The following is a 113,222-nucleotide window of genomic DNA, read 5'->3' on the forward strand; positions in this document are numbered from 1 at the left end:
TCGGGGAAGAAGACACCGCGCTGCCCACCGCGAACTCCATCTGGCCGTTTATTACCCAGGACCTCTACGCGGACATCATGGCGCATCGCTCCACGCTGGTCTTTGTGAACTCGCGGCGCAGTGCTGAGCGCCTGACCAGCCGGCTTAACGAGCTATACGCGCAGGAATATGACCCGGATTCGCTCTCGCCGGAAACTCGGCGCGATCCCGCCCAGCTGATGGCGCATTCGCACGTTGCGGGCAAGGCGCCGGCGGTCATCGCACGGGCGCACCACGGCTCGGTGTCCAAGGACGAGCGCGCCATGACGGAAACGATGCTAAAGGAAGTCACGCTGAAGGCCGTGGTGGCCACGAGCTCGCTGGAGCTGGGCATTGACATGGGCGCGGTGGATTTGGTGGTGCAGGTAGAATCGCCGCCCTCGGTGGCCTCAGGCCTGCAGCGCGTGGGCCGCGCCGGGCACCATGTGGGCGCGGTATCGCACGGCGCGTTTTATCCCAAGCACCGCGCGGACCTGGTGCAATCGACGCTAACGGTTGCGCGCATGCGCGGCGGGATGATCGAGAAGATGCATACCCCGCGCAATCCGCTGGACGTGCTCGCGCAGCAGACCGTGGCGGCGGTGGCCGCAGCGGGCGAGGAAGGCTTAAGCGCGGATGACTGGTATGACATCGTCAAGCGCAGCCATCCTTACCGCGAACTGGCCCGCGAGGTTTATGATTCCGTCATCGATCTGGTCAGCGGCGTGTACCCATCCACGGATTTTGCGGAGCTAAAACCCCGCGTGGTCTATGACCGCGTATCCGGCGTGATGACCCCGCGGCCGGGGGCGCAGCGCGTGGCCGTGACCAGTGGTGGCACCATCCCGGATAGGGGAATGTTTGGCGTCTTCCTCTATAGCGGTGGGGAATCCGGGAAGGCCCCGCGCCGGGTGGGCGAGCTCGATGAGGAGATGGTTTATGAATCCCGCGTGGGCGATGTCTTTACCCTGGGCGCGACCAGCTGGCGCATCGAGGAGATTACCCGCGACCAAGTCCTAGTCACGCCCGCGCCGGGGCATACGGGCCGGCTACCATTTTGGAATGGCGATGGCGCCGGGCGCCCCTATGAGCTGGGCCAGGCCTTGGGCGAGTACCGCCGCGAGGTAAATACGGACCCGAGCATTATCGCGGATGCTGATGAGAATGCCCGCAGCAATATCTTGTCCTACCTGCGCGAACAGCAGGAGGCCACCGGGGTTATTCCGGATGAAAAGACGCTCGTGCTCGAGCGCTTCAAGGATGAGCTGGGGGACTGGCGCGTGGTGCTGCACACGCCCTTTGGCCGGCCGGTCAACTCCGCCTGGGCCTTGGCGGTAGGCGCGCGGGTGGGCGAGCGCACCGGCATGGACCCGCAGGCGGTGGCCGGCGATGATGGCATCGTGCTGCGCCTGCCCGAGGGCGAGGCCGATCCCGATGGCACCATTTTTGCCTTCGACGCCGACGATATTGCCGATGTCGTGGCCGAGCAGGTGGGCAATTCCGCCCTTTTTGCCTCCCGCTTCCGCGAGTGCGCGGCCCGCGCGCTGCTTTTGCCCCGCCGCAATCCCGGCAAGCGCGCCCCGCTATGGCAGCAGCGCCAGCGCGCCGAACAGCTTTTGGATGTTGCCCGCAAGTACCCGTCCTTTCCCATTATTTTGGAAACGGTGCGCGAGTGCGTGCAGGACGTTTACGATGTCCCGGCGCTGCAGGAGGTCATGCGCGATTTGGGGCACCGCCGCGTGCGCATCGCGGAGGTCACCACGGATCAGCCTTCGCCCTTTGCCTCCTCGATGCTTTTTAATTACACCGGCGCCTTCATGTACGAGGGCGATTCCCCGCTGGCGGAAAAGCGGGCGGCGGCCCTCGCCCTTGACCCAGCGCTCTTGGCCAAGCTGCTGGGCACGGTGGAGCTGCGCGAGCTCTTGGATCCCGCGATCATCGATGAGGTCCATACCCAGCTGCAGCGCACCGCACCCTCGCGCCGGGCGCGCACCACCGAGGAGTTCGCGGATCTCTTGCGGGTGCTCGGGCCCATCCCGGTAGAAGAGCTGGGCGCGCATACGGATGTGCCCCTTGCCGCCCTGGAGAGCTTGGGCACGCGGATTATGCGGGTGCGCATCGGCGGGCGCGAGCACCTTGCCCAGTCCCAGGATGCGGCGCTGCTTCGCGATGCCCTCGGTGTCCCCATTCCTCCCGGCATCCCCGCCCAGGTCGCCACGCTTGCCGATGCCCTCCCACAGCTCGTAAGCCGCTGGGCGCGCACCCGCGGCCCGTTCGTGCTCGCGGACTTAACCGCTGCCTTCGGCATTTCCGTCTCCGCTGCATATACCACCCTGGCCGGGTTGGATTCGATCGTGGAGGGCCACTACCGGCAGGGCGTAGAGGAGCAGGAGTACTGCGCCGCCGAGGTGCTAAAGACCATTCGCTCGCGCTCGCTTGCTGCCGCGCGCGCGGATACCGAGCCGGTCTCCGGTGCCACCTTCGCCCGCTTCCTCCCGGAATGGCACGGCATCGCGCCCGCAGGGAAGCGGCCCGCGCTGCGCGGTGCCGATGGAGTATTTTCTGCTATCGAGCAGCTCGCCGGGGTGCGCCTGCCGGCCTCTGCCTGGGAATCCATCATTTTGCCCGCCCGCGTGGGGGATTATTCGCCCCGCATGCTAGATGAGCTAACCGCCAATGGTGAGGTGATGATCGTCGGCGCCGGAAAGGCCGGAGCTGCCGATCCGTGGGTGATGCTGCTGCCTGCCGATTACGCCGCCCAGCTCGCCCCCGAAACCGATCCGGAGGGCGTGAGCATGTTGCAGCGGGCCATTATAAGCGTGCTCGAGCGCGGCGGCGGCTTCCTCTTTTCCGATATCGCCGCCGAGGTCCCCGGTACCGCCGAGGAAACCCGCGAGGCCCTCTGGGGGCTGGTAGAAATGGGCCTGGCCAGCCCGGATTCCTTCGCGCCCATCCGCACGCGCTTATCGTCAGGCGGGCGCGGTGCCTCCCGCGCCGGCCGCGGTTCTACCGCCCACCGCTCCAAGCGGCGCCCCACGCGCTCGCGGCTGCGCATGGGACGCACCTCGTTCGCCCAGACCCAGAACGCCTCTGGAGGTACCGGCCAGACCCCGCCCGATATGCTCGGCCGCTGGTCGCTGGCGGTGCCCGCAGCCCAAGATGCCACCTCGCGGTCCGTGGCGCACGGCGAGGCCTGGCTGGATCGCTACGGCGTGGTCACCCGCGGCTCCGTGGTGGCCGAGGACGTCCTCGGCGGCTTCGCGCTGGCCTATAAGGTCTTATCCGGCTTTGAGGAATCCGGCAAGGCCATGCGCGGCTATGTCATCGAAGATCTCGGCGCCGCGCAATTTTCCACCCCCGCCATTATCGATCGCCTCCGCGGCCTGGCAGATTCCCCCGATGTCACCGGCTGGCCGTCCGGCACCACTGATCCAGAAACCTTCGTACTCGCCGCCGTGGATCCCGCCAACCCCTACGGCGCGGCGCTGCCGTGGCCGCAGCGCGATGATGCCGATGGCAAAGCTACCGGCGGGCCGGCCCGCTCCGCCGGGGCACTGGTCGTGCTGTGTGATGGCCTCCCCATAGCCCACCTCACCCGCGGCGGCAAGACCCTGACCACGTTTATCGATGCGCTGCCCGATGGACTCGAGACCACCGACGTCTACGCCCGCCTCCTGTCCGCGCTCGTAGAACTCATCGCCGCCGGGCACATGTCGCCGCTGGTGATCGAGAAGTGCAATGGCAACCCCATCCATCACACCCCGGCGGCTAGCATCCTGCGCTCGCTGGGGGCCGGAATCACGCCGAAGGGCGTGCGCATTGCCGGGCAGGCTGCGCCGCCGCGCGTTCCGCGCCGCGGGGGGCGGAACGGCTCACCGGACAACTCAAGGGGTGGCTCGAGCGGTGACCTGCGCGGCGGCAGGCGTGCCTCCGAGGCCATCGAGGAGCTCAGCTTCGACGATCCGCCTCCGCCCCCGCCACCTCGCAATTCTGGTGGCTTCCGCCCGCGCGGCGGATACCGCCGCTAGCGCTACCCGCCCGCAGGTGTATTTTGGTGGGGCCACTGTGTCTGAGTCCGACGGAAGGAGGCCATTCCCATGCCCGAAGGCGATTCCGTCCTACAACTTTCGCGCCGCCTGCAGTTTATGACCGGGCGTGAGGTCACCGGCTGTTCCGTGCGTGTGCCGCAGCACGCCACCGTTAACCTCACCGGCACCATCTGCGAGCGCGTGTGGCCGTATGGCAAGCACCTCTTCATGCAATTCGACCAAACCATCGTGCATACCCACCTAAAAATGGAGGGCACCTGGGCCATCCACTACGCCGGCGACCGCTGGCGCAAGCCCGGCCATAGCGCGCGCATCGTGCTGCAACTGTCCCATTCACCGCGCGATATTGAGCTCGTAGGCCACTGGTTGGGCTTTGTCGATATCTTCGACGCAGATCAGTACTTTAGCCGCATCAACCACCTTGGACCGGATATCTTGGACCCCGACTGGGATCGCGAGGAGGCGGTGCGCCGTCTGCGCGCGCGACCCGAACGCAGCATCGGCACGGCGCTTTTGGACCAGAAGGTCGTGGCAGGCATTGGCAATGAATACCGCGCCGAAATCTGCTTCCTCGCCGGCGTGCACCCAGCCACCCCAGTGGCAGAGGTGGATGTGGAACAGGTGCTGGACATCGGCAAGCGCATCATGTGGGCTAACCGGAACTCGCCCATCCGCGTGACCACCGGCGTGCGCCGGGCCGGGGAGACCACCTATGTCTTCGGGCGCAACCGCAAGCGCTGCCGGCGCTGCGGCACCATCATCCAGAAAGATTCCTTGGGCGGCATTGACCGCGGTGGGGACGAGGGTGAATTAGAGCGCATCATCTGGTTCTGCCCGCACTGCCAGCCGCTCTAAGGTTCCTTTACGCTTTTCGCGCTAAGCTGGCGGGCATGCGATCACTACTAAATCTTGTTTTTAATATCATCTGGTTACTCTCCGGCGGCATCGTTCTTGCGCTGGGCTACTTCCTTTTCGGCATCATCGCTTGCATCTTCATCGTGACGATTCCGGCGGGTGTGGCCTCGTTCCGCATGGGCCAGTTCGCGCTGTGGCCGTTCGGCCGCTCCGTGGTGGAGCCCCGCAAGGGCACCGGCGGGATGTCTGGCATCTCCAATGTCATTTGGTTCGTCATCGCTGGTCTGTGGCTATCCATCGGCCACGTCGTTACCGCCGTCATCCAGGCGATTACCATCATCGGTATCCCCGTTGCCTGGGCCAACCTCAAGATGATTCCAGTGACCTGCTTCCCCTTCGGACGCAAGGTTGTGAGCTCGAAGAGCATCCCGGCCGGCTGGCAGCCCATGGTGAAGCTGTAAATTTACTTAGCCTGAGAGCGCCTAGCCCGAAGCGACATGTTGCTTCGCGGCTGGGCGCTTTAGCGATCTGTGGTGCTTAGGCACGGAAGTGTCCAAAACAACCGCGTTTGTCTGAATTTGAGGGCAGATTTTTTAAGAACGCGGTTGTTTTGGACACTTTTACGCTAGAGCCTGGGGCGGGGCGCATGACCCGGGCACGGGCCGGAACTAACGGTTGGCGCGGTACCAGCCGATGAGCTCATCGGTGGACTGGTCGCCGGAATCTACCTCTTGGCTGCCGGAGACGGCAGGGGCCAAGTCATTGGCCTGCTGCTTGCCCAGCTCCACGCCCCATTGGTCGAAGGAGTTGATATCCCAGATGATGCCTTGGGTAAAGACGATGTGCTCGTAGAGCGCGATAAGCGCGCCCAGGGTGGAGGGGGTAAGCTCCTCGGCCATAATCGTGGTGGTAGGGCGGTTGCCCGGCATGACCTTGTGCGGCACGAGGTCTTCCTCAACGCCTTCGGCAGCGATTTCTTCGGCCGTCTTGCCAAAGGCCAGCACCTTGGTTTGGGCGAAGAAATTGCCCATGAGCAGGTCATGCATCGAGCCGGTGCCGTCCGCGGTGGGGAAGTCCTCCTTGGGGCGAGCAAAGCCGATGAAGTCCGCTGGGATGAGGCGGGTTCCCTGGTGCATGAGCTGGTAGAAGGCGTGCTGGCCGTTGGTGCCCGGCTCGCCCCAGTAAATCTCGCCGGTATTTCCAGTGGTGACCGCGGTGCCATCGCGGCGCACGGACTTGCCGTTGGATTCCATGGTCAGCTGCTGCAGGTAGGCAGGGAAGCGGCCGAGATCCTGCGAGTAGGGCAGAACGGCGTGGGTTTGGGCGCCGAAGAAATTGGTGTACCAGATGCCCAGCAAGCCCATGAGTACGGGCACATTGCGCTCTAGCGGGGTGGTGCGGAAGTGCTCATCCATGGCGTGGAAGCCTTCCAAAAAGCGCATGAAGTCCATCGGGCCAATGGTGCACATCAAGGACAGGCCAATGGCGGAATCGAGGGAGTAGCGCCCGCCCACCCAATTCCAGAACGGGAACATGTTGTCCGTATCGATGCCGAATTTCTCCACCTGCTCCGCATTGGTAGATACGGCCACGAAGTGCTTGGCTACGGCGGATTCATCGCCATCGAATTGTTCGATGAGCCAACGGCGGGCCGCGTGGGCATTGGTCAGGGTTTCCTGGGTGGTAAAGGTCTTGGAGGAGACGATAAAGAGGGTGGAGCCGGCATCGAGCCCGTCCAAGGTGGCGGCCATATCGGCGGGATCCACGTTGGAGACGAACTCCGCGGAAATGCCGGCCACCTCATAAGAGCGCAGGGCCTGTGCGGCCATGGCGGGGCCGAGATCGGAACCGCCGATGCCGATATTGACCACCTTTTTGATGGTGTGGCCGGTATGCCCCAACCAGGAACCGGAGCGCAGGGCGGTGGCGAAATCGCGCATGCGGCCCAGGACCTCGTGGACATCGGCGGCGACATCTTGGCCATCGACGTGCAGGTCATCTTCTACCGGCAGGCGCAGCGCGGTGTGCAGCACGGCGCGATCCTCGGTGTTGTTGAGGTGCTCGCCTGCAAACATGGCATCGCGCCGGCCTTCCACGTCGGCGGCGCGGGCTACCTCGACCAGGTGCTGGAGGACGTCTTCATCGATGAGGTTTTTGGATAAATCCACGTGCAGGCCTGCGGCGTCGAAGGTGTAGTTCTCGGCGCGGTTTGCGTCTGCGGCGAAGAGTTCGCGCAGGCGCATGTCCTGCTTTTCTTCATATACCTTGACCAGGTCTTTCCACTGGGACGATGCGGTGATATCCATGGCAATTGGCCTTTCTGGCGACGAGCGCATTGGCAATGTGTACCCCTCCCACCGTAGTCGAGAATGAGTGCCAACGGCACCGTGAGAAGTGTGGCATTTAGAGCATGAGCGCGCCCGCCCAGCCGGCGATAAGAAGTGGGATATTGAAGTGGATAAAGGTGGGGATGACGGAGTCACGGATGTGATCGTGTTGGCCATCGGCGCCGAGGCCGGCGGTGGGGCCGAGGGTGGAATCGGAGGCGGGGGAGCCGGCATCGCCAAGCGCGCCTGCCGTACCGATAAGCGCTACCGTGGCCGCGGGGCTAAAGCCGAGCGAGGCGCACAGGGGAACGTAGATAACGGAGATAATCGGCAGGGTGGAAAAGGATGAGCCGATGCCCATGGTGACCACCAGGCCGACCAAGAGCATGGCGCCTGCGGAGAGGAACTTATTGGTGCCAAAGAGGTTGGCGGTGGCATCGACAAGCGGGCCGACTTCCTCCGTCGCCGTCATGACTGAGGCAAAGCCCTGCGCGGTGATCATGATAAAGCCGATAAGGGCCATCATTTTCATGCCGTTGGTAAATACGTCATCGGCGTGCTTCCAATCCACCGCGCCGGAAATGAGCAAGATGCCCAGGCCGGTCAGGGCGCCGACGAGCAGGCCATCGGACTCGAAATCGAGCGCCTGCATGATGATTTGGACGGCGAAGGTGGCGATAATCGCCAGGATGGAAACCCAGATTTTATACCGCGAGGGCGTTTCCTGGTGCTCTTCGGCGGCAATGGGCCGGTCCTCGTACTCGCGTGGGGCGCGGTAGCTGAAAAAGATGGCGATGAGCAGGCCGGCGAGCATGCCCAGGGCCGGGATGGCCATGACCTGCATAATATTGAGAGTGGAGGTATCCAGACCCGCCTCTTCAATATTGAAGAGCAAAATATCGTTCAAATAGATGGACCCGAAGCCCACCGGAATGAACATGTAGGTGGTGATAAGGCCGAAGGTCAGGCACGTGGTGATAAGGCGGCGATCCAGCTTGAGCTTATTCATCACCGCCAATAGCGGCGGGACAAGCAGCGGGATGAAGGCAATGTGGACGGGGATGAGGTTCTGGCTCATCACGGCCATGGCGATAAGGCCAAGAACGAGCATCCACTTGGTGGTGGCCGCGGCCTTGGGATCTAATTCGCCGGTGCCGCCGAGCTTGGCGATGAGAAAGTTGGCCAAGATCTGCGGCAGCCCGGCGGAGGCAACACCCATCGCGAAGGCGCCCAAGAGGGCATAACTTAAGGCAATCTTGGCGCCGCCGCCGAGCCCGTCCTGGAAGGCAACCATGGTGGCATCCAGGCCCATGCCGGATATAAGGCCGCCGACTATCGCGCCGATGAAAAGCGCCACCACCACGTGCACGCGCAGGAGGGCAAGCGCGAGCATGACGATGACGGCGATGAGTACTGCGTTCATGCCCCGAAAGCGTACTGCATAGTATGGGTGAGCTCGTAATTAATCCGAGGGGTTGAGTGGTGGCTTTAGCCCAGGCGGCCGCGCCCCATGCGCAGCAGGGCAGAGGCGATGGTGGGGCCTTCCTCGCCAAGCTCCGCGCGGAACTCATTGAGGATGGCGATCTCGCGGGTGTGCACCAAGCGCGTGCCGCCGGAGCTCATGCGGGTGCGACCCACCGCGCGGGAGACCTCGGTGCGGCGCTTGACCGCATCCAAGATGATCTGGTCAAGGCGGTTGATTTCCTCGCGATACTGCTGGATTTCCGCATCAGATAGGGGATCATCCGTGCCGGTGGGCGTGCGGATATCCAAGCCATTGTCAACGATGGATTCATTATCTTCAGCGGTCATGGTCCCTTATTGTGCCACTTGGTCAGGTATTTAGAAAGCGCAGTGTATGCCGCAAATACGGGCCATGTCCGGTGGGGCTAGTAGGTTGGTAGGCATTATGACGAATAACTCTCCATTTAGCCCAACTTCTACCCCGCGCGAACCCGTATCCGGTGCTGCTTCCCGCGGCGGCTTCGCCCCTAGCCAGCCCGAGCCGCAGAACCCCTTTGGCAGCACGCCAAGGCCCGCGGAATCCGATCCTTTAACCCAAGGTTTGAATCCACAGCAATTAGAGGCGGTCACCCATACCGGCAGGCCCCTGCTGATTGTCGCCGGCGCGGGTTCTGGCAAGACCGCGGTACTTACCCGCCGCATCGCGTACCTCATGCGCCACCGCGGGGTAAACCCGTGGGAAATCCTCGCCATTACCTTTACCAATAAGGCCGCCGCAGAGATGAAGGAGCGCGTGGGTTCCCTGGTCGGTCCGGTGGCCGAGCGCATGTGGGTATCCACCTTCCACTCCATCTGCGTGCGCATCCTGCGCCAGAACGCCCAGCTCGTGCCGGGGCTTAATACCAACTTCACCATTTATGATGGCGACGATGCCCGCAGGCTTCTATCCATGATTGCCAAGGACATGCAGCTGGATCTGAAGAAATACACCCCGCGCGTGCTGGCCAACCAGATCTCCAACCACAAAAACGAGCTCGTGGGCCCGGCCGAGGCAGCCGACAAGGCGCAGCAGACCAAGAACCCCTTTGAGACCACCGTGGCGGATGTCTACGCCGAGTACCAGCGCCGCCTGCGCGCGGCCAATGCGGTGGACTTTGATGACCTCATTGGGGAAGTAGTGCGCATTTTCACCGAGCACAAGCAGGTAGTGGAGTTTTATCGCCGGCGGTTTAAGCACGTGCTCATTGATGAGTACCAGGACACCAACCACGCCCAGTACGCGCTGGTAGCAGCGCTCGTGGGCAAGGGCGAGCTGGGTCCTGATGCCCCAGAGTTGTGCGTGGTGGGTGATTCCGATCAGTCCATTTATGCCTTCCGCGGCGCCACCATCCGCAATATCGAGGAATTCGAGCGCGATTACCCGCAAGCGCACACCATCTTATTGGAGCAAAACTACCGCTCCACGCAGACCATCTTGAACGCGGCTAATGCCGTGATTGCGAAAAACGAGAACCGCCGGGAGAAAAACCTGTGGACCGCGCATGGCGATGGCGAATCCATCGTGGGGTACGTGGCGGATAACGAGCACGATGAAGCCCGCTTTATCGCTGCAGAGATCGACGCGCTGGCGGATAAGGGCCACAGCTATTCCGATATCGCCGTGATGTACCGGACCAATAATGCCTCCCGCGCGCTGGAGGATATCTTCATTCGCTCCGGCATTCCCTATAAGGTCGTGGGCGGGACGCGCTTTTACGAACGCCGCGAAATCCGCGATATGGTGGCCTACCTGCGCATTATGGATAACCCCGACGATACGGTGAGCCTGCGCCGCATCATCAATGTTCCCAAGCGCGCCATCGGCGATAAGGCCCAGGGCCAGATTGCCCTGCACGCGGAAAACCAGGGGATAAGCTTTGGCAAGGCGCTTGCCGATGTCCCCCGGGGCGACGTCCCCGGCCTTGGGACCCGCGCCGTTAATGCCGTTACCAAGTTCAACGACATGATGGAGGGTATCCGCGCACAAATCCCCGGCATGCGCGATGAGGTGACCGGCCAGCCCGATCTGGGCGAACTGCTCACCGCCATCCTGGATGCCACCGGATATAAGGCGGAGCTAGAAAATTCCAACGACCCGCAGGACGGTGCGCGCCTCGATAACCTCAATGAGCTGGTATCCGTGGCCCGCGAATTTACCTCAGAGGCCGCCAACCAGCTGGCCGCAGCCGGGGCGGATGCCGTCGATCCCAATGAGCTTTTAGAAGAAGGCGAAGCCGCGCCGGGCTCGCTGCAGGCCTTTTTGGAGAAGGTCTCCCTCGTTGCGGATGCGGATCAGATTCCGGATTCTGAGACCGGGGTAGTGACCATGATGACCCTGCATACGGCCAAGGGCTTGGAGTTTCCCGTCGTCTTTGTCGCCGGCTGGGAGGACGGCCAATTCCCGCACATGCGCTCACTGGGTAACCCGAAGGAATTAAGCGAAGAACGCCGCCTGGCCTATGTGGGCATCACCCGCGCCCGTGAAAAGTTGTACCTCACGCGCGCCATCTTGCGTTCTGCGTGGGGCAATCCGGTGACCAATCCCGCCAGTCGCTTCCTCGCCGAGATCCCAGAGGATCTCATCGACTGGCGGCGAGAGGATTCCGATAGTGACCTCACCGGTTCCTGGGGAGCCGATGACTATCAATATGGCCGGAGCTATCGCCGCGGTTCTAGTGGCGGCTACGCCGGCGGTGGGGGTGCTGGGTTTGGCCAGCGCGCTACGTCTTCCCCTTCGCAACGCACTCGCCAGCCTGCAGCTAATTCCATGCCGAAGAATAAGAACCTCAACCTTGCTGTGGGAGACCGCGTCAACCACGCCAAGTACGGGCTCGGAACCGTAATTGAAACGGCCGGTTCCGGTGCCCGCGCCACGGTGACCGTGGACTTTGGTTCCTCCGGCAAGGTGCGGCTCATGCTCATCGGTGGTGTGCCGATGGAAAAGCTCTAGACCGAGATCCCGCGCTCGTTGAACCAGCCCACTGGGTCAACGGCCGCGCCGCCACCTGGGTGGATTTCGAAGTGCAGGTGTGGGCCGGTGGAGCGGCCCTCGTTGCCGATGTCCGCGATGTGGTCGCCCGCAGAAACGTGGTCGCCCACGTTCACGCGCAGCGAGCTGGCGGACATGTGGCCGTAGACAGAGATGCTGCCATCGACGTGCTGGATGCGAATCCAGTTGCCGAAGCCCTGTGCCGGACCGGAGTTAATGACCGTGCCGTCCATGACGGAGTAGATCGGGGTGCCGACTGGGTTAGCCACGTCGATGCCGTTGTGCATCGCGCCCCAGCGCATACCGAACCCTGAGGTCAATGTGCCGGAGGTGGGAAAGACCACTGTATTGCCGGCAGCATCGCGACTGCGCTGAGGGGTCAGCCCAGAGCGGTCGCCCTCGGGAGCGAAGGCTTCCCGCAGGCCCGGAACGGAGGAGGGGTCCAAGACGATGTTGATCCCGCCGGATTCGTTCTGGCTAAATTCCGGGACGTCTTTGCCGGTCAGCACGCCGGCGGCGGCGTTTGCGAAGCCGACGGCGGCATCGATAACACCCGCGTTATCAACGTTGGTGGCTTGCGGCTCAGAGGAGCCATTGGAAACGTCCACGCTGGCCACTGGATCAGCAGCAAAAGCGGAGGTGCCGGTAGCAAAAACGGTGCCAAGCGTAACGATGCTTAGCGCTACATTCCTGCGTGCGCGGTTCATGCGCTTCATAGTTTAAGTCCTTTTCATGGCTGTGCATGGTCTCGAGGCGCGCAAACCTTAAAGGTTTGGCGTCTTTCAACTGCCCTCTGCGACACGCCGAGGAATGGAAATACCCCATTTGGCGTTCGCTTGTGGCAACGAGTTAAAAGTTAGCCTGCCCATAGAGGCCGCGCAATCTGTAAAAATGCTGGTAGAAAAGGCGTTTATTCGAAAAGTTTCGAACATGCCAGCTTGTTGCGCGTGTTACGAAAGTGGTCAAAGTTGCGGGTTTGAAGTACTGGTTTAAGCTCTGGGGGTGACTGCCGGGGGTGAGGAGAGGGGGGTTACTGGCACCAAGCTAGAAAACTGCCATCTACCTGCGACAAGGCTGGATGCTGGACTTAACTGGCAGTCGGTGGGGATATTTTGAGGGCTGCATTGGCGGCTCTTTTATGGCGGCGCGCGCCCGGTGATAATTCCCGGTACCGCGTGTATGTGCTCTCGTGCGGTTCAACGGCGCTCAGGGCGAATGGAGGGGCCCTAATCCCGCGATGTGGAGGCTTGGGCGGCTATGGGGACCCTAGGGGCTCATATGGGCCCTGGAGGGCGGCTGTGCGGCTCTCTAGCACCCTTTGGTTCGCAATCCGCCCTCTGGGTGAGGTAGAACTATCTCAATCGCGGAGATCGCCTCTGGCGGGCGAAGGTGGGGCTGTGGCTCCGCACGAGGGGGCTTGTCGTGGGGACTGCGGGCGAGTGGAGCTTATTGGGGTCTAGGCATAGCAAAAGCGCCGCAGAGGTTATCTGCGGCGCTTTAACAAGAAGGAAAGAAGGCTCTTAGAGCTGAATGCCTCGCTCGGCCAGCCATGCCTGTGGGTCAACGGCGTCACCGGAGTTCGGGTGAACCTCGAAGTGGAGGTGGGAACCGGTGGAGAAGCCCAGGGAGCCCATGCCGGCGATCTTCTGGCCGGCGTGCACGTGCTCGCCCACGGCGACGTCGAGGGTCTGCATGTGACCGTAGACGGTCATGGTGCCATCATCGTGGAGGATGCGAATCCACTGGCCGTAGCCGGAGGCTGGGCCGGAATCGATGACGGTGCCGTCCATGACGGAAAGGATGGGGGTGCCAACGGCGTTGGCGATGTCCACGCCAGAGTGGAAGGAGCCCCAACGCGGGCCGAAGCCGGAAGTGAAGGCGCCTTCAGCGGGGCGAGCAATGGAAGGAGCGCGAGCGGCAAGGTCCTCGGCGGCGCGGTCAGCGGAAGCCTGGATGGACTTGCTCAGCTGGTCAACCAGATTGGTAACCGGCTTTGCCTCAGCCACGTTGAGGATCTGCGGTGCAGCATCAGAGGAGCCGGCTGGGGTGTTGTTGACCTCGGAAGTATCAGCGGCAAGCTTGTAGTCAACAGACTGTGTCGTGGTGGTGGAAGATGCAGCGTTGTCGGATTCAACGTTAGCGGCAGCTGCGCCGCCTACGCCGGCGGTGGACACGGCACCGGCTGCAACGGTCATGACAGCGATACGACCCTTGGTGGTCTGCGAGGTGACAATCTTGCGATGGCGGCCGGCGCCACGCTGAACTTTGCTTCGCATTAAATCTTCTTTCGTGTCTTTCACAATCTTCAAAAAGAGCGTTACACCGTCTCTGGGTTAGTTACGAGATTGTGACCTTCTTGTTACCAACGAGATGTAACAGTAGCGTCTCAAAAAGATAACAGCAAGCCAAAAATGAATTTTTTCTCGCGCCGGTCTGGAATAAGCCTACATGCAGGCACGTTATGGAAAGTTGTGGCGCATAGTGCGATATAAATCTCTTAAAACTAAGCCCCCGCGGTAGCCCCGAAGCTGTAATGGTGCACTGTAACGTCCTGCCATGGAAATGCAACGGCATGTAATTACTGTGACCAGTGGGGGATAAGAGTTAAAACTTTATTCCTTATATATATGTCTACAGTAGTTACTGAACAAGTCCACGGTGATTTTGGAGGCGCCTCGTCGCGCCACCCCGCTACCGCGGGCAAAAGGTGGCAAAGTGGACGCCGATGAACAAAAACACCAGCCCCCAATCTCGGTCAACGCCCCGCCCGCGTAGCCAGGCGCGGGGCCGGACAGTGCAGACAGAGCGCGCCCCTCGTGCACCGCATGCCACTGCGACGCAGAAGCCGCATAATTCCGCAGAACGCGTCGCCCGCAAAGCTGGGTCGAAGGCGAAGGCCCGTCGCACGCCGGCCCCGCTGACGAAGGCGGGGCGCATCCGCCAATTATTCATGTCGGCGGTCCTGCCGAATATTATTGTCGTCCTTATTATTGTGGCGCTCGCATTCGGCGCGCTTTTGCTTTTTGGCTCGCCCCTTGCGTGGCTGCCGACCATCGTGGCGGAAGCGTGGATGGTCTTTAACCTCGCGCCGGTATCTGCGGCCGGGGTGGACCTGTCGTTCCTCCCGGCCTTGCCCGCCCTCATCCTCGCCACGGTGGTGGCGGTGCGCGTGCGCGCCGCGGTAAAACACAAGGTCAGCGTGAAGGACCTGGCAATTCTTGTCGCCTGTGTGGTGGGCGTGCCGGTGGTACTGACCTGCATTGCCTGGGTGATGTTGTGGGATGCCGGCAAGGTTTTCGACGTATCCCCGCCGAACCTCGCTGCTGCGCTTGCTCGCGTCATCGTCGTGCACCTAGCGGCGATGGCAGCCGGCATGGGTACCCGCCTGTGGCGCGCCTTGGCCAAGCGCTATGGTGCCCCGCCGCTGCTTGTCGATGCCGCCCTTATCGCCCTGCGCTACCTCGCCTACCTCGCCATTGGCGCGACCGTGGTCTTCGTGCTCATCTTCATCGTGAACTTCTCGCGCCAGGGGGAGATGATGGATGAGTACCCTTCCATCTCTGGGCTGGGCGTTTTCACCCTCATCCTGTTGAGCCTGCTGTATATCCCCAACGCCATCGTCAGCACCGGGGCAGTGCTGGTGGGCTCGGAGTTTTCGGCAGGGGAGGCGCAGGTAAGCCTCTTTAGCACCCACCTTGTGCCGCTGCCGCCGCTGCCTATTACCGGCGGCATCCCAGCGTCCTCACCCGGCTGGGCGGTCGTCTTCATGGTGGTTCCCCTCATCGCGGCGACGATGTCCTTGTATAAGAAGCGCCCGTCCTTCCAGAAGGTGCTCGCGGCCACGGTGGCTACCGCGGTCATCATGTTCTTCGCGTGCTATCTGGTTAGCGGCACGCTTGGCTATTACGGCCACACCGGCCCGCACCTGTGGACTGCTGCTGGCCTTGCCGCGCTATGGATCGCCGTCGTGGGCTTGGCCGTCGCGGCAGCCTTTGCGCTTATGAACTGGCGCGACGCCCGCGCGGCCGAAGCGGAGGCAGAGTCTTCGGCGGAGGAGGTCGCAGAGGCAGAGGCCTCCGAAGAGGATTCAGAAGACGCTGCAGAGTCGGCAGAAGATACCGCTTCTGAGGACACCACTGACGCAGAACAATCTGACGCGGACAATGCCGAGGCCGACGAGGCTGACGGCGACGATGCTGATGCCGATTTGGACGAGAGCGAAACGGACGAGGACGAATCAGAATCTGGCGACGGTGAGGACTCCGAGTCAGCAGCGAATGACGCGGACGACACAGCCGACGATGATGACGCTGCCGCAGAATCCAAGGGCAGCGCAGACAGCACCGACGAGGTCATCGAAGGGGAGGTCGTTGAAGACACCGACGGCGGCGATGACGCGGAAAGTACCGCGGGCGATGGTGGGGAAGAAGGGGCATCGGAAAGCAGCGAGCGCGAAGCGGCTGAAGACCCCGAGATCCTGGAAGGCGAACTCGTGGAAGAGGACGCAAATGAGGGCGAGCCTGACGCGGCAGATTCTACTGAAAGCGGGAAGAGGGACTAGGCTATAGCGCGTGACTTCACCGATGCCACCACGCGCTACTGCTGCCACTGATCGCCTACGAGTTGTCGTGCTTGTCTCTGGGACGGGCTCGCTTTTGCAAGCCATCTTGGATGCCCAAGATGAGCGCTACCGTGTGATGAAAGTGGTGGCGGATAAACCGTGTCGAGGTATTGAACGCGCCCGAGAACGCGATATCGATACCGAGATCGTGGAAATGGGCGCGGACCGTGCCGAATGGAATACATGTCTGGCTGATGCAGTAGATGCTGCGCAGCCAGACATTGTTGTTTCTGCAGGCTTTATGAAGATTTTGGGGGAAGGCTTCCTCCGCCGCTTCGAAGGCCGCACCATCAATACCCACCCGGCGTTATTGCCTGCGTTTAAGGGCGCGCACGGGGTGCGCGATGCGTTGGAATACGGCGTGAAGGTCACAGGCTCTACCGTCCATTTCGTGGACGCGGGCGTGGATACCGGTTCCATCATTGCGCAGCGGCCGGTGGCCGTGCGGGCAGACGATGAAGAGGCCAGCCTCCACGAACGCATTAAAAAAGTAGAGCGCGAACTCATCGTCGACGTGCTGCGCGCGGCGCAGCCCCGCGGCGAGGAACTTTTTATTCAACTCGCAGACTAAGACTTTTCGAAAGGCTTATTCCTCCTCATGAGCGAAGACCGCAAGCAGGTAAAGCGCGCACTCATTAGCGTGTACGACAAGACGGGGCTGGAGGATCTAGCCCGCGCACTCGATAAGGCGGGCGTAGAGATCGTCTCTACCGGCTCCACCGCCAAGAAGATTGCTGACCTGGGAATCGAGGTCACCCCGGTAGAAAAGCTCACCGGTTTCCCCGAGTGCCTGGAAGGCCGCGTTAAGACGCTCCACCCGCGCGTGCACGCCGGAATCCTGGCGGATACCCGCAAGGAAGACCACCTGGCGCAGCTCAAAGAGCTTGAGGTAGAGCCCTTCCAGCTCGTCGTGGTGAACCTGTACCCCTTCCAGGAAACCGTTGCCTCCGGCGCGGACTTCGATGGCTGCGTGGAGCAGATCGATATCGGTGGACCTTCCATGGTGCGCGCGGCGGCCAAGAATCACCCGTCCGTTGCCGTGGTTGTGGATCCGGCGCGTTACGGCGAGGTAACCCAGGCCGTTGAAGAGGGTGGCTTTAGCCTTGACCAGCGCCGTGGCCTCGCCCGCGATGCCTTCCTCCACACCGCAAACTACGATGCGGCGGTCTCCGCATGGTTCGTGGACCAGCTCAGCGATGGCGAGGAGACCACCTCGCTGCGCTACGGCGAGAACTCTCACCAGGCCGCCACCGTGACCCGGATTGGCACCAAGGGCCTGGCCAATGCCAAGCAGCTCAACGGCAAGGAAATGAGCTACAACAACTACCAGGACGCCGACGCTGCCTGGCGCGCGGCCTGGGACCACGAGCGCCCCTGCGTGGCGATTATCAAGCACACCAACCCGTGCGGCATCGCCGTATCGGATGAGTCCATCGCTGCGGCCCACCGCGCGGCGCATGCCTGTGACCCAATGTCCGCATTTGGCGGCGTCATCGCTGTCAATCGCGAGGTCAGCGTAGAGATGGCTGAGCAGGTCAAGGGCATTTTCACCGAGGTCATCGTCGCGCCCGCCTATGAGGATAAGGCGCTGGAGATCCTGCAGAGCAAGAAGAACCTGCGCGTGCTTTTGGCCGAGCCAGAAAAGCAGGGCGAGGAGCGCAAGTACATCTCCGGAGGCGTGCTGCGCCAAGAGCCGGATACCTACCAGGCCGAAGGCGATAAGCCCGAAAACTGGACCCTGGCAGCGGGCGAGGCCCTGAGCGACGAGGACTTGGCCCAGCTCGAGTTCGCCTGGCGCACGGTGCGCGCGGTCAAGTCCAATGCGATTTTGCTGGCTAAGGACAATGCGACCGTGGGCGTGGGCATGGGCCAGGTCAACCGCGTGGATTCCGCCAAGCTTGCGGTCGAGCGCGCCAATACGCTTGCCGATGCCACCAACCGCACCCAAGGCTCCTTCGCCGCCTCCGATGCCTTTTTCCCCTTTGCCGATGGCTTGCAGGTGCTTCTCGATGCCGGCGTCAAAGCCGTTGTCCAGCCCGGCGGCTCCATCCGCGATGAAGAAGTTATCGAGGCAGCTAAGGCCGCTGGTGTTACGATGTATCTCACTGGAACGCGCCACTTCGCTCACTAGCGATAGCGCCTGAAACCTAAGGAACCTCGTTATGCCCGCACCCACCCGCACCGCGCCGAGGCGTACTGCACCGAAGCGCATGGCGCTCGGCGGCCTACTTGTGGCTGGGGCGCTGTGTCTTAGCGCGTGCGGGCAGGGCGAGCGGGAGACGGAATCAGAGCCGGGCATCGCCAAGCAGGAAACGTCGCGCCCCGCGGAGAGCGCGGCGGATACGAAGGATAGCCCTCGCGATGCCGCAGCGCAGGATGAGGCTGCGCCGGCTGATGCCCAATCCGATGCCGCGAAAGCTGCCGAAGATGGCGGGTCGGCTGTGGTTGGTGACCTGCAGCGCGAGCTCGACCGCATCGCCGCTAACTACGGCAATGTAGGCATCGCGGTATCGGATGGCACCACCACCATTGCCGCCGGGCGCACCGCGCCCGAAACCGCATGGTCGACCTCCAAGGTGCCGGTGCTCATCGCCGCCCATCGCGCAGGGCTCATCGGCCCCGACGTGGTGACATCTGCGATTACCTATTCCAATAATGCGGCGGCGCAATCCGCCTGGGACGCGCTCGGCGGCGGAGCGCAAGCCGCCCAGGCCGCGCAACAAGTGCTTGCCGAGACCGGCGATACCACCACCCAGGTCCAAAGCCAGGTCACCCGCCCGGAATTTAGCGCCTTCGGGCAAACGCAGTGGAGCGTGGGCGACCAGGCCGCGTTCATGGCAAAGCTGCGCTGCGTCAACGGTGCCGAACCCATCCTCACCGCGATGTCTACGCCCGACCCCGCCCAAAGCTATGGCCTGCGTAACCTAGAGGGTGCCGCCCTCAAAGGCGGCTGGGGCCCAGATATCGCCGGCGGCTATGATGTACGGCAGATGGGTCTTGCCACCATCGGCGGCCGCGAGGTGGCGGTAGCACTCATCGCCTCGGCCCCGAATGGTCAATATGCCTCCGCCCAACCAATACTTTCGGGCATGGCGCTCGATCTTTCCAAGGCCGATATTGCCTGGCCCACCCCAGCTTGTTAGCCCCACTTCCGGCTTATGAGAAAGGACTTATCATGCCGCACTTTCAATTAACTCCTCGTTTGCGTTGGGGATTGCACCTCGGCGCGGTAGCGACCGCGGGCATCGTTTTAAGCGCCTGCAGCAGTAGCACGGATGGGGATCAGCCCGACTTTTCCGGCGATGGCGGCATGACCACCGTGGAAAGTACGACGGATACTGCCGCAGAGGCAACTTCGACGACCAAATCCCCGGAAACCCAAGGCAAAGAACCACCCGTGGTGACGGTGACCGAGACCGAACAAGAACAGGCACAGTCGCCGAAGACCACTAATGGCGGTGGAGGCGACTTCATCGACGGACTAGGTGAATACGGCTGGACCGATACTAATACCTACGCCAATTGCCACCGCTATGAGCGCGTCGTCTTTGCCGGCAAGGGCCCAGACGGGAGGGCGATCATTTGTGAGAATCAGGGAAACGTCCTGACCTATCGCTCGACCATCTTTGGCGGCGAATTCACCGGATCCATCATTGGCCAAGACGGCGGTAACTACTACGTGGACGCCTCGCCTTCGACCATCGTCGTAACCCCCAGCGGGATTAGCGTGCGCGAGGGCGGCGGATTGGCCGCAACGGCGGACTTTACCGATTCCTGGCAACGCTAACCACTAGGAAGTGGTTAGCGACGCCACAAGGAATAGGTTAGCGAGACTTTTTCTTCTTGCGGTCTGCGGCGGCCGCCGCGGCCGCAGAGATCGAGTCATTCCGGTTCTTCAGCAGCTCAAGGGTCATGGCTTCGGCGTCCTCGGGGACGGTGGCTCCGAGGACGGCAAGGGCGGCATCGGCAAGCATGGCGGCAGTCTCCGGAACCGACTGGGCCGCGGCATAGGGAGGCGTGCCGTTATTGGGGCGCATCTCGATGACAGATAGCGCGATGTGGAAGGGCAATTCGATGCGCGGATCCGCATCGCCCACAATGGCGGCGGCGGTGGTGCGGAAGTGGCTCTGCAGCCGCTCGCGGGAGCTGTGGTACTCCGAAAACTCCGGCGAATTGGCCACCGGCAACTGGTACAACCGGCCGACATTCCAACCGCTGGTGAGCAGAAGGCGCGATTCCGCGGCGACCAGGGACCATAGACGCTGCTCCGGCTCGGCATCGGAATCCACCAGCTCATCCGCGAGTTCTAGCGAGGGCTCGATGGTGGAATTAAGCAGCGCTAGGAAAATCTCCGTCTTGGAGGGAAAATGATAGTACAGCGATGCCTGCCGGATGCCCACCGCGTCCGCGATTTGGTGGGTCGACGTCGTGGCAAAGCCCTGGGTGGTAAATAACTCTGAGGAGGCGTCCAAAATCTCTTCCCGGGCGCTATTGCCTCTGCGGCGGGGGCTATGTTTACGCGGCCTACCGACGTTTCCTGACATGCGGCGGACGCCTCCTTTCTCTCAGCAGAAAATGCTTTTACTCAACAACTCTACAGCCCTGCAGCCCGCCGGCGCGGACCGCATGCGTAGCCACAAAAACTTTGTGGCGATTCTAATTCGCGCCATCCGCGGTGCGTTGGGAGATGGACTCGAAGGTCGCAGACACCATGCGGCAGGCCGTGCCGTAGGCCGTGCGCTCCAGTGGTGGCAGGTCTTGCAGGACGGATTCACGGCCGTGCACATTGTCGTACCAGCGGCGCATTTCTACCGAATACCCAGTGCGCCACGCAAGGTCGAGGGTCTCTGCGTCCTCCGCGGTGAGCATCCCGCGCTCTTGGCCAATGGCGAGGCGATCGACCGTGGGATGCGGGCCCGGTGCCGCCCAGCGCGCAATGGCGGCGATGGGGGATAACAGCATGGACTTAATGTCCACGGCCGCGCCGCGATCGGGCAAACCGCCAACGCGTTGGAGTAGAGGCGGACGCTGGGACAACGCCTCCTCCAACAAAGCCTGTTCACCGCCGCGGCCTAAAGGCAGGCCGGCATCGACGCGCGCTGCCATGGAACCGGCCGCTTGATGTACCTCAAGCCCCACATCGCGAAAGACGGACTCCAAGTCGCTGTCTTCTCCCATCCACTCGATGGGCATGCTGGGTAGCTGATCCCCGCGCGCCGCCGCGCCGGTTAAGCGGATATCCGCATCCACGCCTGGTGCGCGCACGATATCTGTCAGCAGCCGCGAAAACCAGTTGGCTAATTCAATCTCATCGTCCTGGTGCGCTACCGCATTGCGCAAGACATCTTGTGCTTCTGCCAATAAGCCGCGAGCGGTTGCTCGGGACTGGCAATGGGGAGCAAGCTCCGAAAGATCGAGAAGGGATTGATGCAGGGCCATACAGTCACTGCCTTTCACTCATTGCAAAGCGGTGCGCATCTAAAAATTGTGCGGCGCAGGATTGCTATAAATGTAACACTTATGCAATTGCGCAGTAGCGCTTGGGGGAGTGTGCAGCGGGTTCGTCGCGTCCGTGCCTGTGGGCGTTCGCGGAGGAGCTTTGCGGCTGGTGTTGGCGTGGGAACTGGCGTTTGCGGCGTAGCGCCAAAGAATACCCCGAAAACGACTTTCGCCGCCTGACCTCGAAAGGCGGGGCGGCGAAAGCTTATGGTTCTTTTACCGTGTCACACTTGCCAGCGGCAAAAGTGCGCTGTTGATACCCAGCTACTGTTTAGCGGGTGGTGAACGGCAGGAGAGCCATTTCGCGTGCGTTCTTGACTGCGGTAGCAACCTGACGCTGCTGCTGCGGGGTCAAGCCGGTGACGCGACGGGAACGGATCTTGTGGCGATCCGAGATGAATAGACGCAGAGTCTTGGTGTCCTTGTAGTCCACCTTCTCAATGCCCTCAGCCTTCAAAGGGTTCTTCTTCGGGCGACGGCTCTGCTCCATACGGAACTTCTTTTGGTTATTGCGCTTATTAGCCATTGTGCAATTACCCCTTTACCAGCTGGACTTGCGAACGCCCGGCAGCTCACCACGGTGAGCCATGCCGCGCATACGGACACGGGACAGGCCGAACTTGCGGAGGTAACCGCGCGGGCGGCCATCGGCTGCGTCGCGGTTACGAACGCGGGCTGGGGAAGCGTCACGAGGCTGGCGGTTCAGCTCGAACTGAGCCTCCAAACGCTCCTCATCCGGGGTGTTCGGGTTCTTGATGATCTTCTTGAGCTCAGCGCGACGCTCCGCGTAGCGGGCGACGATTTCCTTGCGCTGCTCGTTCTTAGCGATCTTGGACTTCTTAGCCATGAATTATCGCTCCTCGCGGAATTCGACGTGCTTGCGGGCGATCGGATCGAACTTCTTCAGGGTGATGCGATCCGGGTTATTGCGCTTGTTCTTACGGGTCACGTAGGTGTAACCGGTGCCCGCAGTGGACTTCAGCTTGATGATTGGGCGAATATCGTTACGTGCCATACTTAAATCTTCTCCCCACGTGCGCGGATCTTGGCAACAACGGACTCGATGCCGTCGCGGTCAATGATCTTCATACCCTTGGTGGAAACATTCAGAGTAATGGTACGGCCCTCAGAGGGCAGGTAGTAGCGACGACGCTGCACGTTGGGGTTCCAACGGCGCGAAGTGCGGCGGTGCGAGTGCGAGACCTGCTTGCCGAATTCCGGCTTGCGGCCCGTTACCTGGCAAATAGCCGACATGGGTCTTCTTTCTCCTAGCCGCCCACATCGTGGCTATAAACGACTACGTGCCGACTGCCGTGTGAGGGTGGCAGTGCTCAAAAAGTGAGGTGTGAGCAGGTGCGGCATCGTCGTCAAAAACCAGTAGACGGGGCGTAATACGTATATTTTGACAACAGCAAGAGCAAATCTTACAGCCTTACTCGCGATATACCTAATCGCTGCCGCGATAGCCTCGCGCATTAAGCCGTCGGCTTTGCGTCGATGATCAAGCAGCACTGCCTAACGCATTGGGGAGGTTTTAATGCTTACTATAACGAATGGGGCGCATATGTGCGCCTGTGGCGACTGTGGTTGCCGCAGGTGAGCAATTTCGTATATATGGCGGTGGAATGTAGGATAATTCAGGTTATCGGTCGGCGCGCTTAGTGGCGCCGGGCGAGCTGTAACTGTACATCCCAACTCGGGCACGATCCGTACCGTCATTATTCAGTGTGCGGAACCGACCCGTAGTCCAACCCTGAGGGAATATCTATGAAGAAAGACATCCACCCGGATTACCACCCAGTGGTCTTCCGTGATGCTGGTACCGGTCACTCCTTTTTGACCAAGTCCACCGCTACCTCTTCTCGCACCGTTGAGTGGGAAGACGGCAACGAGTACCCGCTCATCGTCGTTGACGTTACTGCTGAGTCCCACCCGTTCTGGACTGGTGCACAGCGCGTTATGGATACCGCTGGCCGTGTCGAGCGCTTCAACCAGCGCTTCGGTGCCATGGCTCGCCGCAAGAAGAAGAACGCGTAAGGAGAAGAAGAGAAAATGGCAACTCCTAAGTTTAAGAAGTCCCGTGCGAACACCCACGCACGTCGTTCCCAGTGGAAGGCTGACAACGTCGCTCTCCAGGAAGTCACCATCGATGGTCAGACCGTGCGCATCCCGCGCCGCCTGGTCAAGGCCGCTAAGCTCGGCCTGGTTGACGTAGAGCAGTTCTAAGCCTGCTTTCAGTCTCACCCCTCCCAGTTGCTTATTGGCAACTGCGAGGGGTTGTGATGTTTTAGGCCCTTTTTAGGCACCGGTGATGGGCAATAAAGAGCGCCTGCCATCCCGGGTGGGTGGCAGGCGGTGTAAGGAGAGTGCGCAGTAATAGCGCGTGCTCCTAAGTTGAAGGCTTATGCTTCAAGCGCGGCCTTGCGTTCTTCGGTGAGGCGCACTTCTTCCTTATTAATAAAGAGGAAGATAGCCAAAACGAGGACGGTAAAGAGCAGGAAGACCATAAAGGTGACATTCCAGCCGGCGTACTTGACCAGGTAGCCCACGCCGGTCGAGGCGAGCGTCGCACCAAGCAGGTAACCGAAAAGGCCCGTAAAGCCGGAAGCGGTGCTTGCCACATTGCGCGGGGAGAGGTCGAGGGCCTGTAAGCCAATGAGGCCAACCGGACCGTAGATGAAGGCACCGATGAGCGCGATGAAGATAACCATGACTACGAACGGGGTGCCTACGGGGGCCAGCCAGTAGCCGGCGATGGACAGGCCCGTAGCCAAGATAAAGATCAAGATGACCTTAGAGCGGTTGCCGTGGAAGAGCTTATCGGACATCCAGCCGCAGAGAATGGTGCCCAGCAGGCCTGCGAGCTCGAAGGCGCCGAAGGCGACCAAGCCGGAATTGATGTTCATGTGGTGGACTTCGGCGAGGTACGTCGTAATCCAGTTGAGCACGCCGTAGCGCAGTGCATAGACAAATACGTTGGCAATGGCCAGAAGGACAATGATGCGATTGCGCAGGACGTATTTGAAAATGAGATCCTTGGTGGAGATCCCATCGCCTTCTTGCCGCTGGATGTCTGCAACCTTGGCGGGATCATTGCGCCATTCATCGACCGTCGGCAGTCCTTCTGAAGGCGGGTTATCGCGGATGAGCAAGAAAGCTAAGGCCGCGATGATCAGGGCCGCGACTGCGGGGAGCCAAAAGGCTACCTGCCATTGATTGCCGGTCATCGCCAAGCCGACGCCTACCAGCAGTGGTAATACGCCTGCACCCACATTGTGCGAGGTATTCCACAGCGAGCCCTTCCAACCGCGCTCGGATGTAGAGAACCACTGCACGATGACGCGGCCGCATGGCGGGTGTCCCATGCCTTGGAACCAGCCATTGAGGAACATGACGGTGGCAAAGACGCCTACGGATGCAGAGACCCACGGGACGAACCCGACTATCAGGTTCATCAGCGCGGACAAGCTCAGCCCGATGGGCAGGAAGTAACGCGCATTGGATTGGTCCGCGAGCATGGCGGAAAAGAATTTGGATAAGCCATAAGAAATCAGCACGGCATTACTAATGATGCCGATTGCAGGCTTGTCGATGGTCCCGTTATCTTCCAGCAGCAGCGGCGCGATGGTGGAGATGTTATTGCGGATGAGGTAAAAGCCCGCGTAACCCAGGAAGATTCCCATAAAGACCTGGAAACGAAGCCGGGGGAATTTCTTGTCAACGTCCTCTTTCGGTAATTGAGGGCGTGGGCGGGGAGATTTGAGCCATGTCAGCACTGCCTATTCCTTGGGTCGTAAAAGGTTCAACGAAATTAACTTAAAGTTAAAACTAAGCTAACCCTAAGTTAAATATAAAGGTACACTAACCTGATGGTGGATCGATTTTATGCCCCGGTGATTCTGTTTACATCGGTGGGCGCTGAAGGGTGGAAGGATGCTTAATAGGGGTAATGGTGCAGTCGCGTGCGAGTGTCAAGAGGGCGTCAAATGTGGTGAGTTTGACCAGCTTATCGCCTACAGTAACTTCACAGGAACTTCTAGTAGGTTGGCAGAGTAGTTTAAGTCATGACCAAGCGAAGCGAGGCATAGTGTTCCTATGAACATGAGGAATGATGACAACCGCGGCAATAATGGTGGGTCGCACGGTGTCCCGCAGGATCCCTACGGCACGAATAACGGGCAGACGCCATATAACCAGCCGCGCGGCGGCCAACAGGATTCTGGATCCGCGTATTCCAACGGAACCTATTCCCAAGGCTGGAACCAGCCGCGCATCAACGAGCAGGAGGCACAAGCCTCCGCGCACGGGAGCGAGGTACCGTGGCACGCGCAGCACACCCCGCCCAGCAATCGCCTTTTTGGTGGCACTCAGCCGGGTGCTACCCGCGGGCAGGAGGAAACATCTAGCTTCGCTACCCAGCAGGGCGATTACTCCCAGCAGGGGCCTGCGAATAACCAGCCTGGCCAGCCGCCCGTGCCTGGGGTAACGCCTTTGCCGCCGCAGCCAAAGGAGAAAAGGAAGATCGGGCTGGGTGCCGCGACGGCAATTGCTGCGGTAGCGGCAATCGCTGCAGGTTCCATTACCGGTGTGGTCGTGGGCAAGAACCAGTCCAGTAGCGGTACGTCCGTGGTCAATGAGGCGCTCAATAGTAAACCGGCCGCCAATAGTATGGGTAAGGAACCGGAGGAGGGCTCGGTGGAAGCGGTTTCGGCTAAGGTTTTGCCGGCCGTGGTATCCATTCAGACTGCGACTCGGACCTCGGCTGCGGAAGGTTCCGGTTCCATCATTTCTCCTGATGGTTACGTGTTGACCAACCACCACGTCATCGCCGGTGCAGAGCAAGGCGGCATCATGCAGGTCACCTTGAACGATGGCAGCAAGCACGAAGCCGATCTCGTGGCTTCCGATGCCAATACGGATGTTGCCATCATCAAGATCAAGGACGTGCACGACTTGCCGCACCTGCAATTCGGCGACTCGGATGCGGTTGCGGTTGGCCAAGAGGTAGTCGCCGTCGGCTCGCCGCTCGGCCTCAATGCCACGGTGACCTCCGGCATCGTATCCGCGAAGAACCGCCCGGTGCGCGCATCTCAGCAGGGTGGCGAGTCCTCGCTTATCGATGCCATCCAGACCGACGCCGCCGTCAACCCCGGCAACTCCGGTGGTCCCTTGGTGGATATGGAGGGCAATATCGTTGGTATGAACTCGATGATTGCATCGTTGTCCGATAAGACCTCGGGTGAGGGCGGATCTATCGGCCTCGGGTTTGCCATTCCTTCCAACTTTGCCAAGCGCATGGCTGATGAGCTCATCAATAAAGGCCACGTAACCCACCCCACCTTGGGGGTTAAGGTCCTGGCGCGCGATGACGGAAATGGCGCGCGCATTGCAGAGGTCGAGCCAGGGGGACCAGCGGATCAAGCAGGTTTGAAGCAGGGCGATATCGTCACCCGCGTCAATGACCGGCTGATTGAAAACGCCGATGCGCTTATCGCTGCCGCGCGTTCCCAGGACTTCGGTGCGACCGTCACCTTGGAAGTATCCGATGGACATTCGGATGACACTCGTCAGGTAGAGGTAACCCTGACAGGCGAGTAGATTAAAACGCAGCCCGCGCCGTGTCCGCAGTGCGCCCCCGACGTTTCTTTGAAGGAGAAAAATGGCAGACTCCCAGCAAAACTTGACCGACTCCACCAGGTTGGAGGATTCGGCTTCCACAGACACTTTGCGGGATGTGGCGGAGCCGGATGATGCCTACCTCTTGGCCAGTGAGAAGGAGGACCGGGTGGCGGCGCCGCGCCGCGCGCTCGTCGTGATCATCACGGATCACCCCGGCGAAAATTCAGATAGCACCTCCAAATTGGTCACTGAACTATTGGCAGAGGCGAATTTCCGCATCGATGGTTCGGTGGTCGTGCGCTCGAAGAAATCCAAGATCCGGCAGGCCATTGAAACTGGCGTTGTTGGCGGTGTGGATCTCGTGCTCACCGTCGGTGGCACCGGAGTGGGTCCGCGCGATAAGACTCCGGAGGCTACCACTGGGGTCATCGATAAGATGGTGCCGGGCGTGGCCCAGGCTCTGCGCTCTTCTGGTCAGGCGTGCGGCGCCGTTGATGCGTGCGCATCCCGCGGCATCTCGGGCGTTTCTGGTTCCACCGTCGTGGTTAACCTCGCACCATCGCGGGCTGCCGTTCGCGATGGCATGGCCACGTTGACTCCGCTAGTCCACCACCTTGTGGATCAATTGCAAGAATCCAGCGTGCAATAACGCGAAGGAAAGGGGTGGAGATACTGCCATGACCTCTCAACCACGCCGCCAGCGCAGGCGAGTATTCCGGCAATCAGATGCGCCGGAATATGACCGCAGCGCGGATCGCCCGGTAGGGCAGGACTTAGCAAGCGGAGAAGGCACCGATGCCCACCGCATCGTCACGCTCGATGATGCTGCGGCGGAAGGCGACGGCGCTCAGGCCGCCGAGCGGGACGAAGACTTTTACCGCGAGAACCAGCCGCCGCATCACGGCTAATAGTCTGCGCATCCTTGTCCCGGGCTAAAAATGCTTAAGCAGCCATAACTAAAGCCCGTGTCCTTCTTCAATGTGAAGGTGGACACGGGCTTAACTACGCCTTAACAAGAATTAGTCCTCGTGGCGGCTGTGCTTGCCCTCAGAAGTAGTGGAGTTATCGGCGTCCTCGGCCGCAGTGGCCTCCCCAAGTGCCTTATCTGCGGCGGTGACAGCGCCCGCGTTCTGGGCCTGCAAGAGATCGCGGATTTCAGCCAACAGTTCCTCCGAGGTTGGTGCCGGGGCCTCTGGGTCCACGCCCTGGCGGCGCTTGGATGCTTCAGTGAGCTTGTTGAGCGGCATCACGATGAGGAAGTAGACCACTGCGGCGATGATCAGGAAGTTAATCGCGGCGGTAATAACGGCGCCAAAGTCCACGAGGGTGGATTTATTATCGGTGATTTGGAAGCCCAAACCGTCGACCTCGGCGGAGCCGAAGGAGTTAATGATCGGCTGAATGATGGAATCCGTCACGGAAGTGACGATGGCCGTGAATGCGGAACCGATGATGACTGCGGTGGCAAGTTCGACGACGTTGCCGCGCATAATGAAGTCTTTAAAGCCCTTGAGCATGGGAGAAAACGGACCTTTCTGGGGATAGGTAAGGGTGGGTGCGATCCATGAGCACGCTGGGAGTTTAGTTCAAGCTAAAAGTCATCACAACCTGGAAGACAAATGAATGGCACACTTCACTTGATTGGTGCAGTGGTGACTGACCTGCTCCAACCGATCAGATGGAGATTCCATTCTCCTAGAATTTGCCCAGATTATCGGGGCAATGGTCAACCTTCGTGCGGTCTTTAGGCAGCAGTATCTGCGTCATCAACGGCTTGAGGCTGGGCGCGATCGCCCACGATGACCACGGTCAGCGGTTGGTTCAATGAGGCCGCGGCTACATCGTTGGCGTGCTCATTGGGAAGTGCGAGCAAGACGGTGGCAGAAGAAACTTCACCCTCCGCAGTGGTGGTGGAGACCACCCGGGCGCCGGAGGCGATGACGCGTGCGGTCGCGGGCTGGGAATCGGTGGCATCGCTTGCCGTGACGATATCGACGGTATCGCCGTGCTGCAGGTGAGGAATGATGTCAGGATCGGCAAGTTTTACTGGGATCATGCGGCCGGAGCCGCCTCCCTTAGAATCGGCAGACTCCAAGTTCGCGACAAGGCTAGAGACCAACTCTTGGCCGAGGAGCCGCTGGCTGGTGACGACCTCGCCCTTGCCCGCGGCGGCGGTGATGATGCGGCCGGCGAGATCGGAGGGGGCATCGGCAAGCGCGCTGCTAGGAATGGAAGAAGAAGGCAGGCGCTCGAGGGAGACATCGGAGGCGGAAAGCTCCGCACCGGCGGGCAGATCGTGGCTAAAGACCAGCACCTGCGGCAGTTCCTTCGCCCTGGAAATCGCGGAGACCAACGCAGCGATGAGCAGGGCTAGCGCGATCGCGCGGCGCACGAGCACGCCGCGGCGGTGGCCAGGGGTGCGCAGGGTGCGGAAGAACTGTGAGATTCGCGGGGACAGGGAATGAGCCATGCATAATTAGACTGCGCTACCGCCTGCGCGGTTCCCTCGGTTTAGGAAGAAAAGCGGTGGATTCCTGCGGCGGTAACCACGGCCTCGACGCGGCGATCGTGCGACCCGGCTGGGATAGAGTCAAGGAACTCGGTGGGGTAGACCATGGCGAGTACCGCGGGGTGGTTGCGCGGCACCAGGGAAAGTGCGCGGTCGTAGTACCCGCCGCCCTTGCCCAGGCGGTTTCCGGCGGCATCGATGGCTATGGCGGGAGCCAAAATCAGATCGCAACCGCACAGCACGCGGCTATCAAAACGCGGGCCGGCCGGCTCAGAAATACCCAATTGGCCGGGCTGCATGCTGTGCGTGCCCTTGTATTCTGCCCAGTTTAAAACGCCGTTACCGCAGGTGATGGGCAATAATACGCGGTCGACGCGGCGGGAAAGCCACGGGATGAAATCCGCCCCGCCCGGCTCTGAGCCCAGCGGCCAATAGGCAGCGACGCTCGATACACCGGCGAGCTCGGGTTCTAACTGCTCGCGCAGGGCAGTGGTCCATTCCGCACGCTTCTCGGCGCTGAGACCGCGGCGCGCGCGAAGCAGGCGGGTGCGCAGTTGCTCTTTGATATCGCTGGAAGAAGGCATAAATAAATAATAGCGTCCGTGGCGTAGCGCTACACAGGAAAATAGTGCGCCGTTGTACCCTAAGATCCATGGCTAATGAACGCGAAGATTCCGCCACCGGAATCACCACGGTTGTAGTTCCAGCGGCTGGCATGGGCACCCGCTTTCTGCCCGCCACGAAAACCGTCCCCAAAGAATTGCTGCCCGTTGTGGATACTCCCGGCATTGAATTGATTGCTGAGGAGGCAGCCTCTGTGGGCGCGCGCCGGCTTGCGGTTATTACTGCACCCGAAAAGCAAGAAGTAATGCGCCATTTTGCGGAATTTCCGGATCTGGTAGAAACCCTAGATTCCCGCGGCAAGGATGAGCAGGTAGCCAAGGTCAACCGCGCCCACCAGCTCATTGAGCCCATCGCGGTAGAGCAAGAAAAGCCCTTGGGCTTGGGCCATGCCGTGGGGCTGGCGGAAGACGTCTTGGCAGAAGACGAGGACTCCTTTGCCGTCATGCTGCCGGATGACATCGTATTGCCGGCCACCGTCATGGCGGATATGGCGCGCGTTCGCGCCGAGCTCGGCGGCAGCGTGCTGTGTGCCTTTGCGGTGCCGCAGGAGCAGACGTTTAACTACGGCGTATTCGACGTAGAAGATACTGACGCGCCGGGCGTGAAAAAGGTTATCGGCATGGTAGAAAAACCGGACCCGGAGGACGCACCGTCCAACCTGGTTGCTACGGGGCGCTACCTTTTGGACCGCAAGATCTTTGATGCGCTGCGCCGGATCGAACCGGGCAAGGGCGGGGAATTGCAGCTTACCGATGCCATCGAGCTGCTCATTGAGGAAGGTGAGCCCGTCCACGTAGTGGTCCACGAGGGCAAGCGCCACGATTTGGGCAACCCCGGCGGCTATATTCCGGCCAACGTGGACTTTGGCTTGCGCGATGAAAAATACGGCCCAGCGCTGTATAAAGCTATTAAACAAATCATGTCCGATTTCGAGGCGGAGCAAGGCCTTAACTAATTACCTTGTACCGCGCGCACGTGCGTTGAGGGCAGCAAGGTAAAGGCCAATAAGAAAGGGCGGGCAGAGACCGTATGCGTTCAGTTGATGACCAGTTGGCTCTGGTTACTGATGCGGCGACGACCCCGGAGCCGGTGCGGATGAGCATTTCTAATGCGCTGGGGTTAATGTGCGCCGAGCAGGTGCAGGCCAATCAGCCCTTACCGGGCTTTCCCCAGGCGGCCATCGATGGGTATGCGGTTCGCGCCGTTGATATCGGCGGCGAGCGCGGGCTAAAGGTCCGGCGCCCGAAGAATCAGGACCAGGAAGGCAACGAGGGGGAGGAGTCGGCTGAGCAGGCCGATGACGCCGCCGCGCAGCCCGCCCCGCCAGAGGTCGAGCGTTCCCTGCCCGTCGTGGGCGAGGTTCCGGCCGGTTCGAAGCAGCCGCTGCGCCTGCAGCCCAAGCAAGCCGTGCGGGTCTATACGGGTGCTCCCTTGCCCACGCTTGCCGATGCCGTCCTACCCCTCGAGTGGACCGATCGCGGCCGCAAGCGCATCACGGCGCACCGGACGGTGCGCTCGGGCGACTTCGTCCGCCGCGTGGGCGATGATATCCAGCCCGGCGATGTCGCCGTATCGTCTGGCACCGTCCTCGGCCCAGCGCAGATTGGCCTACTGGCCGCGGTGGGGCGCTCCAAGGTGCTGGTTTATCCGCGACCCCGTGTGACCATCGTGTCCTTTGGTCGCGAGCTCGTTGATGTGGATAAGGAACCGGGTCTGGGCCAAGTCTTTGATGTGAACTCTTACTCCTTGGCTGCCGCTGCAAAAGAAGCGGGGGCGGACGTAGTCCGCGTGGGCATTGCCGAAGGCGAACCCCGCCGCATCCGGGAGGTGCTAGAAACACACATCACGCGCAGCGAGGCCCTCGTCATTACCGGTGCCGTTGGTGGCGCCGGTGCCGAACAGATCCGGGAGATCTTGGCGGAAATCGGCGATATCGATACCTCCCGCGTGGCCATGCACCCAGGATCCGTGCAAGGTTTTGGGCTGGTAGGAGATGAACGCATCCCTACATTCCTCCTTCCCTCGAACCCGGTATCGTCGCTGGTTATTTTCGAGATCTATATTCGCCCCTTGATTCGCCTGGCCTTGGGCAAGCGCAACGCCCACCGCCGGGTGGTGCGCGCCCGCGCGCTCAACCACATTGATTCCCGCCCCGGGCGCCGTGGTTTCATCCGCGCCCGCTTGATGCGCGATGCCGAAACCGCCGATTACTTGGTCGAGGGCCTTGGCGGGGCTAGCGGTGCGCCGGCGCACCTTCTGGCCGGACTCTCTGAGGCCAATGCCATGATTCGAGTGCCAGAAGAAGTCACCGAGATCCGCCCGGGCGATGTCGTCGACGTCTTATTCCTCACCCAGCGCAGCTAATGCTTGACCCTTTCGGTACCGCCTCAGCCAAGCTGCGTCATCCAGTTACCGGGCCCACTGATGATCTGCATCCCGGTTGGCCGGAAGCGACGCCGACGGTGCAGCTTCCTTCCTCGGGGACACTGCCGTCTGGCGGGCGAATGCGGCTGAGACCCTTGCTGCGCTCGGATGGTCCCGAGTGGCGGCGCCAGCGCATTGAGGACGAACCCTTTCTCCGGCCGGTCGAGCCCACCCAAGCGACCACCTGGGCAGAAGCCCACAGCTCGCAGGCCTGGTGGAATTACCTCATTTTCCTGCGCAACTCCGCGCGCGATGCGCAGGTGATCCCCTTGGCCATTGAGCTCGAGGGAAAGTTCGCCGGCCAGGTAACTCTTGGCAATATCCAGCACGGCAGCATCCGGGACTGTTGGATTGGCTATTGGGTGTATTCCGCCGTGCAGGGTGCCGGCGTTGCCACCGCGGCTACCGCCTTGGGAGTGGATCATGCCTTTGGACGAGTGGACCTGCACCGGGTGACTGCCACCTACTTGGAGCAAAATCCCGCTTCCGGGCGCGTGCTGGGGGCCAATGGATTTCGCTCAGAGGGGTATTTGCGCCGCAACCTGCATATCGATGGCGCTTGGCGGGATCACCATTTCGTGGCCCTAGTTAAGGAAGACTATTCATCCACGGCGGTTGAGCGGCTGCGTCAAGCTGGGCGTTTGGTGTAAAAAGTATCCCTAAATCCGGATATTGCTTTCACAATTTTCACATAAGTAACAACATTGTAATTTACAGCTTCTGGGGGCCCTAAAGTGCGGTTTTAGCGATTACAGTGGAGTAATCATCTGCACCCCAAGGGAAGGTCCTTAAGTCGTGTCCACAGCTGTGCCAGTTATTGCAATCATCGTGGTGTGGCTCTTCGTGCTCGCGCCGTGGCTCCTGGGCAGGAGCAATCGCCCGATGAGCCACACCGGAGAGGCCTTTGAGGATACCCGCGTGCTCTTTTCCGGTGATTCCGGCAATGTCGCCGGCCGCCGCCGCCCGCGCTTGCGGGCCGATGATGTCCACCGCAGCGGCTCGGATGAGGATTACGACTACGAGGTCGTATCCGCTGCCGCTGAGGACCCGGACAGCGAGGCAGACGTCGATGACGTGCTGATCGATGAGGAAGCAGAAGACCGTTCTTCCCACGCGCAGTCGCGGACCATTGCTGGCGCTGCCCGCCGTGCCCGGGCACAACCCTTTGGCGTGGGTGGCCGCGCATTCCGCTCTGCCGCCGATGAGAACGAGGTGGGCGCGCACGATGAACACGCCACCGCAGCTGAGGAGACGGCAGAGACCATCGAGGGTGAAGTCATTGAGGAATCGGCGACTCCGGTCGCGTCTGCTGACACCGCTGATACCACCGATGCCACCACCACCGCCGATAGCGCGCGCACGTCAAGCGCTTCTGACGATCCAGATGCGGATACAGATGATGCCGATGATGTTTTGCTTGATGATGAGCGCGCCGCCGGGGAAGAAGGCGATGCAAAGCGCAAGCGCCGCCGCGGCGGTGTGGTTGCCAATTCCACAGAGTCTTTCACTGCGCCGGTGGCAGCAGACATTGCCGAGGATGCGTACGACTATGACGAGACCTATACCTCCCCGGTAGATCTGATGTACCCAGGTGCGGTCGATCCTGCTCCTGTTATCGATGCCGAAGAGGTGGACACCGCAGAGACCGACTCGGAAGAGCCGGAGAATGACGGTGCAGCCGAGGAATCGGCCGAGGCAGATGCGCACGGTGCCTATGGTGCCGGGGATGCGGCGTTAAATACTGACCTTTCTGAAGACGAGGTAGCGTTTGCGCAGCGCCGCCTTGGCCGCGGCGGCTGGGACCCAGTGGCGGATAAGGAAAAGTCCGCCACTCGCTATCAACGCCGACAGCGCACGCTCATTGGCCTAGCCATCGCCGTGGTCCTCACCGTGGCCTTGGGCATTGTGGCCAGCGGATGGACCTGGTGGCTGGCAGGAATCGTCGGCGTTCTGACCGGTACCTATCTGGTGGCGCTGCGCGCGCAAGTCCGCCAAGAGCAGGCGCTATTGCGCCGTCGCGTAAAGCACCTGCGCCGGGCGCGGTTGGGCGTTCACAATACTGATGATGAGGCATTGAAGATCCCCCGCAACCTGCGCCGTCCGGGTGCGGTCGTCGTCGAAATCGATGATGAAAGCCCCGACTTTGAGCACCTTCCCTTAAGCTACAGCGACGATGAAGACGGCGACTTTGATGGCCCACACGCCGGGCCCGATGGGGTAGGGCGCCGCGATGACTTGGCCGCTCGCCGCGCAGGCTAATTAGCCCGCTGCGCCTCGCTTCCGTGCAGTTTTTCGGTTTCCTCCGGCCATACGCCGGAGGTTGCCCGGCGGTGGGAGCCCAAGAGGTGGGTATCGACCATACCGATGGCCTCCATGAGCGCAAAGCAGGTCACCGGCCCCACGAACTTAAAACCGGCCTTCTTCAATTCCCGCGACATTGCCTGCGACTCGGGGCTCTTTTTCGGGATATCCTCCATAACCTCGGGATAGATATTTTCTGCGGGCTGAAAGCTCCAAATGAAATCCGCTAGGCCGCCATTTTCGCGCAGTTTAATGGTGGCCTTCGCGTTATTGATGGTGGCGCGGATCTTGGGCTCGTTGCGGATAATGGAGGCATCGGCAAGCAAGTGCTCCACCTCGGCCTCACCGAATTCCGCAACCTTGTCCGGATCAAAATGGCAAAAGGCCTCGCGGAAGGCCGGGCGCTTTTTTAATACCACGGCCCAAGACAGCCCAGACTGGAAGGACTCCAAGCTCAGGCGCTCAAAAAGACCGGCCTCGTCCCTAATGGGAAGGCCCCATTCGGTATCGTAATAATTCGTCAACAGCGACGATGTCACGGCCCACGGCGTGCGGGCTACCCCGTGCTCATCGTAGGCCAGCGGGGTGCGTTCTTCGGTGGTGGTTTCAGTGTCCATGGGAGGTTCTCCTGTTGGTATGTCGTGCCTATTGTCCTTGTCTTTCCCATTGAAGCAGCGATGGCGGGTGAGGCGCAGCGTGAGTCTTGCTAGATGGTGAAATTGCAAGCTAGGCGGGTGGGGCGGTGGCATCTTCGCGTTGGGGTGGGCATTCGATGTAGTCTATTGACCATGAATAGACCTGCCGTCCGCGATGCCGCATTGCTGCTTTTTCGGTTGGTCCTCGGACTCATTTTTATCGCGCACGGCGTGGACAAGATGTTCATGGACGGAATGGATGAGACGGTAGGGCAGTTTTCTGCCCTGGGCATCCCGCAGCCACAGATTGCCGGTTATGCCGCCGCAATCGGGGAGATGGTAGGCGGCGCCTTCCTCGTCATTGGGTTGTTGACCACCTTCGCCGCGGCGGCGCTGGCCGTGGATATGGTGGGCGCGCTGTACTTCGTGCACTGGGGCAATGGCCTTTTCGCTGGCGACGGCGGCATCGAGTACCCGTTGGTGCTGTGCATGTCGCTCATAATGATCGTTATTTTTGGTTCTGGCCGGGCGAGCTTGGATAGGGCGTTAAGCAATGTTGACGCATAGCCAAGTACAAGCGGCGATTTCTGCCCAGCTGGATGGGGAAGAAGCGGAGCTTTCCGCTGACGTCATCGACGCCCACCTAGAACACTGCGCGGAGTGCCGGGCCTTTCGCGATAAGGCAGCGGCGCTATCGCGCTCCTTAAGCTTCGTGGAACCGGCGGATTCCGGCATGGCACCGCCGACGGACCTCTCAGAGGTGATCCTCGCCGGGGTGGAACCGGAGTGGAAGCGGGCATCGAGCGCTAGGCAGGCCAACCTCACGGTGGCGCGCATCGCCTTGGTGGTCATGGGACTTGTCTTTGCAGTGTGGGCCATCGTGCAGGTGGTACGCGCCTCCGGCCTGGTACCGATGGGCGCAGAGGGGGCGGTGCTGGATCCGGCAGCCGATCCGGAGCGCGCCAACCTCCTGATGGAGGGCGCGGCCGTGCGCTTTGGCATGGCGTGCGGACTGCTGTGGAGCGCGTGGCGCCCAGCCTCTGTGACCGGGTTGTTCCCGGTATCAGCCACGATGTTTGCGTTTCTTTTTGGTTTTGGCGTGCGCGATATTGCGCTGGGGACCGTCACCATGGAGCAGGTCTATTTGCTTATTGCCACCGCGCTATCGACCATCAGCCTGGCCTGGGCATGGGCGGCCGAGAAGGGCTACCTGGTGCGCGCGTGGTGGAAATCCCTGAACGCGCAGCCACACTAAGGCGAACGGGCCTCTGCCACCTATTTCCAGCTGGGCAGCCACATCATGGACTGGTACCAAGATTCCGGGATGATGAAGCCGTATAAGATGGGCGCGAAGTAGAAGAACATCGCGACCACCAAGGCAAGGTAGCAGGCGGCGGCAAACGTTCCCCGCCGCATCGTTCCACCAGCGATGCGTGTAATCCACCGCCACCTGATGGGCTTACCGTGCCCGACCATTTGGCCCAGCGCGAGGGCAAGAAGCACGATGACAAAGGGGATAAACGCGGTGGCATAAAAGAAGTACATCTGCCGGTCAAAGGCTGCGAGCCACGGGAGGAATCCGGCCGCGAAGCCCACGAGGGGGATGAGGAAGGCGCGGTTGCGGCGGATGATAAGGGACCACAGCCCCCATAGCACCGCGGGGACCACCAGCCACCAGATCGCCGGGGTGCCAAAGAGGTAGAGCATCTTGCGGCATTCGCCACCGCCGCTGCATTCCAGATCCGTGCTGGAGTAGTACAAAATGGGCCGGGCCCCGGCCAGCCATGCCCACGGCTTGGAATCCCACGGGTGGTGGTGGCCACCAGAAGAGGTCAAGCTGGCGTGAAAATCCAATACGGATAAGTGGTAATAAAACCAGCCGGCCACAGGTTCCGGTAAGTGCATGAGCCACGAGTCTTCCCCGATGGTCCCATCCACCTTGGCGTGCCGGTAGACCGCGGTTTCTGAGGCGAACCACGCGCGCCAGCTCCACACATAAATCATTACTGGCATGGCCACCAAGGAGGCCAGTGCCGCGGGAGTATCGCGAATGAGCGTTCCCACAATATAGCGGCGAATGCCGTACTTGCGGCGCAATGCGAGGTCGCTAAAGACGCAGAGCAGGCCGAAGAACATGATGTAGTACAGCCCGGACCACTTCACGGCGAGCGATAGTCCTAGGAAGACTCCAGCGGTAAAGCGCCACCACCGGAAGCCAAAACGCGGGCCGAAGGGGGAGGCGCCCATTCCGCCGCTCAGCAGGGCGTCGTGCAGGCGCTCGCGCATTTGTTGATGATCGCGGGCCAGCGCCCAGGCGGCGGCGACGATGAAAAACACCTGGAAGATATCCAGCATGCCGAATTTTGCAGAGACCAAGAGGACGCCATCGCAGACGGCCAAAATGCCGGCAAAGGTGGCCACCTGCCAGGAAAAGGACAATCGGCGGGCCAGCGCCATGGTCATCAGCACGGTGGCGACGCCGAAGAGGGCCGTTATCAAGCGCCAGCCCAGCGGGGTATAGCCAAAGACCCATTCCGAAAGGGCAATGATCTGCTTGCCCAGCGGCGGGTGAACGACGAGTCCAAAGCCCGGGTTGGTCTCAATGCCGCCGATGAATAAGTTATCCCAGCTTTTGACCATGTCCCAGGCCTGCGGCGCATAGTGCTTTTCATCGAAGACGGGCGTGCCCTGGGATACCGGCGCGGTAAGCCCCACGAACCGGGTAATCAGCGCGAGAACCGCGATGATGCCGGTGCTAATCCAATCGGCCTTGCCCCACGTATAGGCACGCGGTGCCGGCGGCATCACACGGTTATGCGGGGTGCGCGGTGAGCTAGCGGGGGCAGCGGTAGCAATAGTCACGAAGAAGAGTTTAGGCCACGAGCCTGCGCGCGGGCGCATAGGAGAATGTGGAATGCTAGAGGCATGTCAGCTTTAGGTCTGGAACCACTTCCGCGCGGCGTTATCCTTGCCGCCACGCCCTTGGGAAATGCCGGTGATGCCTCGGCGCGCCTGATGCAGGCATTGGCGCATGCTGATGTCATCGCCGCCGAAGATACCCGCCGCGTGCGCAACCTGGCGCAGGCCCTGGGCATCGAAATTTCCGGGTCCGTGGTATCCAACTTTGACCACAATGAGCAGGCGCGTGCGCAGCAGCTTATCGATGCCGCCCAGCACGGCACCGTCCTCGTGGTCACCGATGCCGGCATGCCGATCATCTCCGATCCAGGCCTGTCCCTAGTGGCCGCGGCCGCCGAAAGAGATATTCCCGTGACGTGTTTTCCAGGCCCCTCGGCGGTGCCCACGGCGCTCGCCCTCTCTGGTCTGGGCGTGGGCCACTTCCTCTTCGATGCATTCCCGCCGCGCAAGCCTGGCCCGCGAAAGGCGTGGCTGGAATCGCTGCGCAATGAAAAGCGTGCCATCGTATTTTTTGAATCGCCCCACCGCATCGCCGATACGCTTGCCGATGCCGCCCAGGTCCTCGGCGGCGATCGCCCCGCCGCGGTGTGCCGCGAGCTGACCAAGACATACGAGGAAGTGCGCCGCGGCTCGCTAGCTGAGCTGGCCGAATGGGCGAGCGAGGGAGTCAAGGGCGAGATTACCGTGGTCATTGAAGGCGGAACCGGCGCTGCCGTGACCGCCGCGGATCTCGTCCCACAGGCCTTGGAGTTGGCCGAGGCTGGCATGCGCTTGAAGGACGCGTGCAAGCAGGCCGCCAAGGGGACTGGGGTATCCAATCGGGAGCTTTATGATGCCGCACTAGAGGCCCGCTGAGTGCCCGTTAGCTGAGCACTTGTTGAGGTGACAGCAGCTTATTTCTATGCAGTGTATAAAAGGTCACAATTAACCGTGCTAGCAGGTAGTTTCACGCTTCTGTATAAGTTATCGAATCGTTATACTTTCCGGGCGTGTGGCGCCTAAAAGCCGTCTACGTGGGGATATGCCACCTATAGTTATGTAGGAAACTCCAAGAAAATGCTCAAAAATGTGCATATGCTGGGGTTTTGATAGAAAAATGGTTTGAAAAATTGGGGTCACGCCACCAATGTAGAAAGCATGACTAATACTGAAAATAACGGCGCTGATGTGCCCGAAGAAGGGAAGGGGCCCGGCGAATCTCCTGCTGGGGCCACTTCTACTGCTTCGAGCCATCAGCCGATTGAGGATTATCAAACGGTAGAAGAGACGCTGGATGAGCAGACGGCGACGAGCCAGATCCAGGACATGATCAACTCTGAGGGGTTCCACCCCGAAGAGTATGACGATCCGGAAATCGAAATCGCCGCAGACCGCGATAATATCCCGATTGACTGGACCATCATGGGCATTGCGGGTGTGCTTGTTGCCGCCATCGTTATTTGGGGCCTTGCCGCGCCGGATAACTTCGCGGACTTTTCTTCCGCGGCCCTGACGTGGGTCGTCGATAAGTTCGGTTGGGCTTACGTGCTCTTTGGCACCGTCTTCGTGGCCTTCGTTATCTTCATCGCTTCCTCTAAATTTGGCACCATCAAGTTGGGCCACATTAATGAGGAACCGGAGTTTTCCACGCCTTCGTGGATTGCCATGATGTTCGCTGCCGGTATGGGCATCGGCCTGATGTTCTATGGCGCTTCCGAGCCGCTGGCGAACTACCGCGACGGTACGCCTGGCCGGGGAACGGAAAACGTGGGCTCGTCCATGGCCTATGCCATGTTCCACTGGACGCTGCACCCCTGGGCTGTGTACGCCATCGTTGGTTTGGCCATCGCGTACTCCACCTACCGCATCGGCCGTAAGCAGCTGTTGAGCCAGGCCTTCGTCCCGCTCATCGGCGAGCGCCGGGCTAATGGTGGATTGGGCAAGTTCATTGACATCCTGTCCATCTTCGCCACCGTCTTCGGTACCGCCTGTTCCCTGGGCCTTGGCGCGCTGCAGATCCAGGCTGGCCTGGAGGCATCCGGCATCATCGATAACCCAACCCAGTCCGTGGTTATCGGCATTGTTTTGGTCCTGACCCTGGCTTTCTTGCTCTCCGCACTCTCCGGTGTGGGCAAGGGCATTCAGTACGTGTCCAATGCCAACATGGTCTTGGCTGCGGTGCTGGCCATCTTCGTCTTCATCTTGGGTCCAACCGTGACCATCCTGAACCAGGTTCCGGGATCCATCGGTAACTACTTCAACTACTTCACCGAGATGATCGGCCGTACCGCAGAATCCGAAAACGGCACCGCCGGCGAGTGGCTGTCTAGCTACACCATCTTCTACTGGGCATGGTGGGTCTCCTGGTCCCCATTCGTGGGCATGTTCTTGGCACGCATTTCCCGCGGCCGTTCCGTCCGCGAGTTCTGCCTAGGCGTCCTGCTTATCCCAGCCGGCGTTTCCACCCTGTGGTTCGCCATCTTCGGTGGCACCGCAATCCACATGGAGCAAAACGGCGAATCCATCACCGGCGAATCCGCCGAGGTAGAGCTGTTTAACCTCCTGCACAACCTGCCTGGTGGCTTCATTGCCGGCGTCGTTGCCGTCATCTTGCTGTCCACCTTCTTCATTACGTCTGCGGACTCCGCCTCCACCGTGATGGGATCGATGACCCAGAATGGTGCCGCAACCGCGAAGCCGTGGCTATCCGCCATGTGGGGTGCTCTGACCGCAGCCGTTGGCCTGACCCTGCTCTTGGTTAATGAGGACGCGCTGTCCAACCTGCAGAACGTCACCATCGTGGCGGCGCTGCCGTTCTTGTTCATCGTCATTGGCTTGATGTTCGCCATCTACAAGGACTTGAGCAATGACATTATTTACCTCGAGTACCGCGAGGCGCAGCAGTTCCAGCGCAAGATGGCCCGCGAGCGCCGCTTGCACCGCGACTACCAGCGCACGCAGGAACTCAAGAAGCGTCGCAACGAGCGTTTGAAGAACCCGATGAAGCGCAAGTAGATAAAGCATCTACCGCCTTTGGTAGCAGCGCCCGCCGCTTTCCCGCACGAGGGAAGGAGGCGGGCGCTTTTCGGCTGTAGAGGTTATGTGCCCTCAACGTGTGTTCGTGCAGGTGCTTCGATAAACTGGACTCCATGACTGAGTCTTTAGTAGTAAATGTTGCCTGGCCATATGCCAATGGCCCGCGCCACATCGGTCACGTGGCTGGCTTTGGCGTTCCCTCTGACGTATTCGCCCGCTTCCAGCGAATGCGCGGCCGCAACGTACTCATGGTCTCCGGCACGGATGAGCACGGCACCCCGTTGCTGGTCCAAGCCGATAAGGAAGGCGTATCCGTCCGCGAGCTCGCAGACCGCTACAACCGCCAGATCGTCAACGATCTGGCTAACCTCGGCTTGTCCTATGACCTATTTACCCGCACCACCACCCGTAACCACTACTCGGTGGTGCAGGAACTTTTCAAGGGCCTCAATGAGAACGGCTACATGCTGAAGGAGACCACCAAGGGGGCAATCTCGCCGTCCACCGGCCGCACGCTGCCGGACCGCTATATCGAGGGCACGTGCCCCATCTGCGGCGCGGATGGCGCCCGCGGTGACCAGTGCGATAACTGCGGCAACCAGTTGGATCCGGTGGACCTCATTGACCCGGTATCCAAGATTAACGGCGAAACGCCGCAGTTCGTAGAAACCGAGCACTTCCTGTTGGATCTGCCCTCCCTTAAGGATGAGCTGCAAAAGTGGCTTTCTACCCGCGAGGATTGGCGCCCGAACGTGCTGAAGTTCTCCCTCAACCTGCTGGAGGATATGCGCCCGCGCACCATGACCCGCGATATCGACTGGGGCATTCCCATTCCGGTGGACGGCTGGCAGGACAATAACGCGAAGAAACTGTACGTGTGGTTCGATGCCGTCGTGGGCTACCTGTCTGCCTCCATCGAGTGGGCGCACCGCACCGGCCAGCCGGAGGCGTGGAAGGAATTTTGGCAGGACCCAGAAACCCGCCACTATTACTTCCAGGGCAAGGACAATATCACCTTCCACTCGCAGATCTGGCCGGCGGAACTGCTGGGCTATGCCGGCAAGGGCTCGAAGGGCGGCGAGCTGCACCAGTACGGCGAGCTGGACCTGCCCACAGAAATCGTCTCCTCGGAATACCTGACGATGTCCGGCTCCAAGTTCTCCTCGTCCAAGGGCGTGGTGATCTACGTTAAGGACTTCCTGGCGGAGTTCGGCCCGGATCCGCTGCGTTACTTCATTGCCGTGGCTGGCCCGGAAAACAACGACGCGGACTTTACGTGGGATGAATTCGTGCGTCGCATCAATAATGAGCTGGCCAATGGCTGGGGCAACCTGGTCAACCGCACCGTGTCCATGGCGCACAAAAACTTTGGCGAGGTTCCGGTTCCAGCAGCCCTAGAGGAGCGCGACGAGGCCATTTTGCAGCTGGCGGAGGAGACCTTTACCACCGCCGGTAACCTGCTGGAGCAATCCAAGTTCAAGCAGGCCATTGTCTCCATCATGCACGTGGTGGGCGAGGCGAATGCCTATATCGCCTCCCAGGAGCCGTGGAAGCTGGCCAAGGATGAAACCCAGCGCGAGCGCCTGGCCACCGTGTTGTGGACCGCCCTGCAGGTCGTGTCTGACTGCAACGTCATGCTCACCCCGTTCCTACCGTTTACCGCACAAAAGGTGCACGAGACCCTGGGCCGCACCGGCGAATGGGCCGCGCAGCCTGAGGTGCGCGAGGTCAAGGACGATATCCCGGTTGAGCTCGTGGGTGCGGGGCTTCCCCCAGAAAACCACGAATATCCGGTGATTATGGGTGACTACACCCAGCAGCAGGCCAAGTGGGAGCGCATCCAGGTGGCACCGGGTACGACCTTGGCAAAGCCGAAGCCGCTGATTTCCAAGCTGGATCCAGAGCTTGGTGAAACCGGCCCGGAGTGGGCACCAGTGATGAACTAATACGGATAACCCCGCGTAGATACACAAGCGCGGTGGCCAGTCTCCCCCATGAGTGCGGGGGAAGCCACCACGCTTTTGTTGTGTCCTTAAAAGTCTTACCTAATGCGTGAAATCGCGCTGCAGGTGAACTAGGCCTAGGCGCACGCCGTCCTTGGTGTGGATATTGGGCATGCGGCCGGTTTCTATGAACCCAAACTTCTTGTGTAGCGCAATGGAACCGGCATTGGTATCGACGATGTAGGTAATCATGGTCTCGATATAGGAATCGTCGGCGGCGATATCCATGAGGGCATCGAGAAGCTCAGAGCCCACGCCCTTGCCCCGGGCGGATGGGGCGATGTATACGGAGTCTTCGACGGTCCCGTAATAAATTGCGGGTGTGACGAATTGAAAGTAAGCGGCCCACCCGATGATTTCATCATCGTCTACGGCAACGAGCACGGGCGAGCCGGCCTTGGACAATTCTTTTAGCCAATCCTCGCGCTCAGAAACCTCTTCTTGCCAGGTAATGAGGTTATTGGCCGGTTTAGCCGCGGAGGCGGCGTTGTAGATGGCGGAAATGGAGGGGGCATCGGCAAGCTCGGCGGGGCGAATATGCATCAAAAAGTCCTTTACACCAGAAGTTCTAAGTGGGTGAGGCTAAGCCAGTGATCGAATTTGTAGGTTACCTCTTTGAGAGTTCCCACGTTTTCAAACCCGAACTTTTCGTGCAACTTTAATGATGCTGTATTAGTAGACACGATTAAGGCAAGGAGCGCATGCACCTTGTCATCTGCTCGGGCGCGGTCTACTAGCTCACTCATAAGCGCGGTGCCCACGCCTTGGCCTTGGGCATTGGGGGAAAGATAAATCGTGGTTTCATAGCAGCCCTGCCAGATGCGGGGATCGCGGTAGGGGTGGTAGAGCGCCCAGCCTAAGTATTCGCCAGCGTCGGTTTCGGCAACGAGGAAAGGACACTCCATGTCCTGGATGTGGCGCAGGTGTTCTTCGCGCTGAGCCACGGTGACTGGGGTGGAATCAAAGATGACGTCGGTGTGCTCGATGGCCCAGTTGAGGGTATCGGTCATGGCGGGGACATCGCTCAGGTCCGCTGGTCTGATCAACATAGCTGCCAATATTACAATTGCGGGTATGTCTAAAAAGAAGCCACGTCCTACTCCCATTCCGGCCCCTGGGCTCAGCGGCCTCAGCGATGCGCATACCCACTTTTTCTCGCATAAAGACACTGATGAGGTGCTGGTCAACCGCGCCCGCGCCGCAGGGGTATCCCGCCTGGTTACGGTAGGCGATGATCGCCGCGAATCAGAGGCAGCTCTTGCGACCGCGCGAGCATTTCCCAATGTGTACGCCGCCTGCGCCATCCACCCGGTGCGGGCGAATGAGCTAGATGCGTCCACCAAAGCCGCGTTGGAGGAGATGGTGGCGGATCCGCGGTGCGTGGCGGTGGGGGAGACCGGCATGGATGCCTATTGGGTCCACCACGAACCGGAGACGACCGCGAGCTTGGTCCAGCAGGAGGAATCCCTGCGCTGGCATATCGATCTGGCGGTGCGCACCGGCAAGACGCTTATGATCCACAACCGCGAGGCGGACCAAGATCTGCTGCGCATTCTTGCCGATGCCCCCATGCCTGAGACCGTCATGCTTCACTGCTTCTCCTCGCCGCTGCGCGTGGCAGAAGAAGCGCTCGAGCGCGGTTACGTCTTGTCCTTTGCCGGCAATATCACCTTCAAGCGCAATGCGGAGCTGCGTCAGGCGGCGGCGCTGGCCCCGGCGGGGCAATTGCTCGTGGAAACCGATGCGCCATTTATGACCCCAGAGCCGTTCCGCGGACAGCGCAACGAGCCATCCCTCATCGGGCACACCTATGACTGCATCGCCCGGGCGCGCCACCAGACCACTCAGGCATTGGCTGCCGAGGTCAATGAGACATTTGACCGCGTATATGGGCTCAACACAGAGCAGTAGTGAGGATTGTCACAAAAATAAATCCGCTGGTCGCTGGTGGCATGGGTGCTGGATGTGACAACTGTTTTCGCCCGTTATAGCTGTGGCGCAGCGCTTCTCGACTTTCCCCACCCGTTATCGTATTGTTATTGATTGTTCGTTGAGGCTTTATGCCTCTACCTTCCCGCCGCGCTGCTCCACAGTGGGAGCAGTCGCGGCACCGCCGCTGGTTTCCCCTAGGCCAGCGGCAACAATTGTGATACTGGATAGACAGCACCACCGGAGATTAACTACACATGGCACCTCACCACATTAAGCGCATCAATAATTCACGTTCCCTGCCGCTGCGCCTGGCAACGGGTGGCGTCTTGAGCACCCTCGCCGTCGGCGGTGTCGTGGCGGTTGCCGCGCAGAAGGACCTGGTCGTAGACGTCAACGGCGACAAGGTTGAGCTGGCTACCTTTGCCAAGGACGTAGACGGTGTACTGCAGGCCGCCGGCGTCCAGGTGGGAGAAGAGGATATCGTCTCGCCCGCACCGTCTGAGTCCGTGGCCGATGGTGATGAGATTTCCGTGCGCACCGCCAAGCCGGTTGCCGTGTCCATCGATGGTGAACAGCAGCAGCTTTCTACCACCGATCTCACCGTTTCTGATCTGCTCAATAACCTGCAGGGTGTAAACCCAGGAGCTGCCGTGAAGTCTGGCGAGGATGACGTGGATAAGGATGCCCAGCTAAAAGACGGCATGGATCTAGAGGTCGTCTCCCCGAAGATCATCAAGATCAACGATGGCGGCAAGAATACCTACACCAAGATTGCCGCCAAGACCGTGGGCGATGTGCTCAAGGAGCGCGGTATCAAGCTCGGTGAGGATGACCGCGTCTTCCCGGCCAAGGAAGAAAAGGTCACCGAGGGCATGTCTATCAAGGTAGAGCGGATAGACATCCAGACCGAAGATGTCACCGAGGAATTCGACGCCGAGCCGAATTTCGTGGATGACCCTGAGCTGGAAGCCGGCGCCGAAGAGGTGCGCGAGCAGGGCGAAAAGGGTAAGCGCGAGATCACCCGCAAGGTGGTGCTGAAAAACGGCAAGAAGGAATCCGAAGAGGTCATCAAGGATGAGGTCGTTGTAGGACCAAAGCCTGCGACCATCGCCCGAGGCACCAAGCAGGCGGAGCCGGAACCGCAAGGCGGTAACTCGGGCGCGGCTGCCCCTGCCGTGGCTGATGGCTCCGTATGGGATGCCATCGCGCAGTGTGAGTCCAACGGTAACTGGTCCATTAATACCGGCAATGGTTTCTCCGGGGGCCTGCAGTTCGCGCCGTCCACCTGGGCTGGTCTCGGCGGTACCGAATACGCCCCTGAGGCTTGGCAGGCCACCCGCGAGCAACAAATTGCCGTGGCACAAAAGGTGCAGGCCGCCCAGGGTTGGGGCGCATGGCCTGCATGTACCGCCAAGTTGGGACTGCGCTAAAAAGCACGCGCCGCACCGCGCATTCTGCACCGCACCTCGCGTCACCGCATTCCGCGTCACCACGACGCGGGGTGCGACTTTCTGCATTCTTCTACTAGGTTAGAAAACATGACTGATTCCCCGGGCGCCGCGTTTTTAGGCCCAGTAGAAATCCGAGCTTTAGCGGAGAAACTGGATATCACGCCCACCAAGAAGTTGGGGCAGAATTTTCTCCACGACCCCAATACCATCCGCCGCATCATCGCGGCGGCGGACCTGGACCCCACAGACCACGTCGTGGAGGTCGGCCCTGGGTTGGGGTCGCTGACCCTCGGGTTGGTGGAGACCGTCCAGGATCTCACCGCGGTGGAGATCGATCCGCGCTTGGCCGCGCAGCTGCCGGAAACGGTGGGCGAGCGCGCGGAGGACTACGCTAAGCGCCTGCGCGTGGTGGAAAAGGACGCGCTGCGCGTGACCAGCGAAGATGTCGCTGCACCTACGGCGCTGGTGGCCAACCTGCCTTATAACGTGGCGGTGCCGGTGCTCCTGCACTTTTTGGAAACCTTTCCCTCCATCCGCCGCGTGCTCGTTATGGTGCAGCTGGAGGTGGCGCAGCGCCTCGCTGCGGAGCCCGGCAGCAAGATCTACGGCGTGCCTTCCGTGAAGGCTGGCTTTTATGGCGCGGTGAGCCAAGCTGGGACCATTGGCAAGAATGTCTTTTGGCCCGCGCCCAATATCGCCTCCGGCCTGGTGCGCATCGATGTCTTTGATACCCCGCCTTGGCCGGTTGACGATGCCGCGCGCGCTGCGGTCTGGCCGCTTGTCGATGCCGCCTTTGCCCAACGCCGCAAGACCCTCCGCGCCGCGCTATCGGGCCACTACGGCTCCGGCGCGGCCGCCGAAGAGGCGCTGTGCGCGGCCGGAATCGATCCGAAGCAGCGCGGGGAGAAGCTTGCTGTTGCAGACTTCGTACGATTGGCAGGACTACAGTGAGCGCACCACACGGAAACGAGCCGATCACCTATACCGCGCATGCGCACGCCAAGGTCAATGTGCACCTTGGCGTGGCAGAACCGCGGGAGGATGGCTTTCACGAGCTGGTCACGGTCTTTCAGTCTTTAAGCCTGCACGATACGGTTACGCTGACTGATTTAGGCAACGCCGAAGTGGATAAGCCACGCGTGCAATACCTCAAGGTATCCGGTCCGCACGCAGCGGGTGTGCCCGAGGACGATACGAACCTCGCCTGGACTGCGGTAGACCGCATCATGCAGCACTTGTATGTCACCCGCGGGGGCATCAAGATACCGGAGGTCGGCCTTGAGATTTACAAGGCCATTCCCACCGCCGGCGGCATGGCGGGCGGTTCCGCGGATGCCGCGGCGGCGCTGCGCCTTGCCGAGCGCTGCTACGGCCGTTATTACGGAATCGATTCGGTAGGAGAGCACATTCTGGATGCCTTGGGCGCCGCTCTTGGCTCCGACGTACCGTTTACCCTGCTGGGCGGCACGGCGCTAGGCACCGGGCGCGGGGAGCAGCTGACCTCCATGATGACAAGGGGCACCTATCACTGGGCGCTAATCGCCTCTGATCGCGGCCTTTCGACGCCTAGCGTGTTCCGCAAGCTCGATGAATTGCGCGATGCGGGGAGGGTTAGCGCACCGGCCCTTGATACCACGGAGATTTCCCAGGCGCTTATCTCCGGCGATGCCCACCGCGTAGCGGCGCACCTGCACAATGATCTGCAACCCGCCGCGCTATCCCTGCGCCCAGATCTCCGCAAAACCTTGGAGGCAGGCATGGATGCGGGAGCGCTCAACGGCATCGTCTCCGGCAGCGGTCCTACCTGCGCATTCTTATGCGCCACCCGGGAAGACGCGGAGGACGTTGCAGCGCAGGTCAGCATAGAAATACCGGGCACCAAGGGCGTTGTAGCCCAGGGCCCGGCTGCGGGGGCGGAGGTGATCTAGCTTAGGGCGATTGGGGGGGTGTTCCTATATAGGTTGTCAACTCCGTGGGTGAGTTTGTTGGGGGTGTGAAGGGCTTCTGCTTTGCCTCGTAGATGTTGTTTTCGGGCACGGTGAGGAGCCGATTGGGCTTTTGCGCAATCGGCTTGAGGTGAGGGTCTGTTGGTTCTAGGCTGCTGCGGCCTCCTGGGCTGTGGAGATATCTCGGTAGAGCTCGCCGTTTCGCATCATGGCGAAGAGAACGTTGAGGCGTCGGCGTGCGAGTGCGACGACTGCGGCGTTGTGTCTTTTGCCTTCTTTGCGTTTTCGTTCATAGAATTGCCGGGAACGCTCGTGGAATCTGATCGATGCAAAAGATGATTGCCATAGGGCGTTCTTTAATTTTTTGTTGCCAGCCCTGTTGGGTGAATTCGACATAATGGACGTTCCCGACTGATTCGTCCGCGGTGATAGGCCTGCATAGGACGCTAGGTGGGCTGCATCGGGGAAGTCGGACATATCGCCAACAGTCATGAGGATCTGCGCGGCGCTACGCGGGCCGATACCAGGCATGGATAAAAGAATCTCGGTCTGCGGAATGTCCTGAATCAGCTTGAGTACCTGCGCTTCGATTTCCTTGCGGTGCTCTAGTTTGGCCAGTGCATCTGTGGCGGACATTGTGACGCCAAGTTCGGCGTATTCTGCGCCGGCAATGGACACGGTCTGTTCGTGGATGGCAGCAAGCATGGCATCGATGACAGGCTCAGGATTGCGTGCCCTGTGTTTGCGTGCAAAGGCTTTCAGGCGTGTTCTACCGATGCGTCGAATCTTGGTGGGGCCACCGTATTTCGCAAGTAGGTGGAGGATCCACTTTCGGTGAATCATCTGTCCGCGCAGGACATGTTCGAATGCAGGATAGGTTCCCACGAGCGCGGATCGCATCTGGTTAATCAGGCGTGTGTAGGCCCGGGCGAGGTCTTCGTCGATACCGTTGAGAACTTTCAGCTGGATAAAGACGTCCTCAACGCGGTCGACACTGCGCAAGGAATCTGGAAGGTTAAGACCGGCATGGGCGATAACGTAGGCGTCGCGCACATCGGTCTTACAGTTGCCGACGTGGATGCGAGAGAGCTGCCGCATGGCAAGTCCTGGTAGATAGCGAACGTCGACGCCCATGTCTTGGGCGACTGCGACGGTTAACCGGCCGATGTTGTTGGGTTGATCGACAATGACAAGGACCGAGGCGTCGTCAGCGAGGAATTGGCCAAAGAGCTTGCGTAGCGAGCCTTCATGCTGGTTGATGCGCCTGGACAGGACTTGTCTGCCTTGGGGATCGAGGACGCAGGCGTGGTGGAAGTATTTGCCGACGTCCACGCCAATGACGAAGTCATAGGCCATGGGTGTATGCCTCCTGGCGATGAATGAGAAGTTGGATTATTTAAGCTTCATCGCTGGGGTTGGTCGGACATACTTCACGCTGGCATCCACATTACTGTGAGACCTCATACCACCTGGGCTGGGTCAGGTTCCTATTAGCAGTTTGGAGTATGTCACTGCCTTCGGCGGCATCACCCCCCGGATCATTGTCAGACAGGGACAGAAATAAGCCATACCGAAGCCAGCGACTAGTTCCATTGCCACAAGGCAGAAGGAACGCAGATAAACATAACCTGCCCCAGCATGGGGCTAGGATTACGAATCCTGGGCTCCTCCGAGCGGAACTGCTAACAACGTAATGGGGGCATCGCCAAGCAAGAGCACTAGCGCGCTGGAAACTTAGAGTACGGCCATTTCGGTGGGCTCGAAGTCCAACTCGTAGCGGTCGGTTTCCTTACCGCGCAAGAGGTCGATGACAACGAGTTCCTTCTTCTGCGCATCCGTGATGTAGGCATAGCCATTGGCCGCCTTCAGGATTGGGCCTGGCTGCTGCCATTCCTCGTTTTCCTTCCACTTGGAAATCGCGTCGATCTGCTTGGTGATTTCACCGGAGTCTGGGTCGATGACATTGAGCTTGCCGTCGGTAGTAAGCACTAGGGCCTCGCCCATGGGCCCGCGTGCCAGCGAGCGGAACCAGTAAGAGCCGTCCAAATCGACCTTCTTTGCGGAGTAGTCCTCGGTATCGATCAGGGCCACCGAGGTGGGGTGCTCGGAATCGGCATCCTTGTCGGTCTTATTATCGGCCAAGATGACGTTCGATTCCTCAGAACCCGCGGCGTTTCCGGAGCGCTGGTAGCCATCGGCACCTGCATAGTCAGAGACGTCTACCTTGTGGAATTTAGAGCCATCAAAGACGACGGGGCCATCTTCGCAGCCGAAGAAGAGCTTGCCATTTTCAGCGGCTGCTTCGCCGTGGACGCCTGGGCATTCGGTGGTCTCTTCCAAGACCTTGCCGTCCTTATCTAGGTGCTGGATGGTGTGGCGCTCGTCCTCGGTGCCCTTGGTGATGACCACGGAGCCATCCTTGAGCGGGACGGCCACGCCGTGGTGTCCTTCGCCCGTCTTGACGGTGTTGACCGGCTTGGCGTCCTTGGAGCCGATATCCTCAGTCTTATAAATCTTGGCTACTCCATCGCCATCAGAAAACAGGGCGGTGAAGCCGTCGTGGTGGACCACGTGGCCGGCGTGGGGCGCCTTGATTTTTTCATCGCCAAGCTCTGGATCCGCGGTGTAGTAGTGGTTGTGGTCACCGTGGGCCTTGGTGATGCGGCCCGTATCGTAGGTAAGGAAGTTATCGCCCTTGGTCACCATGACGTGGCGGTCATTGCCGGCATCGTTGAGGCGGAGGAAGGCGTTCATATCCTCTTCATCCAAGATATCGCCGGATTTGGCATCGTAGGTGGTCAGACCCCCAGCGTGGGAGAAGACGATGCGCGTGGGAAGCTGGGCTACCTCGGTCTGGCCTTCCTGGGCCTCCATGCCGTCGTGGGAGTGGCCCTCGTGATCATGATCGTGGTCATGATCGTGTTCGTGGCTTTCCGTGGTGGTGGATTCGCTGGTGTTTTGGGCGTCGGTGTCTTCTTCAGGCGCCGAGCAGGAGGCGATGGTGAGCGCAGTGGCAGAGAGGATAGTACAGAGGGTAAGTGTGTTCTTCTTCATACGTGCGCAGGATATTGCAAGTGAAATTCGATAGCAACGTGATTGGGAATGCGGGGGTAGCAGTGGAGAGGTATTAAGATGAGTCCCTGTTATGGCAAACCTGATTAACCTCGAGCAAGTCACCAAATCCTATGGGCTAAAAACTCTCCTTGATGGGGTATCCCTCGGCGTGCAAACCGGGGACCGAATTGGCATCGTGGGCGTCAACGGCGGCGGCAAAACCACCCTGTTGGAAGTGCTCACCGGCATCGAGCCGCCGGATTCCGGCCGCGTATCTCATACCTCGGATCTGCGCATGGCCGTGGTGACGCAGCGCTTTGATTTGCCCGAAGAGCTCACCATTGCTCAGGCGATCATTGAACCCCTCGAGCTCGAGACGTATGAATGGGCCTCCAATGCCAAGGTACGCGACGTACTCGGCGGCCTGGGCATCGTGGACTTAGGGCTGGATACTCCCGTTAGCTCCCTATCCGGCGGCGAGCGGCGAAGGGTGAATCTCGCCGCAGCGTTGGTGCAGGATTTAGATCTCGTGGTGCTCGACGAGCCCACGAACCACCTTGACGTGGAAGGTGTGCAGTGGCTGGCGGATCACCTGCTCAAGCGCAACCTCGCCGTTATCGTTGTCACCCACGATCGCTGGTTCCTCGATACCATCGCCACCTGGACGTGGGAGGTCCACGACGGCACGGTGGATGCCTACGAGGGCGGGTACAACGACTGGACGTTCGCCCGCGCCGAGCGCGCCCGCCAGGCCGATGCAATGGAGCAGCGCCGCAAAAATTTGGCCCGCAAGGAATTGGCGTGGCTGCGCCGCGGGGCACCGGCGCGTACCTCGAAACCGCGCTACCGGATTGAGGCCGCTGAAGCGCTTATTTCGGATGTCCCCGAGCCACGCAACAAGGTCGAGCTCATGTCCTTTTCCAAGCAGCGACAGGGCCGCGTGGTCATTGAACTAGAAGATGCCACGATAAAGTCCCCGGATGGTCGCACCTTGGTCGATCACCTCACCTGGCGCCTAGCCCCGGGCGAGCGCATCGGCCTCGTTGGCGTGAATGGCTCCGGGAAAACCACGCTGCTGCGCACGCTGGCGGGAGAATACGAGCTTGCAGCCGGAAAGCGCATCGAGGGCCAAACCGTGCGCTTAGGTTGGCTGCGCCAGGAACTCGATGACTTGGATCCGCAGCGCCGGCTTCTTGATGCCGTCGAGGATGTAGCCACCTACGTCCAGCTAGGCAAGAAGGAGCTCAGCGCATCGCAGTTGGCCGAGCGCCTCGGCTTTTCCGCCAAGCGTCAGCGCACCCCGGTTGGTGATTTGTCTGGTGGCGAGCGCCGCCGCCTCCAGCTCACCCGCGTTCTTATGGCAGAACCCAATGTTTTGCTCCTCGATGAGCCCACTAACGATCTGGATATCGATACCCTCCAGGAACTGGAGTCCCTGCTCGATTCCTGGCCGGGTACCCTGGTGGTCATCTCGCACGATCGCTACCTCATCGAGCGCATTGCGGATAATACGTACGCGCTATTTGGCGATGGCAAGCTGACGAACCTTCCCGGCGGCATCGACGAGTACCTGCGCAAGCGCGAAGAAATCGAGGCCGGCAAGAACACTGGGGTTATAAACCTGGGAGAAAAGAAGACGGGTGCGCCGGCGCCGAAGCCGGAAAAGAAGCTTTCTTCCCAGCAAGAGCGCGAAATCACCAAGAAGATGAATGCGCTTGAGCGGAAGATGCAGAAGCTGGAGAAATCCGCTGCGCAGATCAATGAGAAATTGGCCGCGGCGGCAGAAGAAGTCGATACCGAAGCGATGACCCGGCTTGATACGGAATTAAAGGACAACCGCAGCGCCTATGAGGATTTGGAGATGGAATGGCTGGAGTTAGGGGAGAAGCTCGAGCAGTAGAAGCTCGCATCGCCGATATCGTCCGCCACCTCGATCCGTGGGGCGTTATCGGCGCCGCCATTCTGTCTACCCTGGGCCTTACTCCGTCTATTTTGCCCCGCGATTGGCCCTATCAAGGCCTGATTTCGGGCCTTGCAGCTGGTTTCGGCTACGTGGTGGGCATCGGCGTGAAGCTGGTGTGGTACCGCTTCGTCGTGAGCAAATGGGCAGATAAGTATCCCTGGCTTGCCGCCTCCGCTTGGGAGCCAAAGCGCTACCGATTGCTCGCGCGCATCGCCACAGGTGCGTTCATCGCCTGGCTGGTCGGTTTCGTTATTATCGCCGTGCGCTGGCAGCGTGAGCTCGCGAGCGTATATTCCGTGCCCGCGCCATCCATGTCCAGCTACCTGCTGGTGGTGCCCTTGGCGCTGGCGGTATTTACCCTCTTCCTGCTGATCCTGCGCTCCATTATCTTTTTGGTCCGCTGGTTGGCGCGGCGCTTCCCGCAGCGGTTTCGCTCCACCTACCGCCGCCTGGGGGCGGTATTAATCGTTGCGGTGATTGCCATCTACACCGTTGAAAACATCATTCCCGGTGCTATCGTGAGCTTGGGCGATAGGGTATTTACCGCCCAAAACGCCGACCCCGATCCGGACACCCAGCGCCCCACCCTCAGCGAGCGCTCCGGATCGCCTACTTCCGATGTCGACTGGGACGGCGTGGGCTTGCAAGGCTCCCGCTTCCTAAGCTCCGGTGCGCATAAGGACGAGCTAGAGCAGGTGACCGGCAAACCCGCCAAGGAGCCCATCCGTGCCTACGCCGGCCTGGGCAACCGCGACTCCAATGAGGGGCGGGCGCAGCTGCTTATCGATGAACTCGAGCGCACCCACGCCCAAGACCGCAAGGCCCTCCTGCTGACCATGACCACCGGCACCGGCTGGGTATCGTCCTATTCCGCGCAAGCCTTCGAATTGCTCTATGGCGGGGATACCGCCATCGCCGCCGCACAGTATTCCGCCATGCCGTCCGTCTTTCACTTCTTTGGCGGCGGTAGCCAAGTAGAGCGCGCCGGGGAAGAATTCATCAACCCCATCGTGGACTGGTGGAATTCCTTGCCGGAAGATGACCGGCCCAAGCTCTACCTCTATGGCGAATCCTTGGGCACCACCGGCATCGAGGCCGCCTTTTCCGGCGTGCGCGATATCGCCAATTCCGTCGATGGCATCTTATTGACTGGCCCGCCGCACTTTAACCGGTTGCGCTCGCAGTTTGTGGAGCGCCGCGATCCCGGGTCCACGGAAATCTCGCCGGTCTACGCCGGCGGCCTCGTGGTCCGCTTTGCCAACGACGTGGACCAGGTCAGCCGCTGGGGACGCGTGCCGGAAGAAGAGTGGGGCAGGACCCGCATGTTGTATATCCAGCACCCATCCGATCCGGTGAGCTGGTGGTCGCCCGAATTGGCCTTCAAAGAGCCTGATTGGATGAAGGAAGATACCCCTTATTCCCGTGAGCGCGTGATGCAGTGGATGCCCATCATTACCTACCTGCAAGTTGCCGCAGACCTGCCTGGGGCTAAGGATGTTCCCGACGGTGTGGGCCATAATTACGGGACCTCTGTCCTCGATGGTTTTGCGGCCATCGCCGGGCCCGACGTTGCGCGTTCCATTGACTCGGAAGAACTGCAGCGGCAATTCGATGAACTCGATGTAGGTATTTATTAGGTTATTAGGCTTCTTGTGGCCTCTTACCTCCCGCGTAGTAGCTCAGATCACACAGGGTGCCGTTTATATAACAAAGCCATATCGAAGTGGAACGTATCCGGTGATAACCTTTCGCCCTCTGAAAAGTTATGACAAGCTGAAAAACATGAAGCCGATTCGAAGCGCCACCGCAGCAGTCCTGACCACCGTACTCGCCCTGTCCGGTACCACGGCAGCGGCTTCTGCGGAGCTCACCGCGGCCCCGCAGGTACAGCAGGTGTCCACCCTTGCTGAAAAGTACAACGTTACTTTGCCCAGCTTCCTCCAAGCTGCACCCGATGCCGAGCCGGAGGTGGCCGCGGAAGAAGCGGCCACGGCTGAAGCCGCCCCTGAGGCACAGGCGCCCGAGGCTCCACAGGTTGCCGCTGACTTGCGGGCAGCCACCGCGGACCACTTGGCTCAGGCCGGTCACCACCCAGATGAGAACGCTGCCGCCATCGCGCAGGAATGGGCAAACCAGGGCGCAAACGGTAAGCTTACGTACTACGGTGACGTCGCAAGCGGCGTTACCCACACCGAGGAAGGGCAGGGCAACGTTTACCGTCTGTCCGAAGAACAAGCTCAAGAGCGCCTCAACTGGTTTAACCGGGGCCTCGAGGTGACCCCTGGACCTGAGTACGGTTATGGCGTCGCCACCGCCTTCGACGGCGAGTTCATCTACATCGCGGAGTACTTCCTCAACTAGTTCTTAGCTTCCGCGGAACCTGCCCCCGATTCTTCCGAGGCCCGCGCGCATGGCAGAGCAGCCATGACGTAGTGGACACATCATTGGTAGAATCGGGGGCATGATTTTGATTAACGTTCAGTTCCACGTAAAGCCTGAATACGCCGATACCTTCCTTGATGAGATCAACTGGTACACCGAGGCTTGCAACGCAGAGCCTGGCTGCATCGACTTCAAGTGGTACCGCGATCCGGAAGACTCTCAGCGCTTCCTGCTGCTCGAGTCCTACGCTGATGGCAAGGACGTAGAGCACGTTCAGGGCGAGCACTTCAAGCGCGCCTGCGACGAATTCCCCAAGTACCTCGTAGAGACCCCAGACATCATCAATGTCCACATCGATGGCCGCACCGGTTGGGACAAGATGGGCGAGTTCGCCGTCGACTAATCTCGCCGCTTAAAACCAAAGACCGCACTCATGTGAAGCATGAGTGCGGTCTTTATTTGTGTGCCCACCTTAAGAGCCAGGTCCTACAGCCCCGCGCTTTGCGAACCCGCCCTTCGCGCTCACAGGGAGTGGGGTACCCGCTCGTGAGAACGGACCCCGTGAGCGCGAAGGGCGGGCTGAAGCCGAGGCCGGGGCTGGCGCCGGGGCTGGGGCCAGGGTCGAGGCAGGAGGCTGGCCGAGTTGGGGTTAGCTGCCTGCGGCCGCGGCCCTCGCTAAGCCTGGCATTGCGAAGAGACGCTCTTGTCGTATTTGGAGTACTGCTTCAGGGCGTTATAGAAGGCATCGGAGTAGCCGCTGGCGCCTTCGGGAAGCGGGTGCACGCCATCGGAGTAGAGCATCTCCGGATTGTTTTTGGCATAGCCACACCAGTCCGCGATATAGGCGTTGTCGTACTCCTTGGCGGCGTCAATGACGTCCTTCTGGGACTGCGCCATCCACTCGCGGTCGCCATAGGGAACCACCATGACCACGGTGTGATCCTCGCCGATGATATCCATGGCCTGGCTGATTTGGTTCGGCTGGGCGGCGCCGTTGGTACCAAAGCCCAAGAAGACGGTATCGCGCAGCGTGCCGGCGTTCTTCATCTGTTGCAGAATCTGGATGCCCGAGGCGTAGTGGCGGGATTCCTCGGCATCGATATAAATGCCTGGGAAGCGTTGGCTGAGGGCATCGCTAGCCGCCAGCATGACCGAGTCACCGATGGCGGTGATATTCGTGCCCTGTGGCATCGGGCGGGTCTTAGTATCGTCTTCTTTCTTTGCGTCGTCTTCCTTGTCTTCGGCAGGCGGCGTGGAGGGTGCGGCCGCCTCTGGCGGGACAGGATTATTGTTTTGGTTTTGCTGCTGGAGCTGGTCGAGCTGCTGCTCCAATTCCGTCTTATCGTTGGAGTTGACCACGCCGTAGACAACGCCAACCAAAGAAGCGACAACCAACAACGGGACCACTGGCCACATGGCCTTGCCAAAGCCGTCCTTGAGCTCGCTGAAGCTTGGGCGCGCAGCCCAGTAGTTCTTCCATGTCTTCTTGTACCCGCCGCGGCGGAATGGGTTCTCGATGAACTGATAAGAAATCTCCGAAAGGATCAAGGAGATGGGGACGGCGACAAGACCCAGAATCCAAGTGTTCTCAGAATTCTGATTGCCGTGGAATAGCGCCTCCAAGATCATGATGACCGGCCAGTGCCACAGGTATAGCGAGAAGGAACGCTGACCGAACCAGCGCATGACCTTCGTCCTAAACAGCGGCGTCATTGGGCCATACTCGTGGATGACGCCCCACACCATGAGGGCACCAAGGATGCTGGTGAGGAAAAGGCCGCCGCGGTAGGTAAATTCGGCATCGTCAGGCATGAGAAATAGCTGCGCTACGTAGCCGATAAGCGCCAAGAAGCCGATGATGCCGGCGGCGCGGGTTTCTACCTTGCCGGAGGTGGCCCAGGAATCCGCGTTGGGATCGGACTTCGTAGAGGTCATCAACAAGGAGAGGACCGCGCCGGTCAACAAGCCGAATGCGTGGGTATCCGTGCCGTAGTAGACGCGGGTGGGGTCTTCGCCTGGAGTGAAGATGAACCACATGGCCGCAAAGGAGGCCAAGCCCAGCACGCTGGCGACCACGACCGGAAGGCGGCGCGGCTGGCGCGACGAGGCGCGGAAGATAACCAGGATGAGCAGCGGCCAGATGAGGTAGAACTGCTCTTCAACCGCGAGCGACCAGTAGTGCGCAAAGACCTGTACTTCGTTATCGGCAAAATAGGATTGCGAAGTAGCAATCTGCGTCCAGTTATTGACAAAGAAGAGGGTGCCGAAGAATTGCTGGCGCAGGCCAACGGCCAAATCGCCGCCAATCCACGCGACGATCGCGGTACAGAAAACGAGTACGGCGACGGCGGCGGGCAAGATGCGCCTAAAACGGCGCACCCAAAAGTCCTTCAGGCTAATCGTTCCGGACGTGCGGTACTCGCGCACGAGGAGCGAGGTAATAAGGAAGCCGGAGAGGACGAAGAACATGTCCACGCCCAGGTAACCGCCGGGTAGGGCATCGCCGAAGAAGTGGTATAAGACCACGGCAATAACGGCGAGGCCGCGCAGGCCGTCAAGGCCCTTGACTTGGCGCAGCCGCGCGTGCCGCTTCTTGCGCACGTTCTTATCCTCTGGTGGGACTGCGAGTACTTCGGAGTCGTTCTGCTGGTTCTGCAAGGGATATTTCGATTTATTGGCGTCTTGTGTCTCGTGCGGAGAAGACTGCTGGCCAGCCTGAACGGCCCCGGGCTTGTGCTCCCGTGCGGTCTGTTCGGCAGGAATGCGCTGTGGTTGAGAAGCCCCCATTGCGGCGGCCTTTTCTCCAGCAGGAATCCCTGATTCTTGCTCTTGCGCAGAGGCAGACTTTTGCGCAGGCTTGCGCTGCTCTGCTTGCTGACGCCCGGATCCGGATGCCTGCTGCTCCGGTTGGTGCGGTGCAGACTTACGCTGTTCTGGCGGGCGCTGTTCCTGCTGACGCTGCTCTTGCTGGCGCTGCTCCTGCTCGCGCTGAACAGGTTGTTGCTGCCCAGATGTGTGCTGCTCTGGCTTACGCTGCTCCGGCTTGCGCGGCTCTGTCTTACGCTGCTCGGCTTTGCCTTGCTCAGGTTTGCGCTGTTCAGGCTTGCGCTGCTCTGGCCTTTGGGCAGGCCACGACTGCTGGGCGGGAAATTCCGTGGTTCCCTGCGCGGAGTTCTTCGCATCGTCGGAAGGCTTCGAGGAGCCGGTGCCGGTGGACCGATTGGCGTCGGAAGGCCGAGGAGTGCCAGCGGAGTTATTGGAGCGGGAAGAATTCTTGGAACCGGCGGGAGTAGAAGTTCGGGAAGCGCCAGAGGTCCCGGACGCGCGGGAAGTGCCGGAGGGGCTTGCGGGAAATTCCTTCGTTTCGGCGGCTGGTTGCTGCGGTTTCTGTGGTTTCTTGGGCGTGGCCGGTTTTACCTGCTGGTGTGGCTTTGCTCCGGTTTTCTTCTGGGCAGAATTATTCTGCTTGTCTTGGGCAGAGCCTTTGGCGGCAGCGGATTTGGGGGTCTGTGCACCCTGGTTTCGGGAAGGCTTTTTGTCTTGAGGCGTGGGGTTACCTACCTGGCGGGATTGGCGAGCGAACCCACGGGTGGGATCCGTGGGCTGTGCGTGCGAGGATTTAGTGCCATCCTGTGTATTCGAGGTGGGCGGCTGGTGTTCCGTGCGCGCCTCGTGATTATTGCGGGCATGTGGATCCGGCCCGGTAGGGATACCGGAATTAGGCGTGGAAGCCCCAGTGGAGGAATCACCTGTAGGCCCATCTGATTGCCGCGTCGTGGGCGGCGTGGCCTCATTACGCTCGGAATCTTTCTTCCCCAGCAGCGAGCGCAGAAAACGATTCACGTGAACTCCCATTGCACTACGAAAATGTACTAGTCGGCCAATTTTAGACCGCGAGAAGCGCCATTACCCAAAGTAGAGAGCACGGCGTGGCGCGGGAAATTGGCAATGTTTTGGCGGATAGATGGTGAAAGAAGAGAGTCTAATCCTGTTGGCTGTCAAAAAGCTGATTCAGCACTGTCAGCACCCCATACTCGGTATTGGGCGGGGCGATGGTATCGGCAATCGCCTTGAGCTTAGGATGCGCATTGTCCATGGCAATGGCGGTTCCGGCGGCTTGGAGGAGTTCGAAATCGTTGAGGAAGTCTCCAAAAGCCGCGGTGCGGGATTGGGGGATATCCAGCAGCGACGCCATGGTTTCTAGCGCCACGCCCTTATTTACCCCGGCCGCCATGACATCGAGCCACACCGCCCCAGATACCGCGATATTGTGCTCAGGCACGGCCTCGCGCAGCGGATCGTGGAGGTGCCTTTCGCTGCCATCGGCGCAGAAGGCGGCGATTTTGATGATCTCCTCATCGAGCAGATCGTGCAGGTCATCCACCCAGCTGATGGATTTATAGTACTTGGAGATCTCGGCGGAGGCCTGGCTGTCGATGCCCCTTTCCACAAACGCCGTAGACGGCGTGCACAACACCACGGTGTGGGGTTTGGCCACCGCGTCGAGCGCCGCTACCGCAGCGCGGACGGCTGCCGATGGCAAAGGGGTGGTGCTCAGCAGCTCGTTATTGTGCACGACCACGGAGCCATTTTCTGCAATAAAGGTCTCCTCATCAGGAAACATCTGTTGCAGGGTGGCGAGCTGGCGCCCAGATGCCGGAACGAGGGTGACACCGAGCTCGGTTGCGCGTTGGCTGGTCGCCGCGAATCCTGGCGGCAAGTCGCCGTTTCCATCGAGCAGGGTGCCGTCCATGTCTAGGGCGATAAGCTGTGGAAGCAAAATTAAGACCTATCTGTGAAGTCGCAAACGGTAGCTAGGTACATGAGTTGTGTGTCACAATAGAGGATATGACTAATGATGCACCTATCGTGTCCTCAATCCGCAACCATACCGGAGTCATTGAGCTCAACCGCCCAAAGGCTCTCAACTCTCTCAGCCCAGAAATGATCGATCTCATCGCCGCTGCCTTGGATAAGTGGCGGGGTGATGACGAGGTAGAGCAGGTCCTTTTGACCTCTACCAATCCTAAGGCCTATTGCGCGGGTGGCGATGTCCGTATGGCTCGCGATGGCATCGTCGACGGCAAGTACGACGAGGTCGATGACTTCTTCGCCTCGGAGTACACCCTCAACGGGGATATTGCGGAATACCCTAAGCCGGTCATCGCGCTGGTGGATGGCATCGCTATGGGTGGCGGGCTTGGCGTATCCGCGCACGGCTCGCACTGCGTGGTCACGGACAAGACCTTCGCCTCCATGCCGGAGATGAATATTGGCTACGTCACGGATGTGGGCATGGCCTATGCCTCCCAAAATGCCGTGGGCACGCGCGGTAAGGCCTCGCCAGAGCTCGCAAAGTTCTGGGGTATTACCGGCTACCGCATGTACGCCGCAGACCTCGTGTGGAGCGGGCTGGCCACTGACTACGTAAAAGACGGCGATGCGTTTGCCAGCGACGTCATTGATAAGGGCATTGATGCCGCGCTGGAACAGCACTCCGTGCAGCCAGAAGATGAGGCCCCGCTTGCAGAGCTCATCGAGGGGATCGAGGCCAGCTTCCGCCACGATTCCTGGCAGGACATCACCGCGGCCGCTAAGGAATACCCGGAGCTGAAGGAGCTGGTGGATAAGCTCACCGCGCAGGCCTGCCCGACCTCTATCGTGGCTGCGCTGGAGCTCTACCGGGCAGAGGCGCAGTGCTCGAGCATTCGCGATGCCCTTGAGCTGGAAAAGAAACTGGGCGCTTATATGTATCGCCGCGATGACTTTTCCGATGGCGTGCGCGCGGTATTGGTGGATAAATCCAATGATGCGGCGTTCAAACCGGCAAGTGTCGCGGAGGTGGATGTAGACGCCATCCGCGGCGTATTAGCTAAAGGTTAATCCCGCGGAAGGAGGCGTAGGCCGCTCGGGCCTGCGCCTCATTGATCTCTCGGGGTGGGGTAGCCGCCAGCGTTGCTTCCGTGGCCGCGGAGGTAGGCGGCGGCAAATGCAGCGCTTCGGAATCGAGGAGGACGAGGCCGACGCGGCCATCGGCAAGCGTGGTGCCCACCAAAGTCCACATGCCCAGGATGGGCAGGGCAAGCTGAGGTACCTGCCGGGTACGCGCGTAGTCCAAGGGTAGCGCGGGCCGGATTAGCGCCGGTACCTGGTGATCGATGCCGAAGCGGTACAGGTTCGCGGCAGCCTGCGCGGCTGCGGTGTCCTTGACCGCGGGATCGGCCCACGCCCACAGGAATCGTTCCTCCGAAATGGTGGCGATGAGCACCGCCGTGGCCTTGGCCGTCCCGCCAGAGTGACGGATTTCTGCCGTGGCCGCGTCCGCGTTGAGGTGCACCGTGGCCTCCGGGAAATTGCCCTGGAAATACAGCTGGTGCTCCATGCCGTAATAGAAAGCATCCTCGATGATGCGGGTATCCTTCATGCCCGGCTCGATTGCCGTGATCTGCGGCGCACCCAGTGCTCTAGAAAAATGCAGCGTCGTTCCATCGGAATAATGCTCGGCAGACTCCGCAGGGGAGCCCGCGCCAGTCTCTGCGAGCGTAATGCCCAAGTGGTGGGCGAGTTCGTGCACCGCGCGCTGCTCATCAATGTCCGGCGCGCTGCGGCGAATGCCTGCTGCAATGCTGGTGGGAAAGTCGAGGCGCGGATGAAAATCCACGGCGATGATCGCCTCGTGATCGCCTTGCCGTGCCCGCAGCACCGGGGCATTGCCAGCCAGGAGGCGGGCGAGGGGGATAAACTTCGCCGGGTTATCCTCGCCCTGTGGCAGATCGGTTTCCGCTTGCATCGCCCACCGCCAGGTGGGCGAGGCGGCGCGATCGATGACGGCGATGCGCGTGCCCCGGAAGTCTTTGACGCTGGAGGACGAGCTGCAGCGGATTTCCACGGGCTGATTGTGGCTAAGGCGCCCCTCGGCATCCGTCGAGGGGGTGAGGAAATTAAACTCCACGTCGGTGGTATCACCCAGGCGGGCCCGGAAGGCGGCGTCAAGGCCCGCCTGAATAAAGCAGGCATCGCGGGTGGCCTGGGCAAGCGAATTTGAAGTATCCATAATTACCTACGAGGATACTGAAACCTCATACGAGGCCGCGCAGGGTGGCAAAGGCGTGGTGGACCAGCTCATCGCGTTCCCGTTTGCTGGGCGCCTTGCCCATTTCGCAGCGCCTTTTCAGCTCTTGCTGGCAGGCATTGCCGGTGCTGCCGCACGCGTTCAAAATGATGGTGAGCTCGAAGGTCGAATATTCGGGGTAGCGCTCTTGAAAAGCAGCGATGATCCTGTGGATGACGCTATCGAATTTCTTCTTTTCCTCGGCGGTGTGGCTGAGGTTTTCCATCGCCTCGCCGATCTTGAACAGGCTGTGCAGCGAGCGCAGCTCCATGTATTCGTTGTCGAGGGCATCAATGAGCGTTAATTCCAAGACCGAAGAGATGGGCTCGCCGGGAAATGCGGTGGGAATGTCTTCTGCGAATGCCTCGAGGACATCCGCGGTGTAGTGCAAGAGGGAATCCGCCACCGAAGAAAAATAATTGTGGAACGTGCGCGGGGAGACCCCGACGGCGCTGGTGATACCTGAGACCGTGACTGCCTCAGCGCCGCCGTCCAAGGCGAGGCGGGCCGCGGCATCAGACATGGCCTGGCGCGTTGCTCGCTTCTTGGATTCGCGCAAACTAGTCACGATGAACCTTTCCTACCTTGTTGTGTTGAAAGTCTAGGAGCGCCTCGCGCTCCTTGTGCAGGGCTTCGCCCTCGATATCCATATTAGGCACGATCTTATTCAACCACTTGGGCAACCACCACGCCTTGTCTCCTAGAAGGAACATGGTGGCGGGGATGACCATCATGCGGATAACGAAGGCATCGATAAGCACGCCCATAGCCAGGGCAAAGCCCATGGTCTTGATGAATGGCTCGTCCATCAAGATGAAGGCTGCGAAGACCGAAATCATGATGAGCGCTGCGGCCGTGACCACGCGCGCGCCGTGCTTAAAGCCATTCGAGGTCGCGTTGGCGGCGGTCTTGCCGCTGACGTAGCCCTCGCGCATGCGGGTGACCAAGAAGACCTGGTAGTCCATGGCCAGGCCAAAGGTCAGGCCGATGAGCATGATGGGCAGGAAGGACAGCAGCGGCTGCGGGTCGTTGACGAGGCCGAACATGCCCTCTTGCCAGATGCCGACGGTAATGCCGAAGGTGGCGGCCACGGACAGCCCGTAGCCCGCGGCGGCAATGAGTGGAACCCAAATGGAGCGGAATACCAGCATCAAGACAATGAAGGCAAGGCCCAAGACGATGGCCACGTACGGTACGAGCACGCTATTGAGCCGCTCAGAAATATCGTCGAAGATCGGGGTGATGCCGGTAATGCCGTAGGAACTGCCGTCCTTAGAAAACTCGCCCTGGTACTCGCGCAGGCGTTCCAAGGTCTCGGTGGTTTCCTCATCGGTCGCACCTGTCGTCGGCGTGATCATGATCTGGGCGGCATCGCCATTGTCCGTGGTCTGGATGATTTGGGCGTTATCCACGCCCTCGGTGTCGTTGAACTTGTGGAGCAGATCCTGGAAGGCCGGCATGCGGTCTTGTTCGGAGACGTCTTCCACGTTCACGAAGGCGATCATCGGGGCATTGCGGCCTGGACCAAAGGCCTCCTCGGACATCTCGTAGGCCTCGCGCTGCGGGGTGCCGGGTTTGGCGGAGCCATCGGTGGGCATGGCCAGGCGCATATTCGCAAACGGGATGGCCAGGATGGCAAGCACGATGACGCCCACGCCGAGGTGCAGCCACGGGTGGGCGCGCACGCGGCGGACCCAGCGCAGGCCCATGGTGGGCTTCTCGTCCTCAGGGTCTGGAACCTTGGGGCCGGGTACGCGCCCGGCGAAGATCTTGGTGCCCAGCAGGCCCAGCACGGCGGGGATAAAGGTATTGGCCACAAGCACGGCGATGACCACGGTGCCCGCGGCGGCGATGGCCATGGTGGACAGGAATGGGATGCCGATAATGGTCAGGGCTGCTAGGGCGATGACCACGGTGGTACCGGCAAAGACGACGGAGCCGCCGGCGGTGCCCAGTGCCATGCCCATGGCGTGGGCGCGGGTGCCCTTATCCATCTTCTTCAGCTCCTTGGCCAGTTCCTTGGGCGTCAGGTTATTCAGGCCAGAGGAGGTGATGAGCTCATTGCGGAAGCGGTTGACAATGAATAGGGCATAGTCGATGCCCACGGCCAGGCCGATCATTGAGGCCAACGTCGGGGTCATATCGGAGACGGTATCGGTAAAGATGGTGGCCAGCTGCACGCCGAGGATGCCAATGCCCACGCCGATGACGGCGGAAATCAGCGGCATGCCGGCAGCTACGAAGGAGCCGAAGGTCACCAGCAGCACGATGGCAGCAACCACCATGCCGATGAGTTCGGCGCTGCCATTCATGCCGGCATCGGCCATCGCGAAGGCATTGCCCTGGTACTTAACGGAAAGGCCTTCGCCGTCGTGCTGGTGCAGGACATCCGTGACCGCAGCCATATCGTCATCATTGATGTCCATGACATCAGCGGCATCGAAGGCGATGGTGACGGTGCCGGTGGTCTTATCCTCGCTCAGCGGGGACAGCTGCTGCAGGTTCTTCGCAACCTGCTCTTCGGGCATGCCCTGGGCCCGCATCTGCTCGCCCATCTGCTTTTCCATGCCAGCGGCGGCGAGGACCGGGCTGACCAATTCATCCTGGTTCTTCAGGGCACCGGTGTCCTTGAGATCTTGGAGCAGCTTGTCGATGTCCCCGGCAACGGCATCATCGCCCAGCCCCTTGCCCACAGGGGCCTGGATGACCACGGTGCCCTCTGGGGCGCTCATGGCATCGGTATCTTGATCGAAGTGCTCCATCATCTCTTCTTGAGTGGTGGTGGAGTCCATCTCCGGCATGGCGAAGTTGGGGTTCGGGGTCTTGGCAAAGCCGGCGGTGAGGCCAACCATCGCCACTAAGACGATGAGCCAGAAGGCGAGGAAGGGCCATACCGTGCGGTAGGACCAGCTTCCCAGCCGGTAGAGGAATTTGGACATGGGCGAGCTCCTTTATGAGTGAGAGAGGTGGGCGCTGCTTCTAAAATCGTGCATAGTCTATGCAATCCTGCGTATGTGGTGCAAAATAAGGTGCAGGTGGGTATAGTAACTCTTTAGTGTGACCTATAACCCAGGCGCGGCCAGAGAGAACAGGGCGGCGGGAAGGATAGGTAGACTATCGCGCATGATTCACGCGGTAAGTTTCGCCCTCTTGGATTCGGTCAATGCCCTGCTCATTGGCATCCTCGTGGCCATCGGCATCATGCTCCCGCGCGGGAAATACCGCTGGATCGCCGGCCTAGTCATCCTGGGCGACTGGCTGGGCGTTCTCGCCGCTGCGGCCGTGGTCATGTTCGTCTTATTGGGCGTGCGCGAACAGATCGCGGCCATCTTGGAGTCACCGATTGCCGGCGGCATCCTCATCATCGTCGGTATCGCGCTGGCCTTCGGCGCTTGGCATTCCCAGGGAAAACCCAATGCCTTGATCGGACGAATGCTGCAACCGCTGCGCACGCCTTCTATCATCACCGTGCTTATCGGGTTTGTGATGGGCGTGGTGCAATCGCTGACCTCCGTGCCGTTTTATTTCGGGCTCATGTTCTTGGCCACCGAGGATCTTTCGCTCGCCGCCCAATACGGCGGCCTGTTGTGGTACGCCACCCTGGCGCTCTCCCTGCCGGTGATCTGCGGGCTCTTCATCGCCGTCGTGCGCGCCCATCCAGACTCAGCCGCGGGCCGAGTTTTTGCGGCGGCGCGCGATAATAGCACGCGGGTCGCGCTCATTGGCGGTTATGTCGTCGCCGCTTTCCTTATCATCATGGGTGTCGTGAACCTATAAGGATGCGCTAGTCAAAGTAGACATCATCAAGCGTGAGCGCGGTAGCAGATTGTTGCTTAGCAATGTCCACGTAGCGCGCGGCGTGCGGGATAAACGCCGCGGATTGCTCGGCGGACAGTTCGCGGCGCACCGAAGCTGGAACGCCGGCGGCCAAAGAGCGGGCCGGGATATCCGCGCCCTCGCGCACCAGTGCACCGGCGGCGATGAGCGAACCTGGTCCGATGGTGGAGCGAGACAGCAGGGTAGCGGACATGCCCACTAGGCTGCCGGCACCCACATGCGTGCCGTGGAGCATGGCCATGTGGCCTACCGTGACATCGTCTTCGAGCACACACGGGGCCTCCCGCTCCACGTGGATAACGCTATTGTCCTGAATATTGCACCTACTGCCAATGCGGATGGGGCCGACATCGCCGCGTAGCACGCAGCCATAAAACACGGAAGAATCCGGGCCGATTTCCACATCACCAATGATGGTGGCATTCGGCGCGATCCAAGCGCTGCGGTGGATGCGCGGGCGCGTGCCTTGGAAAGGATAGATAGGCATTATTCCACCACCACCGCGAGGTTAGGGGATAGCTCGTACTCGCCCGAGGCATCTGCAAGCTCAGCCTGAGAAAGCGCGCTCGCCAGCGACGGCGTAATGGGGATGATCCAGCCGTGCTTGGGGTCTTTGACCGGCAGGACGTCTTTCGTCACGGCAGGAAAATGCGCCGTGGTGGTGGGGGAGACGAGGGCGGCGGACTCGCGCGATCCGGCTAGTTCAGCAAGGGCCCGCGCGCCCTGCTGGCCGGTGATGATAATGATCAGCTGGTCGGCGGTCCTAATATCCAGCCGGTCCACCTGCACGGTTGTTGCCGCGGAATCGGGCCGCGCCAAGTGTGGCGCCCCATTTCCGGTGAGCTTGGCAAGAGCATCCAATAATCCCATAGCGTTCAAGTCTAGCCGTGCAGCCAGGTAGCGGGTTGACCGCCGTAACATCGCCGCGCGTACTATGGGTCAATATGATTGATGCCAGTAACACCGCCCTTGTGATCGAAGGCGGCGGAATGCGCAATTCTTATACCGCCGCCTGCATAGTCAAACTCATCCAAGAAAACGTCACCTTTGGCTGGGTGGGCGGGGTCTCCGCTGGCGCTTCTCACACGGTCAATTACCTGTCACACGATGCCAAGCGCGCGGAAGAATCCTTCACGGATTTTGTCAATAACCCTAGCTTTGGTGGCGTGGGCTCGCTGGTGCGCGGCAATGGCTATTTCAATGCGGAATATATCTATGAGCGCTCCGCGGATAAGGATATGCCCTTTGACTGGGACGCGTACCGCCAGCACCCAGCGGATATGGTGCTTGCCGCCGCGCGGGCCGATACCGGCGAATCCGTGTATTGGACCCGCGATGATGTGACAGAACCGGAAGATCTGTATGTGCGGGTGCGCGCCTCGTCCACGCTGCCGCTACTCATGCCGATTCGCATCATCGATGGCTCGCCCTATGTGGACGGCGCCCTGGGCTCGTCCGGCGGCATTACCATCGAGCAGGCTGAAGAAGCCGGCTATGAGAAATTCCTCTTCATCGGCTCCAAGCCGCGCGGGTACGTCCGCCCCGAGGTGGCGCGCCCGGCGATTACCCGCCGCATCTTCCGTAAATACCCCGCTATTGCCGATGCCCTCATTGGCCGCCCACCCATCTATAACGCGGCCAAGGACCGTCTCCTCGAGCTAGAACGTCAGGGCAAGGCGCAGCTGTTTTTCCCCGAAGACATGCAGGTGGCCTCCACCGAGCGCAACGTGGATAAGCTGCGCGCGAATTACCAAGCCGGCAAGGCGCAAACCCACGCCGAGTGGCCGAAGTGGAAGGAATTCCTGCTGGACTAGCTCACCTCTGCGCGGTGGTGTGAGATCGCCCTCCTGGTTCTTGGCGGCATCAGGAGGGGTAATCGCGTGCGCTGCACTAATGGCGGTATTTGGTGCACGGTGCCAAGCATTTTCAGCTAGCTAAATCGCGCCAAGCTCCTAAGATTGCACAGCGTGTTAGCGATTTTTGATGGCAATATTTGGCTGAGCATTTTCTTCATGATCGTGCTCGGCACGCTATTTGGCATGATTCCCTTTGGCCCGCTGCGCTTCGGCGCGGCGGGTACCCTTTTTGTCGGCTTAGCCTTCGGATCCTTTATTGATCTAGATGACAATATCCTCAGTTCCTTGCAGGAGCTGGGCTTGGGCCTCTTTATCTATATGCAGGGGCTCTCTGCCGGTGAGGCCTTTTTTAAGGGCTTTTCTACCCAGCTAAAGCACATGCTGCTCGCCACGGTGGCGGTAATAGCCGCGGCGGCCGCGGCGCTGGGCATCGGCAGCCTCATGGGGTTATCGCCGCTGGCGGTGACCGGCGTATTCTCCGGTGCAACGACGTCCACGGCGTCGCTTGCCGTGGCCCAGCAGCAATCCGGCGAGGAGCTGCCCGCCGTGGGATACTCCTTGGCCTATCCGGTCGGCGTGGCCGTGGCCATCCTCCTTGTGGCATTCGTCCTGCGGCATAGCTGGCCAGCGCAGAAGGACCAAGACCACTCGGCGGAAAAGATTTTCCGCTCGCGAACGATTAAGGTCACCCGCGATATTTCCTATGCTGAGCTGCGCGAGAAATTCGCGGATCATTTCATCATCGCTACCATCCGCCGCGGCCGCGATGTCGACGTGCCGGGCGATAACCCAGAGTTGCACCGCGGCGATGTCCTGCGCGTGCTGGTGACCAAGGCTAAAGCTAAGGAGCTTACCGATGCCTTGGGAAAGCGTCAGCCCCAAACCCCGTTTGTGGATAAGCGTCTGGTCAATGAGACCGTGGCCATCTCCAACGAGGATATCGAGGGACGCAAGGTCAAGGAGCTCAACCTCTTTTCGCGCTACGGCGCGCGGATTGTGCGGGTGCGCCGCGGCGATGAGGAATTCCTTGCCACCAATGAAACCCACTTGGAATCTGGTGATGACCTAGAAATCGTGGTCAAGCATGACCGCCTGGGTGATGTTCGCGATTACTTCGGCGATTCCGTAACCGCATACTCGCAGCTTAACTGGGTAGCACTCGGCGGTGGGCTGACCATCGGCTACCTTATTTCGCTTATCGTGGTTCCGCTGCCCGGTGGCGCGTCCTTCGAGCTCGGGTTCGCGCTGGGCCCACTGATCACTGGCCTGGTCCTCGGTGCCCTGCACCGCACCAGCCGCATTCCGTGGCAGATTCCGTCCCCGATTAATACTGCATTCCAGCAGTGGGGGCTTGCCATCTTCCTGGCCTCGGTGGGACTGTCTTCCGGCGAGGCCTTTGTGTCCACCGCCTTTTCCTGGATGGGTCTGAAATCCATGGTGCTGGCTGCGATTATCGCCGTTATCATCATCGGGATCTTCGCGGTGGCCAGCCGCTTTATGGGGCAATCCGAAACCCGTACCTCCGGCGGTATTTCCGGCCTCTTTGGCCAGCCCGCGGTGGTCAATTACGCCACGGGTACCAGCTCAGATTCGCGCATCCTCACCGGCTATACCTCCACCATCGTGGTGGCGCAGTTCATGAAGATCGTGGTCATCCCGGTCATGCTGCTCTGACGGGGGTGTTCCTATATAGGTTGTCAACTCCGTGGGTGAGTTTGTTGGGGGTGTGAAGGGCTTCTGCTTTGCCTCGTAGATGTTGTTTTCGGGCACGGTGAGGAGCCGATTGGGCTTTTGCGCAATCGGCTTGAGGTGAGGGTCTGTTGGTTCTAGGCTGCTGCGGCCTCCTGGGCTGTGGAGATATCTCGGTAGAGCTCGCCGTTTCGCATCATGGCGAAGAGAACGTTGAGGCGTCGGCGTGCGAGTGCGACGACTGCGGCGTTGTGTCTTTTGCCTTCTTTGCGTTTTCGTTCATAGAATTGCCGGGAACGCTCGTGGAATCTGATCGATGCAAAAGATGATTGCCATAGGGCGTTCTTTAATTTTTTGTTGCCAGCCCTGTTGGGTGAATTCGACATAATGGACGTTCCCGACTGATTCGTCCGCGGTGATAGGCCTGCATAGGACGCTAGGTGGGCTGCATCGGGGAAGTCGGACATATCGCCAACAGTCATGAGGATCTGCGCGGCGCTACGCGGGCCGATACCAGGCATGGATAAAAGAATCTCGGTCTGCGGAATGTCCTGAATCAGCTTGAGTACCTGCGCTTCGATTTCCTTGCGGTGCTCTAGTTTGGCCAGTGCATCTGTGGCGGACATTGTGACGCCAAGTTCGGCGTATTCTGCGCCGGCAATGGACACGGTCTGTTCGTGGATGGCAGCAAGCATGGCATCGATGACAGGCTCAGGATTGCGTGCCCTGTGTTTGCGTGCAAAGGCTTTCAGGCGTGTTCTACCGATGCGTCGAATCTTGGTGGGGCCACCGTATTTCGCAAGTAGGTGGAGGATCCACTTTCGGTGAATCATCTGTCCGCGCAGGACATGTTCGAATGCAGGATAGGTTCCCACGAGCGCGGATCGCATCTGGTTAATCAGGCGTGTGTAGGCCCGGGCGAGGTCTTCGTCGATACCGTTGAGAACTTTCAGCTGGATAAAGACGTCCTCAACGCGGTCGACACTGCGCAAGGAATCTGGAAGGTTAAGACCGGCATGGGCGATAACGTAGGCGTCGCGCACATCGGTCTTACAGTTGCCGACGTGGATGCGAGAGAGCTGCCGCATGGCAAGTCCTGGTAGATAGCGAACGTCGACGCCCATGTCTTGGGCGACTGCGACGGTTAACCGGCCGATGTTGTTGGGTTGATCGACAATGACAAGGACCGAGGCGTCGTCAGCGAGGAATTGGCCAAAGAGCTTGCGTAGCGAGCCTTCATGCTGGTTGATGCGCCTGGACAGGACTTGTCTGCCTTGGGGATCGAGGACGCAGGCGTGGTGGAAGTATTTGCCGACGTCCACGCCAATGACGAAGTCATAGGCCATGGGTGTATGCCTCCTGGCGATGAATGAGAAGTTGGATTATTTAAGCTTCATCGCTGGGGTTGGTCGGACATACTTCACGCTGGCATCCACATTACTGTGAGACCTCATACCACCTGGGCTGGGTCAGGTTCCTATTAGCAGTTTGGAGTATGTCACTGCCTTCGGCGGCATCACCCCCCCGGATCATTGTCAGACAGGGACAGAAATAAGCCATACCGAAGCCAGCGACTAGTTCCATTGCCACAAGGCAGAAGGAACGCAGATAAACATAACCTGCCCCAGCATGGGGCTAGGATTACGAATCCTGGGCTCCTCCGAGCGGAACTGCTAACAACGTAATGGGCAGCCGCTCGATTAATCCGCGACCAAGGTCTCCATGGTGAGCTCGGGGTGTTCTTTTTCAATGAAGGCGAGCTTCCACTTATCGCCAAATAGGGCGATGAGCTCGCCGTCTTGGCGGGTAAAGATCTCCACGCCACGTTGACGGCCCAGCTCTGGGGCTGATTCGGCATCGGTGCGACGCGCCACGGAGTAGGGGATGGGCTCGGTGACGGTTTCGACGTTGTACTCGAATTCCATGCGGGCCTGCATGACCTCGAACTGCATGGGGCCGACCGCAGCCATGACCGGGGAGGCATCGCCGCGCGCATCGTTGCGCAGGATCTGCACCACGCCCTCGGCCGAGAGCTGCTCCAAGCCCTTGCGGAAGGCCTTATACTTGCCCAGCGACTTCGCCCGCAGGATGCGGAAGGCCTCCGGGGCGAATTGGGGCATGGGCTTGAACTGGACCTTTTTGCCGGAATAGATGGTGTCGCCCGGTGCCAGTGCGCCCGCGTTGACGAGGCCCACGATATCGCCCGGGTACGCGGTATCCACGGTATCGCGGGTGCGGCCAAAGACCGTCAGCGCATACTTGGTGGAAAAGCTGCGGCCGGATTGGGCGTGGTTGACCTGCATGCCGCGTTCGAATTCGCCGGAGACCACGCGCATAAACGCCAGGTTATCGCGGTGCTTTTGGTCCATGCCCGCCTGCACCTTGAAAACGACGCCGGAAAAGTCATCGGCTACCTCGCGCACCTCATCGATGGCGCTGGTGGCCGCCTCCACGGCCTTGGGATCGGATTCGCGGGAGTGCGGGGCTGGGGCGATGGCGCACAAGGTATCCAGGATCTGGTGGACGCCGAAGTTCAGCATGGCCGAGGCGAAGATGAGCGGGGAGGTCACGCACTGTTCAAAGAGCTCTTGATCGTGCAGGGCGCCATCGGCGGCAAGGAGCTCGGCTTCTTCCACCGCGGTCTCCCACACATCCTCTTCCTTTTCTTCTGCGGCCGCCGGATCGTAGTGCTCCTCCGGTGCGATGGTGGAACCACCGGCGGTGCGGATGAAGTGGATGTAATTATCGGCCTCGCCGTCATCATTGATGTGAGCTAGGCCGCGGAAATCGCCCGCGATGCCCACCGGCCAGTAGAGAGGGGTGGGCTGCAGCTGGATTTCGTTCACAATCTCATCGACGAGCTCGAGTGGCTCGCGGCCCACGCGGTCCCACTTGTTGATCACGGTGACGATGGGCAGCCCGCGCGCCTTACAGACGCGGAAGAGCTTGAGGGTCTGCGGCTCGAGGCCCTTGGCGGCATCGATAAGCATCACTGCGGCATCCACGGCGGTAAGCACGCGGTAGGTATCCTCCGAAAAGTCCGCGTGACCTGGGGTATCGACCAGGTTGATCATATAAGGCTCGCCCTCGTGTCCCTCCGGGGCGTATTCAAACTGCAGCGCAGACGAAGCCACGGAGATACCGCGGTTTTTCTCCATATCCATCCAGTCAGACACGGTGGACTTGCGGTTGCCCTTGCCGTGGACCGCGCCGGCCTCATTAATCACGTGCGCATGCAGCGCCAGCGCCTCCGTCAGCGTGGACTTACCGGCATCCGGGTGGGCGATAACGGCGAACGTGCGGCGGCGCGAGGCCTCAAAAGCGACAGAACTCATGCGCCATAGTCTAATGCTTGAGCGCTACCACTCCACATTGAGGCGGCGGCCCAGATCCTCAAAGACGCGGTGGGCCACGGAGGTATTCTTCGCAATCGGGCGCTGCACGCCCAGCGTGCGCCTATTATTGTAATACTCCCCGGACTGGAAATGGATGCCCTCGGTGCCGGTAAGGAAGTAGGCCAAGTTCTCGCCGCCGGCCTCTGCGGTGCCAAAGGCCTTGCCGATGACCCCGGAGTACAACTTGCCCGTAAGCCCCGTGGAGGACTTGCCAAACTCGGTAGCTAAAACGCCCGGGTGAAAGGACACCGCGTTGATGCCGTGGGCATCGATAAAGCGGGCGAGCAAGATATCCGCCAGCTTGGCATTGCCGTAGGCGCGCTCTGGGCTGAAATGCTCCAGCGTATTGGGATCTGCCGGATCGAAATTCGACATCACCATATTGGCCAACGACGCCGTGTTGACCACGGTGGCGTTACTCTCGCGCAGCTTGTCTTGTAGCAGGGACGTCAACAGGAACGGCGCGACCACGTTGACCTGCCACGTGCGCTCGAATCCATCGGCGGTTATGGTGGGTCCATCGAAAATACCGCCGGCATTATTGCCCAAGGCATCGATGCGCTCTAGCTGCTGCAGGTCATCGGCCAGCTGGCGGACCTGAGCCAGTGACTCGAAATCGGCGAGGAAATACTGCCCGCCTACCTCTTGAGCAACGGCCTTAGTCTTGTCCGGATTGCGGCCAATGATGACGAGGTTATCCTGCGGGCGGGTGCGGTGAATCTGCCGGGCGGCCGCGGCACCAATGCCTGACGAAGCCCCGGTAATCACGATTGTCCTAGCTGCTGAGTACGGCGAAGTCATGGGCCTGATTCTAGCCACGGCCGTGACATCCGTCCGCGATATCCTTCCGTGATATTTATCCGCGGCATCCCGCCGTGCAGTTCCGCTTGGGTCTGGACAGGTCTATACTTCCGGCTTGTGAAGCGCCTGCTTTTTCTGCGGCAGTGGGGACCAGCGCGGCTAACCGCCACCGGGTTTCTACTGCTCATCCTGATAGGAACGGTATTGTTATTGCTGCCGTTCGCCGAGGCCGGAGATTCCCGCGCCTCGTTTTTATCCGCCCTTTTCACCGCGACCTCCGCGGTCTCATTGACCGGGCTGGTTGTGGTCGATACCGGTAGCTTTTGGAGCCCAGCGGGGCAAGTGGTCATCTTGGCCCTTATACAACTGGGCGGTTTGGGCATTATGTCGCTGGCCTCGTTATCCGGCCTGCTCTTGACCGGCCGGATTAGTTTTAAGGCCCGCAAGACCGGCGCCTATGAAAACCGGCCCATCCTCGCCGGTGGCATTCGCCGCACCCTGATTTTCACCTTCGCCTTTACCGCGGTGGTAGAAAGCATTATCGCCACGGCGGTCACCGCGCGGCTTATGGTGGGCTACGGGCATTCCTTCCCACGGGCGTTATGGGAGGGCATCTTCCACGCCATTTCGGCCTTTAATAACGCTGGGTTTAGCACCAATAGCGATAACCTCGTGCCCTTTGTCGGCGATGCCTGGATCCTTTTGCCGCTGGCCGGAGCGGTCATCGGTGGTGGGCTGGGTTTTCCGGTCTGGGCGGAATTGGTACGCCACGTGCGGCGCGGTTCGGAGGCGACGCGTCGCATCTCAATTACCGCGCGGATGACGCTGGCGGCCACCGGCGTGCTCATTGCGGCAGGCACGATATTTTTTGCCCTTACGGAGTGGAATGGCGTGCTGGCGCCGATGTCGTGGGGCGAGAAAATCCTCAACGCGTTCTTTGCCAGCGTCTCCCCGCGCACGGCCGGATTTAATACCTTCGACTACGGTGAGGCTCACCCGGTAACGCTCATGGGCACCGATACCTTGATGTTCATCGGCGGCGGCTCGGCCGGTACCGCCGGCGGCATCAAGGTCACCACCGCGTGCGTGCTATTGGCCGCCATGGCCGCGGAGTTCTTGGGCAAGGAAAAGACCTCCATCTACCACCGCAGCCTTCCCCATAGTGTGACCCGACAGGCGCTAGCATTGAGCTTCGCCGGCGTGCTGGTGGTGACCCTTGGCGTGGCGGCGCTGCGCTTTTTCGACCCGCAATTTTCCGGCGATCAGGTCTCTTTCGAGGTCATGTCCGCCTTTGCCACCGTGGGCCTATCCACCGGGATTACCGCCAGCTTGTCCGCACCCTCCCAAATCGTGCTGTGCTTCATCATGTACCTGGGCCGCGTTGGCCCAACCACCCTGGTAGCAGCGTTGGCGGCAAAGAATTTAAGCCGCCGCTACAGCTACCCCGAAGAAAGGCCCTTCATTGGCTAGCATTTTTAAGGCGTTGGGCCACTCCCGCGCCACCCTCGACATTGCCCCGGTCGTCGTCATTGGCTTGGGGCGGTTTGGTTGCTCCCTGGCAAGCGAGCTCATGGGCCATGGGGTAGAGGTCCTCGGCATCGATTCCGATGAGAAAATCGTGCGCGAACGAGCGCCGCACTTAACCGAGGCCATTTCCGCGGATACCACCGATCCGGCGGCGCTGCGCCAGCTGGGCATCGATGAGGTGGAGCGGGTCATCGTGGGCATCGGCTCGCACCTGGAGGCCTCCATCCTCACCGTGTCTAACCTGGTGGAGCTGGGCGTCAAGGATATTTGGGCTAAGGCCAATTCGGAGGCCCACGAGCGCATCCTGCGCCAGATTGGCGCCCACCACGTCATCCGCCCCGAGCGCGATACAGGCCGCCGCGTGGCCTACCTCTTGGGCGGGCGCTTCCGCGACTTTGCTGAGATCGCCCCGTACTACGGCGTGACGCAGATGGCCGCGCCCTCTTCGGTTACAGGGCGTCCGCTCGATCTGGGCGAGGTTTGGCGCACCCACCACGTGCAGTTGGTGTCGGTCTGCCAGGCGGAGGGTGCTTGGGCCCCGCTTGCCGATGCCACCCAGCTCGCCCCCACCGACTTCATCGTCGCCGCCGGCAGCCCGCAGGCGCTGGAGAAATTTTCCCAGTCCTAGCGCGAGTGAATGCGGTTTTGGGCTTGTACGAGCCCTTGCGTTGCGATGAGCTGGGCGGCTTCGGCGGCGGTGGCGATGGCGGTATCGAAGCCGGGGCCGGCATCGACAGGCGCTAAGACATAATTCGGAATCGACGAGCCCTTGGGCGGGCGCGCAATGCCAATGCGTACGCGCAGGTAGTCCCGCGTGCCCAGGTTGTGCGTGAGCGACTTCAGCCCGTTGTGCCCATTTTCATTGCCACCTTGCTTTAGCCGAATCTTATTGGCAGGCAGGTCTAGCTCATCGTGAATGACGATGATGTGGTCTGCCGCAACACCCAAAGCCCGCGCCAGCGGGGCAATCGGATCGCCAGAGAGATTCATAAACGTTATCGTGCGCACCGCCAGTACGCGGGTATCGCCCCAGCGCAGCGGGGCTACCTCGAGGTCCATCCCGCGCACCGGCTCGAGCACGTCGCCGCCTTGGGCAAGCACATCGTCCACGGCCATATATCCCACGTTATGGCGCGTGGCGGCGTACTTCGCGCCGGGATTTCCCAGGCCAATGATGAGCCAGTCTGCCTCCAACTCGGCCGGATCCAGCCCCTGCTGCACTGGCGAGGGACCGCAGAAAATCCGGGCAATAAAATCTGTCAAAGCTGCCACGAATGCGCCTTTCTAGCTCGGTACAGTAGTTTCCTATGAGCCAGGTTATTCAATCTTTGCGACGAACCGTAATACCAGCGCCCATGGCGGGCGGGCCTACCACCGTGGATCTGGTGCGCGCCGCGCATCAGGCCGGTTCCTTTGGCACCCTGGGACTCGGGTCTGCCAGCGTGGACTCTGCCCGCAGCCAGATTGATGCCTGCGCCGGCATCCCCTTTGGGGTGAACCTGTTTTGCCCGCAGGATCCGTTAACACCCGAGCAGTTGGCCGCCGCCGCGGAATTGGCTGCGGCCGAAGGTGCCACGCTGCCGGATCCCGATTATTCCTTCGGCTTCCATGACAAGCTCGAGCTGGCGCTCCAGGGCGGCGCGCGCGTCGTGTGGTCTATGTTCGGCACCTTTGACTCTGAGCAGCTTGCCCGCATCCACGCCGCTGGTGCCGAAGCTTGGACCACCGTCACCACGCCCGACGAGGCCCGCGCCGCCGCCACGCTGGGAGTGGACGCGCTGTGCGTACAAGGGCCCGCTGCCGGTGGGCACCGCGGCACGTGGGACCGTACCGCGCTTCCCGATGATCGACCCCTGGCAGAGCTCATTGCCGCCGTCCACGAAGCCGTCCACGCGGTCGCACCAAACATCCCGCTGATTGCCGCAGGTGGGCTGCGCACGGCAAGCGACGTAACCCAGGTTTTAAGCCTGCCCGGCGTGGCCGCCGCATCGTGCGGCTCTGCCTTTTTGCTGAGTAAAGAAGCCGGAACCAGTGACTACAACCGCAAGCTTCTCCAGCGCGGCGGGGCCACCGTCTCCACCCGCGCTTTTTCGGGGCGCCATGCTCGCGGCTTGGAAAACGACTACACCCGCGCCCACCCCGGTATACCCCCGGTATATCCCATGCTTAATTCCGTACTCAAGGAACGCCGAGCGCAGCACGATGCCGCCGTAGCCTACTGCCTCGTAGGTGAGCCACTGGCCAAAATCCGCGGGGGTAGTGTCGCAGACATTCTGGACTCCCTATGCCTAAACAAACACTAAAACACGCTAAAATTTGGGTCGAAGATTTCTAGCCACCCCCGAAATAGAAATGGATGGAGCCTCGTGACTGCGAACGCACATATTGGACATGATGACTGGAACGAGCGCCTCGAATTGGCGCAACACATGATTCCCCTCATCCACCAACTGCACCGCAATAACAACGTCGTCGCGACCATCTTCGGCCGCCCACTGGTTGGGCAGACCGATATCGACATCATCAAGTCCCACCGCTATGGACGGCGCATTGCCCAGCGCCATCTCTCCACGGCAGAGACCCTGCCCATCCTGTCCGAACTAGCGGATATGAACCTAAGCTCCGCGTCGATTGACGTGGGACGCCTCCTCTTGGGCTTTGAAGAGTCGGACGAAGATGACCTGCGCCGCTACCTCGAAGATGAACTCACGGAAATCGTGGGCGCCGGCGAAGACATCGATCCCACCGACGTCGTCCTCTACGGATTTGGCCGCATCGGTCGCCTCCTAGCCCGCATCCTCGTTGCCCGCGAGGCCGCTTATGGCGGCGTGCGCCTGCGTGCGATTGTGGTGCGCAATAAGGGCGAAGGGGACATCATCAAGCGCGCCAGCCTCCTGCGCCGCGACTCCGTCCACGGTGCTTTCAACGGCACCATCAGCGTGGACGAAGAAGAACAGGTCATCTGGGCCAATGGCACGAAGATCCAGATGATCTACGCCAACGACCCGGCCACGATCGATTACACCGAGTACGGCATCAACAACGCCGTGCTGGTGGATAACACCGGTGTTTGGCGCGATAAGGAAGGCCTGTCCCAGCACCTGGAGGCCAAGGGCGTGGCCCGCGTGCTGCTGACCGCGCCGGGCAAGGGCGATATTAAAAACATCGTCTTTGGCATCAACGATTCCGCCATTACCGATGACGATAAGATCCTCTCCGCCGCATCGTGCACCACCAATGGCATTACCCCAGTGCTCAAGGTCATCAATGACCGCTACGGCGTGGCCCACGGTCACGTGGAAACAGCGCACTCGTTTACCAATGACCAAAACCTCATTGATAACTACCACAAGGGCGAGCGCCGCGGCCGCGCCGCCGGCCTGAACATGGTGCTTGCTGCCACCGGTGCCGCCAAGGCCGTGGCCAAGGCCCTGCCGGAGTTCGAAGGCAAGCTGACCGGCAACGCCATCCGCGTTCCTACCCCGGATGTGTCCATGGCGGTGCTTAACCTAGAGCTGGAGCAAGAAGTCGACCGCGATGAGGTCAATGACTTCCTGCGCAACGTCTCCCTGCACTCGGATCTGCGCCAGCAGATTTCCTACATCGCCTCCCCAGAGGTCGTCTCTAGCGACTTCGTGGGCAATACCAATGCCGGCATCGTCGATGGCATCGCCACCATCGCCTCCGGCAAGCACTTGGTGCTCTATGTCTGGTACGACAACGAGTTTGGTTACTCCAACCAGGTCATCCGCGTGGTGGAAGGGCTTTCTAATGCCCGCCCGGTGGTCCTGCCCAAGCGCGTATCTCCCTCTGAGCTTTAAGCTCGCATAGTTTAAGGCCCGCGGAGTCCCCGCGGGCCTTAGTTATTTAATCGGTAGGGCGAAGTGCCCGTGTGCGCAGCAACCGCCTGGCGGCCCACGAAGTAATGGCGGCGAAAAGCAGGGTCATTATCGCAGCACAGGCGTAGCGGCCAGGAGAATCCGCATTCATCGGCCAGGCGGGGAAAGCAACGAGCCAGAGGACGGTCTTTGCAAGGACATCGCCGCCTACCGTCACGGAGACAATGGTGCCGATGATGGTGAGAACTAGCGAGCTCCAGATACCAAAGCGGATCACCATGATGAGCGAGACCACCGCGAGCACGTACCCGACGCCGATGGCTAGCGGCAGTTGGGCGAGCACAGCTAGGGTGGCTTCACCGGCGAAGATAACTGCGACCGAAGCACACGTGCACACCGCTGCGATGATGCCCAGTAACCACAGGAGAAGGGCAGTAGAGCAGTGGCGAGATTCTGTATAGACAATCGGCCACGCGCCCGAGAACCCCGGCCAGACCAGTACAGGAAGTACACCGGCACCCACGGGGAGAAGCAGAAATACGAAGAATCCCTGTACATAGCGTGGTGGGTAGTAAAGGGCAATAAAGATCAGCGCTAAGGCGCTTAATACCAAGCACGTAATGACCGCTGGCGTCATTATGGCCCGGTGAAAGCCCCGGAGCGCATCGGAAAGGCGGGAGCAGGCAGCGGCACGAGAGGCACTCGCAGGCTGCCACCCTTGAGCTGGCGTGGCGGCGGTACTGGTCGTGGGTATCGCTACGCGCCGGCGTCGGGAAAGCGGACGTACTCGCCGAGGCGTCATGGTCACGGTCAAAGAGCCTGCTACAGCGAGGATGAGGCATAACGCCAGTGCAGGAAGAGGGCTTTCCTGCAGGAGTGGATCGCCAGGCTCGAGCGGAACCGAATTTTGGTGGATACGAAGCGCAGGTAACAGTAACCGCAGCGGCCAGGCGGGTGGGAAGGCCCACCATAGCTGCCCCTCGACAACGCGAGGAAGCACGCTAATGACCTGCCAGATAACCGCGAGGATAAGCGTGACGGCAAGGCCCAGCCTGCGGGCGCATGCGGTCGCAAGCCCCGCGATGCCGATGGCTCCAAGGAAAGAATAAACCCCAGCGATGAGAAGCAGCTGGTGGTCTGCACGCCCTTGCGCTGCAACCGCCGCCCAGGACAGACCGAAATTAAGAAGGTGAAAAACTGCGAGGCTTACCACGACGAAGAGGAACCGGGACGCGTGCTCGTAGCGAGGATGAAGCCGGCGCCATAGGGTGCCGCCGCCGCGGCTGAGCACCTCGCGGCGCTCTGGAACGCCAGCAAAAAGCGCTATGAGTGGAGCGTACATGCCGGTGATAAACATGGACTGCCAGCCAAGAACCCCGGTAGCGTCCTCGGCGGAGGAGGCGAAGGCTGAAAAGAATACCGTCATTACCACTAGGGGCAGGGCGAGCAAGGGTAACCACTGCAGGGCGCTGCCGCGGCTGCGCAGTAGTTCTGCAGAAAGATACCGTCGATACTGGTTACTCATCGGTCTCACCATCTGCAGAAGTCAGGCGGAAGAATTCGGCTTCCAATTCACCGCTTGGGGCCAGTTCTTGTAGGGAGCCGGAGTACCGGATGGTGCCTTGGGACAAAATAGTGATGTCGTGGGCTAGGTGAAGGACCTCACCGAGTTGATGGGAGCTGACTACGACTGTGTGCCCAGCGGCGGCGAGCTGCTGGAGGAGTTTGCGGAGCTCCGCGATGCCCTGTGGATCGAGTCCATTTTGCGGTTCATCGAGCAATAAGATTTCTGGATCACCGAGTAGGGCTTGGGCTAAGGCCAAGCGGGCTTTCATTCCGGTGGAAAACGACTTTGCCTTCTTAGAACCAGCCCCGGCTAGACCAGCAATGTGCAAGACACGGTCGATTTCAGTATCAGGCAATCCGAGAAGGCGGGTATGCACGCGGAGGTTATCCGTAGCAGAAAGGTGGCCATAGAAAGCCGGCCCGTTAACCGAGGCACCAACATGGTCGAGGACTTCGCGCGACCATGGTTGTCCGGCCACGCGCACCGTTCCCGAATCGGCGGGCAGCAGACCGAGGAAAATGGAAAACAAGGTGGACTTGCCGGCGCCATTTCTCCCGAGCACAGCGTGTACGCGGCCAGGCGAAATATGAAAACTTATATCCCGCAGCACTGCCTGGGAACCAAAAGACTTTGTGATGTGTTCGAGAGAAACTTCAAAGCTCATACGAAAAGTATGAGCTGCGCTACTGCCTTAATCTTCAGCCTGCGAGACGGTCTTCGCGCCGGGGTAGTCCTACCACAGTAGGAGACTAGGCAATGCCAGCTTTGTGCGCCAGCAGCACCAAAGCCACGCGGTCGCGTGCAGCTAGCTTGGACATCAGTGCAGAGACATGCGTTTTTACCGTGGTATCTGCGATAGACATGTGGCCGGCAATCTCGCTATTTGTAGCACCGCGCGCGATGAGCGTGAGCACCTCCATCTCGCGCCGAGTAACTAGGCTCAGTCCTTGGCGCTCGTGCGGACTGAGCTGGCTGTGCGTTAGCGCCTTGCGGTAGCCCTCTAAAACAGGGCCCGTTACCTGGGCGGCGAGGACAGACTCGCCCCTGGCAACGTCGCGTACGGCTTCTACCAGAACCTCTGGGTCGGCGTCTTTTAGCAAGAATCCATGCGCACCGGCGGCAATAGATTGCGATACCAGATCCTCTTCATTGAACGTGGTGAGCATGATAATCCGGCAGTCAGGGGTGCGGGAAAGAATGGCTTGGGCCGCGGCGATTCCATCCATGCCAGGCATTCGTATATCCAAAATGGCCACATCAATGCGGTGGCGAAGTGCCAAGGAAACGGCGTCGCCTCCGGAGGTTGCGGTAGCCACCACCTCAATATCTTCCTGCGCGTTCAAGATGGTCGATAAGGCAGCGACGAGCATTGCTTGATCGTCTGCAAGCATGACGCGAATCTTAGGCATGGTTGTCCTTGTGTAGTGGTAGTTCCGCAGTCAGTGTAAATTTCTGGGCATCACCATTGCTGGTTAAGTGTCCGCCTAACGCTTGGGCGCGTTCCTTAACTCCCACCAAACCCACGCCGCTGCCGGATACCTCACTGGGCGTAGGCGACGTAGCGGTGGAGGTGAGGGTGACTCGTGCGGCATCGGAAAGCGTAAGTTTTAGCTGCACATGCGTGCCGGGGCCTTGATGGCGCAAGGCATTGGTCAGCCCTTCAGAAATGATGCGCACCAGGGCTAGCTGAGTCAGCGCGGAAACCTCGAAGGAGGAAGGCAATTCCGCGTCAATCTCCAGACCAGCGGTGCGAAAGCCATCGATGATGCCCTGTACATGCTCGAGCTGCTGCGCGGGTTCCAAAGCCGTAGGCCCCGTACTGCGTAGTGCCGTGACGATGCCGCGCACTTCCTCCAGCGCGGAATCCGCACCATCGCGAATGCTCTGCAAGGTGTCCTCGGCAGCGGTGGTATCCGTGCGCGCGGCGATAATCCCGGCATTTGCCTGAACCTTGATCAAGGTGAGGGAGTGGGCCAAGACATCGTGCAATTCCCGGGCGACGAGTAAGCGCTCTTCCTCCTGCGCTTGGTGGAATCGTTCTTGGGCTAAGCGCTCGCGTTGCCTATCCAGGTCAAAATAGCGTGCGGCGATGCAGTAGGCGCTGCCGAGTACTGCCCAATGCACCACCAGCAAGGTGATGTAGCGGCGATCTAGCTGGAAAGATAAGAGAAAGGACTCGGGGTCAATGCGCCACATAGCAGGCGATATAAAGGAACCCAAGAACGCGGCGGCAAGCACCGCGCGGGGAATTGAGCGGCGTTCCACGTAGCGGGAGGTGGTGTAGACGGCCATGGGTGCGGTCAATGCCCATGGAGTAACCCCGAGGTTGGCTGGTAGCTGGCTTATCCACGCCGCGGCCCACGCACCAAGGAGGACAATAAAGCCAGCTGCACTGAGTACTGGTTTGGTACGCCAGACCCAGATGAAGGGCAAGAATAAAAGCGAAAGCGCTGCTTGGATGAGCTCGATAGCTCCTGGAGCCGCCCAAGCCCCGATGAGATAAAACAGCGCGATGAGCGCTGCCACCGCGGTGAGGATTTTATCCCCTAAGCGTGCTTTTGCCACGGTGTCAGTGCTCATAGTCGGACATAGTAGTACGCCTTCGGGGGACTACTTCTTTTTGTCCTTCTTCTTGCCTTTCTTCTTCCCTTTCTTTTTAGACGAGTCCTCTAGCTTGGCGGCTACATCCGGTACGTAACGGAACTCTTCGCGGTCTGGGCGCTCGTAGGTCTTGCCATCGGAATCGGGACGGTGCGGGATCTCCGGCAACTCGCGCTCGATCTTCTCGTAAGGGATCGTATTGAGCAGGTGCGAAATGACGTTGATGCGCGAGCGTTTTTTATCCTCGGACTCCACGGTGTACCACGGCGCGGTCGGGGTATCGGTGTGGATGAACATGGCATCCTTGGCGCGGGAGTAGTCCTCCCAGCGGGTAATGGATTGCAGATCCATGGGGGAGAGCTTCCAGCGGCGCAGCGGATCATTGCGGCGGGATTCAAAGCGCTTAATCTGCTCTTCATCAGAGACAGAGAACCAGTACTTGCGCAGGATGATGCCGTCTTCCACAAGCATCTGCTCAAAGGTGGGAGCCTGGTGCAAGAAACGGACGTATTCTTGGTCGGTGCAAAAGCCCATGACGCGCTCAACGCCGGCGCGGTTGTACCAAGAGCGGTCAAAGATGACGATTTCGCCCTTGGTGGGCAGCTTTTCCACGTAGCGCTGGAAATACCACTGGCCCTGCTCTCGCGAGTTCGGGGCCGGTAGTGCCTCGATGCGGCAGGTACGGGGGTTGAGGTACTGCGTGATGCGCTTAATGGCAGAACCCTTGCCGGCGGCGTCGCGGCCTTCCATGATGATGACCACGCGGGCGCCGGTTTCAACAACCCACTGCTGCATATCGACGAGCTCTGCTTGCAACCGCTCGAGCTCTTTTTCGTAGGCCTTCTTATTCAGCTTCTTAGGGGATTTGCTGCTTTTGGTGCTCATTCTTCCAGCTTAACGGCTTGGTAGCCCTATCTAGAAAACTGGTGTGCCCTCGTTGGAGTGAGAACCCAGCCACAGCATGTGCGGGGTATGTGCAACAGGCTTAGAGGCCGGGCTCGCCGTAGCGAGTGGTATTAGAAATATGGCCGAGCCCTTCGATATCGATGGCTACCGTATCGCCATCCTGGAGGAATTGTTGCGGGTCGCGGGCAAACCCAACGCCTTCGGGCGTACCGGTCACGATGACGTCACCGGGGTTGAGGGGATAGAGCTGTGAGCAAAATTCGATGAGCTCAGCGATGGAAAAGATGAGGTCATCGGTATTGTCTTGCTGGCGCACCTCGCCATTAACCGTGGTGGTCAGCCGCGCGCTACCACCTGGCGCCCATTCATCAGGGGTGGTCAGCCAAGGCCCAAACCCTGCGGTGCGATAAAAAGACTTGCCAGCGTGGAATTGGCTGGTCTGGCGCTGAAAATCGCGCAGGGTGTAGTCATTCATGATGGAATACCCCGCCACGTAATCCAATGCGTCCGCGCGGGTTACGCGGTGCGCGCGCTCGCCGATGACCACCGCAAGCTCACCCTCATAGTCCAGCTTCTGGGTAGCGTATTCGGGGATATAGACGTCATCGAAGGGGCCGGTCAGGGCATCGGCGAACTTGATAAACAGCGTGGGGTGCTCGGGAAAGTCGCGGCCCATTTCCCGGATATGCTTGGCGTAATTAAGGCCTACGCAGATGATCTTCCCCGGCGTTGGGACGACTGCTTCTAAATCATGCTGATCAAAGACTATTGGCACGCCGGATAGCTGGGCGGCCTTGCGCCAATCTTCGCTGCGCAGCAGCGCTCCTACGTCTTCGTAGTCCAGCTCCACTCCCACATTATCGCCTTCAATGCGGATTGCGGAGGTGCCGAACGCGGTGCGAAGAGTAGCCAATTTCATGCCAGCTAGTCTAGCGCACTCCTTATTTCTGCTACCGCGTCAGCGCAGAGGATAGGGATTTCCACCTTTTCTTGCTTGGACCATGGCTTGAGCACAAACGATGCCGGATCCATCCGGCCTGGCGGCCTTCCGATGCCGATGGAAAGACGCTGATAGTCCTTAGTACCGAGCGACTTCGTAGTAGAGCGCAGACCGTTGTGCCCGTGATCGCCACCGCCTTGGCGCAATTTCACGGTCCCGAAGTCGAACTCTAATTCATCGTGCACCACCACAATATCCGCGGGCGCCAGATGGAAGTACTGGGCGAGTGCCTTGATCGGCCCGCCAGAAAGATTCATAAAGGACCGCGGTTTAGCGCAGATTACCTTGCGGCCGGATAGCATTCCTTCCGCAACCTCGGTATTAGTCTTCTTATGTACCGAAAAGCTGCTCATTAATTCACCGGCGAGCTCATCGGCAACGTCGAAGCCGATATTGTGCCGCGTGCCTGAATATTTCGGGCCAGGATTGCCAAGGCCTACTACGAGTAGTGGAGTCACTGCATTATTGTCGCATAGATTGAAATTCTATTGGAAATACAATTCCATGCTCCATAGAATAAGCCGCCGAGTATCATTGCTGCTCGGTTGCTAAAAATACCTCTTACAGCGGTGGACTTGGAGAAGTATCGTAGTGATTAAGGAGGTGCGTCCCATGCCCGAAAAACTACCTGAAGTTGCTCGCGAAACCGAAAAGATTCCTAGTAGCAAAGTTGCTGCTGCGCGGCTCATTATCAAACGCGCTAAGGAAGGCAAAGGCAAGATCGAAATCACGCCTAGAATTCGTGAACTTGCCGGACAAGATTTATAAAACCATCTATAAAACCACGATATCGCCGTGAGCAGCAATGCTCACGGCGATATGCGTTTGGGGGAGTGGGAAATTACTCCTCGGAGTCGTCGGACTCGGAGGACTCGCCTTCGCCCTCTTCGTCGACGGAGTCGGCACCAGCGTCGGCGCCGCCTTCCTCGGCAGCCTCAGCGGCCTCCTCGAGCTCCTCGTCAACCTCAGGCAGGGTGATGGAGAGGATAACGGTCTCTGGGTCTGCCACCAGGGTGGTGCCTTCCGGCATAGTGATGTCGGCGGCGGTGATGACCTCGCCGTCCTCGAGGCCCTCGATGGACAGCTCGATCTCTTCCGGAATGTTCAGTACGTCAGCCTCAACCATGAGGACGTCTGCATCCTGGATGTGCATGGTGCCCGGTGCGGACTCGCCGGTCAGGGTAATCGGAACCTCAACCTCGACCTTCTCGCCGCGCTTAATCAGCAGCAGGTCAACGTGGTCGATGTCCATGGTGAGCACGTTCTGGTCAACGTTCTTGACCATGGTCAGGTACTGCTCGCCCTCAATCTCGAGCTCCAGAACGGCGTTGACACCGTTGTTGCGAACGAGGGACTGGATGTCCAGCAGCGGCACTGCGAAGTGTACGGGCTCCTGGTCGCTACCGTAGATTACGCCGGGAACCTTCCAGTCGCGGCGCAGGCGGCGGGCGTAGCCCTTGCCAAAGACGGTACGTGGTTCTGCTTTAATAATTGGGCGCTCTGCCATGATGCAATCTCCTTTGTCGGTGTAGTGCGGCGAGGCTATCGAAGTTATAAAAACGACGAAAGCCTGCCGATGAACGTCTTGGACGAGTCATCGCAGGCGTCAATAAAAGCAACATGCTCTAACTTCAATCGCGTCGATAACGGCTTCCCAATTTTTGAGTCGCCCTCGCCGAGACTGAGTTAGATTAGCATCTCTCGGCCGACGAAACCAAAACCCACCCCGTTAATCTTCCTTCGCGCCCTTTCCTCTGATTACGCCCTTCGCGCTCACCGGCGGCGCGTATGTCTGTAGCTCGGGTTACGCAGTGAGCGCGAAGGGCGGGTGGGAGAACAGCAGGCGGTAGTGCTTGCGTGTACCTGCGCCGCCCTCGGCGCTCACGGGCGGGGATGGAAAACACCAACACCCCGCCGTTCACGGTGAGCGCGAAGGGCGGGGTGTGAGGTGTAGTGCGACCGGCTAAACGCTTATGCGCGGTCGAAAAGGGTAGTCACGGAACCGTTTTCGAAGATCTCGTGGATGGTCCGAGCCAGAAGCGGGGCGATGGACAGGACCTTGAGGTTGGACCAGCCTTCGGTGGACTGCGGCAGGGTATCGGTGGTGATGACTTCCTCGGCACCGCACTCGGACAGGCGCTCGCGGGCGGGGTCAGAGAAGACGCCGTGGGTGCAGGCGATGATGACCTTCTTTGCACCTGCTTCCTTGAGGACGCGCACGGCGCCGGCGATGGTGCCGCCGGTGTCAATCATGTCATCGAGAAGCACGCAGTCCTTGCCCTCAACTTCACCCACCACGCGGTTGGAGACCGTCTTATTGGCCTCGGTATTGGAGCGGGTCTTGTGCACGAAAGCCAGCGGGGCATCGCCCAAGTCGTGGGCCCACTTTTCGGCGACCTTCACGCGGCCGGCATCGGGGGAGACGACGGCGATGTTATCGGTGGCGTACTTGGACTTGATGTAGTCAGTCAAGATGGGCTGGGCGTGCATGTGGTCCACAGGGCCGTCGAAGAAGCCCTGAATCTGGTCCGTGTGCAGATCCACTGAGACGATGCGGTCCGCACCGGCTGCTTGCAGGAGGTCTGCGACCAGGCGGGCGGAGATGGGCTCGCGGCCCAAGTGCTTTTTATCCTGACGCGCATATGGGTAGAACGGCAAGATTGCGGTGATGCGCTTGGCGGAACCACGCTTCAACGCATCGATCATGATGAGCTGTTCCATCAACCACTTATTGAGCGGTTGGGAATGCGATTGCATGACGAAGCAGTCAGCGCCGCGCACGGACTCTTCGAAGCGGATAAAGATTTCGCCATTGGCGAAGTCCCGGGCGGTGGTAGGAACCAGATCGGTGTTAAGTTCCTTTGCCACTGCCTCTGCCAATTCTGGGTGTGCGCGCCCAGAAAAGAGCTTCATGTTCTTGCTACTACCAGTTACCTTGCCAGTCATAGGAGAATATGCCCCTTTACTTTTCGTTGTCCTGTGCACGGGCTGCGGCTTCTGCCGCTGGGGTGCCCGGACGCTTCTTTTCAACCCAGCCTTCGATATTGCGCTGTTTGCCACCGGAGACTACGAGTGCTCCCGCGGGAACATCGTCTTTAATTACTGTACCCGCACCGGAGTACGCGCCATCACCGACATTGACCGGAGCGATAAACATCGTATCCGAGCCGGTGCGCACGTGGCTGCCAATGGTGGTGTGGTGCTTGTTCACACCGTCGTAATTGACGAAGACCGAGGATGCCCCGATATTGGATTCCTCGCCCACGGTGGCATCACCAATATAGGTAAGGTGCGGCACCTTGGTACCGCGGCCGAGCTCGGCATTCTTCGCCTCCACGAAGCCGCCGAGCTTGCCGTCTTCGCCCACGATGGTATTCGGGCGAATAAAGGTAAAAGGCCCGATCTTGGCGTTGACGCCGATGACGGAATCGCTGCCGTGGGTGCGGACGACGGACGCGCCGGTACCGATCTGCATATTCGTCAACGTGGAATCTGGGCCGATCTCGGCATTATCGGCAATGCTCGTTGCACCCCACAGCTGGGTGCCGGGGTGGATGGTGACATCGGTGCCGATGGTGACATTGACACCGATCCAAGTGGTCTCTGGATCGATGATGGTGGCGCCACCGCGCATAGCCTTTTCCACCATGCGGCGGTTGAGCTCGCGGCCAGCGGCGGCCAGCTGCACGCGGTCATTGACGCCGGCGAGTTCCTGCGGATCCGCGGCCACGTGCGCACCCACGCCATGCCCAGCGGTGCGGGCGATTTCGAGGACATCGGTAATGTAGAGCTCGCCCTGCGCATTATTGGTATCAAGCTTGGTTAGGGCATCGCGCAATGCTGCCGCATCGAAAGCGAAAACGCCGGAATTGACCTCATCAACCAAGCGCTGTTCATCGGTGGCATCCTTGTGCTCCACGATGGCGGACACAGACCCGTCCGTGTCGCGAATGATGCGGCCATAACCGGTGGGATCTGCAAGGCGCATGGATAATACCGTGACCGCATTGCCTTGAACGGTGTGGGTATCGCGCAGGCCCTCGATGGTTTCTGGGGTCAAAAGCGGCACGTCACCATTGGTAACGATGATGGTGCCTTCAAAATCCGAAATCGGGGAAATCCCGCAGGACACGGCATGGCCGGTACCGCGCTGTTCTTCCTGCACGGCCTGCACAACCTCGCGGTCCAGCTCATTCGAAATCTTTTCTACGACGGGTGAGACCTGCTCGCGCTGGTGGCCCACGACGGTCACGAGGTGGTCTGGATTAATTCCCGCCGCGGCGTGCAGTGCGTGTCCAAGCAGCGTGCGACCGCCAATTTCGTGCAAAGTCTTTTGCTTTGTGGATTTCATGCGCGTGCCGGCGCCCGCCGCGAGGACGACGACGGCACTTGGGGTAGTTGCTTCCACGGTCAACAAAACTCCTGGGGGTTGAGTTTGATTAGTTCTTCGGGCTTCATCATATAGTCCCTATTTAAACTATGTGCGAGAAACCTCCTTTAGGCTGCCCGCGCGCCACACGCCAACAAAGCCAACGAGCGCCAAGAAAATCAACGCTGCCTCTGGCCCCGCGAGGGCAATGACGGAAGAAATACCACCCACGATGAGCAAAATAATGCCCATCATTGTATTAGCGGCACCCACGTACTGCGTCCTTTTATCGCCGCCGGCCATATCCACAACGTAGGTCTTTCGGGCCACGCGGACTGCCGTATGCGCGAGGTTGACGGCAAAGAAGCCGAGCGGCATGACCCAAGCATTCACGGAGTCTGGGGCCCAATGGGAACCAGCCACGATGAGCAGGATGATGACGGAGGAAATGGCCGCACCAGCCGCCATAGTGTTCTTGGAGGATCTATCCGAAAATATGCCAGAAACGCGCCCACCCACGAGCGAAGCCAGACCGGAGGCAAGCACGAAGCCGTAGATGCCGGAAAGGTCATCGTGCAGCAGCACGATAAATGCGGTAGAAAGCGCCGAGACCAGCAGCAGGGAGCGAACGATGACGAAGTTGCGGAATTGGGCATCGCCAGTAAAAAGCTTCCAGGTATCTGACCACCAGCTCTTATCGATGCCCTCTTGCTCCCCCTCCGGCACCGGCTCTTCCACGTGCGAAAATACCCACGTGGCAATGGCCCAGGTAGAAGCGCCGACCAATAAAACGATGCCCATAGTGGAAATCGTGAGATCCCCCAAGAGGAATAAGATGACGCCGGCAAGCAGAGTAGCCCCGCCGCCCAAGGCCGCTGCTGATCCGGTGACCCGGCCGCGCTGGCCCTTGGAAATCGTGCGCGCCTGCACGTCCTTTCCCGCAATAGAACACAGAGCGCGGAATAAGGACAGCGCCGCCAAGGCGAGAAGCACGACCACACCCAGCCATGCGCCACGGATAAAGAATGCGGCGAGGGCAATGACGGCGCCGGAGATGGCTTGGCCGGTTGAGCCGATCATCCACAAGCGCTTGCGGGCGCGGTGCGTGGTCACCCAGGGGGTAAGGGCGGCCTGCGGCAGCATGGAGCCAGATTCCCGGATAGGGGTAAGCAGGCCGGTGAAGAAGGCGGGAACGCCTGCCGCATTAAAAAGCGCTGGCAGCACTGTTTTGGAGGCAACGATCTGATCGCCTAAATTTTGCAGGCCATTGGACCAGATGAAGTACCTGGCATTTGAGTTAGACATGAAAGAACTTTCGAGATAACCGAGACAAAGCGGGATAACACTGTAATCCGGCCATAAGAGACCGGCTATCAACCTTACTCGCCCGCTACCCCTGGAAAGGGCGAAACCGGTGTGATCGGCTATGTTCAGTAGTTGTTATGCACGACGTGGATCCCCTCATCAACACGATGTACCAGGCCTTCGATCTGATCGGAGTGGCTTTGAACGGTATCATCGGCGGCACGATTGCCCGCCGCCGCGAATTCGACATCGTGGGATTTATTTTCCTCGCCCTCTTCTCTGGCCTGGCAGGCGGCATGATCCGCGACATGCTTATCGATGACGGCCCCGCCGCCGCCATTTCAGACCCCTGGTACCTGGGCCTTGCCTGCGCCGGCGCGCTGACCGCCTTCCTCATTGAACTGAAGGGAAAGGCGTGGGAGATTTTCCGCGAGCACGGCGATGCCATCATTTTGGGCATGTGGTCTACCACCGGTTGCGTGAAAGCACTGGCTGCGGGCATGCCCATGATCCCGTGCGTATTTTTGGGAGTTCTTACCGCCGTTGGTGGGGGAATGGTCCGCGATGTCGCCTCTGGACAAATCCCGTCCATTTTCGGCGGCAGCCCCCTCTACGCGGTGCCATCCATCGTCACCGGCATCGTCATGGTGACCTTTGCATCCTATGACCAATTCGCCATGGGCATGGTGGTTTCCCCGATCGTCGGCAGTGGCATGGCCATCATCTCCTACTGGCGGGGCTGGGTCCTGCCGCGCGCCGGGGTCGCGCCGGTGAACTACACCGCGGCACAGGTGGCCGCGATTGCCAAGAAGGCGGAGCTAAAAGGTTTTCGCCGCGGCCGGCGCAAGCGCTAGCGGACTAGACGCCTAGTCGGACCATGCCGTCGCCAGCTTTAAGGCAGGTTGGTGACGATGGCGATGATGACAAGGATAATAAGGACAAGAACGCTCCACCTAAGGAATGGATCCTTGGTTAAAGGCAACGGCTCCTGGGAGTCGTCATCAGGTCCCGGGGAAGACGTGGAGTGTGGAGCGTTCATGGCAGGAATCCTTTCGAGTGCAGTGGTGCCTCAATGCTAGTGAGGGTGACTACAGATTATCCACTGCGTACTGTGCTTCTTCTGCGGTGAACTTTTCACCGTATTCGCTGACGAGTTGGTCATAGATGGCGTTGGGGGACATGCTCATCATTTCTTCGTAATTGCGAGCCGTTTGAAGAGCATTATCGTGGTAGTCCGCTTCCAAATTATCAATGGCGTACTGGGCGGCTTCCGGGCTGAATTGCTCACCGTACTCGCTGCTGAGCTGGTCGTACAATCCCTGCTTGGACATGTGCATGGTGTCTGAGTACACCTTGGCGCTCTTCAGGGCATTCTTGAATTCGCGCGGGACGTCCTGGTCATCCTGCGCAGCGTGAGAATCTTCGCCTGCGTCAACCTCCTGAGCCTCTTCTTCTGGGTTGGCCTCCACAGTGTCTTGCTGGGTGGTTTGGTCCGTGGAGTTTGTGCTGCTGCTGTTTTCATCATCGCTGCCGCCCAAACCCGCAATGATGGAAATAACAATGAGGACACCGATGATGATTGCGCCCCATTTGAGGCACCCGCCCTTTTTCTTCTGCGGCGCGTCAGCTGGTGGTTGACCCACCGGTGGTTGGCCCGCGGGTTGAGAGTTATTGGAATACGGAGAGGGAGAAGAGGAGGGGGTACTCATGGTGAGGGTTCCTTTCAATGTGGGTGGGGGTATGGAAGAAAGTTTTCCGACATTGGCCACATTGTCGTGACTGTGGTCGAGAGAGATTAACGAAGCGGATCTTTAGCAACATGGACAGTGGAATCTTGTACATCACCCAGATCAACAACGATGGTGCAGGAATAGAACTCTCGGACTGGGGTGCCAAAGCCATTGGGAAAATCAACTTGGCCAAAGGCGTGGTACGTCCGTGGCGAATCGGTTATAGAATCTGGCGACTGAATATCAATCTCTTCTGGAAAACTGACTCCGCCGGGATACTTGGCCCGGTTGGTTACTTGCTCGCGGCATTTATCCAAAGCAGCCTCAGTATCTTGGGCTTCGCTTATCTTTAGTATGACAAAAATAAAGCCCATGAACACTACGAGGGCGGCCCCGACGAGTAATAGCCAGAACCGCCACCGCTTAAAAAGCGGCTTTTTCGGCTTTGTTGTGGGAACTGGGACCGGTTGTGTGGGATAGGGGGTCTGATATGGAGAGTTGTCCAACGCTAGGGTCTTTCGGAAGAGGAGTAACGAGTGATTGTTGCCGGTACGCACCCCGGCATCGGGCTGGGGCGTGAAGCTTCAACAGCTTTTAATAAATCAACCGGTCTGGACATAAGTATGGTGGAGAGTAAGGGAAATCGCCTATGTGTGCGAACGGTTCGTATTGTCTCAACGTATCTGTTAACTCGTGGGATCCTCGATTAATGCAGCCGCAGGCATTCGGCCTCTGCTCCCTAACTCGCTTTGTCTTAAGATGGGATTAGGAAAACTCGGTTATCAATGACTAAGCAGTTGGGAAGGGAAGAAATTCTATGAGGACGGACGTAGTAATTATTGGTGGCGGTTTTGCGGGCACTTCTGCAGCAATTACTTTGGCTCGCGCGAACCGGTCTGTCGTCTTAGTGGACTCACATCAGCCACGGAATAGGTTTAGCGAGCATTCCCACGGAGTTTTAGGTTTTGAGTCAGCTTCGCCTATTCAAATGCTGGAAAGTGGCCGCCGTGAATTTCAATCGTTTGGAGGAGAGATTATCTCTGAAAAGGCAAAGTTGCTCTCTCCTTTTGAGGATGACTCATCTGGGTGGAAAGCCGAATTGGAAAGCGGTGAGGTAATCTACTCGCGTCATGTAATCGTTGCTACAGGTATCACTGACGATTTGCCAGATGTTCCCGGACTAGAGCGGCTGTGGGGCTCACGAGTTTTTCATTGCCCCTACTGTCATGGCTACGAGGTCAAAAATAAGAACCTAGCCGTCATTGGAGGAAAGAACCCTCCCTTTACTTTCCGCATAGCAATGTTGCTCACTAAGTGGACGGATCGAGTGACTTTCTATCCAAATGGATTGGAGCTTCCGAAAGAGGAACAGCGACGTATGGAATCGCTAGGAATCACGATCGAACTTAATTTAGTGCAAGGGGTTACAGAATCTGAGCGATTTGATGGTGGCGTAGTTCTTGACGTAGGGCAGGAAAAGAGAGAATACGAAGCTTGCTTTACTGGGCCTGAATTTGTTCCCAATGATTCGATTCTCAGGAAAGCTGGATGCGCTGTAGAAAACGGTTGGATTAAAGCGGATTCTGGGATGACTTCGTGTGAGGGAATTTGGGCCGCCGGAAATGTCATCAGCTCTCCAGACCAGATGCCTCAAGCCATGGGAGCTGGAGCCGCCGTTGCCATCAAGGTGGATCAGAAGATGTTTGATGAGGATGTCTCCTGCTAGAGGAATTATATCTTTGTTGGGTATAAAAAGCTGAGGATAGAGGTGTTTTCTCAATAAAGAACCAACACGATGTGCCGCTAGGAGTGTTGAAAATCAAGCCTGCCCTATTTTCACGGGGCTATCGTGTACGGTCCCTTTTCGCTAGCATGTGATGATGCGCTTTTCCTACCTGACTGTCCCCACTGTGACAGCGTGTTTATTGTTAGCGGCCTGCTCGAATCCCGATAGTGGTGACACGAATCAAGCTGCGAGTGGTTCCGAATCTGCGTCGTCCTCCAGTGCCGCCGCGCAGTCAAAGGCGGCGGGCGCACAGCATACGGAGATTCCGACCGCAGATGGTGATGCGTCTCAGCTTCTGGCTGGGATGACGATGAGCAATCTCGTCGATAAGCAATCGCAAGAAGTAGCCCGCACCGCGCTTGCCGATGCCGGAGTGCCACAAGAAAGTATCGATGGCTTCTTTGAGTTGGTAGACGAATATAACACTGCCGTACCGACGGAGAGCATGGTGGCCGAAGGCTTCACGGATTACGGGACGCAAGACCCAGAATACGACGTGGAGGCCATTTCAAAGGCCTGGAATGATCATCACGCGGACTATGTGGGTACCAATTGCCGCATCAATACCTTCACCCTGGCGGATTCGCTCTTTTCCGTTGATGATCAGGACAACCCCAATGATTCCTTGTTATTCCTAGATCAACAGTCCCTAGATAATGCGCCGGATCAAATCTTTGATGAAGCCGAGCGTGCCAAGTTTGAGGCTTTTTATGGGAATGTGGAAACCACCATGGAGCAAGATCCGGGGCGGCACATCGCCGATATCAAGGCTTATTTTAAAGACCGCGGCATCGAGTTCGCGGATACCGATGCCCGAGTGGTCTCGGTATTCTCGCACGATACCTTGACCGAACCGGCCACGCTTTTCATCGGACATACCGGCGTTGCCGTGCCATATGAGGATGGCTACCTATTCTTGGAGAAGCTCGCCTTCGATATGCCTTACCAGGCGGTAACGGTGAAGGATATGCAGCAGCTTAATGATTACCTGATGCATAAATACGATGACGGTCCTGATCTGGAGTACGGCCAACCCGTCATCTTTGACAATGACGACGTCATAGAAGGCATGCGCTACGCCAAGAAATAAAAGGGCACAGTACCGCGCATGCCTTGACCCTGTGTGGAAACAAGGTATTGGCACACAGGGTTAAACGGCGTGTTTCCTAATTGGAATCAGGAAAGATTGTCTATTTATCCAGAATAAATGGTCAATCCCGCTTCCTGACACGTACGTGGTACTTCATGCTGGCTCCGAAAGTCCTGAGGCCAGCATCGTTTGATGATCTTCAGCACCCTCGGGCCACGTGTTCTATGGATTGGTTCCAAGTTGCGCCTTGAAAGGATTAAAGAAACCCTTCGCGAGACTGCCGCAACTTTATGACGGCAGTTCCCAGAACCAACGATTTGGGCCTACCGTCAAGCGAAAATCATGAGAGCCCTCGGGGATATTGAAATACATCGTGTAAGTTTGCTTGTCACCGCGTCGGATGTCACCCCAATAAAAATCAGACATACCCGAGGAGATGCACTCTTGGTTGGCAGTCAAGATGTAGTTTTCGTCGTCAGCATTGAGTGTTGACCACTGAGCCGCCCAGAGAAAGTCAGAGGGTTCATTGTTAGGATCTACGTCGACGTCGGAGCTCGCAGTTACCGTGGATTCAACTCGGTAAAGTTTGGTTCCTTCGGGACGTTCATCGATTTTTTGAGCGTCACATTCATCTAGCTGGGTGATGTCATCAATTGTGAAATTAACTTCGCAATGATTGAGGTCGCCATCGCACATGCCGCCGTGTAGTTTGCCGAGCTCGGATTGAATGTCCCCCTCTACGCTCTTGGGGTTGGCATTATTATCTGCCTTTTTCGCGTCGGTGTTTTCATTGGTTGGATTGTCGGAAACCTGAGTCGTGTCTTCCTCTCGGTTGCTGTCGTTGCTGCATCCAGCGAGGACGATGGGAGAGATTAATAGAATAGAGAGTAATCTTTTCACGTTGAGTGCCTTTCCTAGGGAGAGTGCCAGCATTTGAGAAATATTACCGTCACGAATTGCTAGTGGGGGTAGCGCGACCTATTTAGGGGCCTGACCCCGTTGTGTCCAGTTTCCGAGAGGCAGGCCCGATGTTGGGACCCCTCCACGGCGGGGTGGAGAGATAGGGATTTTGTGGGGCTCTTCCGGTCCGCATTACTGGTTTAATGCTTAAATTCGTAAAGCTTTCTTCACGAACACAAGTGACATCAGCCTTCTGAGCTCATGCGGTGGCGACTTTTGGTCTTGAAGGGTCGGCTAAGTGTATTAAGGCAAGCATAACCACGGTCACGTCGCGCGCTACTGTGATATATGCCTCACATTTCGGGCTTGCGATAGTTGATTGATATGTCCCTATAGGTATACTCACTAATCGTGTCGAGCTGGAGTTCTCAGAGGCTAGACACCGCCTCCCCAGCAAACGTTGGGAAAACTCACAAGACTCACAAGAAGGGTTGAAGACATGAAAATGAAGAATTACCGCCGCGTTTCCATCGCAGCTGCAACCGCCGCTCTGGGCCTGACTCTGGTGGCCTGCAGCGATAACGGCAGCTCCGCCCCAGCGACCGTTACCGAGACTGTTGCGTCGACTGATCAGGGCAACCAGAGCAACCAGAATGGTGGCAAGGAAACCGTCACCGTTACCTCTGGTGCTGATGCTAACGCGAACGGCGGCAACGCTGGTCAGGGCGGCCAGGCTGGTGGCAACGCAGCTACCAACGACCTGCCAACCGAAATCACCGGTTACTCCGGTGAGGCAGAGCGTGACCTCACCGAAGAGCGCCTGACCAAGGATGAAGTGACCCAGGTTCTGCAGCGTGCCCACAATGGTGAAGGCAAGGTCAAGTGGGACAACGACGGCTACTGGGAAGTTGAAGTTGGTGGCGTTGACATCGACATCGACAAGAACGGCCTGGTACTTAGCGTCGACCGCTAAATAGGTCATATTGCTTCTGTATAGGCTTTGTGACTATACAGAGCACTCAATAATTGGTTCTTTTTGAGAACCCAGCGGAACCGTCCGATGCGCATCTAGCGCACCGGACGGTTTTCTTATTGGCGGACCAACTGGTAGCAACAGCGTTGAGCGGTGGGGATTCAATAATGTGGTTGCAGGAGCAGCCCTTCTCCTTCGTCATCTCCTCTTGTGCACCTACCTGTTTTAATCGAAGGCGTTGCGCATCCTGCTGGTTATCGGACAGACCCACTGAAATTGTAGATGAGCCACGAGAAGTCTTTGACAGAGTTGAAGAGATGACGTATGTTCCGGCTAGGTGCTGGAGCCATAGTCTCAGACTAAAAGCAAGCGCCAGATGGGCCAAGTCTCAGACTTATCACCCATAAATAGCGGGTATCCATACCGCATTGATTCCCATACTTACCGCGACGCCTCACTTTCCTGTGAGGCGTTTGCTTTGCTGCAATGACCCAAGAATTCAAGGCAACCGGGAGAAAAAGAAGAGCCCGTAACCAGAAAACCGGTCAACGGGCAATAAAAATGCTTCCCCACCAGGACTCGAACCTAGAATGGCGGTACCAAAAACCGCAGTGTTGCCGATTACACCATGGGGAACCACAGCGAATGCTGTAGTCATAGCGTACCTGACGCCCCCGGGTAAATAACAAATTACTAGGTAGGGGTGGGGCAAAGGATAGGGTAGAGGGCATGGTTCGACAGAGAATGACCGGGCGCGAGCGCCGCGAGCAATTGATTTCCATTGGGCGCGCCGCTTTTGCGGAATTGGGGTTTGAAGGCACCAGCGTCGAAGAGATTGCGTCCCGCGCCGGCGTATCAAAGCCGGTGGTCTACGAGCATTTTGGGGGCAAAGAAGGCCTGTATGCGGTGGTCGTGGATCGGGAGATGCTGGCGCTGGAAAAAGTCATTAAGGATTCTTTAGAAGAGGGCAGCTGGCGCGAGCGCATCGAGCAGGCCGTAATGGCGCTGCTGAATTACGTTGAGGAAGAAACCGATGGTTTCATCATCTTGGTGCGCGATTCGAAGCCGGGCGAGGAACGCAGCTTTTCCACGCTGCTGAATGCCGCGGTGGGGCAGGTGGCCTATATCTTAGGCGAGGCCTTTGAGCACCGCGGTATTAATCCGGAGCTAGCCAATATTTACGGCCAGGCCCTCGTGGGCATGGTCTCTACCACGGCGCAGTGGTGGTTGGATGAGCGCAGCCCGGATAAACCGGATAAGGAAGTCGTCGCTACGCATATAGTCAATCTATGCTGGAATGGTTTGTCCGGTATGGAAATTAAGCCCAAGCTAGGAGGCAGGAAGTAAATGGCGACGCCAATGCTGGCAGGTCTGCTTAAGGTCGCGGCCACAGACCCGAAGCTTAAGGGGCTCGTGGCCAATGTGGGCCAGGACCTGCACATTACGGGTATCGATCAGGCGCGCCCTTGGGCTCTTGGCACCTTGGCCCACCATGCGCCGGTGCTGGCGGTCACGGCCACCAGCCGCGAAGCCGAGGATCTCACCGCGGAGCTTACCGCGATGATGGGCGATAAAGTCGCGATGTTCCCGTCGTGGGAGACGCTGCCGCACGAGCGGCTGAGCCCGGGCGTGGATATCATCGGCAAGCGCGCGCAGGTGCTGCACAACATTGATGACCTGCGCATTATTGTAACGGCCGCACGCGGGCTGTCCCAGCCCATCCTGCAGGACATCGAGGGCCGCGCCCCGGTGCATCTGGAAGAAGACCACGAGTATAACTTCGATGATGTGGTGCGCAGCCTGGAATTTCGGGCGTATAAGCACGTGGACATGGTGGCCAAGCGCGGTGAGTTTGCCACCCGCGGCGGCATTATCGATGTCTTTCCCACCACCCTGGATTACCCGGTGCGCGTAGAGTTTTGGGGCGATGAGGTCACCGATATCCGCCAGTTTTCTGTTGCTGACCAGCGCACCATCCCGGAAATCGAGGTCGGTCGCGTGGATATCTTTACCGCCCGCGAGCTGCCGATTACGGATGCGGTGGCACAGCGCGCGGCCACATTGGCGGCGACGCATACCGGAAACCCGGCGCTGGTGGAGCTTTTGACCAAGGTCAGCGAACATATTCCGGCTGAAGGCATGGAGGCGGTTTTGCCCGTGCTTTCCGATGCCCCACTGATCACCCTCTCCGAGTTCCTCCCCGCCGCCACGCACGTGGTGATGATGGCGCCGGAAAAGATCAGGCGCCGCGTGGAGGATCTGGAAAAGACCGACGCGGAATTCCTGGCCGCCGGATGGGAGGCCGCGGCCATGGGCGCGGATGGCCCCTTGTCCACGGAAGGGCTCGATACCGAAGGTTCGAGCTACCGCTCCTTTGAGTCTCTGGAGGTCTCCATTCGCGAGGCCGGCCAGCCGCTGTGGACATTTTCCCCACCGGGCATGCTGGCCGGGCCAGAGGAAGAAACCCTGCCGCTCGAGTTCGAGCCCGGGCCCACCCCGCGCGGAGATATCAAAGAAATCGACGCCATGATGGCCCAGCTGCTCGCGCATACCAACGCCGGCGGGCGCGCGGCGTTTATCGCGCCCGCGCAGGGCGCCATCAAGCGCATGGTGGAACGCTTTGCCGAGCAGGGCATTCGCACCAAGGTGGCAACCCCCGGTTGGGAACCCAGCGCGGGCGAGGTCACCTTGTATCAGGCGCTTAGCCATGCCGGCTTGGTCTTTCCCAAGGTGCGCAAGCTCAAAGACGCTGAGGCACTCCCGCTCGTCGTGGTCACGGAAACGGATCTGACCGGTAACCGCGTTGGCGATATTGCAGACGCTAAGCGGCGGCCGGCCAAGCGCCGCAATAAGGTGGACCCGCTGGCGCTCAAGCAGGGCGATTTTGTGGTGCATGAAACGCACGGCATCGGCAAGTTTTTGAAGATGGCCGAGCGCACCATCCAATCTGGCGATGAGACCAGCCGGCGCGAATACATCGTGCTGGAGTATGCGCCCTCCAAGCGCGGGCAGCCGGCGGACCAGCTGTGGGTGCCGATGGATTCGCTGGATCTGCTGAGCAAATACACCGGCGGCGAATCGCCCCACCTTTCCAAGATGGGCGGCTCGGATTGGAAGAACACCAAGAAGAAGGCGCGCGCCGCCGTGCGCGAGATCGCCGGCGAATTGGTGGATCTCTATGCCAAGCGCCAGGCTGCACCGGGCCACCAGTTCGCGCCCGATAACCCCTGGCAGGCGGAGATGGAGGATAATTTCCCCTTCGTTGAAACCGAAGACCAGATGCTGGCCATCGACGCGGTGAAAGAGGACATGGAATCCACGGTGCCGATGGACCGCGTGGTCGTCGGCGATGTGGGCTATGGCAAGACCGAGGTCGCCATTCGCGCCGCCTTCAAAGCGGTCCAAGATGGCACCCAGGTCGCCGTCCTGGTGCCGACCACGCTGCTGGCGCAGCAGCACTTCGATACCTTTAGCGAGCGCATGGCCGGTTTCCCCGTCAAGATAGCGGTCCTATCGCGCTTTACCTCCAAGAAGGAAGCAACGGAGATCTTTAAGGGGCTTGCCGATGGCTCGATTGACATCGTCGTCGGCACGCACCGCCTGCTGCAAACCGGCGTGCACTGGAAGAACTTGGGCCTTATCGTCGTCGATGAGGAGCAGCGCTTTGGCGTAGAGCACAAGGAACACATTAAGGCGCTGAAAGCCAGCGTTGACGTGCTCACCATGTCCGCGACGCCGATTCCCCGCACGCTGGAGATGTCCATGGCTGGCATCCGCGAAATGTCGACCATCCTCACCCCGCCAGAGGATCGACACCCGGTGTTGACTTATGTCGGTGCCTACGAGGACAAGCAGGTCGCGGCCGCCATTCGGCGCGAGCTTTTGCGCGATGGCCAGACCTTCTTTATCCACAATAAGGTCTCCGATATTGAAAAGAAGGCGCGCGAACTGCGCGACTTGGTGCCAGAAGCGCGCATCGTCGTCGCCCACGGTCAGATGAATGAGGACGTGCTGGAAAAGACCGTCCAGGGATTCTGGGACCGTGAGTATGACGTTTTGGTCTGTACCACGATCGTGGAAACCGGCCTGGATATCGCCAATGCCAATACGCTCATCGTGGAAAATGCCCACCATATGGGCTTGTCGCAGCTGCACCAGCTGCGCGGGCGCGTGGGCCGCTCCCGTGAGCGCGGTTATGCCTACTTCCTGTACCCCAAGGGTGCCACGCTGACCGAGACCTCCTATGACCGCCTGGCCACCATCGCCCAGAACAACGATCTGGGCGCCGGCATGGCCGTGGCCATGAAGGACCTGGAGATGCGCGGCGCCGGCAACGTGCTAGGCGCCCAGCAATCCGGCCATATCGCAGGCGTGGGCTTCGACCTCTACGTGCGCTTAGTCGGCGAGGCCGTCGAGGCCTTCAAGTCCCTGGCCCGCGGCGAGGCACCTGCGGTAACAGACGAGGGTCCGAAGGAAATCCGCATCGATCTCCCCGTGGATGCCCACATTCCAGAGTCCTATATCGATTCCGAGCGCCTGCGCCTCGAGGTCTACCGCAAGCTCGCGGCCTCGCAGGACAACAAGGATCTCGCGGCGGCGCGGGAGGAGATGGAAGACCGCTTCGGACCCTTGCCCAAGGAGGTCGAGCGCTTGCTCGCCGTGGCGCGCCTGCGCCACCAGGCACGCCGCGCCGGGGTGGCAGACATTACAGTGCAGGGCACCCGCGTGAAATTCCACCCGGTGGAACTGCCCGATTCCAAGCAGGTGCGCCTAAAGCGCCTCTACCCGGGCTCGAGCTTCCGGGCCGCGGCCAAGGCCATCAATGTGCCTTTCCCCAAGGCTGGGCGCAATGTCACTTCGCCCAAGCTGCGCGATGAGGAGCTCATCCAGTGGGCGGCGGACTTCTTGAGCGCGCTTTTTGATGTCCAACCCATCAACGTCTCCGGCGAGGAAGCCGGCGCCGGGTCGGTCATCAGCGTAGGCGAGTAGCCGGTCGGCGCTTAGGAGAAGTCCAAGCCGATATCCAGCACGCGCACCGAGTGGGTGAGGGCACCGACGGCGATAAAGTCCACGCCCGAGGCGCCATACTCGCCGGCGTTTTCAAGCTGCAACCCGCCGGAGGCTTCTAGCGCCGTGGTTGGGCTAAGGGCTTGACGGCGGTGGACGGCGGTGTGGACATCGGCAAGCGCGAAGTTATCCAGCAGCACCATATCTGGGTGCAGCGGGAGTACCTCCTCGAGCTGGTCTAAGGTATCGACCTCGACCTCGCAGGCGATGTCCGGGGCATGTTCGCGCACGCGGCGCAGGGCCGTTGCTACGCTGCCGCCCACGGCGAGCACGTGATTGTCCTTAATCATGGCGGCATCGCCCAAGCCCATGCGGTGGTTCGCCCCGCCGCCGGCGCGCACGGCGTATTTCTGCAGCGCGCGCAGGCCAGGCAGCGTCTTGCGGGTATCGCGCACCTGGGCCTGCTTAATGCTTTCTGGCGTCCCTGTGTCCTCCGCCGCTGCTGCGATGGCATCGACCCAATGCCGGGTCTGCGTCGCGATGGCGCTTGCGTGCGAGACCATATTGAGCATGGTGCGCTCAGCGGCGAGCACCAAAAGGGTAGGGGCCTGCACCGTGGCGATGACCTGGCCTGGGGCAACGCGGTCGCCGTCGGTGGAGTGGAGGGTGATAGAGGGGGCATCGCCAAGCGTGGGGCCTGTATCCACGCCCCACTGGCTCAAGCGCTGGGCGGTCGCATCAAGGACCTGCTCTATAAGGCCCAAGCCTGCGATGGTGCCGGCCTCGCGCGCGGTGAACTCCGCCGTGCAAAGGGCCTTACCCGGCACCGTAGCAAGCGAGGTGTAATCCGGCCCGTAAGCGAAATCCTCGTCCAAGGCCGTGGCAATGAGCCCGGAGCAATCCGGCAGGCGCAGGTTTCCCATTTACTCGCCTCCGCCGGGGTTGCCAATGGAAATCATGGCCTCGAGGGACTTGCGCGCCGCATTCGCGGTATCTTCTGGCACCGTGACCTCATCGGTCTCTTCCACCAGGCAGCGCTCCAGGGCCTCTGGGGTGATCATCTTCATGTACTTGCACTCGGCGTGATCGTTGACGGCCTGGAAATCGATGTCTGGGGCGGCCTGGCGCAGCTGGTGCAGCATGCCGGTCTCGGTGGCAACGAGCACCTTGTTCTGCGGCTGCTTCTGGGACTGGGTGATCATCTGCCCAGTAGAGAGCATGTGCACGCGCTCTTGTGGCACCAAGCCCTCGTTAGCCAGGTACAACGCGGAATTGGAGCAGCCGCACTCCGGGTGGATGTACAGGTCCGCGTCCGGGTTGTCTTGGGTCTGTTGGGTCAGCTGCTGGGCGCTAATGCCGGCGTGCACGTGGCACTCACCGGCCCAAATGCGGATATTTTCCCGGCCGGTCTCGCGCTTGACGTAGGCGCCCAAGAACTGGTCTGGGCAAAAGAGGATCTCTTTATCCGCCGGCAGCGAGTTGACCACGTCGACGGCATTGGAGGAGGTACAGCAGACATCGGTTAGCGCCTTGACCTCAGCGGTGGTATTGACGTAGCTGACCACGAGGGCATCGGGGTGCTCGGCCTTCCAGGCGCGCAGCTCATCGGCGGTGATGGAATCTGCCAGGGAACACCCAGCGCGCTCATCGGGGATGAGGACCTTCTTATTTGGCGAAAGGATCTTGGCGGATTCCGCCATGAAGTGCACGCCGCAAAAGACGATGATATCTGCATCGGTTTCCGCCGCCTTGCGCGAGAGCGCCAAGGAATCACCGGTGTGGTGGGCAACGTCTTGGATCTCCGGGATCTGGTAATTATGGGCCAGGATCACGGCATTGCGCTGCTCCGCTAATTCTTTGATCCGCTCGGCCCAGGCCTTACCTGTTTCGGTGTCCGAACCGGCATAAGTGGCAGAGGGCATGACGCCAACATTCGTTTGAGTCACAAGTGCTCCAAAAAGTGATAGTCACGGGAATAAGTGGGGTGTTATAACCGTACTAAACTGTCTGTGTTGAAGACCACTTGCGATGGCCCGTGGCTGGCGGGCGAGGCGGCTAGAGCTCCAGCGATCCTTGGGCGAGGCCGACCGCAGCGATGATGGCGGCCACCAACACCACGATGACGATGGACCACTCAAATCGGTTAAAAAGCTTCTCGCGTCGCGATAGGCGGGTGAGCACATACGGGATAAGTCCCGGCACAACGGCGAGGGCGCCGAAGAGAATATAAACCGGGTCGGCGGCGTAAATCAGCCACAGCGAGTACACAAAGGCCACCAGCGCAATGCCAAAGTGGCGCCGGTTTTCGCGCCTGGGAATATCCGGCCCAGATAGATCGAACCGCGTCCCGGCGTGCGGGTGGGTCACGCCCTTGCCGCGTATCGCTAGCAGCAACAGATACAGCGAGGAGAAGATATAGGGCAGGAGGTACATGATGGTGGCGAGCTGTACCATCGCGGCATAAGACGCCTCGTTGACGTAGAAGACGACGATGAAGATCTGGATGGCGGAGGTGGAAATCAACTGGGCTACCCACGGGGCGCCGGCCACATTGATGGTGCCGATGCGGCGGGGGATTAGGCCATCGATGGCCATCATGACGATGGGCTCAGCGCACAGCATTTGCCAGGAAACGTAGGCACCAAGGACCGAAAGGCATAGGCCAATGGAAATCAGCGCGCCGCCCCAGGGGCCGACGACCTCCGTAAGCACCGAAGCCATGGAGTTATCCGGCAGCGCGGCCAGCTCCTCTTTGGTCATCACGCCAAAGCTCAAGGTGGATACGGAGACCAAGAGCGCCAGCACGGAGAAGAAGCCAATGACGGTAGCGCGGCCGACATCGGTGCGCTTAGCGGCCTGCTTGGAATAGACGGAGGCACCCTCTACGCCGATAAAGACCCAGACGGTAAAGAGCATGATTCCTTGGACCTGCTCAAAGACGCTGGCATTGGAATTTTGGCCCCAGAAATCCAGGGTGAATTTATCCCAGCTAAAGCCGATGAACGCGACCAAGACGATGAAGGCCAGGATGGGGACGATCTTGGCAATCGTGGTTACCAGGTTCATGAAGGCGGCCTGCTGCACCCCGCGGGCCAATACGGCGAAGATGCCCCACGATAGGAGGGAGACGGCGATGGCAGAGGGCCACCTATGGTCGGCATCGAAAAGCGGCAGGTAATGCCCAATCGTATTGAAAAACAGGGTGGCATAACCTACCTGCGCCATCACCGAGCCCAGCCAATAGCCCCAGCCCGAGGTAAAGCCGATGAAATCACCCAGGCCAGCGCGCACATAAGAATAGACGCCGGAATCAAGGTGGGGTTTTCGGTACGCCAAAATCTGGAAGACGAAGGCAACAGACAGCATGCCGATACCCGCCACCAACCAACCGATGAGCATGGCACCTGGGCCCGCCACGGAGGAAATATTTTGGGGTAGCGAAAATATGCCCGCGCCGACGGTGGATCCGATAATCAGCGCGACAAGCGTCCACAACGACACCGAGTGGGACTTATTTTGGCTGGAGGTCATTGGCCTAAAGTACCGCGCCTGCCCCGTTAAAGGGAACTTGAGAAAATACACGGGATAGACTTTGTAGCTATGACAGTCCTGTTGCTCGATGAACGCTGGCCCACCATGATCCCCATGCGCGCCTATGGCAGGTTATATGGACCCGTTCAGTTCACCGGGGAAGTGCCGGTATCAGTGCGGTGGAATTTTTCGGATCTCTTAAGCGGCGATGATGCCACCGGCACCTTGGTCACCACCGATGAACACGATCCAGAAACCCAAGCGCGCATTGCCACCGGCGAGCAGGTCATTAAGGCCGAGTCGCTTGACGATGCCGTGATGCAGGCGCGCAGCGCCATGGCGACGGCCCGGCGCATCGGCGAATGGGAGCGCGAGCAGACCCACGAATCCCTCCTGCCGTACCTAGAAGAAGAGGCAGGCGAATTTGCGGCGGCCGTGCGCCAGCGCGCGCCCGAGGAAGATTTACTCAAAGAGCTTGGGGATATCTTCCTGCAGGTGCTTTTTCACGCCGAGATTTCCTCCTTTTCGCTAGACGATGTCGCCGCTAGTTTCCTGCGCAAGCTGCGCTCCCGCGCGCCGTATCTCTTTGATGGCACGGTGGACATAGTGGGCGTAGAAGAACAAAACCGCCTCTGGGCGGAGGGGAAATCGCGGGAGTAAAAGCCGGCTAAGAGTCTCAGGGACTTTTACGCGCGGCGGGCGCGTGTAGTTATCCGGCGGGGTGAATGTCACTTAGTAGGATGGCTACTCATGAACAGGCTGCTGCGAACAATCGGGGGCTGCGGGCTAGCCGTAGTAATCATCATTGCGCTGGTAATGGGGCTATTTGTATCCAATTCCACCGATGATTCCTCGGTCCCAGATGCCACCCCGCCCGTAGGTGGAAAAGAGGTGGCCAATATCGATGTCAACGCGCCGGGCCGCACGGCCGATAAGCTCACCCACTGGGCATCGGATTTGGCAGAAGCGACCGATATCCCGCCGCAGGCGCTGCGTGCCTATGGCAACGCGGAACTTATCGCTCGGCAGCAGCACCCGGGCTGCAATTTGCGGTGGAATACACTCGCGGGTTTGGGCTTTGTAGAAACCCGGCACGGCACCTATAACGGCAACTGGTTTAAGTCCTCCAAGTTGGATGACAACGGTTACCCGCAGCCGCCGATCGTCGGCATCACCCTGGATGGCTCGAATAACACCGCGCACACTCCGGATACCGATAACGGCGAAATCGACGGCGATACGGAATTTGACCGCGCGGTAGGTCCGTTGCAGTTCATCCCCACCTCGTGGGAGTCCGTCGGCGGCGATGCCAATGGCGATGGCAAGGCCGACCCGAACCAGATCGACGATGCCGCCCTGGGCGCGGCGAACCTCTTGTGCTTTGGTGATAGGGATCTCAGTAACCCGGATCAGTGGGAAGAGGCCATCTTAAATTACAACCAGTCCAGGGAATATCTGGACAAGGTAGCCCACGCGGCCAATGCCTACTCGGTACCGCAACCGGCTCGCTAGCCTCACGCGTTGCGGTTTTCTGGAACAATTGGGCCTGTAACTGAACTAAGTGGCTCAGCGACGAACATCATCTATAAGGAGTGAGTTACAGCATGGCTGGTATCATCCACGCATTTGGACGCGAGATTCTGGATTCCCGCGGTAACCCGACCGTAGAGGCCGAGGTCTTCTTGGAGGACGGCGCCCACGGCGTTGCCGGCGTTCCCTCCGGCGCATCCACCGGTGTGCACGAGGCACACGAGCTGCGCGACGGCGGCGACCGCTACCTGGGCAAGGGCGTGCAGAAGGCCGTAGAAAACATCAACGAGGAAATCGGCGATGAAATCGCTGGCCTCGAAGCTGATGACCAGCGCCTCATTGACCAGGCGCTCATCAAGCTGGACGGCACGGATAATAAGTCCCGCCTCGGCGCCAATGCCATCCTCGGTGTTTCCATCGCTACCGCTAAGGCCGCGGCCGAGTCCGCCGCGCTGCCGCTCTACCGCTACATCGGCGGCCCAAACGCTCACGTTCTTCCCGTTCCCATGATGAACATCCTGAACGGCGGTTCCCACGCTGACTCCGGCGTGGACGTGCAGGAGTTCATGATTGCCCCCATCGGCGCAGAGACCTTCACCGAGGCTCTCAGCATCGGTGCTGGCGTATACCACTCCCTGAAGGCCGTCCTGAAGGACAAGGGCCTGTCCACCGGTTTGGGCGATGAGGGCGGCTTTGCTCCTTCCGTCGATTCCACCCGCGCTGCGCTCGACGTCATCGTTGAGGCCATCAAGAAGGCCGGCTTCGAGCCAGGCAAGGACGTTGCCCTGGCCCTCGACGTCGCTTCCTCCGAGTTCTACGAGGACGGCAAGTACCACTTCGAAGGCGGCGAGCACACCGCCGAGGAGATGTCCAAGGTCTACGAGGAGCTCATCAACGAGTACCCCATCGTGTCCATCGAGGACCCACTGCAGGAAGACGACTGGGAAGGCTACACCACCCTGACCGCCGCTATTGGCGATAAGGTCCAGATCGTCGGCGATGACTTCTTCGTCACCAACCCGGCTCGCCTGCAGGAGGGCATCGATAAGAAGGCAGCCAATGCGCTGCTGGTAAAGGTCAACCAGATTGGTACCTTGACCGAGACCTTCGATGCCGTAGAGCTTGCACACCGCAACGGCTACCGCACCATGATGTCCCACCGCTCCGGCGAGACCGAGGACACCACCATTGCGGACTTGGCTGTTGCCCTCAACTGCGGCCAGATCAAGACTGGTGCCCCGGCCCGTTCCGAGCGCGTGGCTAAGTACAACCAGCTGCTGCGCATTGAGCAGGAGCTTGGCGATGCCGCCGTCTACGCCGGCCGCTCCGCCTTCCCACGCTTCAACGCTTAAGGCCTGGCGGTCTAGTCTAGAAGCTAGACGCCGCTAGGAATTTAGTCCCCGTCGCACCCCGAAAAGGTGCGGCGGGGGCTTGCTCGTTGTGTCACCATTTTCTGTGTAGGGTGGCCGCGAAAGGTCCATTGCGCAGCACCTGTTCCGGGCGCTGAAACCGCCCGAGAAAGTTGGTGAATTTCCGCGCGTGCCACGCCCGTGTTACTGGTGTGGCGGCGCTAGGATAGTAACCCTATGGCACGTGAGAAGAAGACGGAGCGCCGCCGGAGCCGCACTAGGGTTCCGGTGGCCTCGCGTGCTGCGGATATCCGCAAATCCCAGCGGGCGCAGGAAAAGAAGAACCGCAAGCCCGATCGCATGAGCATCGTCGGCATGACCGTCATCGTGGTCTTTGTCTTGTTGATGCTCGTCATCATCGCGGTGCCGCTGCGCAATTACTACCACGGCCGCTCCGAAATTGCCCGGCTCAATGAATCGATTGCCGCGAAGCAGGATGAAAAAGATGCCCTGTTGGAAGAGATCGATAAATATAAATCCGAGGACTATATCAAGCAGGAAGCCCGGCGCCGCTTCGGCGTGGTAGAGCAGGGCGAGACCGCGTACCGCATCCTCGATCCGAATATCCAGCCCGATAACCAGGTCACGACCAATAGCAAGGAGCAGGAGGATTCGCGCCCGTGGTTTGAGGTGCTGTGGGATTCGGTGGCGCAGCCGCCCGAGGAAGAGGCCCCAGCGGGCGAGTCGCATCACCTGCCGATCGAGCCAGCGCCTGAGGAAAGCGGCGATGTGCGATAATTGTTCGCATGACCGTCACTGATGCAGATTTAGCCATCGTTTCCGAGCAATTGGGCCGCACCCCACGCGGCGTGCTGGAGATATCCTTCCGCACGCCGGACGGCCAACCGGCCGTGATTAAAACCTCTCCCAAGCTGCCGGATGGCACCCCATTTCCCACGCTGTATTACCTCACCGATCCCCGCCTCACCGCGGAAGCCTCCCGGTTGGAGGTCGCCCACGTGATGAAGTGGATGGAGTCCCGCTTAGCCGAGGACAAAGAGCTCGCCGCGGACTATCACCACGCCCACGAGCACTTCTTGGCCAAGCGCAACAAGATTGAGGACTTGGGCACTGATTTCTCTGGCGGCGGCATGCCCGAGCGGGTGAAGTGCCTGCACGTGCTCATCGCCTATGCGCTTGCCGAAGGCCCACAGCACTTCCGCCTCGGCACCGAGGCCGTGGCCATGGCGGCCGACCACGGTAAACTGCGCGGGACGGCGATTCCGCAGGACTGGCCCACGGTGGAAGATCTGGGCATTGACCTAGCGGAGTTCGATTTTTCCAACGCGGAATAGGAGTAAGACATGACCCGCGTGGCAGCCATTGACTGCGGTACCAATTCCATTCGCCTGTTAATTTCTGAGATCGATGAAGACGGCAAGGTGCGCGATATTACCCGCACCATGGAAATCATTCGCCTGGGCCAAGGCGTGGATGCAACGGGTGAAATTGCCCCCGATGCCTTAGAACGCGCCCGCGTGGCCTTGGAGGGCTATGTGCGCCAGATGAAGTTTGAAAAGGTTACCCGCGTGCGCATGGTGGCAACCAGTGCCACCCGCGATGCGAAGAACCAGCAGGAATTTTTCGATATGACCGCCGAGCTTTTGGGTCAGATCCAATCCGGCGCAAAGGCGGAGGTTATCTCCGGCGAAGAAGAAGCACTCCTGTCCTTCAACGGCGCGGTAGCCGATATGGAGCCGGACCGCGGCCCCTTCTGCGTCATTGACTTGGGCGGCGGGTCCACCGAATTCGTCGTGGGCACCGCCGATGAAGAGATTCTAGGTTCGCACTCCGCGTACATGGGCTGCGTGCGGCTGACCGAACGCATCATGCGCACCGACCCGCCCACAGAATCAGAAATCGAGATCGCCTCCGAATACGTGGCAGAGCGCATGGGCGAGGTGGAAAAGATCGTCCCCATGTCCAAGGCACGCACCATCGTGGGCTGCGCGGGTACATTCACCACGCTATCCGCCCTGGCCCAGGGCCTAGAGCGCTATGACCCCGATGCGATCCACGGCTCGGAGCTGCGTTTTGATGCCCTGCGGGTGCTGCTCAAGCAACTCGTCAGCATTCCCTCGGAGGAACGCGCCCTCAATCCGGTCATTCACCCAGGCCGCGCCGATGTCATCGGCGGTGGGGCAGTAGCCGTTGAGGGAATCATGCAGCTTATCGAGCGAACCAGCGATGCACGTAGCTTCTTCATCAGCGAAAAAGACATCCTAGACGGCATCATTGCAGGTCTGGTTAGTGAATCCACCCCTCATTAACTCTTTTTAGGAATAGTGTCCTACACTATTCCTTGCACCCCGCCCCCATAGCCCAATCGGCAGAGGCAGTCGACTTAAAATCGATTCAGTGTGGGTTCGAGTCCCACTGGGGGCACGTTGTGAAGTCTCGAGACACCGCTCCTAAGGTGTCTCGAGATTTTTCGTATGGCTGAGCCTAGCGTTTCAACTGGCAGGGTAGACTGTGCCTGTTGGCATGCGACTCGCGCACCTCATCTGCGAGTCAAAGACGCGTGCAGCACAAGCCCGCCGGCTCACAGCTCCTTGTCTGGACCTGCGTCAACAATTTTAGGCTGTACGGTTTTCCGGTTGTGGCCGTCGATGGCAATTCCGACTGCGATGAATGCAGGGATGAAAAATGCGCTAGCGCCCGCCAGCGTCATGATGATTGCTGTGGCAATGGAAATGAGTGTAAATCGCAAGATATTCCTTCACTTTCAGCTGAAGTATGACTGTCTAGGCACACGAGGATTAGCTCATGAAGAAGATGCCTCTTTTAAGTTTATATCGAAACTGCGGATAGTAAATCCGCGGTGC

103 protein-coding genes and 1 tRNA gene (1 of these 104 only partly in view) are annotated in these 113,222 nt (G+C 59.8%); 53 read left to right on the top strand and 51 right to left on the bottom strand.

Translation table 11 applies throughout. The features are described from left to right. From HMPREF1287_RS00270 to HMPREF1287_RS00280, 3 genes are all read left to right on the top strand, one after another. A protein-coding gene (locus tag HMPREF1287_RS00270) for a DEAD/DEAH box helicase (RefSeq protein ID WP_023017608.1) crosses the window boundary here: on the top strand, positions 1-4,046 show its 3' portion. 868 nt of this gene lie to the left of the window's left edge; only the last 4,046 of its 4,914 coding nucleotides appear in the window; the start codon falls outside the window, past its left edge; the stop codon is at positions 4,044-4,046. A gap of 69 nt (positions 4,047-4,115) precedes the next feature. Beyond that, entirely contained in the window at positions 4,116-4,922 is an 807-nt protein-coding gene (locus HMPREF1287_RS00275; RefSeq protein ID WP_023017609.1) for a DNA-formamidopyrimidine glycosylase family protein, read from the top strand. A 35-nt stretch (positions 4,923-4,957) separates the two neighbouring features. Continuing rightward, positions 4,958-5,383 (top strand): YccF domain-containing protein, encoded by a 426-nt coding sequence (locus HMPREF1287_RS00280; protein ID WP_023017610.1) that lies wholly within the window; start codon positions 4,958-4,960, stop codon positions 5,381-5,383. A 207-nt stretch (positions 5,384-5,590) separates the two neighbouring features. Here the strand turns inward: HMPREF1287_RS00280 and pgi are convergent, their stop codons facing one another. From pgi to HMPREF1287_RS00295, 3 genes are all read right to left on the bottom strand, one after another. Then, entirely contained in the window at positions 5,591-7,228 is a 1,638-nt protein-coding gene (gene pgi / locus HMPREF1287_RS00285) for a glucose-6-phosphate isomerase (protein ID WP_034653524.1), read from the bottom strand. Positions 7,229-7,325: 97 nt separating this feature from the next. Beyond that, complete coding sequence (locus HMPREF1287_RS00290; protein WP_023017612.1) at positions 7,326-8,672, bottom strand: Na+/H+ antiporter family protein; 1,347 nt, start codon at positions 8,670-8,672, stop codon at positions 7,326-7,328. A gap of 65 nt (positions 8,673-8,737) precedes the next feature. Further along, positions 8,738-9,061, bottom strand: coding sequence for a chorismate mutase (locus HMPREF1287_RS00295; RefSeq protein ID WP_005279891.1), 324 nt, complete (start codon positions 9,059-9,061; stop codon positions 8,738-8,740). Positions 9,062-9,158: 97 nt separating this feature from the next. Between HMPREF1287_RS00295 and pcrA the strand changes: the two genes are divergently transcribed. Continuing rightward, positions 9,159-11,702, top strand: a complete 2,544-nt coding sequence (gene pcrA, locus HMPREF1287_RS00300; protein ID WP_023017613.1) for a DNA helicase PcrA — start codon at positions 9,159-9,161, stop codon at positions 11,700-11,702. Here the strand turns inward: pcrA and HMPREF1287_RS00305 are convergent. Together HMPREF1287_RS00305 and HMPREF1287_RS00310 are read right to left on the bottom strand one after the other, a co-directional pair. Next, positions 11,699-12,457 carry a M23 family metallopeptidase gene (locus tag HMPREF1287_RS00305; protein ID WP_023017614.1) on the bottom strand — a complete coding sequence of 253 codons (759 nt, stop codon included), beginning with the start codon at positions 12,455-12,457 and terminating at the stop codon, positions 11,699-11,701. The two genes, pcrA and HMPREF1287_RS00305, sit on opposite strands and share 4 nt — an antisense overlap. A gap of 804 nt (positions 12,458-13,261) precedes the next feature. After that, entirely contained in the window at positions 13,262-14,017 is a 756-nt protein-coding gene (locus HMPREF1287_RS00310) for a M23 family metallopeptidase (protein ID WP_023017615.1), read from the bottom strand. A gap of 518 nt (positions 14,018-14,535) precedes the next feature. Between HMPREF1287_RS00310 and HMPREF1287_RS00315 the strand changes: the two genes are divergently transcribed. The 5 genes from HMPREF1287_RS00315 to HMPREF1287_RS00335 are packed head-to-tail and all read left to right on the top strand — an operon-like array spanning position 14,536 to position 20,149. After that, positions 14,536-16,302, top strand: coding sequence for a DUF6350 family protein (locus tag HMPREF1287_RS00315; protein ID WP_198010359.1), 1,767 nt, complete (start codon positions 14,536-14,538; stop codon positions 16,300-16,302). A gap of 22 nt (positions 16,303-16,324) precedes the next feature. Next, the gene (purN, locus tag HMPREF1287_RS00320; RefSeq protein WP_198010374.1) at positions 16,325-16,933 is read left to right on the top strand and encodes a phosphoribosylglycinamide formyltransferase; all 609 of its coding nucleotides are present in this window, start codon (positions 16,325-16,327) and stop codon (positions 16,931-16,933) included. 27 nt (positions 16,934-16,960) lie between these two features. Continuing rightward, entirely contained in the window at positions 16,961-18,493 is a 1,533-nt protein-coding gene (gene purH / locus HMPREF1287_RS00325; protein ID WP_023017618.1) for a bifunctional phosphoribosylaminoimidazolecarboxamide formyltransferase/IMP cyclohydrolase, read from the top strand. A gap of 31 nt (positions 18,494-18,524) precedes the next feature. Next, positions 18,525-19,505, top strand: coding sequence for a hypothetical protein (locus HMPREF1287_RS00330; protein ID WP_023017619.1), 981 nt, complete (start codon positions 18,525-18,527; stop codon positions 19,503-19,505). Positions 19,506-19,537: 32 nt separating this feature from the next. Further along, positions 19,538-20,149, top strand: a complete 612-nt coding sequence (locus tag HMPREF1287_RS00335) for a hypothetical protein (protein WP_023017620.1) — start codon at positions 19,538-19,540, stop codon at positions 20,147-20,149. Between the two features lie 37 nt (positions 20,150-20,186). Here HMPREF1287_RS00335 and HMPREF1287_RS00340 read toward each other — a convergent pair whose 3' ends face one another. The 6 genes from HMPREF1287_RS00340 to rpmB form a co-directional block, all read right to left on the bottom strand. Next, positions 20,187-20,906 carry a TetR/AcrR family transcriptional regulator gene (locus HMPREF1287_RS00340; RefSeq protein ID WP_005279901.1) on the bottom strand — a complete coding sequence of 240 codons (720 nt, stop codon included), beginning with the start codon at positions 20,904-20,906 and terminating at the stop codon, positions 20,187-20,189. 112 nt (positions 20,907-21,018) lie between these two features. Next, complete coding sequence (locus HMPREF1287_RS00345; protein WP_023017621.1) at positions 21,019-21,801, bottom strand: putative nucleotidyltransferase substrate binding domain-containing protein; 783 nt, start codon at positions 21,799-21,801, stop codon at positions 21,019-21,021. A 331-nt stretch (positions 21,802-22,132) separates the two neighbouring features. Beyond that, positions 22,133-22,387 (bottom strand): 30S ribosomal protein S18, encoded by a 255-nt coding sequence (gene rpsR / locus HMPREF1287_RS00350; protein ID WP_005279904.1) that lies wholly within the window; start codon positions 22,385-22,387, stop codon positions 22,133-22,135. Positions 22,388-22,402: 15 nt separating this feature from the next. Next, positions 22,403-22,708 carry a 30S ribosomal protein S14 gene (gene rpsN / locus HMPREF1287_RS00355; RefSeq protein ID WP_005279906.1) on the bottom strand — a complete coding sequence of 102 codons (306 nt, stop codon included), beginning with the start codon at positions 22,706-22,708 and terminating at the stop codon, positions 22,403-22,405. Between the two features lie 3 nt (positions 22,709-22,711). Continuing rightward, complete coding sequence (gene rpmG, locus HMPREF1287_RS00360; protein ID WP_005279910.1) at positions 22,712-22,876, bottom strand: 50S ribosomal protein L33; 165 nt, start codon at positions 22,874-22,876, stop codon at positions 22,712-22,714. A 2-nt stretch (positions 22,877-22,878) separates the two neighbouring features. Then, on the bottom strand, positions 22,879-23,115 hold the full coding sequence (rpmB, locus tag HMPREF1287_RS00365; RefSeq protein ID WP_005279911.1) for a 50S ribosomal protein L28: 237 nt from the start codon (positions 23,113-23,115) through the stop codon (positions 22,879-22,881). A gap of 513 nt (positions 23,116-23,628) precedes the next feature. Here rpmB and HMPREF1287_RS00370 point away from each other — a divergent pair. Both HMPREF1287_RS00370 and rpmF read left to right on the top strand, forming a co-directional pair. Beyond that, complete coding sequence (locus tag HMPREF1287_RS00370) at positions 23,629-23,898, top strand: type B 50S ribosomal protein L31 (protein WP_005279912.1); 270 nt, start codon at positions 23,629-23,631, stop codon at positions 23,896-23,898. Positions 23,899-23,913: 15 nt separating this feature from the next. After that, the gene (gene rpmF, locus HMPREF1287_RS00375; RefSeq protein ID WP_005279913.1) at positions 23,914-24,087 is read left to right on the top strand and encodes a 50S ribosomal protein L32; all 174 of its coding nucleotides are present in this window, start codon (positions 23,914-23,916) and stop codon (positions 24,085-24,087) included. Positions 24,088-24,263: 176 nt separating this feature from the next. Here rpmF and HMPREF1287_RS00380 read toward each other — a convergent pair whose 3' ends face one another. Beyond that, the gene (locus HMPREF1287_RS00380; RefSeq protein ID WP_023017622.1) at positions 24,264-25,637 is read right to left on the bottom strand and encodes an MFS transporter; all 1,374 of its coding nucleotides are present in this window, start codon (positions 25,635-25,637) and stop codon (positions 24,264-24,266) included. A gap of 319 nt (positions 25,638-25,956) precedes the next feature. Between HMPREF1287_RS00380 and HMPREF1287_RS00385 the strand changes: the two genes are divergently transcribed. The 3 genes from HMPREF1287_RS00385 (at position 25,957) to HMPREF1287_RS00395 (ending at position 28,388) form a co-directional block, all read left to right on the top strand. After that, entirely contained in the window at positions 25,957-27,459 is a 1,503-nt protein-coding gene (locus HMPREF1287_RS00385; protein ID WP_023017623.1) for a S1C family serine protease, read from the top strand. A gap of 61 nt (positions 27,460-27,520) precedes the next feature. After that, entirely contained in the window at positions 27,521-28,129 is a 609-nt protein-coding gene (locus tag HMPREF1287_RS00390) for a molybdenum cofactor biosynthesis protein B (protein ID WP_023017624.1), read from the top strand. A gap of 28 nt (positions 28,130-28,157) precedes the next feature. Continuing rightward, complete coding sequence (locus HMPREF1287_RS00395) at positions 28,158-28,388, top strand: hypothetical protein (RefSeq protein WP_023017625.1); 231 nt, start codon at positions 28,158-28,160, stop codon at positions 28,386-28,388. 111 nt (positions 28,389-28,499) lie between these two features. Here the strand turns inward: HMPREF1287_RS00395 and mscL are convergent, their stop codons facing one another. The 3 genes from mscL to HMPREF1287_RS00410 form a co-directional block, all read right to left on the bottom strand. Continuing rightward, positions 28,500-28,997: a large-conductance mechanosensitive channel protein MscL gene (gene mscL / locus HMPREF1287_RS00400; protein WP_023017626.1), complete on the bottom strand. Its 498-nt coding sequence runs from the start codon at positions 28,995-28,997 to the stop codon at positions 28,500-28,502. A 227-nt stretch (positions 28,998-29,224) separates the two neighbouring features. Then, positions 29,225-29,950, bottom strand: coding sequence for an SAF domain-containing protein (locus HMPREF1287_RS00405; RefSeq protein ID WP_023017627.1), 726 nt, complete (start codon positions 29,948-29,950; stop codon positions 29,225-29,227). 41 nt (positions 29,951-29,991) lie between these two features. Beyond that, complete coding sequence (locus tag HMPREF1287_RS00410) at positions 29,992-30,573, bottom strand: 5-formyltetrahydrofolate cyclo-ligase (protein WP_023017628.1); 582 nt, start codon at positions 30,571-30,573, stop codon at positions 29,992-29,994. Positions 30,574-30,641: 68 nt separating this feature from the next. Here HMPREF1287_RS00410 and HMPREF1287_RS00415 point away from each other — a divergent pair, with 68 nt between their 5' ends. The 4 genes from HMPREF1287_RS00415 (at position 30,642) to glpR (ending at position 35,296) form a co-directional block, all read left to right on the top strand. Next, positions 30,642-31,568 (top strand): UTP--glucose-1-phosphate uridylyltransferase, encoded by a 927-nt coding sequence (locus HMPREF1287_RS00415; RefSeq protein ID WP_034653536.1) that lies wholly within the window; start codon positions 30,642-30,644, stop codon positions 31,566-31,568. A gap of 74 nt (positions 31,569-31,642) precedes the next feature. After that, positions 31,643-32,977, top strand: coding sequence for a gephyrin-like molybdotransferase Glp (gene glp / locus HMPREF1287_RS00420; protein WP_023017630.1), 1,335 nt, complete (start codon positions 31,643-31,645; stop codon positions 32,975-32,977). Continuing rightward, on the top strand, positions 32,977-33,687 hold the full coding sequence (locus tag HMPREF1287_RS00425; RefSeq protein ID WP_023017631.1) for a GNAT family N-acetyltransferase: 711 nt from the start codon (positions 32,977-32,979) through the stop codon (positions 33,685-33,687). The genes glp and HMPREF1287_RS00425 overlap by 1 nt, the downstream gene beginning before the upstream one ends. 157 nt (positions 33,688-33,844) lie before the next feature. Then, positions 33,845-35,296, top strand: a complete 1,452-nt coding sequence (gene glpR, locus HMPREF1287_RS00430) for a gephyrin-like molybdotransferase receptor GlpR (protein ID WP_348650376.1) — start codon at positions 33,845-33,847, stop codon at positions 35,294-35,296. On the opposite strand, the gene HMPREF1287_RS00435 is transcribed toward glpR, so the two are convergent. After that, positions 35,293-35,955 carry a DNA-3-methyladenine glycosylase I gene (locus tag HMPREF1287_RS00435; RefSeq protein ID WP_023017633.1) on the bottom strand — a complete coding sequence of 221 codons (663 nt, stop codon included), beginning with the start codon at positions 35,953-35,955 and terminating at the stop codon, positions 35,293-35,295. The two genes, glpR and HMPREF1287_RS00435, sit on opposite strands and share 4 nt — an antisense overlap. A gap of 171 nt (positions 35,956-36,126) precedes the next feature. On the opposite strand from HMPREF1287_RS00435, the gene HMPREF1287_RS00440 reads away from it, so the two are divergent. Both HMPREF1287_RS00440 and HMPREF1287_RS00445 read left to right on the top strand, forming a co-directional pair. Further along, the gene (locus HMPREF1287_RS00440) at positions 36,127-36,540 is read left to right on the top strand and encodes a DoxX family protein (protein ID WP_005279936.1); all 414 of its coding nucleotides are present in this window, start codon (positions 36,127-36,129) and stop codon (positions 36,538-36,540) included. Further along, complete coding sequence (locus HMPREF1287_RS00445) at positions 36,527-37,228, top strand: zf-HC2 domain-containing protein (protein ID WP_005279937.1); 702 nt, start codon at positions 36,527-36,529, stop codon at positions 37,226-37,228. Before HMPREF1287_RS00440 ends, HMPREF1287_RS00445 begins: the two co-directional genes overlap by 14 nt. A gap of 20 nt (positions 37,229-37,248) precedes the next feature. On the opposite strand, the gene HMPREF1287_RS00450 is transcribed toward HMPREF1287_RS00445, so the two are convergent. Further along, on the bottom strand, positions 37,249-38,778 hold the full coding sequence (locus tag HMPREF1287_RS00450) for a dolichyl-phosphate-mannose--protein mannosyltransferase (RefSeq protein WP_198010375.1): 1,530 nt from the start codon (positions 38,776-38,778) through the stop codon (positions 37,249-37,251). A gap of 120 nt (positions 38,779-38,898) precedes the next feature. Here HMPREF1287_RS00450 and rsmI point away from each other — a divergent pair, with 120 nt between their 5' ends. The 3 genes from rsmI to metG all read left to right on the top strand — a co-directional run bounded on the left by rsmI (position 38,899) and on the right by metG (position 43,853). Continuing rightward, the gene (gene rsmI, locus HMPREF1287_RS00455; protein ID WP_023017635.1) at positions 38,899-39,747 is read left to right on the top strand and encodes a 16S rRNA (cytidine(1402)-2'-O)-methyltransferase; all 849 of its coding nucleotides are present in this window, start codon (positions 38,899-38,901) and stop codon (positions 39,745-39,747) included. A 282-nt stretch (positions 39,748-40,029) separates the two neighbouring features. Next, a complete protein-coding gene (locus HMPREF1287_RS00460; RefSeq protein WP_023017636.1) occupies positions 40,030-41,886 on the top strand; it encodes a BCCT family transporter in 1,857 nt (618 codons plus the stop codon). Positions 41,887-42,020: 134 nt separating this feature from the next. Continuing rightward, a complete protein-coding gene (gene metG / locus HMPREF1287_RS00465) occupies positions 42,021-43,853 on the top strand; it encodes a methionine--tRNA ligase (RefSeq protein WP_005281993.1) in 1,833 nt (610 codons plus the stop codon). Between the two features lie 99 nt (positions 43,854-43,952). On the opposite strand, the gene HMPREF1287_RS00470 is transcribed toward metG, so the two are convergent. Both HMPREF1287_RS00470 and HMPREF1287_RS00475 read right to left on the bottom strand, forming a co-directional pair. Beyond that, on the bottom strand, positions 43,953-44,453 hold the full coding sequence (locus HMPREF1287_RS00470; protein WP_023017637.1) for a GNAT family N-acetyltransferase: 501 nt from the start codon (positions 44,451-44,453) through the stop codon (positions 43,953-43,955). 11 nt (positions 44,454-44,464) lie between these two features. Next, a complete protein-coding gene (locus HMPREF1287_RS00475) occupies positions 44,465-44,959 on the bottom strand; it encodes a GNAT family N-acetyltransferase (protein ID WP_023017638.1) in 495 nt (164 codons plus the stop codon). A 25-nt stretch (positions 44,960-44,984) separates the two neighbouring features. Here HMPREF1287_RS00475 and HMPREF1287_RS00480 point away from each other — a divergent pair, with 25 nt between their 5' ends. The 4 genes from HMPREF1287_RS00480 to HMPREF1287_RS00495 all read left to right on the top strand — a co-directional run bounded on the left by HMPREF1287_RS00480 (position 44,985) and on the right by HMPREF1287_RS00495 (position 49,221). After that, positions 44,985-45,821, top strand: coding sequence for a TatD family hydrolase (locus HMPREF1287_RS00480; protein WP_023017639.1), 837 nt, complete (start codon positions 44,985-44,987; stop codon positions 45,819-45,821). Between the two features lie 275 nt (positions 45,822-46,096). Continuing rightward, positions 46,097-47,272 carry a resuscitation-promoting factor gene (locus tag HMPREF1287_RS00485; RefSeq protein ID WP_005279948.1) on the top strand — a complete coding sequence of 392 codons (1,176 nt, stop codon included), beginning with the start codon at positions 46,097-46,099 and terminating at the stop codon, positions 47,270-47,272. A gap of 108 nt (positions 47,273-47,380) precedes the next feature. Beyond that, positions 47,381-48,244, top strand: a complete 864-nt coding sequence (gene rsmA, locus HMPREF1287_RS00490; RefSeq protein WP_023017640.1) for a 16S rRNA (adenine(1518)-N(6)/adenine(1519)-N(6))-dimethyltransferase RsmA — start codon at positions 47,381-47,383, stop codon at positions 48,242-48,244. After that, positions 48,241-49,221, top strand: a complete 981-nt coding sequence (locus tag HMPREF1287_RS00495) for a 4-(cytidine 5'-diphospho)-2-C-methyl-D-erythritol kinase (protein ID WP_023017641.1) — start codon at positions 48,241-48,243, stop codon at positions 49,219-49,221. Before rsmA ends, HMPREF1287_RS00495 begins: the two co-directional genes overlap by 4 nt. A 165-nt stretch (positions 49,222-49,386) precedes the next feature. On the opposite strand, the gene HMPREF1287_RS00500 is transcribed toward HMPREF1287_RS00495, so the two are convergent. Beyond that, positions 49,387-50,595 carry an IS110 family transposase gene (locus HMPREF1287_RS00500; RefSeq protein ID WP_023018187.1) on the bottom strand — a complete coding sequence of 403 codons (1,209 nt, stop codon included), beginning with the start codon at positions 50,593-50,595 and terminating at the stop codon, positions 49,387-49,389. A 378-nt stretch (positions 50,596-50,973) separates the two neighbouring features. Beyond that, positions 50,974-52,293 (bottom strand): hypothetical protein, encoded by a 1,320-nt coding sequence (locus HMPREF1287_RS00505; protein WP_023017643.1) that lies wholly within the window; start codon positions 52,291-52,293, stop codon positions 50,974-50,976. Between the two features lie 91 nt (positions 52,294-52,384). Here HMPREF1287_RS00505 and HMPREF1287_RS00510 point away from each other — a divergent pair, with 91 nt between their 5' ends. From HMPREF1287_RS00510 to HMPREF1287_RS00525, 4 genes are all read left to right on the top strand, one after another. Continuing rightward, a complete protein-coding gene (locus tag HMPREF1287_RS00510; protein ID WP_023017644.1) occupies positions 52,385-54,193 on the top strand; it encodes an ABC-F family ATP-binding cassette domain-containing protein in 1,809 nt (602 codons plus the stop codon). After that, on the top strand, positions 54,160-55,893 hold the full coding sequence (locus tag HMPREF1287_RS00515) for an alpha/beta-hydrolase family protein (protein ID WP_023017645.1): 1,734 nt from the start codon (positions 54,160-54,162) through the stop codon (positions 55,891-55,893). Before HMPREF1287_RS00510 ends, HMPREF1287_RS00515 begins: the two co-directional genes overlap by 34 nt. Before the next feature lie 145 nt (positions 55,894-56,038). Beyond that, on the top strand, positions 56,039-56,617 hold the full coding sequence (locus tag HMPREF1287_RS00520; protein WP_023028557.1) for a hypothetical protein: 579 nt from the start codon (positions 56,039-56,041) through the stop codon (positions 56,615-56,617). A 100-nt stretch (positions 56,618-56,717) separates the two neighbouring features. After that, positions 56,718-57,041: a putative quinol monooxygenase gene (locus tag HMPREF1287_RS00525; RefSeq protein WP_005279956.1), complete on the top strand. Its 324-nt coding sequence runs from the start codon at positions 56,718-56,720 to the stop codon at positions 57,039-57,041. A gap of 272 nt (positions 57,042-57,313) precedes the next feature. Here HMPREF1287_RS00525 and HMPREF1287_RS00530 read toward each other — a convergent pair whose 3' ends face one another. Together HMPREF1287_RS00530 and HMPREF1287_RS00535 are read right to left on the bottom strand one after the other, a co-directional pair. Continuing rightward, positions 57,314-60,481 carry an acyltransferase family protein gene (locus tag HMPREF1287_RS00530; RefSeq protein WP_023017647.1) on the bottom strand — a complete coding sequence of 1,056 codons (3,168 nt, stop codon included), beginning with the start codon at positions 60,479-60,481 and terminating at the stop codon, positions 57,314-57,316. A 139-nt stretch (positions 60,482-60,620) separates the two neighbouring features. Continuing rightward, a complete protein-coding gene (locus tag HMPREF1287_RS00535; protein ID WP_023017648.1) occupies positions 60,621-61,418 on the bottom strand; it encodes a Cof-type HAD-IIB family hydrolase in 798 nt (265 codons plus the stop codon). Between the two features lie 68 nt (positions 61,419-61,486). Between HMPREF1287_RS00535 and HMPREF1287_RS00540 the strand changes: the two genes are divergently transcribed. Continuing rightward, on the top strand, positions 61,487-62,521 hold the full coding sequence (locus HMPREF1287_RS00540; protein ID WP_023017649.1) for a 3-hydroxyisobutyryl-CoA hydrolase: 1,035 nt from the start codon (positions 61,487-61,489) through the stop codon (positions 62,519-62,521). Here the strand turns inward: HMPREF1287_RS00540 and HMPREF1287_RS00545 are convergent. From HMPREF1287_RS00545 to HMPREF1287_RS00555, 3 genes are read right to left on the bottom strand one after another with little or no spacing between them, the layout of a single operon-like run. Continuing rightward, positions 62,511-63,692, bottom strand: coding sequence for a DUF6882 domain-containing protein (locus tag HMPREF1287_RS00545; protein WP_023017650.1), 1,182 nt, complete (start codon positions 63,690-63,692; stop codon positions 62,511-62,513). The genes HMPREF1287_RS00540 and HMPREF1287_RS00545 overlap by 11 nt on opposite strands. A 25-nt stretch (positions 63,693-63,717) precedes the next feature. Further along, positions 63,718-64,317: a TetR/AcrR family transcriptional regulator gene (locus HMPREF1287_RS00550; RefSeq protein WP_023017651.1), complete on the bottom strand. Its 600-nt coding sequence runs from the start codon at positions 64,315-64,317 to the stop codon at positions 63,718-63,720. Further along, positions 64,310-66,688: an MMPL family transporter gene (locus HMPREF1287_RS00555; RefSeq protein ID WP_023017652.1), complete on the bottom strand. Its 2,379-nt coding sequence runs from the start codon at positions 66,686-66,688 to the stop codon at positions 64,310-64,312. Before HMPREF1287_RS00555 ends, HMPREF1287_RS00550 begins: the two co-directional genes overlap by 8 nt. Before the next feature lie 184 nt (positions 66,689-66,872). On the opposite strand from HMPREF1287_RS00555, the gene HMPREF1287_RS00560 reads away from it, so the two are divergent. Beyond that, the gene (locus tag HMPREF1287_RS00560; RefSeq protein WP_023017653.1) at positions 66,873-67,526 is read left to right on the top strand and encodes a hypothetical protein; all 654 of its coding nucleotides are present in this window, start codon (positions 66,873-66,875) and stop codon (positions 67,524-67,526) included. Positions 67,527-67,533: 7 nt separating this feature from the next. Here the strand turns inward: HMPREF1287_RS00560 and HMPREF1287_RS00565 are convergent, their stop codons facing one another. Next, positions 67,534-68,073 (bottom strand): gamma carbonic anhydrase family protein, encoded by a 540-nt coding sequence (locus tag HMPREF1287_RS00565; RefSeq protein WP_023017654.1) that lies wholly within the window; start codon positions 68,071-68,073, stop codon positions 67,534-67,536. Then, positions 68,073-68,456 (bottom strand): hypothetical protein, encoded by a 384-nt coding sequence (locus HMPREF1287_RS00570; protein WP_034653551.1) that lies wholly within the window; start codon positions 68,454-68,456, stop codon positions 68,073-68,075. Before HMPREF1287_RS00570 ends, HMPREF1287_RS00565 begins: the two co-directional genes overlap by 1 nt. Positions 68,457-68,530: 74 nt before the next feature. Between HMPREF1287_RS00570 and HMPREF1287_RS00575 the strand changes: the two genes are divergently transcribed. Both HMPREF1287_RS00575 and HMPREF1287_RS00580 read left to right on the top strand, forming a co-directional pair. Beyond that, entirely contained in the window at positions 68,531-69,400 is an 870-nt protein-coding gene (locus HMPREF1287_RS00575; protein ID WP_023030883.1) for a patatin family protein, read from the top strand. Between the two features lie 153 nt (positions 69,401-69,553). After that, positions 69,554-71,116 carry a TrkA C-terminal domain-containing protein gene (locus tag HMPREF1287_RS00580; protein ID WP_023017657.1) on the top strand — a complete coding sequence of 521 codons (1,563 nt, stop codon included), beginning with the start codon at positions 69,554-69,556 and terminating at the stop codon, positions 71,114-71,116. A gap of 152 nt (positions 71,117-71,268) precedes the next feature. Here the strand turns inward: HMPREF1287_RS00580 and HMPREF1287_RS00585 are convergent, their stop codons facing one another. From HMPREF1287_RS00585 to HMPREF1287_RS00595, 3 genes are all read right to left on the bottom strand, one after another. After that, a complete protein-coding gene (locus tag HMPREF1287_RS00585; RefSeq protein ID WP_023018187.1) occupies positions 71,269-72,477 on the bottom strand; it encodes an IS110 family transposase in 1,209 nt (402 codons plus the stop codon). A 354-nt stretch (positions 72,478-72,831) separates the two neighbouring features. Continuing rightward, a complete protein-coding gene (locus tag HMPREF1287_RS00590; protein ID WP_005279971.1) occupies positions 72,832-74,466 on the bottom strand; it encodes a peptide chain release factor 3 in 1,635 nt (544 codons plus the stop codon). A 24-nt stretch (positions 74,467-74,490) separates the two neighbouring features. Next, positions 74,491-75,327, bottom strand: coding sequence for an SDR family NAD(P)-dependent oxidoreductase (locus HMPREF1287_RS00595; RefSeq protein ID WP_034653556.1), 837 nt, complete (start codon positions 75,325-75,327; stop codon positions 74,491-74,493). A gap of 117 nt (positions 75,328-75,444) precedes the next feature. Here HMPREF1287_RS00595 and HMPREF1287_RS00600 point away from each other — a divergent pair, with 117 nt between their 5' ends. Further along, a complete protein-coding gene (locus tag HMPREF1287_RS00600) occupies positions 75,445-76,797 on the top strand; it encodes a TrkH family potassium uptake protein (protein WP_034653558.1) in 1,353 nt (450 codons plus the stop codon). Further along, positions 76,790-77,482: a TrkA family potassium uptake protein gene (locus HMPREF1287_RS00605; RefSeq protein WP_005279976.1), complete on the top strand. Its 693-nt coding sequence runs from the start codon at positions 76,790-76,792 to the stop codon at positions 77,480-77,482. Before HMPREF1287_RS00600 ends, HMPREF1287_RS00605 begins: the two co-directional genes overlap by 8 nt. Here the strand turns inward: HMPREF1287_RS00605 and pth (HMPREF1287_RS00610) are convergent. After that, positions 77,479-78,126, bottom strand: a complete 648-nt coding sequence (gene pth / locus HMPREF1287_RS00610; protein ID WP_005279977.1) for an aminoacyl-tRNA hydrolase — start codon at positions 78,124-78,126, stop codon at positions 77,479-77,481. The two genes, HMPREF1287_RS00605 and pth (HMPREF1287_RS00610), sit on opposite strands and share 4 nt — an antisense overlap. A gap of 35 nt (positions 78,127-78,161) precedes the next feature. On the opposite strand from pth (HMPREF1287_RS00610), the gene HMPREF1287_RS00615 reads away from it, so the two are divergent. Then, positions 78,162-79,157 carry a nitronate monooxygenase gene (locus tag HMPREF1287_RS00615; RefSeq protein WP_034653560.1) on the top strand — a complete coding sequence of 332 codons (996 nt, stop codon included), beginning with the start codon at positions 78,162-78,164 and terminating at the stop codon, positions 79,155-79,157. Between the two features lie 63 nt (positions 79,158-79,220). After that, the gene (locus tag HMPREF1287_RS00620; protein WP_023017662.1) at positions 79,221-80,675 is read left to right on the top strand and encodes a glyceraldehyde-3-phosphate dehydrogenase; all 1,455 of its coding nucleotides are present in this window, start codon (positions 79,221-79,223) and stop codon (positions 80,673-80,675) included. A gap of 46 nt (positions 80,676-80,721) precedes the next feature. On the opposite strand, the gene HMPREF1287_RS00625 is transcribed toward HMPREF1287_RS00620, so the two are convergent. From HMPREF1287_RS00625 to pth (HMPREF1287_RS00655), 7 genes are all read right to left on the bottom strand, one after another. Next, complete coding sequence (locus HMPREF1287_RS00625) at positions 80,722-82,218, bottom strand: hypothetical protein (protein ID WP_023017663.1); 1,497 nt, start codon at positions 82,216-82,218, stop codon at positions 80,722-80,724. Beyond that, a complete protein-coding gene (locus tag HMPREF1287_RS00630) occupies positions 82,211-82,924 on the bottom strand; it encodes an ATP-binding cassette domain-containing protein (protein WP_023017664.1) in 714 nt (237 codons plus the stop codon). Before HMPREF1287_RS00630 ends, HMPREF1287_RS00625 begins: the two co-directional genes overlap by 8 nt. Positions 82,925-83,009: 85 nt before the next feature. Then, the gene (locus HMPREF1287_RS00635) at positions 83,010-83,669 is read right to left on the bottom strand and encodes a response regulator transcription factor (RefSeq protein ID WP_023017665.1); all 660 of its coding nucleotides are present in this window, start codon (positions 83,667-83,669) and stop codon (positions 83,010-83,012) included. Continuing rightward, positions 83,662-84,840 carry a sensor histidine kinase gene (locus HMPREF1287_RS00640; RefSeq protein WP_023017666.1) on the bottom strand — a complete coding sequence of 393 codons (1,179 nt, stop codon included), beginning with the start codon at positions 84,838-84,840 and terminating at the stop codon, positions 83,662-83,664. Before HMPREF1287_RS00640 ends, HMPREF1287_RS00635 begins: the two co-directional genes overlap by 8 nt. A gap of 30 nt (positions 84,841-84,870) precedes the next feature. Continuing rightward, entirely contained in the window at positions 84,871-85,746 is an 876-nt protein-coding gene (gene ppk2, locus HMPREF1287_RS00645) for a polyphosphate kinase 2 (RefSeq protein WP_005279987.1), read from the bottom strand. 100 nt (positions 85,747-85,846) lie between these two features. Then, positions 85,847-86,686, bottom strand: coding sequence for a fumarylacetoacetate hydrolase family protein (locus HMPREF1287_RS00650; protein ID WP_023017667.1), 840 nt, complete (start codon positions 86,684-86,686; stop codon positions 85,847-85,849). Between the two features lie 5 nt (positions 86,687-86,691). Beyond that, complete coding sequence (gene pth, locus HMPREF1287_RS00655) at positions 86,692-87,225, bottom strand: aminoacyl-tRNA hydrolase (protein ID WP_005279989.1); 534 nt, start codon at positions 87,223-87,225, stop codon at positions 86,692-86,694. A gap of 154 nt (positions 87,226-87,379) precedes the next feature. Between pth (HMPREF1287_RS00655) and HMPREF1287_RS00660 the strand changes: the two genes are divergently transcribed. Continuing rightward, positions 87,380-87,535 carry a hypothetical protein gene (locus HMPREF1287_RS00660; RefSeq protein WP_023017668.1) on the top strand — a complete coding sequence of 52 codons (156 nt, stop codon included), beginning with the start codon at positions 87,380-87,382 and terminating at the stop codon, positions 87,533-87,535. Between the two features lie 73 nt (positions 87,536-87,608). Here the strand turns inward: HMPREF1287_RS00660 and HMPREF1287_RS00665 are convergent, their stop codons facing one another. The 4 genes from HMPREF1287_RS00665 to HMPREF1287_RS00680 all read right to left on the bottom strand — a co-directional run bounded on the left by HMPREF1287_RS00665 (position 87,609) and on the right by HMPREF1287_RS00680 (position 92,441). Then, positions 87,609-88,274, bottom strand: a complete 666-nt coding sequence (locus HMPREF1287_RS00665; protein ID WP_005279991.1) for a 50S ribosomal protein L25/general stress protein Ctc — start codon at positions 88,272-88,274, stop codon at positions 87,609-87,611. Positions 88,275-88,738: 464 nt separating this feature from the next. Continuing rightward, entirely contained in the window at positions 88,739-89,713 is a 975-nt protein-coding gene (locus HMPREF1287_RS00670) for a ribose-phosphate diphosphokinase (RefSeq protein ID WP_005279993.1), read from the bottom strand. A gap of 16 nt (positions 89,714-89,729) precedes the next feature. Next, the gene (gene glmU, locus HMPREF1287_RS00675; RefSeq protein WP_023017669.1) at positions 89,730-91,175 is read right to left on the bottom strand and encodes a bifunctional UDP-N-acetylglucosamine diphosphorylase/glucosamine-1-phosphate N-acetyltransferase GlmU; all 1,446 of its coding nucleotides are present in this window, start codon (positions 91,173-91,175) and stop codon (positions 89,730-89,732) included. 69 nt (positions 91,176-91,244) lie between these two features. After that, positions 91,245-92,441 (bottom strand): hypothetical protein, encoded by a 1,197-nt coding sequence (locus tag HMPREF1287_RS00680; protein ID WP_023017670.1) that lies wholly within the window; start codon positions 92,439-92,441, stop codon positions 91,245-91,247. A gap of 137 nt (positions 92,442-92,578) precedes the next feature. Between HMPREF1287_RS00680 and HMPREF1287_RS00685 the strand changes: the two genes are divergently transcribed. Then, positions 92,579-93,295, top strand: a complete 717-nt coding sequence (locus HMPREF1287_RS00685) for a trimeric intracellular cation channel family protein (RefSeq protein ID WP_005279998.1) — start codon at positions 92,579-92,581, stop codon at positions 93,293-93,295. A gap of 38 nt (positions 93,296-93,333) precedes the next feature. Here the strand turns inward: HMPREF1287_RS00685 and HMPREF1287_RS12550 are convergent, their stop codons facing one another. The 3 genes from HMPREF1287_RS12550 to HMPREF1287_RS12380 form a co-directional block, all read right to left on the bottom strand. Beyond that, positions 93,334-93,480, bottom strand: a complete 147-nt coding sequence (locus tag HMPREF1287_RS12550) for a hypothetical protein (protein ID WP_023017671.1) — start codon at positions 93,478-93,480, stop codon at positions 93,334-93,336. A 49-nt stretch (positions 93,481-93,529) separates the two neighbouring features. After that, positions 93,530-94,150: an Ltp family lipoprotein gene (locus tag HMPREF1287_RS00690; protein ID WP_005280001.1), complete on the bottom strand. Its 621-nt coding sequence runs from the start codon at positions 94,148-94,150 to the stop codon at positions 93,530-93,532. Between the two features lie 86 nt (positions 94,151-94,236). Beyond that, entirely contained in the window at positions 94,237-94,545 is a 309-nt protein-coding gene (locus HMPREF1287_RS12380; RefSeq protein WP_156905112.1) for a hypothetical protein, read from the bottom strand. Between the two features lie 443 nt (positions 94,546-94,988). Between HMPREF1287_RS12380 and HMPREF1287_RS00700 the strand changes: the two genes are divergently transcribed. Together HMPREF1287_RS00700 and HMPREF1287_RS00705 are read left to right on the top strand one after the other, a co-directional pair. Continuing rightward, positions 94,989-95,897: an NAD(P)/FAD-dependent oxidoreductase gene (locus tag HMPREF1287_RS00700; protein ID WP_023017673.1), complete on the top strand. Its 909-nt coding sequence runs from the start codon at positions 94,989-94,991 to the stop codon at positions 95,895-95,897. A gap of 370 nt (positions 95,898-96,267) precedes the next feature. Beyond that, positions 96,268-97,047 carry a DUF4300 family protein gene (locus HMPREF1287_RS00705; protein WP_023017674.1) on the top strand — a complete coding sequence of 260 codons (780 nt, stop codon included), beginning with the start codon at positions 96,268-96,270 and terminating at the stop codon, positions 97,045-97,047. 288 nt (positions 97,048-97,335) lie between these two features. On the opposite strand, the gene HMPREF1287_RS00710 is transcribed toward HMPREF1287_RS00705, so the two are convergent. Beyond that, positions 97,336-97,980 carry a hypothetical protein gene (locus HMPREF1287_RS00710; protein ID WP_023017675.1) on the bottom strand — a complete coding sequence of 215 codons (645 nt, stop codon included), beginning with the start codon at positions 97,978-97,980 and terminating at the stop codon, positions 97,336-97,338. A gap of 466 nt (positions 97,981-98,446) precedes the next feature. Between HMPREF1287_RS00710 and HMPREF1287_RS00715 the strand changes: the two genes are divergently transcribed. The 3 genes from HMPREF1287_RS00715 (at position 98,447) to mfd (ending at position 103,909) form a co-directional block, all read left to right on the top strand. Next, positions 98,447-98,920, top strand: a complete 474-nt coding sequence (locus HMPREF1287_RS00715; protein ID WP_005280005.1) for a hypothetical protein — start codon at positions 98,447-98,449, stop codon at positions 98,918-98,920. Positions 98,921-99,649: 729 nt separating this feature from the next. After that, positions 99,650-100,267, top strand: a complete 618-nt coding sequence (locus tag HMPREF1287_RS00720; RefSeq protein WP_005282075.1) for a TetR/AcrR family transcriptional regulator — start codon at positions 99,650-99,652, stop codon at positions 100,265-100,267. Next, positions 100,268-103,909 (top strand): transcription-repair coupling factor, encoded by a 3,642-nt coding sequence (gene mfd / locus HMPREF1287_RS00725; RefSeq protein WP_023017676.1) that lies wholly within the window; start codon positions 100,268-100,270, stop codon positions 103,907-103,909. It begins immediately after the preceding gene. An 11-nt stretch (positions 103,910-103,920) separates the two neighbouring features. On the opposite strand, the gene nadC is transcribed toward mfd, so the two are convergent. The 3 genes from nadC to HMPREF1287_RS00740 all read right to left on the bottom strand — a co-directional run bounded on the left by nadC (position 103,921) and on the right by HMPREF1287_RS00740 (position 107,458). Then, the gene (gene nadC, locus HMPREF1287_RS00730; RefSeq protein ID WP_023017677.1) at positions 103,921-104,850 is read right to left on the bottom strand and encodes a carboxylating nicotinate-nucleotide diphosphorylase; all 930 of its coding nucleotides are present in this window, start codon (positions 104,848-104,850) and stop codon (positions 103,921-103,923) included. After that, positions 104,851-105,849, bottom strand: coding sequence for a quinolinate synthase NadA (gene nadA / locus HMPREF1287_RS00735; protein WP_042403631.1), 999 nt, complete (start codon positions 105,847-105,849; stop codon positions 104,851-104,853). Positions 105,850-105,982: 133 nt separating this feature from the next. Continuing rightward, positions 105,983-107,458 carry an amino acid permease gene (locus HMPREF1287_RS00740; protein WP_023017679.1) on the bottom strand — a complete coding sequence of 492 codons (1,476 nt, stop codon included), beginning with the start codon at positions 107,456-107,458 and terminating at the stop codon, positions 105,983-105,985. A 69-nt stretch (positions 107,459-107,527) separates the two neighbouring features. Here HMPREF1287_RS00740 and HMPREF1287_RS00745 point away from each other — a divergent pair, with 69 nt between their 5' ends. The 7 genes from HMPREF1287_RS00745 to HMPREF1287_RS00775 all read left to right on the top strand — a co-directional run bounded on the left by HMPREF1287_RS00745 (position 107,528) and on the right by HMPREF1287_RS00775 (position 112,782). Further along, the gene (locus tag HMPREF1287_RS00745; protein WP_023017680.1) at positions 107,528-108,118 is read left to right on the top strand and encodes a MazG nucleotide pyrophosphohydrolase domain-containing protein; all 591 of its coding nucleotides are present in this window, start codon (positions 107,528-107,530) and stop codon (positions 108,116-108,118) included. 90 nt (positions 108,119-108,208) lie between these two features. Then, entirely contained in the window at positions 108,209-108,970 is a 762-nt protein-coding gene (locus tag HMPREF1287_RS00750; RefSeq protein WP_005280013.1) for a lytic transglycosylase domain-containing protein, read from the top strand. Positions 108,971-109,062: 92 nt separating this feature from the next. Continuing rightward, positions 109,063-110,340: a phosphopyruvate hydratase gene (gene eno / locus HMPREF1287_RS00755; protein ID WP_023017681.1), complete on the top strand. Its 1,278-nt coding sequence runs from the start codon at positions 109,063-109,065 to the stop codon at positions 110,338-110,340. 234 nt (positions 110,341-110,574) lie between these two features. Further along, positions 110,575-111,135, top strand: coding sequence for a septum formation initiator family protein (locus tag HMPREF1287_RS00760; protein WP_005282089.1), 561 nt, complete (start codon positions 110,575-110,577; stop codon positions 111,133-111,135). 8 nt (positions 111,136-111,143) lie between these two features. Beyond that, positions 111,144-111,692, top strand: a complete 549-nt coding sequence (locus HMPREF1287_RS00765; protein ID WP_023017682.1) for a DUF501 domain-containing protein — start codon at positions 111,144-111,146, stop codon at positions 111,690-111,692. Positions 111,693-111,701: 9 nt separating this feature from the next. Continuing rightward, positions 111,702-112,667 carry a Ppx/GppA phosphatase family protein gene (locus HMPREF1287_RS00770; RefSeq protein WP_005280018.1) on the top strand — a complete coding sequence of 322 codons (966 nt, stop codon included), beginning with the start codon at positions 111,702-111,704 and terminating at the stop codon, positions 112,665-112,667. Between the two features lie 41 nt (positions 112,668-112,708). Beyond that, a tRNA-Leu gene (locus HMPREF1287_RS00775) sits at positions 112,709-112,782 on the top strand. Positions 112,783-112,939: 157 nt separating this feature from the next. Here HMPREF1287_RS00775 and HMPREF1287_RS12555 read toward each other — a convergent pair. Next, positions 112,940-113,107 carry a hypothetical protein gene (locus tag HMPREF1287_RS12555; protein ID WP_198010360.1) on the bottom strand — a complete coding sequence of 56 codons (168 nt, stop codon included), beginning with the start codon at positions 113,105-113,107 and terminating at the stop codon, positions 112,940-112,942. Positions 113,108-113,222: the final 115 nt, after the last annotated feature.

Source organism: Corynebacterium sp. KPL1986, from assembly GCF_000477975.1.
Taxonomy (GTDB): domain Bacteria; phylum Actinomycetota; class Actinomycetes; order Mycobacteriales; family Mycobacteriaceae; genus Corynebacterium; species Corynebacterium accolens.

Excerpts from the sequence above, each read along its gene's own strand:
- HMPREF1287_RS00275 (WP_023017609.1), top strand. The coding sequence starts at position 4,116 with ATGCCCGAAGGCGATTCCGTCCTACAACTTTCGCGCCGCCTGCAGTTT.
- HMPREF1287_RS00280 (WP_023017610.1), top strand. The coding sequence starts at position 4,958 with ATGCGATCACTACTAAATCTTGTTTTTAATATCATCTGGTTACTCTCC.
- pgi (WP_034653524.1), bottom strand. The coding sequence starts at position 7,228 with ATGGATATCACCGCATCGTCCCAGTGGAAAGACCTGGTCAAGGTATAT.
- HMPREF1287_RS00290 (WP_023017612.1), bottom strand. The coding sequence starts at position 8,672 with ATGAACGCAGTACTCATCGCCGTCATCGTCATGCTCGCGCTTGCCCTC.
- HMPREF1287_RS00295 (WP_005279891.1), bottom strand. The coding sequence starts at position 9,061 with ATGACCGCTGAAGATAATGAATCCATCGTTGACAATGGCTTGGATATC.
- pcrA (WP_023017613.1), top strand. The coding sequence starts at position 9,159 with ATGACGAATAACTCTCCATTTAGCCCAACTTCTACCCCGCGCGAACCC.
- HMPREF1287_RS00305 (WP_023017614.1), bottom strand. The coding sequence starts at position 12,457 with ATGAAGCGCATGAACCGCGCACGCAGGAATGTAGCGCTAAGCATCGTT.
- HMPREF1287_RS00310 (WP_023017615.1), bottom strand. The coding sequence starts at position 14,017 with ATGCGAAGCAAAGTTCAGCGTGGCGCCGGCCGCCATCGCAAGATTGTC.
- purN (WP_198010374.1), top strand. The coding sequence starts at position 16,325 with ATGCCACCACGCGCTACTGCTGCCACTGATCGCCTACGAGTTGTCGTG.
- purH (WP_023017618.1), top strand. The coding sequence starts at position 16,961 with ATGAGCGAAGACCGCAAGCAGGTAAAGCGCGCACTCATTAGCGTGTAC.
- HMPREF1287_RS00330 (WP_023017619.1), top strand. The coding sequence starts at position 18,525 with ATGCCCGCACCCACCCGCACCGCGCCGAGGCGTACTGCACCGAAGCGC.
- HMPREF1287_RS00335 (WP_023017620.1), top strand. The coding sequence starts at position 19,538 with ATGCCGCACTTTCAATTAACTCCTCGTTTGCGTTGGGGATTGCACCTC.
- HMPREF1287_RS00340 (WP_005279901.1), bottom strand. The coding sequence starts at position 20,906 with ATGTCAGGAAACGTCGGTAGGCCGCGTAAACATAGCCCCCGCCGCAGA.
- HMPREF1287_RS00345 (WP_023017621.1), bottom strand. The coding sequence starts at position 21,801 with ATGGCCCTGCATCAATCCCTTCTCGATCTTTCGGAGCTTGCTCCCCAT.
- rpsR (WP_005279904.1), bottom strand. The coding sequence starts at position 22,387 with ATGGCTAATAAGCGCAATAACCAAAAGAAGTTCCGTATGGAGCAGAGC.
- rpsN (WP_005279906.1), bottom strand. The coding sequence starts at position 22,708 with ATGGCTAAGAAGTCCAAGATCGCTAAGAACGAGCAGCGCAAGGAAATC.
- rpmG (WP_005279910.1), bottom strand. The coding sequence starts at position 22,876 with ATGGCACGTAACGATATTCGCCCAATCATCAAGCTGAAGTCCACTGCG.
- rpmB (WP_005279911.1), bottom strand. The coding sequence starts at position 23,115 with ATGTCGGCTATTTGCCAGGTAACGGGCCGCAAGCCGGAATTCGGCAAG.
- HMPREF1287_RS00370 (WP_005279912.1), top strand. The coding sequence starts at position 23,629 with ATGAAGAAAGACATCCACCCGGATTACCACCCAGTGGTCTTCCGTGAT.
- rpmF (WP_005279913.1), top strand. The coding sequence starts at position 23,914 with ATGGCAACTCCTAAGTTTAAGAAGTCCCGTGCGAACACCCACGCACGT.
- HMPREF1287_RS00385 (WP_023017623.1), top strand. The coding sequence starts at position 25,957 with ATGAACATGAGGAATGATGACAACCGCGGCAATAATGGTGGGTCGCAC.
- HMPREF1287_RS00390 (WP_023017624.1), top strand. The coding sequence starts at position 27,521 with ATGGCAGACTCCCAGCAAAACTTGACCGACTCCACCAGGTTGGAGGAT.
- HMPREF1287_RS00395 (WP_023017625.1), top strand. The coding sequence starts at position 28,158 with ATGACCTCTCAACCACGCCGCCAGCGCAGGCGAGTATTCCGGCAATCA.
- mscL (WP_023017626.1), bottom strand. The coding sequence starts at position 28,997 with ATGCTCAAGGGCTTTAAAGACTTCATTATGCGCGGCAACGTCGTCGAA.
- HMPREF1287_RS00405 (WP_023017627.1), bottom strand. The coding sequence starts at position 29,950 with ATGGCTCATTCCCTGTCCCCGCGAATCTCACAGTTCTTCCGCACCCTG.
- HMPREF1287_RS00410 (WP_023017628.1), bottom strand. The coding sequence starts at position 30,573 with ATGCCTTCTTCCAGCGATATCAAAGAGCAACTGCGCACCCGCCTGCTT.
- HMPREF1287_RS00415 (WP_034653536.1), top strand. The coding sequence starts at position 30,642 with ATGGCTAATGAACGCGAAGATTCCGCCACCGGAATCACCACGGTTGTA.
- glp (WP_023017630.1), top strand. The coding sequence starts at position 31,643 with ATGCGTTCAGTTGATGACCAGTTGGCTCTGGTTACTGATGCGGCGACG.
- HMPREF1287_RS00425 (WP_023017631.1), top strand. The coding sequence starts at position 32,977 with ATGCTTGACCCTTTCGGTACCGCCTCAGCCAAGCTGCGTCATCCAGTT.
- HMPREF1287_RS00435 (WP_023017633.1), bottom strand. The coding sequence starts at position 35,955 with ATGGACACTGAAACCACCACCGAAGAACGCACCCCGCTGGCCTACGAT.
- HMPREF1287_RS00440 (WP_005279936.1), top strand. The coding sequence starts at position 36,127 with ATGAATAGACCTGCCGTCCGCGATGCCGCATTGCTGCTTTTTCGGTTG.
- HMPREF1287_RS00445 (WP_005279937.1), top strand. The coding sequence starts at position 36,527 with ATGTTGACGCATAGCCAAGTACAAGCGGCGATTTCTGCCCAGCTGGAT.
- HMPREF1287_RS00450 (WP_198010375.1), bottom strand. The coding sequence starts at position 38,778 with ATGCCGCCGGCACCGCGTGCCTATACGTGGGGCAAGGCCGATTGGATT.
- rsmI (WP_023017635.1), top strand. The coding sequence starts at position 38,899 with ATGTCAGCTTTAGGTCTGGAACCACTTCCGCGCGGCGTTATCCTTGCC.
- HMPREF1287_RS00460 (WP_023017636.1), top strand. The coding sequence starts at position 40,030 with ATGACTAATACTGAAAATAACGGCGCTGATGTGCCCGAAGAAGGGAAG.
- metG (WP_005281993.1), top strand. The coding sequence starts at position 42,021 with ATGACTGAGTCTTTAGTAGTAAATGTTGCCTGGCCATATGCCAATGGC.
- HMPREF1287_RS00470 (WP_023017637.1), bottom strand. The coding sequence starts at position 44,453 with ATGCATATTCGCCCCGCCGAGCTTGCCGATGCCCCCTCCATTTCCGCC.
- HMPREF1287_RS00475 (WP_023017638.1), bottom strand. The coding sequence starts at position 44,959 with ATGTTGATCAGACCAGCGGACCTGAGCGATGTCCCCGCCATGACCGAT.
- HMPREF1287_RS00480 (WP_023017639.1), top strand. The coding sequence starts at position 44,985 with ATGTCTAAAAAGAAGCCACGTCCTACTCCCATTCCGGCCCCTGGGCTC.
- HMPREF1287_RS00485 (WP_005279948.1), top strand. The coding sequence starts at position 46,097 with ATGGCACCTCACCACATTAAGCGCATCAATAATTCACGTTCCCTGCCG.
- rsmA (WP_023017640.1), top strand. The coding sequence starts at position 47,381 with ATGACTGATTCCCCGGGCGCCGCGTTTTTAGGCCCAGTAGAAATCCGA.
- HMPREF1287_RS00500 (WP_023018187.1), bottom strand. The coding sequence starts at position 50,595 with ATGGCCTATGACTTCGTCATTGGCGTGGACGTCGGCAAATACTTCCAC.
- HMPREF1287_RS00505 (WP_023017643.1), bottom strand. The coding sequence starts at position 52,293 with ATGAAGAAGAACACACTTACCCTCTGTACTATCCTCTCTGCCACTGCG.
- HMPREF1287_RS00510 (WP_023017644.1), top strand. The coding sequence starts at position 52,385 with ATGGCAAACCTGATTAACCTCGAGCAAGTCACCAAATCCTATGGGCTA.
- HMPREF1287_RS00515 (WP_023017645.1), top strand. The coding sequence starts at position 54,160 with ATGGCTGGAGTTAGGGGAGAAGCTCGAGCAGTAGAAGCTCGCATCGCC.
- HMPREF1287_RS00520 (WP_023028557.1), top strand. The coding sequence starts at position 56,039 with ATGAAGCCGATTCGAAGCGCCACCGCAGCAGTCCTGACCACCGTACTC.
- HMPREF1287_RS00525 (WP_005279956.1), top strand. The coding sequence starts at position 56,718 with ATGATTTTGATTAACGTTCAGTTCCACGTAAAGCCTGAATACGCCGAT.
- HMPREF1287_RS00540 (WP_023017649.1), top strand. The coding sequence starts at position 61,487 with ATGACTAATGATGCACCTATCGTGTCCTCAATCCGCAACCATACCGGA.
- HMPREF1287_RS00545 (WP_023017650.1), bottom strand. The coding sequence starts at position 63,692 with ATGGATACTTCAAATTCGCTTGCCCAGGCCACCCGCGATGCCTGCTTT.
- HMPREF1287_RS00555 (WP_023017652.1), bottom strand. The coding sequence starts at position 66,688 with ATGTCCAAATTCCTCTACCGGCTGGGAAGCTGGTCCTACCGCACGGTA.
- HMPREF1287_RS00560 (WP_023017653.1), top strand. The coding sequence starts at position 66,873 with ATGATTCACGCGGTAAGTTTCGCCCTCTTGGATTCGGTCAATGCCCTG.
- HMPREF1287_RS00565 (WP_023017654.1), bottom strand. The coding sequence starts at position 68,073 with ATGCCTATCTATCCTTTCCAAGGCACGCGCCCGCGCATCCACCGCAGC.
- HMPREF1287_RS00570 (WP_034653551.1), bottom strand. The coding sequence starts at position 68,456 with ATGGGATTATTGGATGCTCTTGCCAAGCTCACCGGAAATGGGGCGCCA.
- HMPREF1287_RS00575 (WP_023030883.1), top strand. The coding sequence starts at position 68,531 with ATGATTGATGCCAGTAACACCGCCCTTGTGATCGAAGGCGGCGGAATG.
- HMPREF1287_RS00585 (WP_023018187.1), bottom strand. The coding sequence starts at position 72,477 with ATGGCCTATGACTTCGTCATTGGCGTGGACGTCGGCAAATACTTCCAC.
- HMPREF1287_RS00590 (WP_005279971.1), bottom strand. The coding sequence starts at position 74,466 with ATGAGTTCTGTCGCTTTTGAGGCCTCGCGCCGCCGCACGTTCGCCGTT.
- HMPREF1287_RS00595 (WP_034653556.1), bottom strand. The coding sequence starts at position 75,327 with ATGACTTCGCCGTACTCAGCAGCTAGGACAATCGTGATTACCGGGGCT.
- HMPREF1287_RS00615 (WP_034653560.1), top strand. The coding sequence starts at position 78,162 with ATGAGCCAGGTTATTCAATCTTTGCGACGAACCGTAATACCAGCGCCC.
- HMPREF1287_RS00625 (WP_023017663.1), bottom strand. The coding sequence starts at position 82,218 with ATGAGTAACCAGTATCGACGGTATCTTTCTGCAGAACTACTGCGCAGC.
- HMPREF1287_RS00630 (WP_023017664.1), bottom strand. The coding sequence starts at position 82,924 with ATGAGCTTTGAAGTTTCTCTCGAACACATCACAAAGTCTTTTGGTTCC.
- HMPREF1287_RS00635 (WP_023017665.1), bottom strand. The coding sequence starts at position 83,669 with ATGCCTAAGATTCGCGTCATGCTTGCAGACGATCAAGCAATGCTCGTC.
- HMPREF1287_RS00640 (WP_023017666.1), bottom strand. The coding sequence starts at position 84,840 with ATGAGCACTGACACCGTGGCAAAAGCACGCTTAGGGGATAAAATCCTC.
- ppk2 (WP_005279987.1), bottom strand. The coding sequence starts at position 85,746 with ATGAGCACCAAAAGCAGCAAATCCCCTAAGAAGCTGAATAAGAAGGCC.
- HMPREF1287_RS00650 (WP_023017667.1), bottom strand. The coding sequence starts at position 86,686 with ATGAAATTGGCTACTCTTCGCACCGCGTTCGGCACCTCCGCAATCCGC.
- HMPREF1287_RS00660 (WP_023017668.1), top strand. The coding sequence starts at position 87,380 with ATGCCCGAAAAACTACCTGAAGTTGCTCGCGAAACCGAAAAGATTCCT.
- HMPREF1287_RS00665 (WP_005279991.1), bottom strand. The coding sequence starts at position 88,274 with ATGGCAGAGCGCCCAATTATTAAAGCAGAACCACGTACCGTCTTTGGC.
- HMPREF1287_RS00670 (WP_005279993.1), bottom strand. The coding sequence starts at position 89,713 with ATGACTGGCAAGGTAACTGGTAGTAGCAAGAACATGAAGCTCTTTTCT.
- HMPREF1287_RS00680 (WP_023017670.1), bottom strand. The coding sequence starts at position 92,441 with ATGTCTAACTCAAATGCCAGGTACTTCATCTGGTCCAATGGCCTGCAA.
- HMPREF1287_RS00685 (WP_005279998.1), top strand. The coding sequence starts at position 92,579 with ATGCACGACGTGGATCCCCTCATCAACACGATGTACCAGGCCTTCGAT.
- HMPREF1287_RS12550 (WP_023017671.1), bottom strand. The coding sequence starts at position 93,480 with ATGAACGCTCCACACTCCACGTCTTCCCCGGGACCTGATGACGACTCC.
- HMPREF1287_RS00690 (WP_005280001.1), bottom strand. The coding sequence starts at position 94,150 with ATGAGTACCCCCTCCTCTTCTCCCTCTCCGTATTCCAATAACTCTCAA.
- HMPREF1287_RS12380 (WP_156905112.1), bottom strand. The coding sequence starts at position 94,545 with ATGGGCTTTATTTTTGTCATACTAAAGATAAGCGAAGCCCAAGATACT.
- HMPREF1287_RS00700 (WP_023017673.1), top strand. The coding sequence starts at position 94,989 with ATGAGGACGGACGTAGTAATTATTGGTGGCGGTTTTGCGGGCACTTCT.
- HMPREF1287_RS00705 (WP_023017674.1), top strand. The coding sequence starts at position 96,268 with ATGAGCAATCTCGTCGATAAGCAATCGCAAGAAGTAGCCCGCACCGCG.
- HMPREF1287_RS00710 (WP_023017675.1), bottom strand. The coding sequence starts at position 97,980 with ATGCTGGCACTCTCCCTAGGAAAGGCACTCAACGTGAAAAGATTACTC.
- HMPREF1287_RS00715 (WP_005280005.1), top strand. The coding sequence starts at position 98,447 with ATGAAAATGAAGAATTACCGCCGCGTTTCCATCGCAGCTGCAACCGCC.
- HMPREF1287_RS00720 (WP_005282075.1), top strand. The coding sequence starts at position 99,650 with ATGGTTCGACAGAGAATGACCGGGCGCGAGCGCCGCGAGCAATTGATT.
- mfd (WP_023017676.1), top strand. The coding sequence starts at position 100,268 with ATGGCGACGCCAATGCTGGCAGGTCTGCTTAAGGTCGCGGCCACAGAC.
- nadC (WP_023017677.1), bottom strand. The coding sequence starts at position 104,850 with ATGGGAAACCTGCGCCTGCCGGATTGCTCCGGGCTCATTGCCACGGCC.
- nadA (WP_042403631.1), bottom strand. The coding sequence starts at position 105,849 with ATGCCCTCTGCCACTTATGCCGGTTCGGACACCGAAACAGGTAAGGCC.
- HMPREF1287_RS00740 (WP_023017679.1), bottom strand. The coding sequence starts at position 107,458 with ATGACCTCCAGCCAAAATAAGTCCCACTCGGTGTCGTTGTGGACGCTT.
- HMPREF1287_RS00745 (WP_023017680.1), top strand. The coding sequence starts at position 107,528 with ATGACAGTCCTGTTGCTCGATGAACGCTGGCCCACCATGATCCCCATG.
- HMPREF1287_RS00750 (WP_005280013.1), top strand. The coding sequence starts at position 108,209 with ATGAACAGGCTGCTGCGAACAATCGGGGGCTGCGGGCTAGCCGTAGTA.
- eno (WP_023017681.1), top strand. The coding sequence starts at position 109,063 with ATGGCTGGTATCATCCACGCATTTGGACGCGAGATTCTGGATTCCCGC.
- HMPREF1287_RS00760 (WP_005282089.1), top strand. The coding sequence starts at position 110,575 with ATGGCACGTGAGAAGAAGACGGAGCGCCGCCGGAGCCGCACTAGGGTT.
- HMPREF1287_RS00765 (WP_023017682.1), top strand. The coding sequence starts at position 111,144 with ATGACCGTCACTGATGCAGATTTAGCCATCGTTTCCGAGCAATTGGGC.
- HMPREF1287_RS00770 (WP_005280018.1), top strand. The coding sequence starts at position 111,702 with ATGACCCGCGTGGCAGCCATTGACTGCGGTACCAATTCCATTCGCCTG.